98 protein-coding genes, 3 pseudogenes and 1 riboswitch (1 of these 102 only partly in view) are annotated in these 115,343 nt (G+C 71.5%); of the genes and pseudogenes, 29 read left to right on the top strand and 72 right to left on the bottom strand.

What is annotated here, in order from left to right:
• Positions 1-57: 57 nt before the first annotated feature.
• Positions 58-2,775: an aconitate hydratase AcnA gene (acnA, locus tag SRB17_RS32410; protein WP_323376555.1), complete on the bottom strand. Its 2,718-nt coding sequence runs from the start codon at positions 2,773-2,775 to the stop codon at positions 58-60.
• A gap of 380 nt (positions 2,776-3,155) precedes the next feature.
• Here acnA and SRB17_RS32405 point away from each other — a divergent pair, with 380 nt between their 5' ends.
• Positions 3,156-4,685, top strand: a complete 1,530-nt coding sequence (locus SRB17_RS32405; protein WP_153543731.1) for a helix-turn-helix domain-containing protein — start codon at positions 3,156-3,158, stop codon at positions 4,683-4,685.
• 90 nt (positions 4,686-4,775) lie between these two features.
• Here SRB17_RS32405 and SRB17_RS32400 read toward each other — a convergent pair whose 3' ends face one another.
• From SRB17_RS32400 to SRB17_RS32355, 10 genes are all read right to left on the bottom strand, one after another.
• Positions 4,776-5,507, bottom strand: a complete 732-nt coding sequence (locus tag SRB17_RS32400) for a DUF4097 family beta strand repeat-containing protein (RefSeq protein ID WP_153543730.1) — start codon at positions 5,505-5,507, stop codon at positions 4,776-4,778.
• Positions 5,508-5,727: 220 nt separating this feature from the next.
• The gene (locus SRB17_RS32395; RefSeq protein ID WP_267133466.1) at positions 5,728-6,912 is read right to left on the bottom strand and encodes an MFS transporter; all 1,185 of its coding nucleotides are present in this window, start codon (positions 6,910-6,912) and stop codon (positions 5,728-5,730) included.
• Entirely contained in the window at positions 6,912-7,415 is a 504-nt protein-coding gene (locus SRB17_RS32390; RefSeq protein ID WP_153543728.1) for a GNAT family N-acetyltransferase, read from the bottom strand. The genes SRB17_RS32395 and SRB17_RS32390 overlap by 1 nt, the downstream gene beginning before the upstream one ends.
• A 1-nt stretch (position 7,416) precedes the next feature.
• Positions 7,417-8,658, bottom strand: a complete 1,242-nt coding sequence (locus SRB17_RS32385) for a type III PLP-dependent enzyme (RefSeq protein ID WP_153543727.1) — start codon at positions 8,656-8,658, stop codon at positions 7,417-7,419.
• Positions 8,655-9,944, bottom strand: a complete 1,290-nt coding sequence (locus tag SRB17_RS32380; protein ID WP_323376554.1) for a DUF6271 family protein — start codon at positions 9,942-9,944, stop codon at positions 8,655-8,657. Before SRB17_RS32380 ends, SRB17_RS32385 begins: the two co-directional genes overlap by 4 nt.
• Positions 9,941-10,984, bottom strand: coding sequence for a phytanoyl-CoA dioxygenase family protein (locus tag SRB17_RS32375; protein ID WP_153543725.1), 1,044 nt, complete (start codon positions 10,982-10,984; stop codon positions 9,941-9,943). Before SRB17_RS32375 ends, SRB17_RS32380 begins: the two co-directional genes overlap by 4 nt.
• Positions 10,985-11,083: 99 nt before the next feature.
• Positions 11,084-12,571: a glycoside hydrolase family 3 protein gene (locus tag SRB17_RS32370; RefSeq protein WP_153543724.1), complete on the bottom strand. Its 1,488-nt coding sequence runs from the start codon at positions 12,569-12,571 to the stop codon at positions 11,084-11,086.
• 8 nt (positions 12,572-12,579) lie between these two features.
• Positions 12,580-13,410, bottom strand: coding sequence for a carbohydrate ABC transporter permease (locus SRB17_RS32365; protein ID WP_323376553.1), 831 nt, complete (start codon positions 13,408-13,410; stop codon positions 12,580-12,582).
• A complete protein-coding gene (locus tag SRB17_RS32360) occupies positions 13,407-14,405 on the bottom strand; it encodes a carbohydrate ABC transporter permease (protein ID WP_153543723.1) in 999 nt (332 codons plus the stop codon). The genes SRB17_RS32365 and SRB17_RS32360 overlap by 4 nt, the downstream gene beginning before the upstream one ends.
• Before the next feature lie 84 nt (positions 14,406-14,489).
• Complete coding sequence (locus SRB17_RS32355) at positions 14,490-15,770, bottom strand: extracellular solute-binding protein (RefSeq protein ID WP_323376552.1); 1,281 nt, start codon at positions 15,768-15,770, stop codon at positions 14,490-14,492.
• 324 nt (positions 15,771-16,094) lie between these two features.
• Between SRB17_RS32355 and SRB17_RS32350 the strand changes: the two genes are divergently transcribed.
• Positions 16,095-16,874 (top strand): GntR family transcriptional regulator, encoded by a 780-nt coding sequence (locus SRB17_RS32350; RefSeq protein WP_153543722.1) that lies wholly within the window; start codon positions 16,095-16,097, stop codon positions 16,872-16,874.
• 127 nt (positions 16,875-17,001) lie between these two features.
• Here SRB17_RS32350 and SRB17_RS32345 read toward each other — a convergent pair whose 3' ends face one another.
• Positions 17,002-17,442: a DUF6299 family protein gene (locus SRB17_RS32345; protein WP_323376632.1), complete on the bottom strand. Its 441-nt coding sequence runs from the start codon at positions 17,440-17,442 to the stop codon at positions 17,002-17,004.
• Between the two features lie 232 nt (positions 17,443-17,674).
• Here SRB17_RS32345 and SRB17_RS32340 point away from each other — a divergent pair, with 232 nt between their 5' ends.
• A complete protein-coding gene (locus SRB17_RS32340; RefSeq protein ID WP_153543721.1) occupies positions 17,675-17,869 on the top strand; it encodes a DUF5999 family protein in 195 nt (64 codons plus the stop codon).
• A gap of 9 nt (positions 17,870-17,878) precedes the next feature.
• Here the strand turns inward: SRB17_RS32340 and SRB17_RS32335 are convergent, their stop codons facing one another.
• Positions 17,879-18,277 carry a RidA family protein gene (locus SRB17_RS32335; RefSeq protein WP_153543720.1) on the bottom strand — a complete coding sequence of 133 codons (399 nt, stop codon included), beginning with the start codon at positions 18,275-18,277 and terminating at the stop codon, positions 17,879-17,881.
• Complete coding sequence (locus tag SRB17_RS32330) at positions 18,274-19,407, bottom strand: acyl-CoA dehydrogenase (RefSeq protein WP_323376551.1); 1,134 nt, start codon at positions 19,405-19,407, stop codon at positions 18,274-18,276. Before SRB17_RS32330 ends, SRB17_RS32335 begins: the two co-directional genes overlap by 4 nt.
• 627 nt (positions 19,408-20,034) lie before the next feature.
• On the opposite strand from SRB17_RS32330, the gene SRB17_RS32325 reads away from it, so the two are divergent.
• Both SRB17_RS32325 and SRB17_RS32320 read left to right on the top strand, forming a co-directional pair.
• On the top strand, positions 20,035-21,627 hold the full coding sequence (locus SRB17_RS32325) for an AMP-binding protein (protein ID WP_153543719.1): 1,593 nt from the start codon (positions 20,035-20,037) through the stop codon (positions 21,625-21,627).
• Between the two features lie 15 nt (positions 21,628-21,642).
• Complete coding sequence (locus SRB17_RS32320) at positions 21,643-22,455, top strand: PaaX family transcriptional regulator C-terminal domain-containing protein (protein WP_153543718.1); 813 nt, start codon at positions 21,643-21,645, stop codon at positions 22,453-22,455.
• Between the two features lie 79 nt (positions 22,456-22,534).
• Here the strand turns inward: SRB17_RS32320 and SRB17_RS32315 are convergent, their stop codons facing one another.
• Together SRB17_RS32315 and SRB17_RS32310 are read right to left on the bottom strand one after the other, a co-directional pair.
• A complete protein-coding gene (locus SRB17_RS32315; protein ID WP_153543717.1) occupies positions 22,535-24,802 on the bottom strand; it encodes a bifunctional salicylyl-CoA 5-hydroxylase/oxidoreductase in 2,268 nt (755 codons plus the stop codon).
• A 6-nt stretch (positions 24,803-24,808) separates the two neighbouring features.
• On the bottom strand, positions 24,809-25,636 hold the full coding sequence (locus tag SRB17_RS32310; protein WP_153543716.1) for an enoyl-CoA hydratase family protein: 828 nt from the start codon (positions 25,634-25,636) through the stop codon (positions 24,809-24,811).
• Between the two features lie 303 nt (positions 25,637-25,939).
• On the opposite strand from SRB17_RS32310, the gene SRB17_RS32305 reads away from it, so the two are divergent.
• Complete coding sequence (locus SRB17_RS32305; protein WP_153543715.1) at positions 25,940-26,395, top strand: ATP-binding protein; 456 nt, start codon at positions 25,940-25,942, stop codon at positions 26,393-26,395.
• Here SRB17_RS32305 and SRB17_RS32300 read toward each other — a convergent pair.
• From SRB17_RS32300 to SRB17_RS32245, 12 genes and pseudogenes are all read right to left on the bottom strand, one after another.
• On the bottom strand, positions 26,352-27,803 hold the full coding sequence (locus tag SRB17_RS32300; RefSeq protein ID WP_153543714.1) for an amino acid permease: 1,452 nt from the start codon (positions 27,801-27,803) through the stop codon (positions 26,352-26,354). The two genes, SRB17_RS32305 and SRB17_RS32300, sit on opposite strands and share 44 nt — an antisense overlap.
• Positions 27,804-27,919: 116 nt before the next feature.
• Positions 27,920-28,936: an ornithine carbamoyltransferase gene (gene argF, locus SRB17_RS32295; RefSeq protein WP_153543713.1), complete on the bottom strand. Its 1,017-nt coding sequence runs from the start codon at positions 28,934-28,936 to the stop codon at positions 27,920-27,922.
• Between the two features lie 62 nt (positions 28,937-28,998).
• Positions 28,999-30,222 carry an arginine deiminase gene (locus SRB17_RS32290; RefSeq protein WP_153543712.1) on the bottom strand — a complete coding sequence of 408 codons (1,224 nt, stop codon included), beginning with the start codon at positions 30,220-30,222 and terminating at the stop codon, positions 28,999-29,001.
• A gap of 121 nt (positions 30,223-30,343) precedes the next feature.
• Positions 30,344-30,835 (bottom strand): DUF5825 family protein, encoded by a 492-nt coding sequence (locus SRB17_RS32285; RefSeq protein ID WP_228396403.1) that lies wholly within the window; start codon positions 30,833-30,835, stop codon positions 30,344-30,346.
• Entirely contained in the window at positions 30,832-32,679 is a 1,848-nt protein-coding gene (locus SRB17_RS32280) for a RiPP maturation radical SAM C-methyltransferase (protein ID WP_153543711.1), read from the bottom strand. Before SRB17_RS32280 ends, SRB17_RS32285 begins: the two co-directional genes overlap by 4 nt.
• 206 nt (positions 32,680-32,885) lie before the next feature.
• Entirely contained in the window at positions 32,886-35,480 is a 2,595-nt protein-coding gene (locus SRB17_RS32275; protein ID WP_153543710.1) for a polynucleotide kinase-phosphatase, read from the bottom strand.
• Positions 35,477-36,940, bottom strand: a complete 1,464-nt coding sequence (locus tag SRB17_RS32270; RefSeq protein ID WP_323376550.1) for a 3' terminal RNA ribose 2'-O-methyltransferase Hen1 — start codon at positions 36,938-36,940, stop codon at positions 35,477-35,479. The genes SRB17_RS32275 and SRB17_RS32270 overlap by 4 nt, the downstream gene beginning before the upstream one ends.
• A gap of 208 nt (positions 36,941-37,148) precedes the next feature.
• Complete coding sequence (locus SRB17_RS32265; protein ID WP_153543709.1) at positions 37,149-38,072, bottom strand: LLM class F420-dependent oxidoreductase; 924 nt, start codon at positions 38,070-38,072, stop codon at positions 37,149-37,151.
• 231 nt (positions 38,073-38,303) lie between these two features.
• A pseudogene (locus SRB17_RS32260) lies at positions 38,304-38,768 on the bottom strand (DUF6099 family protein); the annotation flags it as partial.
• Positions 38,769-38,934: 166 nt separating this feature from the next.
• Positions 38,935-39,315, bottom strand: coding sequence for a nucleotide pyrophosphohydrolase (locus SRB17_RS32255; protein WP_323376549.1), 381 nt, complete (start codon positions 39,313-39,315; stop codon positions 38,935-38,937).
• Complete coding sequence (locus SRB17_RS32250) at positions 39,312-40,508, bottom strand: ATP-binding protein (RefSeq protein ID WP_153543708.1); 1,197 nt, start codon at positions 40,506-40,508, stop codon at positions 39,312-39,314. The genes SRB17_RS32255 and SRB17_RS32250 overlap by 4 nt, the downstream gene beginning before the upstream one ends.
• A 1,226-nt stretch (positions 40,509-41,734) precedes the next feature.
• Positions 41,735-42,154, bottom strand: a complete 420-nt coding sequence (locus SRB17_RS32245; protein WP_153543707.1) for a cell division protein SepF — start codon at positions 42,152-42,154, stop codon at positions 41,735-41,737.
• Between the two features lie 195 nt (positions 42,155-42,349).
• On the opposite strand from SRB17_RS32245, the gene SRB17_RS32240 reads away from it, so the two are divergent.
• The gene (locus tag SRB17_RS32240) at positions 42,350-44,143 is read left to right on the top strand and encodes a hypothetical protein (protein WP_416237107.1); all 1,794 of its coding nucleotides are present in this window, start codon (positions 42,350-42,352) and stop codon (positions 44,141-44,143) included.
• Between the two features lie 9 nt (positions 44,144-44,152).
• Here the strand turns inward: SRB17_RS32240 and SRB17_RS32235 are convergent, their stop codons facing one another.
• Complete coding sequence (locus SRB17_RS32235) at positions 44,153-44,668, bottom strand: YceI family protein (protein WP_153543706.1); 516 nt, start codon at positions 44,666-44,668, stop codon at positions 44,153-44,155.
• Between the two features lie 91 nt (positions 44,669-44,759).
• Here SRB17_RS32235 and SRB17_RS32230 point away from each other — a divergent pair, with 91 nt between their 5' ends.
• From SRB17_RS32230 to meaB, 4 genes are all read left to right on the top strand, one after another.
• Positions 44,760-45,269: a MarR family winged helix-turn-helix transcriptional regulator gene (locus SRB17_RS32230; protein WP_153543705.1), complete on the top strand. Its 510-nt coding sequence runs from the start codon at positions 44,760-44,762 to the stop codon at positions 45,267-45,269.
• Positions 45,270-45,354: 85 nt separating this feature from the next.
• Complete coding sequence (locus SRB17_RS32225; protein WP_153543704.1) at positions 45,355-47,154, top strand: methylmalonyl-CoA mutase subunit beta; 1,800 nt, start codon at positions 45,355-45,357, stop codon at positions 47,152-47,154.
• Complete coding sequence (scpA, locus tag SRB17_RS32220; RefSeq protein WP_153543703.1) at positions 47,154-49,328, top strand: methylmalonyl-CoA mutase; 2,175 nt, start codon at positions 47,154-47,156, stop codon at positions 49,326-49,328. Before SRB17_RS32225 ends, scpA begins: the two co-directional genes overlap by 1 nt.
• A 7-nt stretch (positions 49,329-49,335) precedes the next feature.
• A complete protein-coding gene (gene meaB, locus SRB17_RS32215) occupies positions 49,336-50,340 on the top strand; it encodes a methylmalonyl Co-A mutase-associated GTPase MeaB (RefSeq protein WP_153543702.1) in 1,005 nt (334 codons plus the stop codon).
• 43 nt (positions 50,341-50,383) lie between these two features.
• Here the strand turns inward: meaB and SRB17_RS32210 are convergent.
• The 5 genes and pseudogenes from SRB17_RS32210 to SRB17_RS32190 form a co-directional block, all read right to left on the bottom strand.
• Positions 50,384-50,593 (bottom strand): annotated as a pseudogene (locus SRB17_RS32210) (cation/H(+) antiporter); the annotation flags it as partial.
• Positions 50,594-50,933: 340 nt separating this feature from the next.
• Entirely contained in the window at positions 50,934-51,887 is a 954-nt protein-coding gene (locus SRB17_RS32205) for a kinase (protein ID WP_153543701.1), read from the bottom strand.
• 196 nt (positions 51,888-52,083) lie between these two features.
• Positions 52,084-52,335, bottom strand: a complete 252-nt coding sequence (locus SRB17_RS45590) for a hypothetical protein (RefSeq protein WP_194294212.1) — start codon at positions 52,333-52,335, stop codon at positions 52,084-52,086.
• Positions 52,336-52,669: 334 nt separating this feature from the next.
• Positions 52,670-53,998: a class I SAM-dependent RNA methyltransferase gene (locus SRB17_RS32195; RefSeq protein WP_153543700.1), complete on the bottom strand. Its 1,329-nt coding sequence runs from the start codon at positions 53,996-53,998 to the stop codon at positions 52,670-52,672.
• 121 nt (positions 53,999-54,119) lie between these two features.
• Complete coding sequence (locus SRB17_RS32190) at positions 54,120-56,171, bottom strand: APC family permease (RefSeq protein ID WP_323376548.1); 2,052 nt, start codon at positions 56,169-56,171, stop codon at positions 54,120-54,122.
• Between the two features lie 161 nt (positions 56,172-56,332).
• Here SRB17_RS32190 and SRB17_RS47700 point away from each other — a divergent pair, with 161 nt between their 5' ends.
• The 3 genes from SRB17_RS47700 (at position 56,333) to SRB17_RS32180 (ending at position 57,957) form a co-directional block, all read left to right on the top strand.
• Positions 56,333-56,461, top strand: coding sequence for a hypothetical protein (locus SRB17_RS47700; protein WP_267133471.1), 129 nt, complete (start codon positions 56,333-56,335; stop codon positions 56,459-56,461).
• Positions 56,462-56,608: 147 nt separating this feature from the next.
• Positions 56,609-57,280 carry a TrkA family potassium uptake protein gene (locus SRB17_RS32185; protein WP_323376547.1) on the top strand — a complete coding sequence of 224 codons (672 nt, stop codon included), beginning with the start codon at positions 56,609-56,611 and terminating at the stop codon, positions 57,278-57,280.
• On the top strand, positions 57,280-57,957 hold the full coding sequence (locus tag SRB17_RS32180) for a potassium channel family protein (RefSeq protein ID WP_153543699.1): 678 nt from the start codon (positions 57,280-57,282) through the stop codon (positions 57,955-57,957). Before SRB17_RS32185 ends, SRB17_RS32180 begins: the two co-directional genes overlap by 1 nt.
• A gap of 1,142 nt (positions 57,958-59,099) precedes the next feature.
• Here the strand turns inward: SRB17_RS32180 and SRB17_RS32175 are convergent.
• The 9 genes from SRB17_RS32175 to SRB17_RS32135 form a co-directional block, all read right to left on the bottom strand.
• Positions 59,100-59,336, bottom strand: a complete 237-nt coding sequence (locus tag SRB17_RS32175) for a hypothetical protein (protein WP_153543698.1) — start codon at positions 59,334-59,336, stop codon at positions 59,100-59,102.
• 214 nt (positions 59,337-59,550) lie between these two features.
• Positions 59,551-60,327, bottom strand: a complete 777-nt coding sequence (locus SRB17_RS32170; protein ID WP_323376546.1) for a DUF3159 domain-containing protein — start codon at positions 60,325-60,327, stop codon at positions 59,551-59,553.
• Between the two features lie 3 nt (positions 60,328-60,330).
• Complete coding sequence (locus SRB17_RS32165) at positions 60,331-60,729, bottom strand: OB-fold nucleic acid binding domain-containing protein (protein WP_076095565.1); 399 nt, start codon at positions 60,727-60,729, stop codon at positions 60,331-60,333.
• Between the two features lie 58 nt (positions 60,730-60,787).
• Entirely contained in the window at positions 60,788-61,477 is a 690-nt protein-coding gene (locus SRB17_RS32160; RefSeq protein WP_153543697.1) for a response regulator, read from the bottom strand.
• Positions 61,474-64,029, bottom strand: a complete 2,556-nt coding sequence (locus SRB17_RS32155) for a sensor histidine kinase (protein ID WP_153543696.1) — start codon at positions 64,027-64,029, stop codon at positions 61,474-61,476. Before SRB17_RS32155 ends, SRB17_RS32160 begins: the two co-directional genes overlap by 4 nt.
• A 136-nt stretch (positions 64,030-64,165) precedes the next feature.
• Positions 64,166-64,861, bottom strand: coding sequence for an ABC transporter ATP-binding protein (locus SRB17_RS32150; RefSeq protein ID WP_153543695.1), 696 nt, complete (start codon positions 64,859-64,861; stop codon positions 64,166-64,168).
• Between the two features lie 211 nt (positions 64,862-65,072).
• Positions 65,073-65,840, bottom strand: coding sequence for a DUF3710 domain-containing protein (locus SRB17_RS32145; protein ID WP_323376545.1), 768 nt, complete (start codon positions 65,838-65,840; stop codon positions 65,073-65,075).
• 1 nt (position 65,841) lies between these two features.
• The gene (dut, locus tag SRB17_RS32140; protein WP_323376544.1) at positions 65,842-66,393 is read right to left on the bottom strand and encodes a dUTP diphosphatase; all 552 of its coding nucleotides are present in this window, start codon (positions 66,391-66,393) and stop codon (positions 65,842-65,844) included.
• Complete coding sequence (locus SRB17_RS32135; protein ID WP_323376543.1) at positions 66,390-66,974, bottom strand: PaaI family thioesterase; 585 nt, start codon at positions 66,972-66,974, stop codon at positions 66,390-66,392. Before SRB17_RS32135 ends, dut begins: the two co-directional genes overlap by 4 nt.
• Positions 66,975-67,032: 58 nt before the next feature.
• Here SRB17_RS32135 and SRB17_RS32130 point away from each other — a divergent pair, with 58 nt between their 5' ends.
• Positions 67,033-67,497 (top strand): DUF3093 domain-containing protein, encoded by a 465-nt coding sequence (locus tag SRB17_RS32130; RefSeq protein ID WP_153543692.1) that lies wholly within the window; start codon positions 67,033-67,035, stop codon positions 67,495-67,497.
• Here SRB17_RS32130 and SRB17_RS32125 read toward each other — a convergent pair.
• The 4 genes from SRB17_RS32125 to SRB17_RS32110 all read right to left on the bottom strand — a co-directional run bounded on the left by SRB17_RS32125 (position 67,494) and on the right by SRB17_RS32110 (position 71,165).
• Complete coding sequence (locus SRB17_RS32125; RefSeq protein WP_153543691.1) at positions 67,494-68,447, bottom strand: hypothetical protein; 954 nt, start codon at positions 68,445-68,447, stop codon at positions 67,494-67,496. The two genes, SRB17_RS32130 and SRB17_RS32125, sit on opposite strands and share 4 nt — an antisense overlap.
• Before the next feature lie 13 nt (positions 68,448-68,460).
• Positions 68,461-68,757 carry a DUF4193 domain-containing protein gene (locus SRB17_RS32120; protein WP_005481602.1) on the bottom strand — a complete coding sequence of 99 codons (297 nt, stop codon included), beginning with the start codon at positions 68,755-68,757 and terminating at the stop codon, positions 68,461-68,463.
• A 437-nt stretch (positions 68,758-69,194) separates the two neighbouring features.
• On the bottom strand, positions 69,195-70,505 hold the full coding sequence (locus tag SRB17_RS32115; RefSeq protein WP_153543690.1) for a sensor histidine kinase: 1,311 nt from the start codon (positions 70,503-70,505) through the stop codon (positions 69,195-69,197).
• Between the two features lie 6 nt (positions 70,506-70,511).
• Positions 70,512-71,165 carry a response regulator transcription factor gene (locus SRB17_RS32110; protein ID WP_031165802.1) on the bottom strand — a complete coding sequence of 218 codons (654 nt, stop codon included), beginning with the start codon at positions 71,163-71,165 and terminating at the stop codon, positions 70,512-70,514.
• Between the two features lie 417 nt (positions 71,166-71,582).
• Here SRB17_RS32110 and SRB17_RS45585 point away from each other — a divergent pair, with 417 nt between their 5' ends.
• On the top strand, positions 71,583-71,756 hold the full coding sequence (locus SRB17_RS45585) for a hypothetical protein (protein ID WP_023546087.1): 174 nt from the start codon (positions 71,583-71,585) through the stop codon (positions 71,754-71,756).
• An 81-nt stretch (positions 71,757-71,837) separates the two neighbouring features.
• Here the strand turns inward: SRB17_RS45585 and SRB17_RS32105 are convergent, their stop codons facing one another.
• Both SRB17_RS32105 and SRB17_RS32100 read right to left on the bottom strand, forming a co-directional pair.
• Positions 71,838-72,653 carry an inositol monophosphatase family protein gene (locus SRB17_RS32105; RefSeq protein ID WP_323376542.1) on the bottom strand — a complete coding sequence of 272 codons (816 nt, stop codon included), beginning with the start codon at positions 72,651-72,653 and terminating at the stop codon, positions 71,838-71,840.
• Between the two features lie 8 nt (positions 72,654-72,661).
• On the bottom strand, positions 72,662-73,789 hold the full coding sequence (locus SRB17_RS32100) for a ferrochelatase (RefSeq protein WP_153543689.1): 1,128 nt from the start codon (positions 73,787-73,789) through the stop codon (positions 72,662-72,664).
• A gap of 173 nt (positions 73,790-73,962) precedes the next feature.
• Between SRB17_RS32100 and SRB17_RS32095 the strand changes: the two genes are divergently transcribed.
• From SRB17_RS32095 to sepH, 4 genes are all read left to right on the top strand, one after another.
• Complete coding sequence (locus SRB17_RS32095) at positions 73,963-75,201, top strand: MFS transporter (protein WP_323376541.1); 1,239 nt, start codon at positions 73,963-73,965, stop codon at positions 75,199-75,201.
• On the top strand, positions 75,161-76,480 hold the full coding sequence (locus SRB17_RS32090; RefSeq protein WP_153543687.1) for a D-arabinono-1,4-lactone oxidase: 1,320 nt from the start codon (positions 75,161-75,163) through the stop codon (positions 76,478-76,480). Before SRB17_RS32095 ends, SRB17_RS32090 begins: the two co-directional genes overlap by 41 nt.
• Before the next feature lie 176 nt (positions 76,481-76,656).
• Complete coding sequence (locus SRB17_RS48220; protein WP_153543686.1) at positions 76,657-76,854, top strand: hypothetical protein; 198 nt, start codon at positions 76,657-76,659, stop codon at positions 76,852-76,854.
• A 764-nt stretch (positions 76,855-77,618) separates the two neighbouring features.
• Positions 77,619-78,659 (top strand): septation protein SepH, encoded by a 1,041-nt coding sequence (gene sepH / locus SRB17_RS32080; protein ID WP_153543685.1) that lies wholly within the window; start codon positions 77,619-77,621, stop codon positions 78,657-78,659.
• A 141-nt stretch (positions 78,660-78,800) separates the two neighbouring features.
• Here sepH and SRB17_RS32075 read toward each other — a convergent pair whose 3' ends face one another.
• Entirely contained in the window at positions 78,801-79,652 is an 852-nt protein-coding gene (locus SRB17_RS32075) for a sulfurtransferase (RefSeq protein WP_153543684.1), read from the bottom strand.
• Between the two features lie 319 nt (positions 79,653-79,971).
• On the opposite strand from SRB17_RS32075, the gene SRB17_RS32070 reads away from it, so the two are divergent.
• Positions 79,972-80,763, top strand: a complete 792-nt coding sequence (locus tag SRB17_RS32070) for a VOC family protein (protein WP_153543683.1) — start codon at positions 79,972-79,974, stop codon at positions 80,761-80,763.
• Positions 80,764-81,478: 715 nt separating this feature from the next.
• On the opposite strand, the gene SRB17_RS32065 is transcribed toward SRB17_RS32070, so the two are convergent.
• From SRB17_RS32065 to SRB17_RS32045, 5 genes are read right to left on the bottom strand one after another with little or no spacing between them, the layout of a single operon-like run.
• Positions 81,479-82,129: a thymidine kinase gene (locus tag SRB17_RS32065; protein ID WP_153543682.1), complete on the bottom strand. Its 651-nt coding sequence runs from the start codon at positions 82,127-82,129 to the stop codon at positions 81,479-81,481.
• Positions 82,130-82,173: 44 nt separating this feature from the next.
• Positions 82,174-83,364 (bottom strand): alkaline phosphatase family protein, encoded by a 1,191-nt coding sequence (locus SRB17_RS32060; RefSeq protein WP_153543681.1) that lies wholly within the window; start codon positions 83,362-83,364, stop codon positions 82,174-82,176.
• Positions 83,364-83,951: a DUF5998 family protein gene (locus SRB17_RS32055; protein ID WP_194294211.1), complete on the bottom strand. Its 588-nt coding sequence runs from the start codon at positions 83,949-83,951 to the stop codon at positions 83,364-83,366. Before SRB17_RS32055 ends, SRB17_RS32060 begins: the two co-directional genes overlap by 1 nt.
• A gap of 10 nt (positions 83,952-83,961) precedes the next feature.
• On the bottom strand, positions 83,962-84,375 hold the full coding sequence (locus SRB17_RS32050) for a hypothetical protein (protein WP_153543679.1): 414 nt from the start codon (positions 84,373-84,375) through the stop codon (positions 83,962-83,964).
• Positions 84,376-84,393: 18 nt separating this feature from the next.
• Positions 84,394-87,231 carry a bifunctional GNAT family N-acetyltransferase/acetate--CoA ligase family protein gene (locus tag SRB17_RS32045; protein WP_153543678.1) on the bottom strand — a complete coding sequence of 946 codons (2,838 nt, stop codon included), beginning with the start codon at positions 87,229-87,231 and terminating at the stop codon, positions 84,394-84,396.
• Between the two features lie 179 nt (positions 87,232-87,410).
• Between SRB17_RS32045 and SRB17_RS32040 the strand changes: the two genes are divergently transcribed.
• Entirely contained in the window at positions 87,411-87,692 is a 282-nt protein-coding gene (locus SRB17_RS32040; RefSeq protein ID WP_153543677.1) for an HPr family phosphocarrier protein, read from the top strand.
• 146 nt (positions 87,693-87,838) lie between these two features.
• On the opposite strand, the gene SRB17_RS32035 is transcribed toward SRB17_RS32040, so the two are convergent.
• The 4 genes from SRB17_RS32035 to SRB17_RS32020 form a co-directional block, all read right to left on the bottom strand.
• Positions 87,839-88,525, bottom strand: coding sequence for a GntR family transcriptional regulator (locus tag SRB17_RS32035; protein ID WP_153543676.1), 687 nt, complete (start codon positions 88,523-88,525; stop codon positions 87,839-87,841).
• 198 nt (positions 88,526-88,723) lie between these two features.
• Positions 88,724-89,470 (bottom strand): M23 family metallopeptidase, encoded by a 747-nt coding sequence (locus SRB17_RS32030; RefSeq protein WP_153543675.1) that lies wholly within the window; start codon positions 89,468-89,470, stop codon positions 88,724-88,726.
• A gap of 12 nt (positions 89,471-89,482) precedes the next feature.
• Positions 89,483-89,646: riboswitch (cyclic di-AMP (ydaO/yuaA leader) on the bottom strand.
• A 211-nt stretch (positions 89,647-89,857) separates the two neighbouring features.
• The gene (locus SRB17_RS32025; protein ID WP_323376540.1) at positions 89,858-91,246 is read right to left on the bottom strand and encodes a pitrilysin family protein; all 1,389 of its coding nucleotides are present in this window, start codon (positions 91,244-91,246) and stop codon (positions 89,858-89,860) included.
• Complete coding sequence (locus SRB17_RS32020) at positions 91,243-92,637, bottom strand: M16 family metallopeptidase (protein WP_153543674.1); 1,395 nt, start codon at positions 92,635-92,637, stop codon at positions 91,243-91,245. Before SRB17_RS32020 ends, SRB17_RS32025 begins: the two co-directional genes overlap by 4 nt.
• Positions 92,638-92,943: 306 nt before the next feature.
• Here SRB17_RS32020 and SRB17_RS32015 point away from each other — a divergent pair, with 306 nt between their 5' ends.
• Positions 92,944-95,403 (top strand): DNA gyrase/topoisomerase IV subunit A, encoded by a 2,460-nt coding sequence (locus tag SRB17_RS32015; RefSeq protein ID WP_153543673.1) that lies wholly within the window; start codon positions 92,944-92,946, stop codon positions 95,401-95,403.
• Here SRB17_RS32015 and SRB17_RS32010 read toward each other — a convergent pair.
• Positions 95,400-96,461, bottom strand: coding sequence for a CobW family GTP-binding protein (locus SRB17_RS32010; protein ID WP_228396401.1), 1,062 nt, complete (start codon positions 96,459-96,461; stop codon positions 95,400-95,402). The genes SRB17_RS32015 and SRB17_RS32010 overlap by 4 nt on opposite strands.
• 70 nt (positions 96,462-96,531) lie before the next feature.
• Entirely contained in the window at positions 96,532-97,698 is a 1,167-nt protein-coding gene (locus SRB17_RS32005; protein ID WP_153543671.1) for a citrate synthase/methylcitrate synthase, read from the bottom strand.
• Positions 97,699-97,811: 113 nt separating this feature from the next.
• On the opposite strand from SRB17_RS32005, the gene SRB17_RS32000 reads away from it, so the two are divergent.
• The 4 genes from SRB17_RS32000 to SRB17_RS31985 all read left to right on the top strand — a co-directional run bounded on the left by SRB17_RS32000 (position 97,812) and on the right by SRB17_RS31985 (position 102,545).
• A complete protein-coding gene (locus SRB17_RS32000; protein ID WP_153543670.1) occupies positions 97,812-99,116 on the top strand; it encodes a citrate synthase in 1,305 nt (434 codons plus the stop codon).
• Between the two features lie 25 nt (positions 99,117-99,141).
• Positions 99,142-100,083 carry a sucrase ferredoxin gene (locus SRB17_RS31995; protein WP_323376539.1) on the top strand — a complete coding sequence of 314 codons (942 nt, stop codon included), beginning with the start codon at positions 99,142-99,144 and terminating at the stop codon, positions 100,081-100,083.
• Between the two features lie 105 nt (positions 100,084-100,188).
• Complete coding sequence (locus tag SRB17_RS31990; protein WP_153543669.1) at positions 100,189-101,868, top strand: sensor histidine kinase; 1,680 nt, start codon at positions 100,189-100,191, stop codon at positions 101,866-101,868.
• Positions 101,865-102,545, top strand: a complete 681-nt coding sequence (locus tag SRB17_RS31985; protein ID WP_153543668.1) for a response regulator — start codon at positions 101,865-101,867, stop codon at positions 102,543-102,545. Before SRB17_RS31990 ends, SRB17_RS31985 begins: the two co-directional genes overlap by 4 nt.
• 10 nt (positions 102,546-102,555) lie before the next feature.
• Here SRB17_RS31985 and SRB17_RS31980 read toward each other — a convergent pair whose 3' ends face one another.
• The 3 genes from SRB17_RS31980 to SRB17_RS31970 all read right to left on the bottom strand — a co-directional run bounded on the left by SRB17_RS31980 (position 102,556) and on the right by SRB17_RS31970 (position 105,359).
• Complete coding sequence (locus tag SRB17_RS31980) at positions 102,556-103,614, bottom strand: ABC transporter substrate-binding protein (RefSeq protein WP_153543667.1); 1,059 nt, start codon at positions 103,612-103,614, stop codon at positions 102,556-102,558.
• Positions 103,615-103,675: 61 nt separating this feature from the next.
• The gene (locus tag SRB17_RS31975; RefSeq protein WP_153543666.1) at positions 103,676-104,554 is read right to left on the bottom strand and encodes an ABC transporter permease; all 879 of its coding nucleotides are present in this window, start codon (positions 104,552-104,554) and stop codon (positions 103,676-103,678) included.
• Positions 104,544-105,359: an ABC transporter ATP-binding protein gene (locus tag SRB17_RS31970; RefSeq protein WP_153543665.1), complete on the bottom strand. Its 816-nt coding sequence runs from the start codon at positions 105,357-105,359 to the stop codon at positions 104,544-104,546. Before SRB17_RS31970 ends, SRB17_RS31975 begins: the two co-directional genes overlap by 11 nt.
• Before the next feature lie 158 nt (positions 105,360-105,517).
• Between SRB17_RS31970 and SRB17_RS31965 the strand changes: the two genes are divergently transcribed.
• Complete coding sequence (locus SRB17_RS31965; protein WP_153543664.1) at positions 105,518-106,210, top strand: response regulator; 693 nt, start codon at positions 105,518-105,520, stop codon at positions 106,208-106,210.
• Between the two features lie 25 nt (positions 106,211-106,235).
• Here SRB17_RS31965 and SRB17_RS31960 read toward each other — a convergent pair whose 3' ends face one another.
• The 6 genes and pseudogenes from SRB17_RS31960 to SRB17_RS31935 form a co-directional block, all read right to left on the bottom strand.
• Positions 106,236-107,828 carry a cation acetate symporter gene (locus tag SRB17_RS31960; RefSeq protein ID WP_323376538.1) on the bottom strand — a complete coding sequence of 531 codons (1,593 nt, stop codon included), beginning with the start codon at positions 107,826-107,828 and terminating at the stop codon, positions 106,236-106,238.
• Positions 107,825-108,370: a DUF485 domain-containing protein gene (locus SRB17_RS31955; RefSeq protein ID WP_153543663.1), complete on the bottom strand. Its 546-nt coding sequence runs from the start codon at positions 108,368-108,370 to the stop codon at positions 107,825-107,827. Before SRB17_RS31955 ends, SRB17_RS31960 begins: the two co-directional genes overlap by 4 nt.
• A gap of 69 nt (positions 108,371-108,439) precedes the next feature.
• A complete protein-coding gene (locus SRB17_RS31950) occupies positions 108,440-109,129 on the bottom strand; it encodes a response regulator transcription factor (RefSeq protein WP_153543662.1) in 690 nt (229 codons plus the stop codon).
• Positions 109,126-110,277, bottom strand: coding sequence for a sensor histidine kinase (locus SRB17_RS31945; protein WP_323376537.1), 1,152 nt, complete (start codon positions 110,275-110,277; stop codon positions 109,126-109,128). Before SRB17_RS31945 ends, SRB17_RS31950 begins: the two co-directional genes overlap by 4 nt.
• Positions 110,274-110,795: pseudogene (locus SRB17_RS31940) on the bottom strand (DUF1453 domain-containing protein). The gene SRB17_RS31945 and the pseudogene SRB17_RS31940 overlap by 4 nt, the downstream one beginning before the upstream one ends.
• Positions 110,796-111,409: 614 nt before the next feature.
• Positions 111,410-113,533 (bottom strand): DNA topoisomerase IV subunit B, encoded by a 2,124-nt coding sequence (locus SRB17_RS31935; RefSeq protein ID WP_323376536.1) that lies wholly within the window; start codon positions 113,531-113,533, stop codon positions 111,410-111,412.
• A gap of 439 nt (positions 113,534-113,972) precedes the next feature.
• Between SRB17_RS31935 and SRB17_RS31930 the strand changes: the two genes are divergently transcribed.
• Positions 113,973-114,203: a hypothetical protein gene (locus SRB17_RS31930; protein ID WP_323376535.1), complete on the top strand. Its 231-nt coding sequence runs from the start codon at positions 113,973-113,975 to the stop codon at positions 114,201-114,203.
• A 101-nt stretch (positions 114,204-114,304) separates the two neighbouring features.
• Here the strand turns inward: SRB17_RS31930 and SRB17_RS31925 are convergent, their stop codons facing one another.
• Positions 114,305-115,165 carry a serine protease gene (locus tag SRB17_RS31925; protein ID WP_153543661.1) on the bottom strand — a complete coding sequence of 287 codons (861 nt, stop codon included), beginning with the start codon at positions 115,163-115,165 and terminating at the stop codon, positions 114,305-114,307.
• A 122-nt stretch (positions 115,166-115,287) separates the two neighbouring features.
• On the bottom strand, positions 115,288-115,343 hold the final stretch of the coding sequence (locus tag SRB17_RS31920; RefSeq protein WP_323376534.1) for an RNA polymerase sigma factor. The gene runs 1,489 nt beyond the window's last position; only the last 56 of its 1,545 coding nucleotides appear in the window; the start codon falls outside the window, past its right edge — the gene reads right to left on this strand; its stop codon occupies positions 115,288-115,290.

Genomic DNA, 115,343 nt, shown 5'->3' with positions numbered 1-115,343 from the left:
CGAAGGGCCGCACCCCCGGTGCCGGGGATGCGGCCCTGAACCGCTGTGGCCTGCCGCTTACTTGCGGATCAGGTTGCGCAGCACGTACTGCATGATGCCGCCGTTGCGGTAGTAGTCGGCCTCACCGGGGGTGTCGATGCGGACGACCGCGTCGAACTCGACGCCCGTGTCGGTGGTGACCTTCACCGTGCGCGGGGTGCGGCCCTCGTTCAGCTCGGTGACGCCGGAGACGGAGAAGGTCTCCTCGCCGGTCAGGCCGAGGGACTCGGCGGTGGCGCCCTCCGGGAACTGCAGCGGCAGGACGCCCATGCCGATGAGGTTCGAGCGGTGGATGCGCTCGTACGACTCGGCGACGACGGCCTTGACGCCGAGCAGCGCGGTCCCCTTGGCGGCCCAGTCGCGGGACGAGCCGGAGCCGTACTCCTTGCCGGCCAGGACGACCAGCGGCACACCGGCCGCCTGGTAGTTCTGCGAGGCGTCGTAGATGAAGGAGACCGGGCCGCCCTCCTGCGTGAAGTCACGCGTGTAGCCGCCCTCGGTGCCCGGCGCGATCTGGTTGCGCAGGCGGATGTTGGCGAACGTACCGCGGATCATGACCTCGTGGTTGCCGCGGCGCGAGCCGTAGCTGTTGAAGTCGCGGCGCTCGACGCCGTGCTCCGTGAGGTACTGGCCGGCCGGGGTGTCGGCCTTGATGGCACCGGCCGGGGAGATGTGGTCGGTGGTGACCGAGTCGCCCAGCTTGGCGAGCACGCGGGCGCCGGCGATGTCCTCGACCGGGGCCGGCTCCATGCCCATGCCCTCGAAGTACGGGGGCTTGCGGACGTAGGTGGACTCGGCGTCCCACTCGAAGGTGTTGCCGGTCGGGACCGGGAGGGACTGCCACTGGGCGTCGCCGGCGAAGACGTCCGCGTAGGACTTCTCGAACATGTCCTCGCCGATGGCGTGGGCGACGACCTCGTTGACCTCGGCCTCGGTCGGCCAGATGTCCTTCAGGTGGACCGGGTTGCCGTCCTGGTCGGTGCCCAGGGCGTCACGGGTGATGTCCACCTTCATGGAGCCCGCGATGGCGTACGCGACGACCAGCGGCGGGGACGCCAGGTAGTTCATCTTGACGTCGGGGTTGATACGGCCCTCGAAGTTGCGGTTGCCGGAGAGGACCGAGGTGACGGCGAGGTCGTGGTCGTTGACGGCCTTGGAGACCTCCTCCGGCAGCGGGCCGGAGTTGCCGATGCAGGTGGTGCAGCCGTAGCCGACGAGGTTGAAGCCCAGCTTGTCCAGGTACGGGGTGAGGCCGGCCTTCTCGAAGTAGTCGGTGACGACCTTCGAGCCCGGGGCGAGGGTGGACTTGACCCACGGCTTGCGGGTGAGGCCCTTCTCGACCGCCTTCTTGGCGACCAGGGCGGCGCCGATCATGACGTACGGGTTGGAGGTGTTGGTGCAGGAGGTGATGGCCGCGACCGTCACCGCACCGTGGTCCAGCTCGTAGGTCGTGCCGTCGGGGGCGGTGACCGGAACCGGGTTGGTCGGGAAGCCGTTGGGGTGGACGGCCGGGGCGTCGGAGGCCGGGAAGGACTCCTTGCCCGCCTCGTCGGCCTCGTCCACGTAGTTGCGGACGTCCAGCTTGAACTGCTCGGCGGCGTTCGCGAGGACGATGCGGTCCTGCGGGCGCTTCGGGCCGGCGATGGACGGGACGACCGTGGACAGGTCCAGCTCGAGCTTCTCGGAGAAGTCCGGCTCGGCCTTCGGGTCCAGCCAGAGGCCCTGCTGCTTGGCGTAGGCCTCGACCAGCGCGACCTGCTGGTCCGAACGGCCGGTCAGGCGCAGGTAGTTCAGGGTCTCGTCGTCGATCGGGAAGATCGCGGCGGTGGAGCCGAACTCCGGGGACATGTTGCCGATGGTGGCGCGGTTGGCGAGGCTCGTCGCCGCCACGCCCTCGCCGTAGAACTCCACGAACTTGCCGACCACACCGTGCTTGCGCAGCATCTCGGTGATGGTGAGTACGAGGTCCGTGGCGGTGGTGCCCGGCTGCAGCTCACCGGTGAGCTTGAAGCCGACGACGCGCGGGATGAGCATGGAGACCGGCTGGCCGAGCATGGCGGCCTCGGCCTCGATGCCGCCGACGCCCCAGCCGAGGACGCCGAGGCCGTTGACCATGGTGGTGTGCGAGTCGGTGCCGACCAGGGTGTCCGGGTAGGCCTTGCCGTCGCGGACCATGACGACACGGGCCAGGTGCTCGATGTTCACCTGGTGGACGATGCCGGTGCCCGGGGGGACGACCTTGAACTCGTCGAAGGCGGTCTGGCCCCAGCGCAGGAACTGGTAGCGCTCCTTGTTGCGGCCGTACTCCAGCTCGACGTTCTGCTTGAAGGCGTCGTTGGTGCCGAACTTGTCGGCGATGACGGAGTGGTCGATGACCAGCTCGGCCGGCGCCAGCGGGTTGATCTTGGCGGGGTCGCCGCCGAGCTCCTTCACGGCCTCACGCATGGTGGCGAGGTCCACGACACAGGGCACGCCGGTGAAGTCCTGCATGATCACGCGGGCCGGCGTGAACTGGATCTCCTGGCTGGGCTGGGCCTGGGAGTCCCAGGTGCCGAGGGCGCGGATGTGGTCGGCGGTGATGTTCGCGCCGTCCTCCGTGCGGAGCAGGTTCTCCAGCAGGACCTTGAGGCTGTACGGCAGGCGGGCCGAGCCCTCCACCTTGTCCAGCCGGAAGATCTCGTACGACTCGTCGCCCACCTGCAGCGTGCTGCGGGCGTCGAAGCTGTTCGCCGACACGACAGTCTCCTTCATTGATGTGCGCGTACCACCGTCAATCCTGCCGCCACGCCGGTCTGACCGATCCGCTAAGGTAAGGCTAAGTTAGGCAACCCTTACTGGGTGGCGGCTGCGGTGCGCCTGGCAGATATCTCGATGTCGAGATAACTCTAGTACATGGGCGCGGGATGGTCATGCCCGGCCAGGCCGGGCCGTGTCGTTTTCCGTCGGCCGCACGGGAATGACGGACAGTGCGCACGGGAAGCCGAATAACAGGGCATTGATGGACTAATCGCCCACATGTGCGACATCCCCGGTATACCCGCAGGCCACTGACGTGTCGTCACCCGAATGGACCCCCCAGCGCGGTGCCATCTCATATCTGAGATAACCTCAACCCCATGGCAGACGACTACCTCGTACGCATCGGCAAGCTCATCCGTGACGCCCGCCAGCACCGGGGCTGGACACAGACACAGCTCGCGGAGGCGCTCGGCACCAGTCAGAGCGCGGTCAACCGCATCGAGCGCGGGAACCAGAACATCAGCCTTGAGATGATTGCCCGCATCGGTGAGGCCCTGGACAGCGAGATCGTGTCACTCGGGTACGCGGGCCCGATGCATCTGCGCGTGGTCGGCGGTCGCCGTCTGTCCGGCGCCATCGACGTCAAGACGAGCAAGAACGCCGGTGTGGCCCTGCTGTGCGCCTCGCTGCTCAACAAGGGGCGCACGGTGCTGCGCCGGGTGGCCCGTATCGAGGAGGTGTACCGCCTGCTGGAGGTCCTCAACTCCATCGGCGTGCGCACCCGCTGGATCAACGACGGCGTCGACCTGGAGCTGGTGCCGCCGGCCGAGCTGGAGATGGCGGCGATCGACGCGGAGGCCGCCGTGCGCACCCGCTCGATCATCATGTTCTTCGGCCCGCTGCTGCACCGCATGGACCACTTCAAGCTGCCGTACGCCGGCGGCTGCGACCTCGGCACCCGCACCATCGAACCGCACATGATCGCGCTGCGCCGGTTCGGCCTGGACATCGCGGCCACCGAGGGCCAGTACCACGCACAGGTCGACCGCACTGTCCGCCCCGACCGTCCGATCGTGCTGACCGAGCGCGGCGACACCGTGACCGAGAACGCGCTGCTGGCCGCCGCCCGGCACGACGGCGTGACGGTCATCCGCAACGCCTCCTCCAACTACATGGTCCAGGACCTGTGTTTCTTCCTGGAGGCCCTCGGCGTCAAGGTCGAGGGCGTCGGCACCACCACGCTGACCGTGCACGGCGTGCCGAACATCGACGTCGACGTGGACTACTCCCCCTCCGAGGACCCGGTCGAGGCGATGAGCCTGCTGGCCGCCGCGGTCGTCACGGAGTCGGAACTGACGGTCCGCCGCGTCCCCATCGAGTTCCTGGAGATCGAGCTGGCGGTCCTGGAGGAGATGGGCCTCGACCACGACCGGTCGCCCGAGTACTTCGCGGACAACGGCCGCACCCGGCTGGTCGACCTGACGGTCCGTCCCTCCAAGCTCGAAGCCCCCATCGACAAGATCCACCCCATGCCCTTCCCGGGCCTGAACATCGACAACGTCCCGTTCTTCGCGGCCATCGCGGCCGTCGCGCAGGGCAAGACCCTCATCCACGACTGGGTCTACGACAACCGCGCCATCTACCTCACCGACCTCAACCGCCTCGGCGGCCGCCTCCAGCTCCTCGACCCGCACCGGGTCCTGGTCGAGGGCCCCACCCGCTGGCGCGCCGCCGAGATGATGTGCCCGCCGGCCCTGCGCCCCGCCGTGGTCGTCCTGCTGGCGATGATGGCGGCCGAGGGCACGTCGGTGCTGCGCAACGTCTATGTCATCAACCGGGGTTACGAGGATCTGGCCGAGCGCCTGAACTCGATCGGGGCGCAGATCGAGATCTTCCGGGACATCTGACGAGCTCTTCCGCGGCCTCGGAGGGCGGGTGCCGCCCGCCGGCAGTCCTCGTAAGGGGGGTGCCGGCGGGCGATCGGCGGCGGGCCCGGTTCAGGAGGTCTTCGCGGTGATGTCGCCGTTGCTGGTCTTCAGACCCAGTTCGTACCTGCCGGACGGGTCGTCGGGCACGTCGATGTTCTTGTCGCCGTTGTGGGTGTCGGCGCTCACCCGGTAGCCGGCCCTCGGCATGGTCAGGGTGATGTCGCCGTTGGACGTCCGGGCGCGCACGTCGGCAGGGGCGTCCGGGGTCAGGCTGATCCCGCCGTTGGAGGTCTGGGCCTGGATCCGGGCGGCCTTGATGCCCTTGCCGGTGATGTCGCCGTTGCTGGTCCGCGCCTCGACCGTGCCGGTCACCCCGCTCATCTCGACGTCGCCGGAATGCGTCGTCACCTTGACCGAACCGACCTTGGCCAGATGGACGGATCCGCTGGAGGTCTCCCCGCTGACCGGGATTCCGGCGGGCACGTCGACGGTGTAGTCGACCGAGCAGCGGCTGCCGCAGCGGCCCAGGACCAGCACGCCGTTCTCGATGCGGTGGGTGGGTCCGGCGGGCTTGTCGCCCCGGTACTCGATCTTGCGGTGCAGGGACAGGGCGCGGCCGGCCGGGACGCCGTTGATCGTGGCGCCGCCGGACCCGATGTCCAGCCGGACGGCGGTGATCTTCCCGGAGAGGGTGGCGTCGTCCTCGTAGGTCTTCGCCTTCACCAGCGAGCAGGAGGAGAGTCCGCCGACGGCGATGCCGGACGCCGCAAGGATCGCGAGGCAGCGGAGTGACTGACGCATGGGTGTTCCCTCGGTTCTGGAAAGTCGCCTGAACAGGCAGCGAGAAAGCGCTGGTCCCGGGCCTTCGCGGCCCGACGCGCTGCGACGCTACCGCGCCAGCGACGAGGCGGCCATGGGGCCAGCCCCCGGTTCGGCCACCGGCTGTCCGTACCACCGTGCGCCCGACCAGGGGCCCGTGCGGAGCCGTCAGCCGGATGTCAGCGCGGTGTCGATGAACATCTCATGCAGGCACCTCTGCCGAGGGGTCGAGGGCCGCCGGGGCGCGGCCGGACCAGGGGATCCGGAACGCCGTCAGCGTGACGATCAGGGCCGACGCGGCGACCGTGGCCATGCCGAGGGTGAGGCTCGTGGTGCTCGCGACGAAGCCGATCAGGGCCGGGCCCGCCAGCAGGCCCGTGGTGCCCATCGCGGCGACCAGGGCCAGGGCGTCGGAGCCGTGGCCGGCGGCGGCGACGTAGACGCACGGGGTGACGGCGGCCGCGCCGAGGCCGACGCAGGCGAAGCCGAGGAGGGCCGGGACCAGCCCGCCGGTGAGCAGGGCGAGGGCCAGGCCGGCGGCGGCCAGCGCGCTGCCGGCCCGGACCACCCGGCCGTCGCCGAAGCGGGTGCGCCAGCGGTCGGCGCGCACCCGGGCCAGCAGCATCATCGCGGAGACGACCGCGATGCCCAGCGGCGCCACCGACGCCGAGGCCTTGACGACGTCCTTCAGGTAGAGCGTCGACCAGTCGTTCATCGCGCCCTCGGTGATCGTGCCGAAGGCCATGGCGCACCCCATCAGCAGGGTCGGCCAGGAGGGCAGGGCCGCCCGGTGGTTCCGCTTCGGCTCGCCCGGCGTCCCCGGTTCGGTGTGGGTGAGCAGCCCGGTACGGGCGCCGGTGAGCAGGAGCAGCAACAGGACTCCGGCCACGGCGAAGTGCGCCGGCACCGACGCGGTCAGTGTGGTCACACCCGAGGTCAGCAGGGCGGCGGCGAGCAGACCGGCGCTGAACGTGGCGTGCAGCTGGGACATGGCGGTGCGGCCGTACGCCTTCTCCAGCGCGGCGCCCTGGGCGTTCATGGCAACGTTGAGGCAGCCCACCGCGACTCCGTCGGTACAGACGGCCAGCAGGGCGAGCGGGTAGTTCGGTACGGCGGACAGGGCCGCGAGTACCGCGACGAGGCACCCCGCCGAGGCCAGGGACAGCCACCGGGAGCCGAGGCGGCGCATCAGGTGGGCGACGAGCGGGAAGGAGGCCGCCGCGCCGGCCCCGCAGGCCATCAGCAACAGGCCCACCTCCCCCGCGCCCAGGTCCAGCCGGGTCTTGAGCGCGGGAAGGCGGGAGACCCAGCTGCCGTACTGGAAGCCGAGGAAGCAGAACAGCGCCGCGATCGACCACTTGGCGCGCCGGAACGAGGGTGTGGGCATCAGCCGGCCTTTCGTACGGCGGTGACCTGCGCCGACATGTACACCGCGCCGCTGCCGTAGCCGGCCGGGACCCGTGCCTCGTGGTGGGCGCGGTAGCCGTTGACACGCCAGAAGGGTTCCTTGCCGGCGACCGCGATCAGGGACATGGTCCGGAATCCGCGGGTGCGGGCGACGTCCGTCAGGTGGCGGACCAGCCGGGTGCCGAGCCCTCTGCGCCGCAGGGGCGCGGTGACGACGAGGTCGTGCAGATGCAGGTTGGTGGAGCGGTGGCGGGCCGACTCGGGCCCGGTCAGCTCGGGGCAGCGGAATCTCGGGTAGGGCAGGGCCAGGACATAGCCGGCGATCCGGCCGTCGAGGTCCAGGACGAAGCTGGTGCCCGCCGCGGCCCGGGAGCGCAGCGCGCTCTCGCCCTCCGTGAGCGCGGTGTCCGCGTACGCCGCCGCCTCCAGGGCGGCGACCCGGGGCCAGTCGGCCTCGGTGATGCCCCGGACGAGGTCTCTCATGTCAGTGGTGTCCTTCCTGGCCGCGTACGCAGACGCAGGGCAGCGGGCGGATGCCGTTGAAGCCCTGCGTCATGTAGCTGGTGGCGTAGGCGCCGGCGGAGAGGATCCAGACCGGGTCGCCGGAGGTGACGGACGCCGGCACGCGCACCGGGTACCGGCCCGCGCCGTAGGCGTCGTCGCTGTCGCAGGTCGGACCGGCGACGATCGCGGAGACGTGTTCCTCGGTCTCGGGGTGGCCCGGGAAGACCATCCGGTGCGTCAACTGGTCCATCTCGTAGAGGCCGTTGAACTTGCCGCAGCTCAGGTAGAGCCAGTGCGCGTCGGTGCCGTCCGGCTGCCTGCGGCGGGTCAGCCGGGAGACATGGGCGCGCACGGCGCCGTGGTCGGCGACCAGGTGCCGGCCGGGCTCCATGACGAAGTCGAGCGGGGCGGAGGTCAGGTCGCGCAGCCGGTCCATGCCCTCGCGGAGCACGGTGAAGATCTTGTCCAGGGGCGGGTCGAGGGGGTTGCCGTGGCGGTCCCGGTAGCCGAGCGCGGGCAGGCCGCCGCCGAGGTTGACGTGGTCGGGTACGACCCCCCGCCCGGCCAGCGCGGTCAGGGTCCCGGCGAGCGTGTCGATGGCCTGCTGCCAGGCCTCGCCGGTCATCTGCTGGGAGCCGACGTGCACCGACAGGCCGGCCGGGGTGAGCCCGGCCTCGCGGGCCGTCACCAGCACGCGCACGGCGTCGTCCGGAGCGCAGCCGAACTTGCGGTTCAGGCCCCACAGGGCGCCGTCACCTCCGGTGGTCAGGCGGCAGAACACGCGGGCGCGGGGCGCGTGCGTGGCGACGGCGGTGACGTCCTCGACGCTGTCGGTTGCGAAGGTACGGACACCCAGGCGGTGGGCCTCGGCGATGTCGTGGTCGGACTTGATGGTGTTGCCGTAGTGGATTCGGTCGGCGGGGGCGCCGGCGTGGAGGGCTTGGGTGATCTCGGTGGGGCCGGCGGCGTCGAAGCCGGCGCCACGGGCAGCCAGGCAGCGGAGGACTTCGCCCACGGGGCAGGCCTTGAGGGCGAAGCGGATGCTGATTCCGGGCAACTCGTCGAGCAGTGCATCGAATTGGTGCTCTATGCCGGTGAGGTCGTAGATGATGCGGTCGGTTTCGGATGCGGCGAGTTGGGGGGCAAGGGGTTCGCTGAGTGGTCCGGTGCGGGTTCGTCGTGGTTGATCGCGCAGTTCCCCGCGCCCCTTTGGGGCGCTCATGTGCGGGCCGCTTCCATGAGTGCCGGCCACACCTCGGTCAGGTACGCGTAGTCCTCGACGTCCGACTTGGCCTTGTCCAATAACTGGCCGCGCTCTACGGCCAGTTGCTCGGCGAACGTCGCGTAACGACCGCCCAGCTTGCGGTACGCCGTGTCCACCCGGTCCAGGCGCCAGACGTTCTCCCCCCGGTCCAGGCCCGTGCTCCCCCGCAGGAACTCCACGATCCGGTCGGGCCGTACCCGATGGCGGTCGTCCAGCAGACCGGCACCCTCTGCCGCCATGCGGTCGTAGACGTCGTGGAAGTAGAGCATCGACAGCAGGAACTTCACGAACCGCCGCTGGTAGGCGGGGAAACCGGTGTCGGTGCGGCGTTCGGGGGTGTGGAAGTTCTCGATGTGGCGGTTGTGCAGGATGCCGGGCAGGCCGGCGTCATGGACCAGGTGGAGGAGGAAGTAGTCGCTGCCGATGGTGTCCGTGGCGGGTGGGAGCGGGATGCGTTCGTAGATCGCGCGGTCGAAGGCGATGTTGCACATGTCGACGCGCATGGGGTCGACCACGGTGAGGGTCGCCCGGTCGCCGGTGAAGGGGGCCGTGCCCGCGCCGGTGAAGGACTCCTCGACCAGCTGCCGTTTGCGTTCCTCGGGCCAGTCGCCGGGCGCCCAGAGGCTGACGACGTCGTGGTACACGCCCTCGTCCATTCGCCGTATCTCCCCGATGTCGACGGAGAGTTCGCCGATGAAGGAGGCTCCGGCGAGCGACACCGGACGGCCCAGCAACGCCGGATCGAGGTCGGTGCGCAGGCCGCCGGCCGTGGCCTCGGCGGCGGGACCGCCCAGCCAGGGCAGCTCGTGGTGGACGGGGAACACCGGGTTCCCGGCGTGGAGTTGGTAGGTACTGTCGGAGTCCCTGCGGTGCAGTGAACGGCAGCCGAGGGCGGCGGCCAGCAGGAAGGCGCGGTTGGTGCAGGCGCCGTAGGAGACGGTCGGCGGGAGCATGAGATCCAGCACGCGGTCGGGCTCGGGCAGGGCGGCCCGCTCGATGGTCCGGCGCAGGAAGGCCCGCTGCCCGGACTCGTCCACGTGGTGGACGGTGACGCCGGGTACCGGGTGGAGTCCGGCGACGATCCGGGCGTGCTCCGCGCGGGTGCGGTCGTCGGAGGAGTCGAGGATCAGCAACTGGACGTCGGCGCCGAAGCGCTGGGCGGCGTGGGCGGCCTCGTCGTTGATCGCGGTGAGGGTGGCGGAGCAGGCCCGGTTGGTGGGCAGGCAGAGGCAGATCCGGTTCACTGTGCCTCTTCCGCGGCGGTAGCGGCCCAGGAGTCCAGTCCGAGCAGTTTTCTGCCGAGCGGGTTGAGCGTGGCGGGCCCGTAGCGGTCGGCCTCCGGCATGCGGGCGTCGCCCAGGAGGGTGGCGTTCCAGTCGGGAGTCGCGAGGGTGCGCCAGGACTCCACGCGGGAGTCGCGCAGGGCGGTGTGTTCCTCCAGGGCGGGCATCATCGACAGGTACTGGACGGCTCGGACACCGTTGTCAGAGAGGTTCGGTGCGACACCGTGCGCCAATAACCCGTTGAAGACGAGCAGGTCGCCGGCCTGGAGGTCGGGGCGGATCACCGGGAACTCGGCGCGGTCGGTACCGGGCCGGACCGGGTCGCGGCCGGGCGGCTGGGCCACGCGCCACTCCTCGAAGCGGCGGAACAGCTCGGGGGCGCACTGGAAGCCGCCGAGTTCGGGCCGGGTGTCGCCGAGGGCGACGATGCCCTGGACGCGCTGCGGGAGGACGGCGAGGGTGGTGTCGACGTCCCAGTGCAGCTCGATGTCGAAGCCCTCGTCGGTGGGCTCGATGAGGGAGCGGGAACGGGTGCGCCTGTTGGGCGGGTTGAGGTTGAGCCGGTCCAGGGTGACCCACAGCTCTTCGCAGTCCCATACGTCCACGAAGGCGTCGTAGACCCTTTGAGTCTGGCGGCTGTCCCAGATCAGCTGATGGTGATACGCCTCGACGAAGCCGTAGATGAACAGGTGCTGGTCGAGTTCGGAGCGGAACTCCGGTTCCCTGTACCAGGTTTCGGGGTCGTCGGGGTCGAGCCCGGTGAACTCCCAGGCGAGGTCGACAAGTTGTTTGGCCTCGCCGGGGGTGATGGCCTCGCGGACGACGACGTAGCCGTAGGTCTGCCAGAAGGCGAAGTCCTCTTCGGAGAGCACCCTGAGGGGCTGGGACTTCTCGAGGTGACGCAGCGGGGTCGGGGCGAGGTAGGTCTCGCCGTCGGCGCTGAAGTAGGGGCGGGCGGAGGCGGCTCGATGGAGGTGGGGGTGGGGGTGGGGCGTTTGCATGCGATTCCTCTGGAACACAAGGTGCGGTTGGGATCCGGGAAAAGAGCAAGACCGAGTGGGCCGCCCGCACGAGGAGCGGGCGGCCGACAGGCCCGTGGGTCAGCCCGCGACGACCGCCTCGGCCGCCGCCACACCACAGACCCGGGCGGCGCCGTACGTGGCGATGTGCACGGCGCCGCGCGGGGCGGCCTGCGGCAGGCCCATCTCCACGACGACGGTGTCGGGGCGGGCGGCGAGCAGGGTGTCGAGGGCGGATGCCATCCAGTCGTGCCGGTGTTCGTCGCGGATCACGGCGATGATCCGGCGGCCGTCGGCCGCGGCGAGGGCGGCCTCTCCGGCGCGCGCACCGGTGAAGGAGCCGGAGGCGGTGCCGGGCAGCAGCCGCTGCAGCTCGGCGGCCACGCCCCACGGGGTCTGGTCGCCGACGGCGATGTTGCGGGCCGGCTCGAACTGGGCGACGTACGCCGGTGCGGTGACCGGTGCGGCGGCGCCGGCGCGGGTCACGGTCAGCGCGCGGCGGGCCGCGACCAGGCCGATCTGCGGGTTCGGCTCGGTGTTCGCCGCGCCGCTGCGGGACCGGGCCGTCCATCGGGCCAGGTCCCGCACCCGGGCGGCGGCGTCCGCGAGCCGTTCCTCGGGCAGTTCGCCGGAGCGTACGGCGGCCACGAGCGCGTCCCTGAGCCCCAGCACGGTGCCCTCGTCGCACAGTCCGCCGCCGACGCAGATGGCGTCGGCGCCGGCCGCGATCGCGAGCACCACGCCGTGCTCCAGGCCGTAGGTGCCGGAGATCGCGCGCATCTCCATGCCGTCGGTGACGATCAGGCCCTGGTAGCCGAGTTCGCCGCGCAGCAGCTCGGTGAGGATGCGACGGGAGAGGGTGCCGGGGCGGTCGGGGTCCAGGGCCGGTACGAGGATGTGGGCGCTCATGACGGCCCGGGTGCCGGCGGCGATGGCCGCGCGGAACGGCGGCAGTTCGCGCTCGTACAGGGTGTCGGCGTCGACGTCGATGCGGGGTACGGCGTGGTGGGAGTCGACGTTGGTGTCGCCGTGGCCCGGGAAGTGCTTGGTGCAGGCGGCGACGCCGGTGGACTGCAGGCCCTCGACCCAGGCAGCGGTGTGCCGGGCGACCAGGTCGGTGCTCGCGCCGAAGGAGCGCACCCCGATGACGGGGTTGTCGGGGTTGGCGTTGACGTCGGCCGAGGGCGCCCAGTCGAAGTTGACGCCGCAGGCGGCCAGGCGCCGGCCCAGCTCGCGGGAGACGGCCCGGGTGAGGGCGGGGTCGTCGACGGCGCCGAGGGCGTGGTTGCCGGGGAAGGAGGAGCCGGTGCGCACATCGAGGCGGGTGACGTCGCCGCTCTCCTCGTCGATGGCGACCAGCAGATCGTCCCGTTCGGCGCGCAACTCGGCGGTGAGCGCGGTGACCTGGTCCTCGGTGACGACGTTGCGGCCGAACAGGGCGACGGAGGCGAGGCCCTCACCGAGGCGGCGGCGCACCCAGTCGGGCGCGGTGGTGCCGTCGAAGCCCGGCTGCAGCACCGCGAGGGCGTCCCGGGTGAGGGTGTCGGTGCCGGTGGCGAGTGTGGTCATCGGCGGGGTCATCCCTTCACGGCGCCGTCGGTCAGGCCGCTGACAGCCTTGCGTTGCAGGAAGATGAAGAGGATCAGGATGGGCAGCGAGAACAGCGACGAGGCGGCCATGGTGGCGCCCCAGTCGTCGCCGAAGGCGGTCTGGAACTGCGACAGCCACAGCGGCAGCGTCTGCTTCTCGACGTCCTTGTTGAGGATCAGGACGAGCGGGAACTCGTTCCAGGCGCTGATGAACCCGAACAGTGAGGTCGCCATCAGGCCGGGCGCGAGCAGCGGGAAGATGACCCGGACGAAGGCCTGTGTGCGGGTGCAGCCGTCGACCATGGCCGCCTCCTCCAGGTCCTTCGGCACGGCGGCCACATAGCCGCGCAGCGTCAGGATCGTCAGCGGAAGCACCATCATCGTGTAGAAGACGGTGAGCGGCACCAGGCTGTCCAGCATGTCGTTGTCCCGGACGATCATGTAGATGGCGATGATCATGACCTCCCAGGGGGCCATCTGCGCCAGCATGAACGTCACGATGAGCCCGCGCCGGCCCTTGAACCGCATGCGGGCGAGCGCGAAGGCCGCGACCAGGGCGATGACGAGCGCGAAGACGACCGAAAGGACCGTGACGGTGATGGAGTTGGCGACCAGGGTCCAGAAGTGGTCGGCGTCGATCGCCTTCTTGAAGTGGCCGAGGGTGACGTTCGTCGGGAACCACACCGGGTTCTCGGAGATGATATCGCCGGTCGGCTTGAAGGCCGTCGCGAACATCCAGTAGACGGGGAACACGAAGCCGACGAAGAGGACGACGGCGGTCGCGTTGGGCCAGATACGGCCGAAGAGCGAGCGCTTCACAGCTCGTCCTCCTCTTGCTTGAGCACCATGCGCAGGTAGTACGAGGTCATGACGAGCAACGCCAGGATGGTCAGGAAGGAGATCGCCGCGCCGACTCCGAAGTGCTGGTTGCCGACACCCTCGACGAAGGCGTAGATCGGCAGGGTCTCGGTGAGGCGGTCGGGGCCGCCCTGGTTGAGCGCGAAGAGCTGGGTGAACGACTTGAAGACCCAGATGACCTCGAGGAAGGTCGTGGCGTACAGGAAGGGCCGCAGGAAGGGCAGGGTCACCGAGGTGAAGCTCTGCCAGGCGCCGGCGCCGTCCAGGGACGCCGCCTCGTACAACTCCTTGGGGATCGTGGTGGTGGCCGCGTACAGGTTGATCGCCACGAACGGGATCGACTGCCACACGATCAGCAGGATGACCACGGCGAACGTGGAGAACTGGCTGCCCAGCCAGTTGTGGTCGGCCATGGAGTGCCAGCCGAGCTTGTCCAGGGCCCAGTTGACGACGCCGAAGCGCTGGGCGAACAGCCACTGGTAGACGGTGGTGGCGGCGACGGGGGGCATCGCCCAGGCCAGGACGAGGCCCACCATGAGCAGCAGCCGCATCCGCTTGCCGAGCCGGACCAGCAGCAGGCCCATCAGGGTGCCGATCCCCATGATCAGGACGACGTTGGCGGCGGTGAAGAAGACGGAGCGCTCGACGACGTGCCAGAACTCCGACTCGGACAGCACCTGGCGGTAGTTGTCGACACCGTTCCACTCGGTGAGGTGCTGGATGAGCTGCCGCGGGTTGAGGTTCTGGAACGACAGCAGGCCGTTCTTGACCAGGGGCCAGCCGAGCAGGACCACTGTGGCCAGCAGTGCGGGCAGCAGCAGCAGGTAGGGGGCGGCGGCACCGCGGCGGGACGGGGACCCGGAGTCACGGTCCGCACCCCGCGGCGGCCCCGGTATCCGGGCCTTGCGGACAGCGGGCTCCCCGGCCGTGTCCGTGCCTTGGGTCTGCACTGACATGAGTTGCCATCTCTTCCGTGGCCGAACCGGCCGTACGAACGACTGAGCCGGGGGCGCCTGCCGCGGCGCCCCCGGCGCGGGTCATCAGTTCTGCTGGGCCAGGCGCTTGTTGATCTCGCCCTCGACCTGCTTGGCGGCGTCCGCCGGGGACTTACCGGTCAGCACCGCGGTCATGTAGGACTTGATCGGGTTGGGGGTGTTCTCCACCGCGGCCCACTCCGGGATCAGCGGGGTGGTGCCGCCGACCGCGGCGCCGGGGGCCGCGGCCTCGGCGGCACCGTTGCCCTGGAGGTTGCTCTGCAGGGACGTCTTGTTCGGGATGACGCCGTTGAGCTTGGCCAGTTCGCCCTCGTACTGGTCGGACAGGGCGATCTTCAGGAACTCCTTGGCCAGGGACTGCTTCTTGCTGTTCTGGGCGACGGCGAGGTTGGAACCGCCGAGGAAGACGCCCTCGGGCTTGTCGGCCGTCGCGCCCGGGATGGTGAAGTAGCCGAGGTCCTTCTCGATGGCCTTGTTGGCCTGGATGGCGGTGCCGGCCTCCCAGCCCATGCCGATGAACGCGCCGGTCTTGCCCTTGGCGAAGATCGTGGCCTGCTGCGGCGTGGCCTCGTCCTTGTCCTTGGGGGCCTTGGAGTAGGAGGCGTACTTCTTGTAGATCTCCATGGCCGCGGTGACCTTCGGGTCGGCCAGGTTGGAGACGTACGTGGTGCCCTGCTTCTTCACCAGGTCGGCGCCCTGGCCGATGGTCAGGCCGTCGAAGAAGTACCAGTTCTGGCCCGGCAGGTAGAGCGGCTCGGCGTCCGTCTTCTTGCCGATGGTGTCCAGGTCCTTGAAGAACTCGTCGCGGGTCTTCGGGGTGGACTTGATGCCGGCCTTCGCCCAGATCGCCTTGTTGTAGATGACGACGCGGTTGGCGAAGTACCAGGGGGCGGCGTACTGCTTGCCGTCGTACACGGAGGACTGGGAGACGGACGGCGTCCAGTCGGCGCCGATCCCCTTCTTGAGGTCGGCGAGGTCGGCGAGGCCGCCGGTGGCCGCGTAGGCCGGGGTCTGGGTGTTGCCGACCTCCAGGACGTCCGGCGGGTTGTCCTCGGAGAGGGCGGTGGTGATCTTCTGCTGGATCCCGTCCCACTTCTGGATCTCGAACTTCAGCTTCGCGCCGGTCTTCTTCTCGAACGCGGCCTGGACGTCCTTGCTCCACTGCGGCGGCGCGGAGCCGTCCATGGTCCAGACGGTCAGCGTCTGGCCCTTCCAGCTGCTCGGTCCCGCGTCCTTGGAGCTGTCCTTGCCGTCGTTTCCGCCACACGCCGCAACGGAGACCATCATGCCCGCGATCACGATCGCGGCAGCGAGCTTGCGCTTCACGCCACCCTCCTCAGGGATGCCACTAACCCCCCACGCCCTCGGCGGTGACCTGCGTACGACGCTGTTGCACGTAGGGCTCGGGACCTGGCCACTAATGGTGTAGACCAGTACGGTGGAGCTTGGCCTAGACCTTTCGGGGTGTCAAGGGTGGTCCGCGAAGCCGATTCCGGCCGTTACGAGAACGTCACCGGAGTGCGTCCGTCCGCATCCGCCCGTTTCGCCCGGCCATCCGGTTGGACCGGACCTGAGCACGCGAGTTGGACTAGACCATAGGGCAGTTGGTCGCTATAACGGGAGACCGTCGACACAGCCGGGAAGGCAGGCATGACCACCGACGTCAGCAGCGCCCAGCCGTACGGAGGGGCGTCCGGCCGCACCGCGCGCGTGCCGAAGTACTACCGGATCAAGCAGCGGTTGCTCGCCATGGCCGAGGAGTTGCAGCCCGGCTCGGCGATGCCGGCCGAGCGGCTGCTCGCCGTCCGGTTCGACACCTCCCGGACCACCATCCGGCAGGCGCTCACCGAACTCGTCGGCGAGGGCCGCCTGGACCGGATCCAGGGCAAGGGCACCTTCGTCTCCCAGCCCAAGCTGTACCGCACGCTGCAGCTGACCTCGCACACCGAGGACATGCGCGCCCAGGGCCTGACGCCCGCCTCGCAGGTGCTGGACATCGGCGAGGTCCCGGCCGACCAGCGGCTGTCGGAGCTGCTCGGCATCGGCATCGGCGAGCGCGTGCTGCGCATCGAGCGGCTGCGGCTGGCCAGCGGCGACCCGATGGCGATCGAGACGACCCATCTGTCCGCGCGGCGCTTCCCCGGCCTGCGCCGCTCGCTGACGACCTACCCCTCGCTGTACACGGCGCTCGCCGAGGTGTACGGCGTCCATCTCGCGGAGGCCGACGAGACCATCGAGACCTCGCTGTCCACCCCGCGCGAGGCGCAACTGCTCGCCACCGACGTGGGGCTGCCGATGCTGCTGCTGTCCCGGCACTCCCGCGACGCGGAGGGCACCCCGGTGGAGTGGGTGCGCTCGGTGTACCGGGGTTCGCGGTACAAGTTCGTGGCCGCGTTGCGCCGTCCGGTGCCGGGGCCGGCGCAGGGGTGACCACGGTTCGGCCCCGGCGGAGCCGGAGATGTCCGGGCGGGCGGGTCACTCCCGACGGGAGCCGCCGTACGCCGGGCGGCCCGGCACGGGAGGGGGTGCCGGGCCGCTCGGCGCGGCGGGACGTCCGTCACTTCTTGGTGAGCGTGACGTCCTGCTCCTGGACGGCGTGGAAGGCCGGCAGCAACAGCACCGGGCCGCCGTCGCGCAGTTCCGTGACCGTCGCCTGCACATGGGCCTTGCCGGCCTTCAGGGTCTTCGGCGAGATCTTGCCGGAGTTCTCCCAGTGGTGCTCGGCGCCGTCGCACCGGGCGGCGGTGCCGCCGATCCCGAACACGGTGGAGCGGTCACCCTGGCTGATCGAGGAGCTGACGAGGGCGAGGCCGGTGGCATCGGTGCAGCGGTAGGTGCCGGTGAGGGTGATGGTGCCGTCCTTGGCGATGTGGCCGTTCGGATCGACGGTCACGGTCTCGGTCCTGGTCTCGGACGAGTCGGCGGCGGCCGGGGTGACGGCGACGCACAGCAGGGCGGCTGCGCCGAGGGCGGCGGCGAGGGCGAGGCGTACGGGCACGGGGACCTCCGGATCCACGGAATGGGAGGTTCCACTCGTACCGGTCGGCCGGGCCGTCGGCCGTGACCGTCACTCCAACGGTGGCGCGTCATGGAACCGTCCGGGAGTTGTCCAGGTGTTGTCACGCTTCACGGCGCGCGGTTCCGGCGCGTTCACGGCGGGAGCATGGTCTAGGCATGACGGGCGGCGGCCGCACCCGCCGGCCCCTCACATCCCGATGTGGAGGTGCGCCATGTGCTCCGAACAATCCTCGTGCCCCGCGTCCGGCCCCGCCCTGCGACACCCGGTGGCCGCACACCCCGAGCAGGGCTGGACCTTGCTGTGCGACGGCTCGATCGTGTTCGACGACAGCGGCGAACTGCACCCGGACGGCAGTGTGGTCCCGCCGTGCCGGCTCCCGGCGGAACAGCTCGCCGCAGCGGCCTGACCCGGCTCCCTACGGCAGCACGGCGAACCCGTCCAGCTCCACCATCGCCTGCTCGTCCCACAGCCGTACGACCTGTACGACGGCCATCGCCGGGTAGTCCCGGCCCGCCAGGTCCCGCCAGATGCGGCCGAGTCGGCCGGCGTGGGCGCGGTACGCGGCGACGTCCGTCGCGTAGACGGTGACCCGGGCGAGGTCGGCGGGGGTCCCGCCGGCCGCGCGCAGGGCCGCGAGGAGGTTGCCGAGGGCACACTCGAACTGCTCGGGGAGCGTGTCGCCGGTGACCTTGCCGTCGGCGTCCAGGGCGGTCTGGCCCGCGAGGAACACCACGCGCGAGCCGGACGCGACGACGGCGTGCGAGAACCCCGTGGGTGGGGACAGCTCGGGCGGGTTGACACGCTCGGCCGTCATCGGGAGGCCTCCTCGGTCCTGGCGTACAACTCCTTGGCGATGATGCCCCGTTGGACCTCGCTCGCGCCCTCGTAGATGCGCGGGGCGCGCACCTCGCGGTAGAGGTGTTCGAGGAGGTGGCCGCGGCGCAGGGCGCGGGCGCCGTGCAGCTGGACGGCGGTGTCGACGACGTACTGCGCGGTCTCGGTGGCGAGCAGCTTGGCCATCGCGGCGCGCCCCGGCACGTCCGCGGCACCCTCGTCGTACGCCGCCGCCGCCGCGTACACCATCAGCCGGGCCGCCTCGGTGCGCAGGGCCATCTCGGCGACCTGGTCGGAGACGGTCTGCAGGTCCATCAGCCGGCCGCCGAAGGCCTCGCGGCGGCGGGTGTGGGCGAGGGTGGCGTCGAGCGCGGCCTGGGCCATGCCGACCGCGAAGGCGCCGACGCTGGGGCGGAAGAGGTTGAGGGTGCCCATGGCGACGGCGAAGCCGCGGTCCTCCTCGCCGAGGACGTCGTCGGCGGTGACCGGTACGGCGTCGAAGTCCAGGGCGCCGATGGCGTGCGGCGAGAGCATGTCCAGGGCGGTGCCGGTGAGCCCCGGCCGGTCGGCGGGAACGAGGAAGGCGGTCACGCCACGGGCTCCGGCGCCGGGAGTGGTGCGGGCGAAGACGGTGTAGAAGTCGGCCTCGGGGGCGTTGGAGATCCAGCACTTGGCGCCGGTGAGCCGCCAGCCGTCGGCGCCGTCGGGCTCGGCCGCGAGGGACAGCGCGGCAGCGTCCGAACCGGCCCCCGGCTCGCTCAGCGCGAAGGCGGCGACCGCGCCGCCGTCGGCGACCCGGGGCAGCCAGTGCTCGCGCTGGGCGGGGCTGCCGTGGGCGTGCACCGGGTGGGCGCCCAGGCCCTGCAGGGCGAGCGCGGTCTCGGCCTCGGTGCAGGCCTGGGCGAGGGACTCCCGCATCAGGCACAGGTCCAGCGCACCGGAGCTGAACAGCCGTGCCAGGAGGCCCAGTCGGCCGAGCTCGGCGAGGAGCGGCCGGTTGACGTGTCCCGGCTCGCCCTTGTCGGCGAGCGGGCGCAGCCGTTCGGTGGCCATGGTGCGCAGCTCGGCACACCAGGCGGTCGCTTGCGGTTCGAGCGAGAATGCGGGCACTGCGGGCCCTCCCTCCGGTCCGGGCCGCCGTGACCCTTCCCGTTCGCCGTCCAGGACGGGATCGCCGCGACCCCGCCCACTGCTTCCGGAACGGGACCACACAGCCCCGCCCCACTCCCATCCGGACCGAGACCACCACGGTCCGCCCCGCTCCCATCCGGGCGACCACCACGGCCGGCCCGGCTCCCGTCCGGGGCCCCACCACGGCCCGCCCCCGACGCCTTCCGGGGGCGGACCATCACAGCCCCGCCCCACTCCCATCCGGACCGAGACCACCACTGGCCCCGCCCCACTCCCATCCGGACCGAGACCACCCAGCCCCGCGCCGCTCCCATCCGGGCGACCACCACGGCCCGCCCTCCACGCCTGCCGGACGCGGGCCATCACAGCCCCGCCCCACCACCATCCGGACCGAGACCACCACGGCCCGCCCTCGACGCCTGACGGAGGCGGGCCACCACGGCTCTTCCCCGCCACCGCCGGGGCATACCCCGGCTCCCCCGACGTTATCGCGCAAGCTTGACTGCCGTCACCAAGGCGATACGCTCGATGCGCGAGCCATGAAGGACGCCGGTGCCCACCACGACGCCCGTCTCGACGTCTGTCACGGCAAGGGGGCGAACCGCCATGCATCGCTCGGCCCATGTCGACACCTTCGCGCGCGACCGTCTGCCGCCGCCCGACGAGTGGCCCGAGCTGCGGTTCGACCTGCCGGAGCTGCGCTACCCCGAGCGGCTGAACTGCGCCGCCGAACTCCTGGACCACGCCGAGGCGGACCGCCCGGTCTTCCACACCCCGGCCGGCCCCAGCTGGACGTACGGCGAACTGCGCGCGCACGTGGACCGGATCGCGCACGTGCTCACCGCCGACCTCGGCGTGGTGCCTGGCAACCGGGTGCTGCTGCGCGGCCCCACCACGCCCTGGCTCGCCGCCTGCTGGCTGGCCGCGCTCAAGGCCGGCGCGATAGCCGTCACCGTGCTGGACCGGCAACGCCCGCACGAGCTGGCCACGATGTGCGAGATCGCCCTGGTGCGGCACGCGCTGTGCGACATCCGGTCGGTGGAGGACCTGGCGAAGGCCGACATACCGGGGCTGCGCATCACGACGTACGGCGGTGACGGCCCCGACGACCTCCTCAACCGCCCGGCGCCCCGCGCGCCGTACCCGGCGGTCGACACCGCGGCCGACGACGTCGCCCTGATCGCGTTCACCTCGGGCACCACGGGTCGCCCGAAAGGGTGCATGCACTTCCACCGGGACGTGCTGGCGATCGCGGACACCTTCTCGCGGCATGTACTGCGCCCGCGCCCGGACGACGTCTTCACCGGCTCACCCCCGCTCGGCTTCACCTTCGGCCTGGGCGGCCTGGTGGTCTTCCCCATGCGGGCCGGCGCCAGCTCCCTGCTCCTGGAACAGGCCGGCCCCCGCCAACTGCTCCCCGCGATCGCCGAGCACCGCGTCTCAGTCCTGTTCACCGCCCCGACCGCCTACCGTGCCATGCTGGACCAGCTGGACGGGTACGACGTCTCCTCGCTGCGGCGCTGTGTGTCGGCCGGCGAGAACCTGCCCGCGGCCACCTGGCGGGCCTGGCACGAGCGCACCGGACTGCGCGTCATCAACGGCATCGGCGCCACCGAGCTGCTGCACATCTTCGTCTCCGCGGCCGACGAGCGGATCAGGCCGGGCACCACGGGGGTGCCGGTACCGGGCTGGCAGGCGCGGGTGCAGGACGCGCACGGCACGCCGGTGCCGGACGGTGAGCCCGGGCTGCTCGCCGTGCGCGGCCCCGTCGGCTGCCGCTACCTCGCCGACCCGCGCCAGCGCGCGTATGTGCGCGGCGGCTGGAACATCACCGGTGACACCTACGTCCGGGAGCCCGACGGCTACTTCCGCTATGTGGCCCGCGCCGACGACATGATCATCTCCGCCGGATACAACATCGCCGGCCCGGAGGTGGAGGACGCACTGCTGCGGCATCCGGACGTGGTGGAGACGGCGGTGGTCGGCCGCCCGGACGAGGCCCGCGGACAGGTCGCCGTGGCCTACACGGTGCTGTGCGAGGGCGCCCCGCGCGACCCGGAGGCCCTGCGCACCTTCCTCATGTCCGAACTGGCACCCTACAAATGCCCCCGCGAGTTCGTCTTCGTCGACGCGCTCCCGCGCACCGCCACCGGCAAGCTCCAGCGGTTCCGGCTGCGCAGCGGAGGTGACCGGCAGTGATGCCGACGGCCTAAAATGATCAACGTGTCCGAGCAGCACGCCCCCAGGTCCCTCATCGTCACGCTCTACGGCGCGTACGGCCGCTCCATGCCCGGCCCGGTGCCCGTCGCCGAGCTGATCCGGCTCCTGGCCGCGGTCGGCGTGGACGCGCCCTCCGTCCGCTCCTCGGTGTCCCGGCTCAAACGGCGCGGCCTGCTGCTGCCGGCCCGCACCGGGCAGGGCGCGGCCGGCTACGAACTCTCCCCGGAGGCACGGCAGTTGCTGGAGGACGGTGACCGGCGCATCTACGCCACCACGTCCGTGGAGGACACGGGCTGGGTGCTCGCGGTGTTCTCCGTGCCCGAGTCGGAGCGGCAGAAGCGGCACGTGCTGCGCTCCCGGCTGGCCGGCCTGGGCTTCGGCACGGCGGCCCCCGGGGTGTGGATCGCCCCGGCGAGGCTGTACGAGGAGACCCGGCACACCCTGCGCCGGCTGCACCTGGATCCGTACGTCGACTTCTTCCGCGGCGAGCACCTGGGCTTCGCGCCCACGGCCGATGCGGTCGCCCGCTGGTGGGACCTGGCCGCGCTCGCCAAGGAGCACGAGCGGTTCCTGGACGTGCACGCCCCGGTGCTGCGCGCCTGGCAGCGCCGTCCGTCCACGCCGCCCGAGGAGGCCTACCGCGACTACCTCCTCGCCCTCGACACCTGGCGCCACCTGCCCTACACCGACCCCGGCCTGCCCACCCCCCTGCTGCCCCCAGGCTGGCCGGGCGTGCGCTCGGCGGAGGTGTTCCGCGCCCTGCACGAGCGACTGCGGGACGCGGGGGCGGAGTTCGCGGGGGTGTGACGCAGGACGGTTTCACAGGGGGCCAGGCAGTACAGGCGTGCTCCCCCGTCCGGGCGCGGTGGGCCGGGGCACTGACGATTCAGTCGCCCAGTGACAGCCGTGGCTTCGGGGCGTCCGTGCGGCCGGTCTGCGGGCGCTGGCTGCCCGCCCGGTAGGGAGCGGGCCAGGCGACGCCCGGCCCCTCGTAGCCCTGCTCGGCCGCCGCGTGCAGGGTCCAGTGCGGGTCGTACAGGTGCGGACGGCCCAGCGCGCACAGGTCGGTACGCCCAGCGAGGATCAGGGAGTTGACGTCGTCCCAGGACGAGATCGCGCCGACGGCGATCACCGGGACACTCACCGAGTTCCGGATCCGGTCGGCGAACGGCGTCTGGTACGACCGCCCGAACTCCGGCCGCTCCCCGGCCACGACCTGCCCGGTGGAGACGTCGATCGCGTCGGCCCCGTGCGCGGCGAAGGCACGGGCGATCTCCACGGCGTCCTCGGCGGTGGTGCCGCCCTCGGCCCAGTCCGTGGCCGAGATGCGCACCGTCATGGGCCGCTCCGCCGGCCACACCGCGCGTACGGCGTCGAAGACCTCCAGCGGGAACCTCAGCCGTCCCTCCGGCGAGCCGCCGTAGGCGTCGGTGCGCCGGTTCGTGAGCGGGGACAGGAAGCCGGAGAGCAGATAACCGTGTGCGCAGTGCAGTTCGAGCAGATCGAAGCCGGCCCGCGCGGCCCGCCAGGCGGCCGCTGTGAACTGCTCGCGGATGTCGGTGAGTTGGGCACGGGAGAGCTGCCGAGGGGTCTGGCTGCCCGCCTTGTACGGCAGCGGGGAGGCGGCGACGAGGGGCCAGTTGCCGCGCGGCAGCGGCTCGTCCATGCCCTCCCACATCAGCTTCGTGGAGCCCTTGCGGCCGGAGTGGCCGAGCTGCACGCCGATCGCCGTGCCGGGTGCCTGGCCGTGCACGAAGTCGGTGATCCGCCGCCACGCCTCGGCCTGCCGGCCGGTGTAGAGACCGGCGCAGCCCGGCGTGATACGGCCCTCCTCGCTCACGCACACCATCTCGGTCATGACGAGACCGGCCCCGCCGAGCGCGCGGGCGCCGAGGTGGACGAGGTGGAAGTCGCCGGGGACGCCGTCGGTGGCGGAGTACATGTCCATCGGCGACACCACGACCCGGTTGCGCAGGGTCAGGCCGCGCAGCCGGAACGGGGTGAACATCGGGGGTGTCCCGGGCGGGCAGCCGAACTCGCGCTCGACCGCCTCGGTGAAGTGGGCGTCGCGCAGCCGCAGGTTGTCGTGGGTGACGCGGCGGCTGCGGGTGAGCAGGTTGAAGGCGAACTGCCGCGGCGGCTGGTCCAGGTGGAGGCGCAGGTTCTCGAACCATTCGAGGCTGGCCCGGGCGGCACGCTGGGTGGAGGCCACGACGGGTTTGCGCTCCTCCTCGTAGGCCGCCAGTGCCGTTTCGAGTGTGGGCTGTTCGCGCAGGCACGCCGCGAGGGCGAGGGCGTCCTCCACGGCGAGCTTGGTGCCGGAGCCGATGGAGAAGTGGGCGGTGTGCGCGGCGTCGCCGAGGAGGACGACGTTGCCGTTGGACCAGCGGCCGTTGACCACCGTACGGAAGGTGGTCCAGGCCGAGTTGTTGGAGCGCAGGGGGCGGCCGCGCAGCGCCTCCGCGAAGATCTTGGCGCAGCGGTCGATGGACTCCTGCGGGGTGACGTCGTCGAATCCCGCCGCCTTCCAGACCTCCTCGCGCATCTCGACGATCACGGTGGAGGCGTCGGCCGCGTACGGGTAGCCGTGCAGTTGCATCACGCCGTGTTCCGTCTCGGCGATCTCGAAACGGAAGGCGTCGAAGGGGAAGTCGGCGGCGAGCCAGATGTATCGGCAGCGGTGTGTCGTCACCTGCGGCTCGAACACATCGGCATGGGTGGCGCGGGTGGTGCTGTTGACTCCGTCGGCGGCGATGACGAGGTCGTACTCGGCGCAGAGCGTGTCCGGGTGGGGCGCCTCGGTGCGGAAGTCGAGCTCCACGCCCAGGGAGCGGCACCGGTCGTGCAGGATCTCCAGAAGGCGGCGACGACCGAGGGCGGCGAAACCGTGGCCTCCGGAGCGGTGTGTGACACCCCGGTGGACGATGTCGATGTCGTCCCAGCGAACGAAGTCGCGTTGCAGGGCCTCGTAGACGACGGGGTCGGCGTGCTCGATGCCGCCCAGCGTCTCGTCGGAGAGGACGACTCCGAAGCCGAAGGTCTCGTCGGGGGCGTTGCGTTCCCAGACCGTGATGTCACGGGCCGGGTCGAGCCGCTTCAGCAGCGCGGCCGCGTACAGGCCACCGGGGCCGCCACCGATGATCGCCACCCGCATGACAGCTCACCTCCCCCGCCACTTCGGCGGACGCTTCTCCGTGAAGGCCGCGTGGAACTCCGCGTAGTCCTCGCCGTTCATCAGCAGGGCCTGGGTCGAGGCGTCCAGCTCGATCGAGGCCGCCAGAGGCATGTCCAGCTCGGCCGTGAGCAGCGCCTTCGTCTGGGCGTGGGCCAGGGCCGGACCGTCGGCCAGGCGGCGGGCCAGCGCATGGGCCGCCTCGTCGGCCCGGCCCTCCTGCGTCAGCTCACTGATGAGGCCGATGCGCTCGGCCTCGGGGGCCCGGACCGGGTCGCCCAGCATGAGCAGGCGGGTGGCGTGGCCGAGGCCCACGACGCGGGGCAGCAGGTAGGCCGCGCCCATGTCGCCGCCGGACAGGCCGACGCGGGTGAAGAGGAAGGCGAAGCGTGCGGTGGGGTCCGCGACGCGGAAGTCGGCCGCCAGCGCCAGCACCGCTCCGGCCCCGGCCGCCACTCCGTGCACCGCGGCGATCACGGGGAACGGGCACTCCCTGATCGCCCGTACGACCTGGCCTGTCATCCGGTTGAAGTCGAGCAGCCGGCCGGTGTCCATGCCGAGCGTGGCGCCGATGATCTCGTCGACGTCGCCGCCGGAGCAGAAGCCGCGTCCCTCACCGGTCAGCACCAGGGCGCGTACGGCGCGCTCCCGGGACAGCTCGGCCAGCAGGTCGCGCAGGTCGGCGTAGGCGCCGAAGGTGAGCGCGTTGAGTTTCTCGGGACGGGCGAGGGTGACGGTGGCGACCCCGTCGGCGAGCTGGACCCGCAGATGCTCCCAGTCGGAGGTGCGGGCGGCGGAGCCGGTGAAGGGACTCATGACGTGCGGCCTCCTAGGGCGGCGGTGCCGTACGTTGCGCTGTCCCCTGAAGTTATCACTCATTTGTGACTGTCGTCACGAGTACGCGACAGACGGCGGCGGATCGGCCGGATCCGGTCGTCCGGTCACATGCGTCACCGGTCAGCGACAGCGCCGTAACAGTGGGCACGGGCGGGCGAGGCGGGCCGTTCGCCGGGGTAAGCCGCCCGGTACCGGGGCCGAAGGTCCTGGGCGAAGCCCGCCGACAGTCCCTGTGGCCGGGCCCGTACCATTCCTACAGTCGAAAGCAGGACAGCCTGCTCCATGAACGGACTCGCCTTGCACGAACCCTCCACCGAACCGGCCTCCTGGCGCATCGCGCTGCCGCACACCGCGGCGGCGGTGCCCGTGGCGCGTGCCCTGGTGCGCACGGCCCTCGCCGAGGTGGAGCATCCGGCCGACAGCGACACCGCGGAACTGCTCACGGCGGAGCTGGTGGCCAACGCGGTGGAGCACACCGCCGGGCGCGGCCCGATAGAGCTGGTGGTGGAGCTGCTGCCGAGCGGCTGCCAGGTCGAGGTGCACGACCCGGACCCGGCGCCGCCCGGCCGGCTGACCGCACCGTCGATCGAGGAGCCCGACGTCTGGCAGGAGGGCGGGCGCGGGCTGCTGCTGATCCGAGCCCTCAGCTCGTCCTGCGGGCACCGCCCCACCCCGTCGGGCAAGGCGGTGTGGTTCAGACTGCCTGCGGTTCCCGCTCAGCGGCGGCGCTCGGCGTGACCTCGGGCTCGGCCGTCCGCGCCAGCGTGGAGTGCCGGCGCCCGTAGAGGGCGTAGATCGCCAGGCCCACCACGAGGAACACGGCGAACTGGATCCAGGTCTGCCACCCGGTCTCGTACATCAGGTACAGGCAGAAGGCGACGCCGAGCAGCGGGCCCACGGGATACAGCGGCACCCGGAAGCTGCGGGTGAGGCCCGGTTCGCGGCGGCGCAGCGCGATCACCACGATGTTGACGACGGCCATGATCGCCAGGGTGCCGATGGTGCACAGGTTCATCACGGCGTCGAGGGAGGCGAAGGCCGCCGGGAGCGCGAAGACGACGGCGACGATCAGCGTGCCGGCGACCGGCGTGGACGTCTTCGGGTTGACCTTCTCGAAGACGCGCGGGATCAGGCCGTCGCGGGACATCGACATCAGGATGCGGGTCTGGCCGTACATCACCGCGAGGACGACCGAGGCGATGGCGACGACCGCGCCGAAGGCGATCACTCCGCCGCCGACGGCGGAGCCGGTGACCTCGTTGACGACGTAGGAGAGGGCGGCGGGCCGGCCGGCGACCTGCTTGCCGCCGATGGCGCCGATCGCGGCGACCGCGACCGCGCAGTACAGCAGCGTCACGATGCCCATGCAGACCATGATCGCGACCGGGATGTCCCGGCGCGGGTTCTTGGCCTCCTCGCCGGCCGTGGTGATCGCGTCGAAGCCGATGTAGGAGAAGAAGGCGGCCGTGGTGCCGGCACCGATGCCACCGAGGCCGGCCGGGGAGAACGGGGTGAGGTTGCCGTGCTTGAAGGCGCTGTAGCCGACGGCGCAGAAGGCCAGCAGGATGACGAGCTTGACCGCGGCCATGGCGGCCGTCGCCCGGGCGCTCTCGCGCACCCCGCGCACCAGCAGCACGGAGGCCATGGCGATGACGATCACGGCGGGGAGGTTGATGATCCCGCCGTCGCCGGGGCCCGCGGACAGCGCGGCCGGGAGCTGGACGCCGGTGAGGCTGTGCAACAGCTCGTTGACGTACTGGCTCCAGCCGACCGCGACGGCCGAGATGGAGATGCCGTACTCCAGCAGCAGGCACCAGCCGACGAGGAAGGCGGTGGACTCGCCGAGTCCGGCGTAGGCGAAGGAGTACGAGGAGCCGGAGACCGGGATCGCGCCGCCCAGCTCCGCGAAGGAGAAGGCGGTGAAGACGCAGGTGATCGCGGCGAGGACGAACGAGACGACGACGGCCGGGCCGGCCTGGGCGACGGAGTCGGAGAGGCCGACGAAGATGCCGGTGCCGACGATGGCGCCGACGCCGAAGCAGATGAGCTGGAAGAGGCCCATCGTGCGCTTGAGGCCGTGGCCCTCGCGGTCTGCGCCGGATTCGGCGACGAGCAGGTGCGGGGACTTGATGCGGGGAGCGGGCATTGCGGGTTGGTGCTCGTTTCTCGGTGGTGCGGGCGACCGGGTGAGGTCGCGGCGGCGGCCCGGGCTGGGGTGGTGCCGGGCCGCCGGTCAGGATAAGGCCTGGTCGGGAGGGTGGACTAGGATTGCCGGCCGAGTGTGGCGACCAGCACCGCCTTGATGGTGTGCAGGCGGTTCTCGGCCTCGTCGAAGACGGCCGAGTGGGTGGACTCGAAGACCTCGTCGGTGACCTCCAGCGAGGTCAGGCCATAGGTCTCGTGGATCTCGCGGCCGACCTCGGTGCCGAGGTCGTGGAAGGCCGGCAGGCAGTGCAGGAACTTCACGTCCGGGTTGCCGGTGGCGCGCAGGACGTCCATGGTCACGGCGTACGGCGACAGCGCGGCGATGCGCTCCTGCCACACCTCCTTCGGCTCGCCCATGGAGACCCACACGTCGGTGGCGACGAAGTCCGCCCCCGACACGCCCTCCGGGACGTCCTCGGTGAGGGTGATCCGGGCACCGCTCGCCGCGGCGAGCTTGCGGGCGTGGGTGACGACGTCCTCGGCGGGCCAGTAGGCCTTCGGGGCGACGATCCGCACGTCCATGCCGAGCAGGGCGCCGGTGACCAGGTAGGAGTTACCCATGTTGAAGCGGGCGTCGCCGAGGTAGGCGAAGGCGATCTGCCGGAGCGGCCTGGCACTGTGCTCGGTCATGGTGAGCACGTCGGCGAGCATCTGGGTGGGGTGCCAGTCGTCGGTGAGGCCGTTGTAGACGGGCACGCCCGCGTGCGCGGCCAGCTCCTCGACCTTGGCCTGGCTGTCCCCGCGGTACTCGATGCCGTCGTACATCCGGCCCAGCACCCGCGCGGTGTCCTTGACGGACTCCTTGTGACCGATCTGCGAGCCGGACGGGTCCAGGTAGGTCGTGCGGGCGCCCTGGTCGGCGGCGGCGACCTCGAACGCACAGCGGGTGCGCGTCGAGGTCTTCTCGAAGATCAGCGCGATGTTCCGGCCGCGCAGGTACTGCGTCTCGGTCCCCGCCTTCTTGGCCGCCTTCAGCTCGGCCGCCAGCTCGACCAGGCCGCGGAATTCCTCCCCCGTGAAGTCCAGCTCCTTGAGGAAGTGGCGGCCGGCGAGGGCGGTCGGGACTGTCGCCATGGGGAGCGCTCCAGAGGTATGACTACAGCGGACTCTGTAAGTCTATACGATCCTTCACATTTCTATACGGCGTCTCGTTCCACGGGACAGCTCATGCAGCGCGGCCCGCCCCGGCCCCGCCCCAGCTCGCTACCCGGGATCTCGATCACCTCGATGCCCTGTTTGCGCAGATGCGTGTTGGTGGTCGAGTTGCGCTCGTAGGCGACGACCACCCCGGGCTCGACGGCGAGCACGTTGCAGCCGTCGTCCCACTGCTCGCGCTCGGCGGCGTGCACGTCCTGGGTGGCGGTCAGCACCCGGATCTCGCCGAGCCCGAGGGCGGCGGCGATCGCGCGGTGCATGTGCTCCGGCGGATGGTCCGTGACCTTCAGCTCCTTCTCGGAGACCCCCGGCTCGATGGTGTACGAGCGCAGCATGCCGAGCCCCGCGTACTGGGTGAAGGTGTCACCGTCGACCATGGTCATCACGGTGTCGAGGTGCATGAAGGCGCGCCGCTTGGGCATGTCGAGCGCGACGATGGTGCGCGCCGAGCCGGCCGCGAACAGCTTGTACGCCAGCATCTCCACGGCCTGCGGGGTGGTGCGCTCGCTCATCCCGACCAGCACGGCGCCGTTGCCGATCACCAGCACGTCGCCGCCCTCGATGGTGGAGGGATGGTCGGCCTGCCCCTGGGACCAGACATGGAACGCCTCGTCGCGGAACAGCGGGTGGTGACGGTAGATCGCCTCGAAGTGGACGGTCTCCCGCTGTCGCGCGGGCAGCCGCATGGCGTTGATCGCGACCCCGTCGTAGATCCAGGCGGAGGTGTCGCGGGTGAAGAGGTGGTTGGGGAGGGGGCCGAGGAGGAAGTCGTCGAGGTCCATCACATGGAAGCGGACGGAGGTGGGCTCCGCGTGCGCCTGGAGGAACTCGCGCTTGGTCATGCCGCCCACGAGCGCCTCGGCCAGCTCGCGTGCGGGCAGGGCCTCGAAGGCGGCGCGCAGGTGGTCGGCGGCGAGGGGGCCGTACTCCTTCTCGTGGAAGACCCGGTCGAGGACGAGGGTGCGGGCCTCGGGGATCTCCAGGGTCTCGGTGAGCAGGTCGCCGAAGAGGTGGACGGCGACCCCGCGGTCACGCAGGACGTCGGCGAACCCGTCGTGCTCGGCGCGCGCCCGGCGCACCCACAGCACGTCGTCGAAGAGCAGGGCGTCCTTGTTGCTGGGGGTGAGCCTTTTGAGCTCAAGGTCGGGCCGGTGCAGGATCACGCGACGCAACCGCCCGGCCTCGGAGTCGACGTGGTATGCCATGCCTCCATCCTGGCCGCCCCCGCCCGTCTTCACGCCCTTGTTGACCGTTTCCGACCCTTGCTGTTTTCGTCTCCTTGACGAGAAGCGGTACCTCTTGGTCGGAGCGGCTGCGGCTGGCCGGTCAGATCGCGGTGCAGGGGACCGGCCAGCGGCGGATGCGCGGAGGCAGGGCCACCGCCCAGCCTCCGGCGGCCAGCACCAGCCGCTCGGCGACGAGGAGATCCAGGGCCTCCCGGTCGACCGCGTCCAGCGGTGCCGGCTCCTGGAGACGGAGGAAGGCGGCGAGGAGACCGGGGTGGTCGAGGGTGAGCCGTACGGCGGTGCCCTTCTCCCTGCGGTCCAGGACGGTCACGAACCCGGGACCGCGCCGGTGGTAGAGGGTGCCGTAGGCGTGTCCGGCCCGCCAGGCGGCCAACGTCGCCTCCTCGCCCGGCAGTTCGGCCGGCGGCGGCAGATGGCGCAGCAGTCCGATGTCGTACGACGGCCGGCCCACGCCCCGCCAGTCCACCCGCAGTCCGTCGCTCTGGCACTCACGCAGGAAGCGCACCGCCTCCGCCGTCTCCGGGCCCGCGCCGCTCAGGTCCAGCGGCACCACGGCCATCGGCGCGCTCATCCGGCGTCCTCGGACAGGCGGACCGGCTCGCCCCAGGTCGGCAGGGACACATAGGTGGCGCCGTCACGGAACAACAGTCCGAGGTCGAAGGCCTGCTGGACCCATGCGGTCAGGGCCTGCGTGGTCGGCCCGTGGCCGTCGGCGGTCAGCAGCCGGTGCAGTGCCGGGACGGTACGGCCGTCCTCCAGGCGGCGCAGGGCCTCGGCGCCCCAGCCGGTGAAGCGGTGGGTGGCCGGTGGCCGGCCGTGCCGCCGGTCGTGCACCAGCAGTTCCTCGCCGTCCTCCTCGAACAGCAGCCGGGAGTGCGCGTGCCCGGCCCGCCACGCGGCGACGGCGGCCTGCAGCCGCCGCTCGACCGGGCCCGCGATCCCGGCGTCCTCGGTGTCGAACAGATAGACAAGGTCGGCGAGTTCGCCCTCGGGCAGCTCGTAGACGTGCCGGTACATCCGGGCCGGGCGGCGCTTGCCGAAGCCGAGGTCCGGGTCGGTGAAGTGCGGGCTGAACCGCTCCAGCTGGACGCGGTGGGCGCCGCTGGGCGGCTGGAGGTGGACCAGCGCGGGGAACTGGTCGATCACCGGCGCGTAGTCGTCGGCCGTCTCGCCGGGGAAACCGTAGAGCAGGTTCCAGGAGCAGGTCAGCGCGTGGTTCTCGCACTCGCGCAGGGTGCGGACGTTACGGGCGCCGGTGACCCCCTTGTCCATCAGGTCCAGGACCCGGCTGCCCAGGCTCTCGATGCCGGGCTGGATGTGCACCGTGCCGGACTCGCCGAGGAGTCGCAGCTGCGCGGGGGTCAGGTTGGACTTGACCTCGTAGTGCAGCCGCAGGTCCCAGCCGCTCTCCGCCACTCGGGGCAGGAAGTCCCGGAAGTGGGCCATGTCGATGATGTTGTCGACGGTGACCACGTCGAGGACGCGGTGCCGGCGCACCAGCCGGTCGATCTCCGCCCACAGCCGCTCCCCGGGCTTGGCGCGGAAGGCCATGGCGGAGCCGTTGAGCCCGCAGAACGTGCAGTGGTGCTTCTCGCCCCACCAGCAGCCACGGGCGCCCTCCACCACGAGCTTCGGATGGACGTACTCCCGGACCGGGGAGGCGTCCAGCGCGGCCTGCCACTGGTCGTAGTCGGGCGAGGGTATGTCGGCGGGCGCCACGGTCCGCCGGGTCGCGGGGTTGGCACGCGACACCGGGCCGTCCCACCAGCACAGGCCCGGCACGTCGACGGGGTCGGTGCGCTCGGCAAGGTGCCGTAACAGGGCCGGGAAGGCGTACTCGGCCTCGCCGCGGACCACATGGTCGACGAAGGGGTGGTTGCGGTGCAGGGCGTGGCCCATCGGCCCGTCGCAGTTGCCGCCACCGAAGACGACCGTCGACTCGGGGCGTTCTCGCTTGAGTTCGCGGGCCAGCGCGAGGGAGGCGACGTTCTGCATGAAGGTGCTGGTGAACCCGACGACGTCCGGCTCGGCCGCCAGCACCTCCTCCGCGCAGGCGGCGACGTAGGCGGCGGCGTACGGCCGCATCGCGACGGCCGTGTCGACGAAGACGTCCCGGTCGGCGGCGTACTCCCGCAGCCGGGCCAGGCCCCAGTCCGGATCGTCGTACAGGACGCCGGAGAAGACCCAGTCGCCGAGGCCGTGGAAGATGGCGTCGCTGCCGACGGAGACGTAGTCGCCCGGCCGCAGCCGGCCCCCGGAGCGCTCCAGCAGGAACTCGGCCCAGCGCAGGGAGCCGTGGAACTCGGTCACCTCGGCGTCCGGACGCGCCTGCCGGACCAGCCGGTTCAGCAGGCCGAGCTGCAGGGACGGAAGGTCGAGCGGATGCCAGGGCATCGTGACCAGGTGAACGCGCATGCTCAGCGGGTCGGCCGCTTCTCCAGGATCGCCGGCCGACGGCCGGTGCCCCGCTCCTCCTCGCGGACCACGACCTTCTTGATCTCCATGTCCACCGCCCTCCCCTCCGACGCGCGAACACCCCTGTGCCGCACGGCTGTCCACCATATGGACAGATGTGTGTGCGACACAAGGGCGTTCTGTGACCGACACGTGCGCGGGGACGGCTACAGGCGCGGGTCCACCGGCTCCGACTCCAGCGCCAGCACCCCGAACACCGCCTCGTGCACCCGCCACAGCGGCTCCCCGTCCGCGAGCCGGTCCAGGGCCTCCAGACCGAGGGCGTACTCGCGCAGGGCCAGGGACCGCTTGTGGTTCAGGAAGCGCTGCCGGAGCCTGGCCAGGTTGTCCGGGCGGGTGTACTCGGGGCCGTAGATGATCCGCAGGTACTCCCGGCCCCGGCACTTGATGCCGGGCTGCACCAGCCGTCCGTCGTGGTTGCGGACCAGCGCGCCGAGCGGCTTGACGACCATGCCCTCGCCGCCTCGGCCGGTCATCTCCAGCCACCAGTCGACACCCGCGCGCACCGAATCCGCCTCGCCGGTGTCGACGTAGAGCCGCCGGGTGGTCTGCAGCAGTCCGGTGCCGTCGTGCTCCACCAGGCGGTCGATCAGGGCCAGTTGCTCGTCGTGCGGCAGCGCGGCGAGGCTGCGGCCCTGGACGGCCAGCAGCTGGAACGGGGCCAGGCGTACGCCGTCCAGGCCGTCCGTGGTCCAGCAGTAGCGGCGGTAGGCGGCGGTGAACGCGGCCGCGTCGGCGGCCCGGTCCCGCTGCCGGTCCCGCAGGCCGGTGAGGTCGACACCCCGGGCCGAGGCGGCCTCCAGCGCGGCCAGCGCGCCCGGGAACACCGCGCCGGACGCGGCACCGACGGCCGCGTACTGGCTGCGCAGCAGCCCCGAGGCCTTCAGCGACCACGGCATCAGCTCGGCGTCCAACAGCAGCCAGTCGGTGGCCAGTTCGTCCCAGAGGCCGGCGTCCGTGATCGCCGCGCGCAGTCGGCCGAGGATCTCCTCGGTCACCTGCTCGTCGTCGAAGAACGGCCGCCCGGTCCGGGTGTAGAGGGACCCGGTGGGGCCTCCCCCGCTCCCGGCTTCGCTCGAGCCGGAGGTACCCCCAACCCCGAACCGCTTGCGCGCCGCCTCCGCGTCCCGGCACACCAGGGCCACGGCCCGCGAGCCCATGTGCTTCTCCTCGCACACGACCCGCTCGACCCCGTCCGCCGCGTACTGCGCGAAGGCCTCCTGCGGGTGCTCCAAGTAGCCGTCGATCCGGGAGGTCGCCGTCGGTGCCATGGTCGGCGGCAGGTACGGCAGCAGGCGCGGGTCGGTCGCGAAGCGGCTCATGACCTCCAGGGCCGCCGCCGCGTTCTCCTCCCGGACCGCCACCCGGCCGGCCTGCCGGGTCTCCACGGCCCTGCGGCCGTACACGTCCGCCAGGTCCAGCGGGCGGCCGTCCTGTCCGCCGGGCGCCTCGGCGCGCAGCGGACGCGACGGCTCGTACCAGACCCGCTCGGCCGGTACGTCGACCAGCTCGCGCTCCGGCCAGCGCAGCGCGGTCAGCTTGCCGCCGAACACCGCGCCGGTGTCCAGGCAGATGGTGTTGTTGAGCCAGGTCGCCTCGGGGACCGGGGTGTGGCCGTAGACCACCGCCGCGCGGCCCCGGTAGTCCTCCGCCCAGGGGTAGCGCACCGGCAGCCCGAACTCGTCGGTCTCGCCCGTGGTGTCGCCGTACAGGGCGTGCGAGCGGACCCGGCCGGATGTGCGGCCGTGGTACTTCTCGGGCAGGCCGGCGTGGCAGACGACCAGCCTGCCGCCGTCGAGGACGTAGTGGCTGACCAGGCCCGCCAGGAACCGCCGTACCCGCTCCTTGAACTCCTCGCTCTCGCCCTCCATCTGCGCGATGGTCTCGGCGAGCCCATGGGTGTGCTGGACCTTGCGGCCCTTGAGATGGCGGCCGTACTTGTTCTCGTGGTTGCCGGGCACGCACAGCGCGTTGCCCGTCTCGGCCATCGACATCACCCGGCGCAGCACGCCCGGGGTGTCCGGGCCGCGGTCGACCAGGTCGCCGACGAAGACGGCGGTACGGCCGTCCGGGTGCACGCCGTCCGCGTACCCCAACTTGGTGAGCAGGGCCTCCAGTTCGGCGGAGCAGCCGTGGATGTCGCCGATGATGTCGAAGGGACCGGTGAGATGGGTCAGGTCGTTGAAGCGCTTCTCGGTGACGACGGTGGCGTGCTCGGCCTCCTCGGCCCCGCGCAGGACGTGCACCTTGCGGAAGCCCTCGCGCTCCAGGTGGCGCAGCGAGCGGCGCAGTTCGCGGATGTGCCGCTGGATGACCCGGCGCGGCATGTCGGCGCGGTCGGTGCGGGCCGCGTTGCGCTCGGCGCACACCTCCTCGGGCATGTCCAGCACGATGGCGATGGGCAGCACGTCGTACTGCTTGGCCAGGTCGATCAGCTGACGCCGGGCGTCCTGCTGCACGCTGGTGGCGTCCACGACGGTGCGGCGGCCGGCGGCCAGCCGCTTGCCGGCGATGTAGTGCAGGACGTCGAAGGCGTCCCGGGTCGCGCTCTGGTCGTTCTCGTCGTCGGAGACGAGACCGCGGCAGAAGTCCGAGGAGATCACCTCGGTCGGCTTGAAGTGCCGGCGGGCGAAGGTGGACTTGCCGGAGCCGGAGGCGCCGACGAGGACGACGAGGGAGAGGTCGGTGACGGGGAGGACCCGTCCCTTGTTCTGTGGTGCGTTCTCCGTTGCCTCGGTCATGCCGCCTTCGCCTCCTTCTCGGTCTTGATCACGAACAGTGCCATCTGGGTGGGCGGGCCCACCTCGGGGTCGTCGGGGCCGACGGGCCTGAACCCGACGTCGTAGCCGTGCCGTTCGGCCACCGTGTGCGCCCAGGTGCGGAACTCCTCCCGGGTCCACTCGAAGCGGTGGTCGCCGTGCCGCGTGTGTCCGGCGGGCAGGGTCTCCCAGCGGACGTTGTACTCGACGTTCGGGGTGGTCACGAGCACCGTGCGCGGGCGGGCGTGCCCGAACACGGCGTACTCCAGGGCGGGCAGCCGGGGCAGGTCGAGGTGCTCGATCACCTCGCTGAGCACGGCGGCGTCGTAGCCCTTGAGCCGGTTGTCGGTGTAGGCGAGCGAGCCCTGCACCAGCTTCACCCGGGACGCCTGCCGCTCCCCCATGCGGTCCAGCTTCAGCCGGCGGGAGGCGATGGTGAGCGCCCGCACGGACACGTCGAGGCCGACGATCTCGGTGAACCGCACGTCCTTCAGCAGCTCCCGCACCAGCTCGCCCTGTCCGCAGCCGAGGTCGAGGACGCGGGTGGCGTCGGACGCGCGCAGTGCCTCGATGATCGCGTCCCGGCGCTGCACCGCGAGCGGAGTCGGCTTCTCCTCTGTCTCCTTCTCCTCCTCGACCGCGTTGTCGATCTCCTCGACCTCGCTGTCGTCGGCCTCGGCGAGACGCACCAGTTCCAGCCGCTCCATCGCCTGCCGGGTCAGCGACCAGCGGCGGGAGAGGTACCGGCTGGTGATCAGCTTCTGCTCCGGGTGGGCGGGCAGCCAGCCCTCGCCGGCCCGCAGCAGCTTGTCGACCTCGTCGGAGGACACCCAGTAGTGCTTGGCGTCGTCGAGGACCGGCAGCAGGACGTACAGATGGCGCAGCGACTCCGCGAGGGTCAGCGTCTCCGACTCCAGGACCAGGCGGACGTACCGCGAGTCGCCCCACTCCGGGAACTCGGTGTCGAGCGGCACCGGCTCGGCCGTCACCGTCCAGCCGAGCGGCTCGAACAGCCGTCGTACGAGCTCCGGGCCGCCGCGGGCGGGCAGCGCCGGTACCTCGACGCGCAGGGGCAGCGGGGCGGCGGCCCGTTCGGGGCGGGCGGCGCACACTCCGCGCAGAGCGCTGGAGAACACGCCGCTCAGCGCGACCGCGAGCAGCGAGGAAGCCGCGTAGGGGCGGTCGTTGACGTACTGCGCGAGCGCCGCGTCGGGGGCGCCGCCGCGGCCCTTGCCCTTGCCCCGCCGGACCAGCGCGAGGGTGTCGATCTCCAGCAGCAGCGCGGCCGTGCAGCGCCGGTCGTCCGCCTCGGGGTAGAAGACGTGCGCCGTGCCGTAGGACGTGGAGAACCTCTGCGCCTTGTCGGGGTGCTTGTGCAGCAGGTATCCGAGGTCGGTGGCCGGGTGGGCGGCGTCGCCGCGCGTGGAGATCGTCAGGAACACATGACCGAGTCTTCCGGTAGCAGGGCCCGCTGACGACCGGTTTTCTCGGAGTGGCCGGTCGACGACGGCCCAGCGGACCACGTCACGTCGTTCATTGCGAGATCCACGACTATGACTACGACTCGACTACGACTACGACTTCGCGCAGTGCGACGGCCGAGCCGGCTCCCTCCGGCGGTGCGGGGCGGAGGGAGCCGCCCGGACGGCGTTACGACAGCTGCGACTGCACCTGGGCGGAGATCAGCTCCAGGTGGTCCAGGTCGTCGAGGTCCAGGATCTGCAGATAGATGCGCTGGGAGCCGATCGCGGCGTACCGGCCGATCTTGTCGACGACCTCGGCAGGCGAACCGGCCAGGCCGTTGGCCTTCAGCTCGTCGACCTCACGGCCGATCGCGGCGGCCCGGCGGGCCACCTCCCGGTCGTCCCGGCCGACGCAGACCACGAGCGCGTTGGAGTACGTCAGCGCGTCCGCGCCGCGGCCGGCCTCCTCGGCGGCGGCACGTACCCGGGCGAACTGCCGCTCGGTGTCCTCGATGCCGGCGAAGGGGATGTTGAACTCGTCGGCGAACTGGGCTGCCAACCGCGGCGTACGGCTCGCGCCGTGGCCGCCGACGAGCACCGGGACCTTCTTCTGGGCCGGCTTGGGCAGCGCGGGCGACTCGGTCAGGTCGTAGTACGTGCCGTGGAAGTCGAAGGTCTTGCCGACCTCGGTCGCCCACAGCCCGGTGACGATCGCCAGCTGCTCCTCCAGCCGCGCGAACTTCTCCTTCGGGAACGGGATGCCGTACGCCTTGTGCTCCTCCTCGAACCAGCCCGCGCCGAGGCCGAGCTCCACCCGGCCGCCGGACATCCGGTCGACCTGGGCGACCTGGATGGCGAGCACGCCGGGCAGCCGGAAGGTGCCGGCCGTCATCAGCGTGCCGAGGCGGATGCGCCGGGTCTCGCGGGCCAGTCCGGCGAGCGTGATCCAGGCGTCCGTGGGTCCGGGCAGGCCGTCGACGCTGCCCATCCGGAGGTAGTGATCGCTGCGGAAGAAGGCGTCGAAGCCCAGGTCCTCGGTGGCCTTCGCCACGGTGAGCAAGGTGTCGTAGGTGGCCCCCTGCTGGGGCTCGGTGAAGATTCGAAGGTCCATACACCTATCCTGCACGCCGCCCGCCACGTCAGGCTCGTGGGTACCGTCCGGCGCGGCGGTCCCCGGTCGGGTGAAAATCGCCCCGCCGGTCGGCTGGCCCCCGCTTCGGCCCGAACGGCCGCGTCCTCAAACGCCGGACGGGCTGCTGCGATTGCCGTTCAGGCTGCTCTGGTCGGCGTTCAGGCTGGTGTGGTCGGCGCTCAGGCCGGTGTGGCCGCTGGTCTCCGGTAAGGCCTCCTCCCGTTGTAAGGCCTCCTCCCGTGCCGCCAGCTTGCGCAGCATCTCCAGGACGCGGTCGCGGGACTCGTCGGCCGCGTCGATGGCCTCCATGCACTGCCAGTACGTCGTCTCGTCGTCGGCCCCGCTGGCCAGGCCGACCAGGGCCATGCCGACCTCGCCGAGCAGACCCCCGAGGCAGAGCAGGGTCTCGCGGGCGTCGGCCAGCTCGGTGAGCTGGGCGGCGCGCAGGTCGCCCAGGTCGAGCTCGGGCGGGTCCAGCACCCCGCAGCCGCGGCCCGCCAGTTCGGTCAGGCCCAGCGCCTCGCCGCGCAGCTCGGGCGGTCCGGAGACCGCGAGCCGGCTGCCGATCGCCTGGGCCAGGGCCTGTGCCTGCCACGCCTCCGCCATGATCTCGGCCGCGTCGGTGCCGCACGCCAGCGCACGCCTGCTCGTGAGAATGAGCCGTATGGCATCCATGCGTCGCCCCCGTCCTTCCGCGTGCTTCAGCGCACGCCCGCTGGAACTCCCTTGGTCACTACCCAGAGTGAAACCGCTCGGGGTGAAAAGCCAGAGGTAGACGGAAATCTGTGGACAACAATTCGGATTCGACAGGTGAATTGACTCCGCAGGGTGATAACGGAGGTCAATCTTCCGGGGGTTGACGGCGCTCGGACGCGTTCTCGGACACTTCGTGCGCCCCCGGCACCGGGAAGCGCCGTTCGTTGCGGTCGATCTTCGCGGACAGGGCGGCCAGCGGGTCGATGCCGAGCACATGGCAGAACTGCAGGAGATATGCGAGGACGTCGGCGACCTCGTCGGTGACCCGGTGCGCGGTGTCCGGGTCGTCCATCACGCGCGTGGACTCCTCCGGCGTCAGCCACTGGAAGATCTCGACCAGTTCGGAGGCCTCCACGCTGAGAGCGGCGACGAGGTTCTTGGGGGTGTGGTAGGGCTGCCAGTTCCGCGCGGCCGCGAACTCGGCGAGCCTGCGCTGGAGTCCTGCCAGGTCGAGAGGTTCCGTCACGCGTCCAGGTGTACCACTGCGACACCCTCGGTCCCGGCGGCCCACGAGGCGTCGCTCACCGCGCCCACGCACCGGATGTGGCCGCGCTCGCCCATCCGGGCGGCCGTCCGCAGCAGTTCCCGGCGCTGGACGGGGTCGAGGCCACGGTCGAAGCCGTCGGCGAGGACGGTGAGGGTGCGCAGGGCGTCGGGCACCTCGCCCGGGGAGTCCATGTCCAGGACGCCGGGCCCGGTCAGCAGCACCAGCGTCAGCGCGAGATGGCGCAGTTCGCCGTCGCCGAGCCGGGCGAGTTCGGTGCGCAGGCCGTCGCCGCGGTCGAGCACCGCCCGTACCGTGCCGTCCGGCAGCGGCTCCGCGACGAGATCGGTCACCGGCCCCGCACAGCCCGCGCGCAGCGCGTCGACCAGCAGGCCGTGCCGACGGCCGCATTCCGCGCGGGTGCGCCACAGCACGTCGGCGAGGTTGTCGCAGCCGGACAGCAGCCGGCCGGAGCCGGTGGGCACGGGCCTGCGCATGGACTCGGGGCGGGGGTCGCAGGGGAAGACGGAGCGCAAAGCGACCACCATCTGCTCGGCCGCGGCGAGCACCTGCCGCTGCCCGTCCGTCTTGCCGGCCACGCGCAGCGGCAGCAGGGCGGTGCCGAGCCGGTCGTCGGGGAGCGGGGCGCGGGTCACCGGGGCGGAGCCGGCGGTGTGCCAGGCGGCCTGGACGGTCCCGCGCCCGGGGTCGCGCAACGCGGTTTCCAGCAGGACGAGGCCGCCCGCGGTCAGCCGCTCCCCGACGATCCGGAGGTGCGGTTCGGCCTGTACGGCGACGTCGAGCCGGACCGGTCCCTCGGCGCCGTCGGCCGTACAGCCGATCCGGAAGCCGCGGCGCCCTCCGGCATCGGGGCGGGCCCGCTGCGGCACACAGGCGACCGGGTCCGGGAACACCTCGAGGAGCGAGGCTCCGCCACCGAGCCGGGCCAGCGCCTCGTACGCCGTGAGCGCGGTCGTCTTCCCCGCTCCGCTGCGCCCGGCGAACAGAGTGACGGACCCCAGCGGAAGCCCGGCCCGCCGATGCCCGGCGAAGGCCGACAGCCGCAACTCGGTGATCCGGGCACGCACATCGGGGGACCGCCTGGACTGCGCGGGTACGGTCCCGGCGGGCGCGTCGGCGGCGGGCGGATCGGCGGACACGGAAGGCACGGCCATGCCCGGACCGTAGAACCCGCCCCGCCTGCCGAACCGTTTCCTGCCGGCACCTTCCCACGAACGGGCGGTGCGGGCAGGCCCAAACGGGACTCGGGCCACTCGGTCGGGTGACACCGACCAAGCGAGCACCGCTCACGTCCCTCCACACACGACCGCTTTCCGAGCACCCGGACACGCCGCCTCCGCGCACGACCGGTTTCCGAGCACCCGGACACGCCGCCTCCGCGCACGCCACCGCACGACCGCCGCCGACGTCGTCCCGGCGCACGACCCCGGCCGACCTTCCACAGATCCCGCGCTCACCCGCCACCGGTCCCGCGCTCAGCCGCCAGAGGCACCGCGCACGACCGCCGAAGGCATCCGCCCAGCCACCCCGAGCACGCCGCCCGACCGCCGGAGACACCCAATCAGGCCCCCGACACCCCCAAGGCACTCACCCGCCGCAGCACCGCACGCCACCGCCAACGGCACCGGCCAGCCACCCCGAACACCCGCAAGGCGCTCACCCACACCGTGCGCCACCGCGTAAGACACCCGCTCAGCCACCCCGAGCACCGCGCGCCACCGACGAAGCCACCCGCCCAGCCACCCGACGCCCCCATGGCACCCGCCACAAGCACCGCACGCCACCACCGAAGCCATCCCCCCAGCCGCCCCAAGCACCCCGCCCGACCGCACGAGGCACCCGCTCACCCGCCACAAGCACCGCGCGCCACCGACGAAGGCACCCGCTCAGCCACCCCGAGCACCTCGCTCGCCCCCCGGAGACACCCGCTCAGCCGCCCCGAGCACTCCGGCCCAACCCCCGGAGACATCGCCCAGCCGCCCCGAGCACCCCGCCCGACCACCGAAGACACCCGCTCAGCCACCCGACGCCCCCATGGCACCCGCCGCAGCACCGCACGCCACCGCCGACGGCACCCGCCCAGCCACCCCGAACACCCGCAAGGCGCTCACCCACACCGTGCGCCACCGCGTAAGACACCCGCTCAGCCGCCCCGAGCACCGCGCGCCACCGACGAAGGCACCCGCCCAGCCACCCGACGCCCCCATGGCACCCGCCACAAGCACCGTGCGCCACCGACGAAGGCACCCGCTCAGCCACCCCGAGCACCCCGGCCCAACCCCCGGAGACATCGCCCAGCCGCCCCGAGCACCCCGCCCGACCACCGAAGACACCCGCTCAGCCGCCCCAAGCACCCCGCCCGACCGCCGGAGGCACTCGCTCAGTCCCGCGACGCGCCCGCCCCCTCCATCAGCCCGCTGACCTCGGTGCCGGGTGGGGTGAGGAGGAAGACGTTGCGGTCGACGCGGTGCATTCCGCTGCGCAGGCCGAAGACCACGCCCGTGCTGAAGTCGAGGACGCGCTTGGCGACCTCGCTCTCCGCGCCGGAGAGGTCGAGCAGGACCGGCGCACCGGCCATCAGGGTCTCGGCGACTTCCCGGGCGTCGGCGAAGACGTTGACGCGCAGGACGACGAAACGGCGCCGCGTCTCGGTCTCGGCGTCGGGCAGCGCGCGGTGGTTCACCGCGGACGGCCAGGCGTCCCGGCCCCGCAGCGGCACGACCTGGGCGAGCCCTTCCCACTGTTCATCGGTGACGTCGTAGCGGCTCACCGGCTCCCCCTGACCTGACTCGCACTCCATGCCTGCACCAGCCAATTCTTACGCCACGTCACCCGTTCGGCCCAACAGCGACACACTGCGCGACCGATCCGGTGCCGCATGGCCGGGTGCGACCTGCGTCACATGTACGATTAAGTCCGTTTCTTACCGCCCTCATACCCGACTCTTCACATGCCGCCATGCCTCGCTCACCGGCTGCCATTAGCGTCCGGTGCCGTGCACTTGGCAGAAACACAGCAGGTGACAGCCGGCCGGCGGACACAGTCGGCGGTGTCCGCCGTACCGGTCGCCCACGCGGAGCTCCACGAGCCACCCGCGCAGTGGCATCGTGTGCTGACGCTGCTCGCCGACGTCAGCCTGTTCATCGGCACGCGTGCGGTGTGGACACAGGCGGCCACGCACAAGCTGCTCCTCGCGGGGATCATCTCCGTCTGTTACGCCTCGATCCTGGTGACCGGCGTGCTCACGCTCACGGTCCGCCGGGCGCGTTCGCTGGCCCGCCTCGACGCCGTGGTGCTGGTGACCGCGATCGCGCTCACCCTGTGCACCTGGGCGCTGAACCACGCGGGCGGCGACGAGGCGGTGCTGACCACACAGGCCGCGAAACAGATCGTCGGCGGGCACCTGGTGTACGACCAGCCGTGGCCGTGGCTCTTCCACATCAAGGGCGTCGCCCTCACGGCGACAACGACCGGCGGTTACGACTTCACGTACGGCTATCCCCCGCTTGCGCCGCTGCTCACCGCGCCTTTCCTGTGGCTCGGCCATGCCGGGGCGCCGGCCACGCTCGCGGTGACGGTCGTACTGATCGTGGGCACCGTGGTGCTGTGGCGGCTGCTGCCGACACCGTGGCGCTCGGCGGCCACGATGGTCTGTCTGGGCTTCAGTTTCCTGCCGATGTACGCCCGTCAGGGCTACCCGGCGATCGTCGGCCTGGTCCTGCTGGTGCCGGTGGTGGTGCGCTGGCCGCGGTTCGGCGCCGGGGGGCGGCTGGGCGCCGCCGGGATCGCGCGGGCCGCGTGCATCGGGGCGGCGTGCGCGGCACAGCAACTCCCCTGGTTCGTCACGCCGTTCCTGCTGGCCGGGATCTACGCCGTGCGCCGCGGCGAGCTCGACGGGCGGGCGGCCGCGCGGGTGGTGCTGCGGATCGCCGGGATCGCGGTCCTCACCTGGCTGCTGATCAACGCGTATTTCATCGTGACCGAGCCGGGTCCGTGGTTCCGGGGCATCGCGCTGCCGCTGACCCAGGGCGCGGTGCTGCACGGCCAGGGTCTGGTCGACATCTCCCTGTACTTCACCCACGGCAGCGACCGGCTCGACTGGTACGGCCACGCGAGCATGCTGCTCGCCGCGGCCCTGCTGGCCCTGTTCGTGCTGTTCGTACGGCGGCTGGGCCCCGCCGCGACCGTGCTGCCCTGGTGCGCCTTCTACCTGGCGACCCGGTCCCAGGACGGCTACTACCTGATGTACACGCCGCTGTGGCTGGCGGCGGCCATCACCGTGCCCCTGTCGGAGTTCAGGAACGCGTGGCAGCCGCGCCCCGGGTGGCTGACGGGCCGTCGCCGTCGGCCCGCGCTGGCCGCCGCCGTGGTGCTGCTGGTGCTGCCCGCGCTGGTGAGCGCGACGCTGGCGGTGACGGGGAAGCCGCCGCTGCGGATGGACATCACGGCGGCCCGGCACGGCTCGGCGCGGAAGCTGTCGGCACTGACGGTGAAGGTCACCAACACCGGGAACACGGCGCTGACCCCGCACTACATGCTGACGACGGGCCAGGGCATGAACCGGTACTGGTCGCTCGCCCACGGCCCGGCCACGATCCCCGCGCACGGCACGGCGACCGTCCAGCTACGGGCGCCCAAGGGCGGCTTCCCGCTGCCCGGGAAGAAGTACACGCACATCCGGCTGCGCGCCTTCACGGCGACCCCGCAGACGCTCTCCACCAAGGACGTGAGCCGGGCCGAGCTGGGCATCAAGGGCGGCAGCGGCAAGGGCGGGGCGCCGAAGGGCTGAGCGGCCGGCTCACGCCTCCGCGCGCACGAAGCGCAGCTTCGCCGTCACCGTGGTGAGCCCGCGCAGCATGCCCAGCTGGTTCCAGCCCATGCCGAACTGCTCGCGGTCCACGGTGAACTCGGCGTCCAGGCCGAGCGCGTCGGCGCCCTCGCCGGTCAGGCGCGCGGTGAAGTCCAGGGGCCTGCTGACGCCCCGCACGGTCAGCTGACCGGTGACCCGTACCGCGTCGCCGTCGAGGCGGTCGGCGCCGCGCACCGCGAAGGTGATCTCGGGGTGCTGGTCGGCGTCGAAGAAGTCGGCCGAGCGCAGGTGGGTGTCCCGCTTGGTGTGCTTGGTGTCCAGGGAGGCCGCCTCCAGGGTCACGGTGCCGGTGGCCGAGCCGTCGGCGCGCACCTCGCCCCCGCCCGCGACAGCGGTGAACGTGCCCTTCACGGTGACCAGTCCCCATATGGTCCTGTGCCGCAGTCCCACGGTGGACGCGGCCGGGTCGAGCTGCCAGGTGCCTGTCTGCACGGCGACGGTCATGGTCGTACTCCGGAGTCGAGTGGTTCAAATTTGGATGACTGGCGCCACGTTAGCGCGTCATCCAAATTTGGACAACAGGTAGACTCGAGCCATGTACGACTCCGACGCGCACCCCTCCGACCAGCTCGAATGTCCCGCCTCGGCAGGCAGCCTGCTGCCCGCCGAACTGCGCGCCTGGATGATCCTGCTGGCCGCCACGGGCGCCGTGGAGCAGCGGCTGCGGTCGGTCGTGAAGGAGACCCTCGACGTCTCCCACGACGAGTTCCTGATCCTGTGCCTGCTGGCGGAACAGCCCCGCACCGGACTGCGCATGACCCAGGTCGCCGGCCTCCTCGGCCGCCCCAAGACCCGGCTCACCTACCAGGTCGCCTGCCTGCAGCGGGCCGGCCTGGTCGTCCGCACCTCCGTCTGCGGCGACAAGCGCGGCGTACAGGTCACCCTCACCGACAGGGCGCGCGACCTGCTGGCCGAGACCTCCGCCCTGCTCGTCGGCACCGTCCGCCAGGCCCTCGCCGACTCCATGGGCCCCGACCAGCGCGCGGCGATGTGCGCGCTGGTGCCCGATCTGCCGGACCCGGGCGAGCAGCCCTCCGACGGCTGAGCGGCGCAGGTCACAAGCGCAAGGAGGGAAACCTCACAGCCCCCGCGCTGCACTCACTTGAGCATGCTGCCCTAGCATCCGAGCCATGACGGTCCTGCCTGACGACGGGCTCTCACTGGCCGCCGAGTTCCCTGACGCGACGCACGAGCAGTGGCAAGCCCTGGTGGAGGGTGTGCTGCGCAAGTCCGGCAAGGAAGTCTCGGGCGCGGCAGCTGAGGACGCCCTGTCCACGACGCTGGAGGACGGGCTGCGCACCCGGCCCCTGTACACCGCGCGCGACGCCGCGCCCGACCCCGGCCTGCCGGGCTTCGCGCCCTTTGTGCGCGGCAGCCGGCCCGAGGGCAACACGGCGGGCGGCTGGGACGTACGGCAGCGGCACACCGCCCTCGCGGACAGCGCCGTCCTGGCCGACCTGGAGAACGGCGGCACCTCGCTGTGGCTCGTGCTGGGCGAGGGCGGCATCCCGGTCGACGGGCTGGGCCGGGCGCTGGAGGGCGTGTACCTGGACCTCGCGCCGGTCGTGCTGGAGGCGGGCCGGGACACCGAGCGGGCCGCCGAGGCACTGCTGCGGCTGTACGCGGACAAGGGCGTGGCCGCCGAGGCCGTACGCGGCAACCTGGGCGGCGACCCGCTCGGGTACGAGGCCCGTACCGGTACGGCCCTGGACTTCGCGCCGTACGCCGCCCTGGCCGCGCGCTGCGCCGAGCGGTACCCGGGGCTGCGCGCCCTCACCGTGGACGTGCTGCCGTACCACGAGGCGGGCGGCTCGGCCGCGCAGGAGCTGGGCGCCTCGCTCGCCACCGGTGTGGCGTATCTGCGGGAGCTCACCGAGGCCGGGCTGGGCGTCGAACGGGCCGCCGGGCAGCTGGAGTTCCGCTACGCGGCCACGGCCGACCAGTTCCTCACGATCGCCAAGCTGCGCGCCGCGCGCCGGCTGTGGGCCCGGGTCGCCGAGGTCTGCGGGGCGCCCGGTGCGCAGGTGCAGCACGTGGTGACCTCGTCGGTGATGACGACCCGCCGCGACCCGTGGGTGAACATGCTCCGCACGACGGTCGCGACGCTCGCCGCCGGGGTCGGCGGCGCCGACTCGGTGACCGTCCTGCCGTTCGACCACGCGCTCGGCCTGCCCGACGCGTTCGCGCGCCGGATCGCCCGCAACACCTCCACGATCCTCATCGAGGAGTCCCACCTGGCCCGGGTCGTCGACCCGGCGGGCGGCTCCTGGTACGTCGAGCGGCTGACCGACCAACTCGCCCAGGCCGCCTGGGAGTTCTTCCGGACCATCGAGCGCGACGGCGGCCAGGCCGCCGTGCTGCGCTCCGGCCGGCTGCGCACGGACCTCGCGACGACCTGGGCGGAGCGCTCCAAGAAGCTCGCCAAGCGGCGCGAACCCATCACCGGCGTCAGCGAGTTCCCGCTGCTGGCCGAGAAGCCGGTGGAGCGCGAGCCCGCGCCCGAGCCGCCGTCCGGCGGGCTGCCGCGGGTACGCCGCGACGAGGCGTACGAGCAGCTGCGCGCCCGCTCCGACGCCCACCTCGCGGCGACCGGTGCCCGTCCGCGCATCTTCCTCGCCACGCTCGGCCCGGCCGCCGCGTACACCGCGCGCGCCACGTTCGCCGCCAACCTCTTCCAGGCGGGCGGCATCGAGCCGGTCACCGAGGGCGCCTTCGAGGACAGCGGAGCCACCGAGGCCGTGCTGTGCTCAAGCGACGCCCTGTACGCCGAACAGGCCGAGCAGGCCGCCGAGTCGCTCAAGGCGTCCGGCGCCCGGCAGGTGTTCCTGGCGGGCCGGGGCGAGTACGCCGGCATCGACCGTTACGTCTTCGCGGGCTGCGACGCCATCGACGTGCTGTCCGCGACCCTCGACCGCATGGGAGTGTCCTGATGGGAATCCCCGACTTCTCCGGCATCGAGCTGGGGACACCGGTCGCCGACGGCAGTGCCGAGGACTGGCAGGCGGCCGTCGCGCGGGCGACCGGCAGCGAAGAGCAGCTGTGGGAGACCCCGGAGGGCATCGGGGTCAAGCCGCTGTACACCGGTCGTGATCTTGAGGGCCTGGATTTCCTGGGCACCTACCCGGGCATCGCGCCGTATCTGCGCGGCCCCTACCCGACGATGTACGTCAACCAGCCCTGGACGATCCGCCAGTACGCGGGCTTCTCCACCGCCGAGGAGTCCAACGCCTTCTACCGGCGCAACCTGGCGGCCGGCCAGAAGGGCCTGTCGGTCGCCTTCGACCTGCCCACGCACCGCGGCTACGACAGCGACCACCCGCGGGTGACCGGCGACGTCGGCATGGCGGGCGTGGCCATCGACTCGATCTACGACATGCGGCAGCTGTTCGACGGGATCCCGCTGGACAGGATGACGGTGTCGATGACGATGAACGGCGCCGTGCTGCCGGTGCTGGCGCTGTACATCGTGGCTGCGGAGGAACAGGGCGTACCGCCCGAGAAGCTGGCCGGGACCATCCAGAACGACATCCTCAAGGAGTTCATGGTCCGCAACACCTACATCTATCCGCCGAAGCCGTCGATGCGGATCATCTCCGACATCTTCGCGTACACCTCGCAGCGGATGCCCCGCTACAACTCCATCTCCATCTCCGGCTACCACATCCAGGAGGCGGGCGCGACGGCCGACCTGGAGCTGGCGTACACGCTCGCGGACGGCGTGGAGTACATCCGCGCGGGCCGCGAGGCGGGCCTGGACGTGGACGCGTTCGCGCCCCGGCTGTCCTTCTTCTGGGCGATCGGCATGAACTTCTTCATGGAGATCGCCAAGCTGCGCGCGGCCCGGCTGCTGTGGGCGAAGCTGGTGCGGCAGTTCGACCCGAAGAACACCAAGTCCCTCTCCCTGCGCACCCATTCGCAGACCTCGGGCTGGTCGCTGACCGCGCAGGACGTGTTCAACAACGTCACGCGTACGGCCGTGGAGGCGATGGCGGCGACCCAGGGCCACACCCAGTCGCTGCACACCAACGCCCTCGACGAGGCCCTTGCCCTGCCGACCGACTTCTCGGCGCGCATCGCCCGCAACACCCAGCTGCTCATCCAGCAGGAGTCGGGGACGACCAGGGTCATCGATCCCTGGGGCGGCAGCGCGTACGTGGAGAGGCTGACGTACGACCTCGCGCGCAAGGCCTGGGCGCACATCCAGGAGGTCGAGCAGGCCGGCGGCATGGCGCAGGCCATCGACGCCGGCATCCCGAAGCTGCGCGTGGAGGAGGCGGCGGCCCGCACGCAGGCGCGTATCGACTCCGGGCGGCAGCCGGTGATCGGCGTGAACAAGTACCGGGTGGAGAACGACGAGCAGATCGACGTCCTCAAGGTCGACAACTCCGCCGTACGCGCCCAGCAGATCGAGAAGCTGCGGCGACTGCGCGCGGAGCGCGACGAGCAGGCCTGCCAGGACGCCCTGGACGCGCTCACCCGGGCCGCCGACGGCAAGGAGAACCTGCTGGAGCTGGCGGTGCGCGCGGCCCGCGCCAAGGCGACGGTCGGCGAGATCTCCGACGCCCTGGAGAAGGTGTACGGCCGGCACGCGAGCCAGATCCGTACGATCTCCGGCGTGTACCGCAACGAAGCAGGCCAGTCCCCGAACGTGGACCGCACCCGTGCCCTGGTGGACGCCTTCGAGGAGGCCGAGGGGCGCCGCCCGCGCATCCTGGTCGCCAAGATGGGCCAGGACGGCCACGACCGCGGACAGAAGGTGATCGCCACGGCCTTCGCCGACCTCGGCTTCGACGTCGACGTCGGCCCGCTGTTCCAGACGCCGGAGGAGGTCGCCCGGCAGGCGGTCGAGGCGGACGTGCACGTGGTCGGCGTGTCCTCGCTGGCCGCGGGCCACCTGACGCTGGTCCCGGCGCTGCGCGAGAAGCTCGCCGAGGAGGGCCGCGAGGACATCATGATCGTGGTCGGCGGGGTGATCCCTCCGCAGGACGTGCCGACGCTGCGGGAGATGGGCGCGGCGGAGGTGTTCCTGCCCGGGACGGTGATCCCGGACGCGGCGTACGACCTGGTGCGGCGGCTGTCGGCCGACCTGGGCCACGAGCTGTAGACCTCGCATGGCAGCGATCGATCTCGACACGTATGTGAAGGGTGTGCTCGACGGCAGGCGGGCCCTGGTGGCCCGCGCCATCACGCTCGTCGAGTCCACCCGCCCCCAGCACCGGGCGCTGGCACAGGAGTTGCTGACCCAGCTGCTCCCGCACAGCGGCCGGGCGCGGCGGATCGGCATCAGCGGGGTGCCGGGGGTCGGCAAGTCGACGTTCATCGACGCGTTCGGCACGCTGCTGACCTCGCTGGGCCACCGGGTCGCGGTCCTCGCCGTGGACCCGTCCTCCACCCGCACCGGCGGCTCGATCCTCGGCGACAAGACGCGGATGGAGCGCCTGGCGGTCGACCCGAACGCCTTCGTCCGCCCCTCCCCCAGCGCGGGCACGCTGGGCGGGGTCGCGAAGGCCACCCGGGAGTCGATGGTGGTGATGGAGGCGGCGGGCTACGACGTGATCCTCGTGGAGACGGTCGGCGTGGGCCAGTCGGAGACGACGGTCGCGGAGATGGTCGACTCCTTCCTCCTTCTGACCCTGGCCCGCACCGGGGACCAGTTGCAGGGCATCAAGAAGGGCGTCCTGGAGCTGGCCGACGTGATCGCCGTCAACAAGGCGGACGGCCCGCACGAGCGCGACGCGAGGGCCGCCGCCCGCGAACTGGCGGGCGCGCTGCGCCTGATGCATGGCAGGGAGGCGTTCTGGACCCCGCCGGTGCTGAGTTGCAGCGCCCGGGACTCGACGGGCCTGGACACGGTCTGGGAGCGCCTGGAGCAGCACCGCACCCTGCTCGACTCCACCGGCCGGCTGACCGCCAAGCGGCGCGATCAGCAGGTCGGCTGGACCTGGGCGATGGTCCGCGACGAACTGCTGGGCCGCCTGTACGCCGACCCGGCGGTACGCGGCGCCGCCCCCGACCTCGAACGACAGGTCAGGGAGGGCCGCCTGACGGCGACCCTGGCGGCGGAACGCATTCTGGAGGCGTTCGGGGGCGGCACGACTCCCTCGGCGGCTGACTGAGCTTCCCCACCGGGTCCCGGTGGGGAGTCCTGTCGACCGTGTGTCAGGCGGCGCTGCCCACCGAGCCCGCGGTGTGCTCGGGCGCCTCCGTCGGATCCGGCAGGTCGTCGTCGGGGCGGCCGATGACCAGGGTCAGCAGGGGGCCCGCCATCGCGGTGGTGACCACGGCCATGACGACCATGAGCGAGTACAACCGCTGGCTCAGGAAACCGAGTTGGAGACCCACGCTCAGGACGATGAGCTCGGTCAGGCCGCCGGATGCCGGCCGGGAAGAGGGCGTCGGACAGCGCCCCGTGGAACAGGGTCGGGCCGAGCGCGAGGAACACGATGGCGGCGAGGCCGAGGAGGAGGGACGAGGTCTGATGGATGTTCATGACTCGGCGCCTCCCGGTGCGCAGCGGAGCGTGCGGGTTCGCCGGACCACGCGTGGAGCGTCGTCGGTGGTTGCGGCGGCGCCGGATTCGTCCAGGACCCGCCCGAGGGCCGCCACGGTCGGGTTCTGGAAGAAGGCCTGGACGGTGAGGGCAGTACCGCTCAGCCGGCGGTCCGGGAGACGACCTGGGTGACGAGCAACGACAGGGACGCGGACGGGATCATGTGGTCGTCGTGCCGGCCTCGGGGATCCAGTTCTCCGCGTCGCCCAGCGAGCGCAGGACCGTGGTGGCGCCGGGCAGCCGGCGGCAGGCGTCGAGGGCGGCGCGGACCTTGGTGTCGTGGTCCGGGTCGTCGGCGGCGACGAGGATGCCGAGCACGGTGCCGCTGTGCGCGCACACCACGCCGAGTCCCCCGGTCGCCTCGCAGATGTCCCGCAGCTCCCGCAGGGCCGGCCGCGGCCGGGCCAGCGCGTTCAGCTCGGCGCTTCGCGTGGCGACACGCCCCACCCCCGGCAGGTCGCGCGCCCGGACGGCGTCGCACAGCTCGGCCAGCAGCCGGCCGTACTCCACCTTGTCCTCGTCACCGACCGGCCGCGCCGAGCGGTTGTGCCGGATCGTGTCGATCTGGCCGCCCTCGTCGTGGGCGACGATGGTCATGGCCGGCAGGACACCGAGACCGCTGCGCAGCTCGGCCTCGCGGTGGTAGTAGGCGACCACCTCGTCGTACATGACGCCGTCGCTCGGCTCGATGTCCCGCAGTAGCCGCTCGATCACGGTGGGCGGGAACGTCGTGCCCAGGACGGCGCCCACCGCGCGTACGGTGGCGACCAGGTCCGCGGAGGAACTCGCCATGCCCTTGCCCTCGGGCAGGTCGCTGTGCAGCTCCAGAACGCCGCCTCCCGTGTGCCCGGCAGCCGCCAGAGCCGTCCGGGCGATCCGCTGCGCCTTCGCCTTGTGTGGCGGCCAGACCGTGATCCCGGTGGCCCGCGCGGAGTACCGCAGGGTCGCCGTGGACCATTTGGCGAGCGGGAAAGTGACCATGAAGTGCCGGTCGGTTCCCGGAAGGACCCCCTGCAGCAGTTCGCCGAAGGTCCCGTAGGCCCGGCCGGTGCCGGGCACGGCGTCCGCTGCGCCGGCCGCCCCGGGTACTGCCTCGGACCGAGCCGTTCCCATCGACGTCCTCCCCCGTTCCTCGGGCAACCGTTGCCCTCCTCGACCGCTCCTTCACCAGGCGCTCGTGCTCCACTGCCAGTCCCCGCAGCGCGCCCGCGACCGCCTGCGGGCCGGCCGAGCCCACGGAGGTCATCCGCCGCAGCGCCCCCCGGACGTCGAAGGTGCCGCCCAAGGTCCCGCCCGGGTCGCGCAGTTCCTACCCCTGCTCCCGCGCCACCCGGCGCAGCAACTCCGGGTCGCCGTCGGCGGGAGCGCGCCGCCAGGACACGTCCTCCGCCGTGGTCAGCGCGTTGGCCAGGGAGAAGCCGCCCAGGAACTCCCGCTCGCACGCCTCGGCCATCCGCTCCGCCCGGAAGTCCAGATGGCGCAGCACCTCGGTGAACAGGCGCAGCGTGCCGGCCGCTTCGGCAATGCAGCTCTGAAGGGGGCGCACTGGCCGCCGCAGCATTCGGCCGACCACAGGGGAAGAGAAGGCCCTCCGACGCCCGCCAAGCCGTGCCGCGGACCCATCGCAGCCCTCACAGGGATGGGGCAGCCGTCGACCGCGATCAGGTTCCTGACGCAACATCACAACGAGCGTCATACCAGTGTCAGACCACGCTGAGAGGCGTCCTGTCAGCGACGCGTCCCACCACTGTCGATCCTGCAAATCATCTGACGAAACGGCAGATCAGTCAGTCCCTGAGAGCGGGGACGGACGTTCTTGACCAATCCACGTGATGGTTGCGTGGAAACGGCTGGAAGCCACTCACGACGAGCCCCTTCACGGACAAATCCGCAGGTCAGTGACCTTTCGCAGCCATCTCAAGGATCGCCACGCACTCCACATGATGCGTCATCGGAAACAGATCGAACGCCCGAAGCGTCCGCACCCGGTACCCGCCCTCGCGGAAGTACTCCAGGTCGCGGGCCAGCGCGGCGGGATCGCAGGCGACGTACGCGATGCGGCGGGCGTCCAGGGAGGCGAGGTGGGCGACCGTCTGGCGGCCGGCGCCGGACCTCGGCGGGTCCAGGACGATCAGGTCGACCTCGGTGATGCCCGTGCGCGGCAGGACCGACTCGACCTTGCCCTGTTCGATGCGGACCCGCGGGAAGTCGGCGAGGTTGTGCCGCGCGTCCTCCACCGCACGCTTGCCGGACTCGATGCCGAGGACCGCGCCCTTCTCGCCGAGCCGGTCGGCCAGCGCCCCGGCGAACAACCCCACTCCGCAGTAGAGGTCCAGGGCCATCTCGCCCTTGCGCGGGAGGAGGCCCTGCATGACCGCCGTCACCAGGGTGTCCGCCGCCTTCGGGTGGACCTGCCAGAAACCGCCGTTGCCCACACGGTGCGTACGGCCGTCGGCGCGCTCGCGGACGAAGGGGCGGCCGTGCACGCGGTGCACCCCGCCGGACTTCTCGTCGACCCTGAGGACCGACACCGGCTTGTCCAGCTCCACCAGGGGGAGGCGCGCGCCCGGGCGCGGCGTCAGGATCACCTGGCGGTCCTGCGAGCCCGTCGCCGCGATGGCCTCGACCGACTCCATGCCGGTCCAGTCCCGCCGTTCGATGCCCAGCTCGCTGACGCCCTCCGCCGCGATCATGCAGTGGTCGATGCGCTCGACCTCGTGCGAGCGGTGGCGGCGCAGGCCCGCGTGGCCCTCGGCGTCGACGGCGTACTGGACGCGCGTGCGCCACTGCGGGACCTGGCCGGCCGGCAGCTTGTCGCCCTCGGCCGGGACCACCGTGCCGTCCCAGCCGGCCTCCTCCGGGGTCAGGCCCGCGAGCCGCTTCAGCTGCTCCGCGATCACCTCGGCCTTCAGCCTGCGCTGGGCGCCCGGCTTGGCGTGCTGCCAGTCGCAGCCGCCGCAGCGGCCCGGCCCGGCGAAGGGACAGGGGGCCTCGATGCGGTCCTTGGAGGGCTCCAGGATCCGTACGGCGTCCGCACGCAGGAAGCGGGCGCCCTCCTCGCCCTCGGTCACCTTCGCCACCACCCGCTCTCCCGGCAGCGCGTGCCGGACGAACAGCACCTGGCCCTCGGCCGTGCGGGCGATGCAGTGGCCGCCGTGGGCGACGGGGCCGATCTCGACCTCGTACTCCTCCCCGACCAGCGACTTCTTCTCTTCTGCCTGCATGGCGGGGTGACTCCAGATCGGGAACGGGAAACGGCCGGACAACAGCCCACCAGTCTACGTGGCTGTCGTCCGGCCGCTCACCACAGGCCGGGCACCCGGCTCCGTCCGGAATCGGGTCCGGCTAGTCCTTCGTCGCCGACGGCTCCTTCGGCCGCTCCGCCGCCGGACCGCGTCGCACCGCACCCGGCGCGCTCCACTCCTGCCGCCTGCGGGCGCGCAGCTTGGCCGCCTCGGAGGACGCCAGCTGGTAGGGCACGGAGGTGACCATCACGCCGGGCGTGAACAGCAGGCGGCCCTTCAGGCGCAGGGCGCTCTGGTTGTGCAGCAGGTGCTCGTACCAGTGGCCGACCACGTACTCGGGGATGATCACGGAGACGGCGTCGCGCGGCGACTCCTTGCGCAGGCTCTTGACGTACTCGATCACCGGGCGGGTCACCTCGCGGTACGGCGAGTCCAGGACCTTCAGCGGTACGTCGATGCCGCGCCGCTCCCACTCGTCGCGCAGTGCCTTGGTCTCGGCCGGGTCGACGTTGACCGTGAGCGCCTCCAGGGTGTCCGAGCGCATCAGCTTGGCGTAGGCCAGGGCGCGCAGGGTGGGGCGGTGGATCTTGGAGATCAGCACCACCGAGTGCACCCGCGACGGGCGGACCAGGTCGTCGGCCGGGTCGTCCGAAGCGGCGAGCTCCTCGGAGACACGGTCGTAGTGCTTCCGGATCCCGGTCATCGTCGCGTAGAAGATGCACATCCCGAGCACGGCCACCCAGGCGCCGTGCGTGAACTTCGTGACCAGCACCACGACCAGCACCAGACCGGTCAGGAAGGCGCCGAACGCGTTGATCGCGCGGGAGCGGATCATGTGGCGGCGCTTGCCGGGGTCCTGCTCGACCCGCAGGTGCCGGTTCCAGTGCCGGACCATGCCGGTCTGGCTGAGCGTGAAGGACACGAACACGCCGACGATGTACAGCTGGATCAGCCGCGTGGAGTCCGCGCCGTAGATGACGGTCAGCAGGGCCGCCGCGCCGGCGAGCAGCACGATGCCGTTGGAGAAGGCGAGACGGTCGCCGCGGGTGTGCAGCTGGCGCGGGAGGTAGCGGTCCTGGGCGAGGATCGAGCCGAGCAGCGGGAAGCCGTTGTACGCCGTGTTGGCCGCGAGGAAGAGGACCAGGGCCGTCGCGGCCGCGAGGACCACGAACATGAAGCTGCCCTTGCCGAAGACGGCCTCGGCGACCTGGGAGATCACCGGGTTCTGGACGTAACCGGAACCGAGCGGGTGGCCACCCCGGAGCAGGTCCGTGGCCGGGTTCTCGGCCATGCGGACCTTGGTCGTCATGGCGAGGGCGATGATGCCGCAGAACATGGTGACGGCGAGGATGCCCATCAGGGCGAGGGTGGTCGCCGCGTTCTTCGACTTGGGCTTGCGGAAGGCCGGGACACCGTTGGAGATGGCCTCCACACCGGTCAGCGCGGCACAGCCGGAGGAGAAGGCGCGCAGCAGCAGGAAGACGAGGGCGAAGCCCGCGAGACCCTGGTGCTCGGCCTTGATGTGGAAGTCCGCGGTCGGCGCCCGCATGGTGTCACCGAGGACCAGGCCGCGTAGGGCACCCCACGCGATCATGATGAAGACGCCGCCGACGAACACGTACGTCGGGATCGCGAAGAGCTTGCCGGACTCCTTCACGCCCCGCAGGTTCATCAGCGTCAGCAGCACGATCACGACGACCGCGCACAGCACCTTGTGCTCGACCACGAACGGGATCGCGGAGCCGAGGTTCTCGATGCCGGAGGCGATGGAGACGGCCACGGTCATGACGTAGTCCACGAGCAGGGCGCTGGCGACCGTGAGGCCCGCCTTCGCGCCCAGGTTCGTGGTGGCGACCTCGTAGTCGCCGCCGCCGCTCGGATACGCGCGGACGTTCTGCCGGTAGGAGGCGACCACGGTGAACATCAGCACCACGACCGCGACGGCGATCCACGGGCTGAAGTGGTACGCCGACACGCCCGCGATGGACAGGACCAGCAGGACCTCCCCCGGCGCGTAGGCGACGGAGGACAGCGGGTCGGAGGCGAAGACGGGGAGTGCGATGCGCTTCGGCAGGAGCGTCTCGCCCAGCCGGTCACTGCGCAGTGCGCGCCCGATCAGGATCCGTTTGGGCACGTCGGTCAGTTTGGACACGAGAGAGGATCGTAGGCCTTCGAACAGGCACCCGCCCACCCGGCATCCCGGATCTGCCTCACGAGTGAAATCAGAGGCGCATGAAACTGCGGATTCCGCGGTCCGCGCGCTCCCCGTGCCTAGATGGCAAACCCCGCATGTCGTCGCACCTCGGAGGACCCATGCCCGCCACCGCGGAGCTGATCGGGGCGACTCTCGCCCTCCTCGGCCTCGGAATCCTGACCCTGTGCAGCGTGCGCAGCATCACGCGCCGGCCGCCGCCTCCGGTTGCCGCCGACGCCGATCGCTGACGCTGCTCGCGCGCATGATCGCGGACCGTGATCACGGCAACCCCCGCAGGGGGGTGCCGACGCCCTGCCGCCCGTGTGTAGCTTTGGGCCTCGGTCTGAGAACCTGTTAAGGCCAAGTCAACGACTCTTGACATCGGAAGGACGGTCGTGCACATCGTCATCATGGGCTGCGGCAGAGTGGGTTCCGCTCTCGCCCAGACCCTGGAGCAACAGGGCCATACGGTCGCCGTGATCGACCAGGACCCGACCGCCTTCCGTCGGCTGGGCCCGGGCTTCGGGGGCCGCCGGGTCACCGGTGTCGGCTTCGACCAGGACACCCTGCGCGAAGCGGGCATCGAGGAGGCCGGCGCCTTCGCCGCCGTCTCCAGCGGTGACAACTCCAACATCATCTCCGCGCGCGTGGCCCGCGAGATGTTCGGCGTGGAGAACGTGGCCGCCCGTATCTACGACCCGCGTCGCGCCGAGGTCTACCAGCGCCTGGGCATCCCCACCGTGGCGACGGTCCGCTGGACCGCCGACCAGATGCTGCGCCGGCTGCTGCCCTCCGGTGCCGAGCCGCTGTGGCGCGACCCCACGGGCGGGGTGCAGCTCGCCGAGGTGCACGCCTCCCCGACATGGGTCGGACACAAGATCAGCAAGCTGCAGGAGGAGACGGGCGTCCGCGTGGCGTTCCTGACCCGCCTCGGCGAAGCGATCCTGCCGACCTCGCAGACGGTGCTGCAGGAGGGCGACCTCGTGCATGTGATGATGCGGTCGGACGACGTCGAGAAGGTCGAGGCGGCGTTCGCCCAGGGCCCGGAAGAGGAGAGCGGTCACTGATGAGGGTCGCCATTGCCGGAGCCGGCGCCGTCGGCCGCTCGATCGCGGGCGAGCTGCTGGAGAACGGCCACGAGGTCCTGCTGATCGACAAGGCCCCGACCGCCATCTCGGTGGAGCGGGTGCCCCAGGCGGAGTGGCTGCTGGCCGACGCCTGCGAGATCACGTCCCTGGACGAGGCGGCGCTGCAGCGCTGCAACGTCGTCATCGCCGCGACCGGCGACGACAAGGTCAACCTGGTCGTGTCGCTGCTCGCCAAGACGGAGTACGGCGTCCCGCGCGTCGTCGCCCGTGTCAACAACCCGAAGAACGAGTGGCTCTTCAACGAGGCCTGGGGCGTGGACGTGGCCGTCTCCACCCCGCGCCTGATGTCCGCCCTGGTCGAGGAGGCGGTGAGCGTCGGCGACCTGGTCCGCCTGCTCCGCTTCAGCCACGGCGACGCCAACCTGGTCGAACTGACCCTGCCCGAGGAGTCGGCCCTGGCCGGCACCCAGGTGGGCGACGTCCAGTGGCCCGAGGACACCTCCCTGGTCACGATCATCCGCGGCACCCGCGTGCTGACCCCGTCCAAGGAGGACTCCCTGGAGCCGGGCGACGAACTCCTCTTCGTGGCCGCCCAGGCCCGCGAGGAGCAACTGGAGGAACTGCTGTCGGTACGGCGCGAGGACACATCGAGCTGACCGGCACGCCACCACGCCTGAGGGCCCGGGAGTCCGCGCGCTGCCGCGCCGAGGGCCCGGCCAGTCCGCGGGGCGTTGTGCCGGGGCCCGACCGGCCCGTGCGCTGCCGCGCCGAGCACCCGGCCAGTCCGTGCGCTGCCGCGCCGAGCACCCGGGCAGTCCTCACGCTGCCGCGCCGGGGGCCCGGGCGGTCCGTACGCCGGCATGCCGAGCACCCGGCCAGTCCGGGCGTTGGCGTGCCGAGGGCCCGACGGTCCGAGCACTGCCGCGCCGGAGGCCCGGCCAGTCCGTGCATTGCCGTGCCGAGGGCCCGGCCGGTCCGTACGCTGCCGCGCCGGGACCCGGGCAGTCCGTACGCCGGCATGCCGAGCACCCGGCCAGTCCGCGCGGTGCCGTGCCGAGGGCCCGGCCAGTCCGTACGCTGCCGCGCCGAGCACCCGGGCAGTCCGCGCGCTGCCGCGCCGGAGGCCCGGCCAGTCCGTGCATTGCCGCGCCGGGACCCGGGCGGTCCGTACGCCGGCATGCCGAGCACCCGGCCAGTCCGCGCGTTGCCGTGCCGAGGGCCCGGCCAGTCCGTACGCCGCCGCGCCGAGCACCCGGGCAGTCCGCGCGGTGCCGCGCCGGAGGCCCGGCCAGTCCGTGCGCTGCCGCGCCGGGACCCGGGCGGTCCGTACGCCGGCACGCCGAGCACCCGGCCAGTCCGCGCGTTGCCGTGCCGAGGGCCCGACGGTCCGAGCACTGCCGCGCCGAGGGCCCGGCCAGTCCGTACGCTGCCGCGCCGGAGCTCGGCCGGTCCGTACGCTGCCGCGCCGGGACCCGGCCAGTCCGCGCGCCGTTGTGCCGGGGCCCAGCCGGCCCGTGCGCTGCCGCGCCGAGCACCCAGACGGTCCGTACGCTGGCATGCCGAGGGCCCGACGGTCCGCGCGCTGCCGCGCCGGAGGCCCGGCCGGTCCGTACGCTGCCGCGCCGAGGGCCCGACGGTCCGTGCGCTGCCGCGCCGAGCACCCGGGCAGTCCGTACGCTGCCGCGCCGGGGCCCGGGCGGTCCGTACGCCGGCATGCCGAGCACCCGGCCAGTCCGGGCGTTGGCGTGCCGAGGGCGCGGGGATCGTCGGATCCGCCGGGCCCTTGCCGTTCGGACGGTCAGGAACGCCGCTTCTGACCGCCGGCCGCGCACCGCGCGCGCCGGTGCCGCAGCAGGACACACCACCGGGCGAGCCGGTCCTCCGAGCCCCGCGTTGCCTCGGCCCAGCATTCCCTGAGCATCGGCGAGGCGCTGCCGTACGTCACCTCGAAGATGTACGGGTGCCGGTGCGGGGATGCCCCAGGGGTGCCCCCGCCCGGGTCGACCACCAGCGCGCACCGGTGAGCCCGTGCCACAGGTGGTCCACATCCCCTCCGTGCAGCGAGCACCCGCTCAGCCGGAGGCCGGCGTCGGCCACGTGCTCCGGAACCTTGACGATCACGACGTGTGCGCGCCCCCGACTGCGATCGGCCGCGACGTACGCCACCTGCCATCACCGGCAAGAGAGCTGAAGGCATGCGAACGGCCCGGGACCTCCGCAGGTCCCGGGCCGGTGCGAGGTGCCGTCGGCTAGGCGTCCCGGCGGTGCCGTCCCCCGGTCGCCTCGCCGCCCTCGGTGGCCAGCGCCGCCTTGCGCTCCTGCTCGGCCTTCTCCTCGGCCTCCATCTCGGCGAAGACGTCGATGGGCGCGGGGGCCTTGGCGAGGAAGACCCAGGTGAGCCAGACCGCCAGCAGGAACGGCGGGATCTTCAGGGCGACCAGGACCCAGCCGAGCTTGGTGGTGTCGGACCACCAGTAGAGCGGGAAGAGGATCGCGCACTTGGCGAGCAGGATCAGACCCCAGGCCCAACTGGCCTTCGCATAGGCCTTCTTGCGGCCGGGGTTGCGGGTGCGCCAGGAGAGGTTCTCCTTGAAGACCGGGCCGAGGATGAGACCGATCAGGGGCACACCGGCCAGGGTCGTGACGATGTACGCCAGCGCCAGGCCCAGCGTGTAGAGCATGCCGGGGAGGTAGAAGTCCTTGGCGTTCCCGGTGAACATGGCGAACACGACACCGAAGGCCACGCCGAAGACGCCGCTGAAGGCGTGCTTGACGGTGTCCTTCATGGCGAGCCGCACCACGACCAGGACCAGCGACACGATCAGCGCGGCGATCGCCGACACGTGCAGGTCCTTGTTCACCGTGAAGATCGCGACGAAGAGCAGGCCCGGCACGACCGTCTCGACCATGCCGCGGACACCGCCGAACGCCTCGAACAGCGCGGCCTCGGTCACCGCACGGGCATCGCCGGTCCCGTCGGGCGGACTCTGGTCGGTGCCTTCGGTCGGCTTGTCGAGGGACGTCACCGGCTACTCCCGTCCAAGGGGTCGCAGTTCGTATTTCGGGTTGAACAGCACGCGGCGGCCCCGGCTCATCGAGATCCGGCCCGATGCGATCAGCTTGCGCCCCGGTTCTATGCCCACGATGGAACGCCTGCCGAGCCACACCACGTCCAGCGCGGCGGAGCCGTCGAACAGCTCGGCCTCCAGGGCGGGGACCCCGGCGCGGGGACGCAGGGTGACCGTGCGCAAGGTACCAGTTACGGTGACGATCTGCCGGTCGTGACAGTCGCCGATCTTGGTACAGCCCGCGGTCTCGGCGTCCTCGCGCAGCTCCTCGGACTCCAGGTCCTCCTGCGACGAGGAGAGCCGGTCGAGCATGCGCCGGAACCGGCCGGCCGGCTTTTCGGAACGAGGAACAGCACTCATACCTGAAGCGTACCGGGGCACACCGACAGCGCCGTAGCCAAGCTCACGTCGACCCCGCTCACTTCTCGAAGCGATACCCCATCCCCGGCTCCGTGATGAAGTGCTGCGGGTGCGAGGGATCGGTCTCCAGTTTCCGCCGCAGCTGGGCCATGTACACGCGCAGGTAGTTGGTCTCGGTGCCGTACGACGGCCCCCACACCTCCTGCAGCAGCTGCTTCTGGCCGACCAGGCGGCCGGTGTTGCGGACCAGCACCTCCAGCAGGTGCCACTCGGTCGGGGTGAGACGGACGTCCCTGCCGGCGCGGTTGACCTTCTTGGCGGCCAGGTCGACGGTGAAGCCCTCGGTCTCGACGCTCGTGAGGTCGTCCTCGCCGGGCCCGACCGGCTCGGCCCGGCGTACGGCGGCCCGCAGCCGGGCCAGCAGCTCGTCCATACCGAAGGGCTTGGTGACGTAGTCGTCGGCGCCCGCGTCCAGCGCCTCGACCTTCTCGTCCGAGGAGTGCCGGGCGGACAGCACCAGGATGGGCACTCGGGTCCAGCCGCGCAGGCCCCTGATCACCTCGACGCCGTCCATGTCGGGCAGGCCCAGGTCGAGCACGACCACGTCAGGATGCCGGGAGGCGGCGAGTTCGAGGGCGGTACGGCCGTCGGGCGCCGCGTCGACCTCGTACTTGCGCGCCTTGAGGTTGATCACGAGGGCGCGCACGATCTGCGGCTCGTCCTCGACCACGAGCACCCGGGTCGTCATAGGGTCTGCCTTTCTGGTTCTGCGATGTCCGCGCCCACCTCCTGGGGCTCCGGACCGGATCCTGCCGCCCGCAGGCTCAGGACCATGGTGAGTCCGCCACCGGGTGTGTCCTCCGCGTCGAGGGTGCCGCCCATGGCCTCGGCGAAGCCGCGGGCGACCGCGAGGCCGAGCCCGACCCCGGCACCGCGCGGGGCGTCACCGTACCGCTGGAACGGCTCGAAGATCCGGTCCTTGGCCTCGTCCGGCACGCCCGGCCCGCGGTCCACCACGCGCACCTCGACCCGGTCGGCTATGGCGCTGGCGGAGACCAGCACGGGCCGGCCGTTCGGGCCGTACTTGACGGCGTTCTCCACCAGGTTCGCCACGGACCGCTCCAGCAGCCCGGGATCGACCTCGACCATCGGCAGGCTCTCGGGCACGTCCAGCTCGACGCTGCCCTCCGGGACGCCCCCGAGTGCCATCGGTACGACCTCGTCGACGTCGATCTCGCGGATCAGCGGGGTGACCGTACCGGTCTGCAGGCGGGACATGTCGAGAAGGTTGCCGACGAGGTGGTCCAGCCGGTCGGCGCCCTCCTCGATCGCGGCCAGCAGCTCCGCCCGGTCCTCGTCCGACCATTCGATGTCGTCGGAGCGCAGCGAGGACACCGACGCCTTGATGCCGGCCAGCGGGGTGCGCAGGTCGTGGCTGACGGCGGCGAGCAGGGCGGTGCGGATGCGGTTGCCCTCGGCGAGCGCGCGGGCCTGGTCGGCCTCCTCCTGCAGGCGCCGCCGGTCCAGGGCGACGGCGGCCTGCGCGGCGAACGCGGCGAGCACCCGGCGGTCCTCGGCGGGCAGCACCCGTCCGGTGAGCGCGAGCGCCATGTGGTCTCCGACCGGCATGTCGACGTCGGCGTCCTCGGGCCGCTGCAGCGGCCGCCCGAATCCGGCCCGCCCTGCGCAGGTCCACGGCTCGGTGTCGCCGGCCCGTTCCAGCAGCGCGGCCGACTCCATCGCGAAGGTCTCGCGGACCCGCTCCAGCAGTTCCTCCAGGCTGGTCTCGCCGCGCAGCACGTTCCCGGCGAGGAAGGAGAGTATCTCCGACTCGGCGCGCAGCCGGGCGGCCTGGTGGGTGCGCCGGGCTGCGAGGTCCACCACCGAGGCCACCGACATGCCGACGCCGAAGAAGATCGCGATGGCGACGATGTTCTTGGGGTCGGCGATGGTCAGCCGGTGCAGCGGCGGGGTGTAGAAGTAGTTCAGCAGCAGCGAGCCGAAGGCCGCCGAGGCCAGCGCGGGCAGCAGGCCGCCGAGCAGCGCCGCCGCGACGGTGACGGACAGGAACAGCAGCATGTCGTTGGCGAGGCCCAGGGCGACGGTGTTCAGCAGCACCGCGAGGATCGCCGGGCCCACCAGGCCCACCGCCCAGCCCCAGATGATCCGCGCCCGCCCGAGCCGCCCGCCCCGGGCCACGGGCAGTCCGCGGCCCTTGGCGACCTCCTCGTGGGTGACGATGTGGACGTCGAGGTCGGGCCCGGAGTCCCGGGCGACCGTGGCGCCGACGCCGGGCCCGAAGACGTACTGCCAGGCCTTGCGGCGCGAGGAGCCCAGCACGATCTGGGTGGCGTTCACGCCCCGCGCGAAGTCCAGCAGGGCGGCCGGTATGTCGTCGCCGACCACGTGGTGGAAGGTGCCGCCGAGATCCTCCACCAGGGTGCGCTGGACGGCCAGTTCCTTCGGGGAGGCCGAGGTCAGCCCGTCGCTGCGGGCTATGTACACGGCGAGCACCTCGCCGCCGGCGCCCTTCTCCGCGAGCCGTGCGGCACGCCGTATCAGGGTGCGCCCCTCGGGCCCGCCGGTCAGGCCGACCACGATCCGCTCCCGCGAGCCCCAGATCCTGGAGACCCCATGCTCGCTGCGGTAGGCGTTCAGGTACTCGTCGACCCGGTCCGCGACCCACAGCAGCGCCAGCTCCCGCAGCGCGGTGAGGTTTCCGGGGCGGAAGTAGTTGGACAGGGCCGCGTCGACCTTGTCCGGCTTGTAGATGTTGCCGTGCGCCATCCGGCGGCGCAGCGCCTCCGGGGACATGTCGACCAGCTCGATCTGGTCCGCCCGCCGTACCACCTCGTCCGGAACGGTCTCACGCTGCCGCACGCCCGTGATCGACTCCACCACATCACCGAGTGACTCCAGGTGCTGGATGTTGACGGTCGACACCACGTCGATCCCGGCCGCGAGCAGCTCCTCCACGTCCTGCCAGCGCTTGGCGTTGCGGGAGCCGGGAACGTTGGTGTGGGCGAGCTCGTCCACCAGGGCCACGGCCGGCGCCCGGCGCAGCACGGCGTCGACGTCCATCTCGCCGAAATGGGTGCCCCGGTACTCCAGCCGGCTGCGCGGCACCTGCTCCAGGCCGTGCAGCATCACCTCCGTACGCGGCCGTTCGTGGGGCTCGACGAAACCCACGACACAGTCGGTGCCCCGCTCCACACGGCGGTGCGCCTCGGAGAGCATGGCGTAGGTCTTGCCGACGCCCGGTGCCGCGCCGAGGTAGATCCGAAGCTTGCCGCGTGCCATGGTCCCATTGTCTTCCCGTGACTACTGCGTACGCAGCGTCGACCTTACGGCCCACAATCACGGCAAACGGGACAGGCGGGCGTCCGGCGGACAACTTTGACGCATCCCTGATGAGCGCCTCGACCGGCCGCCCTGCTCAGTGCTCGGTGATCTCGCCGTCACGCAGTTCCAGCACCCGGTCGGCCAGGTCGAGGAGGGTCGCGTCGTGCGTGGCGACCAGCGCGGTGGCCTGCTCGCTGCGTACGACGGCCCGGAGCAGCTCCATGACGGCGTGCCCGGTCTCGGCGTCGAGCTGGCCGGTCGGTTCGTCGGCGATCAGCAGGGCCGGCCGGTTGGCGAGCGCGCGGGCGATGGCGACCCGCTGCTGCTGCCCGCCGGACAGCTCACCGGGCCGCTGGGCGGCGTGCCCCGCCAGGCCGACGAGGGAGAGCAGCAGCTCGACCCGCTCCTCGCGCTCGCGCGGGTCGGCGCGGCGCAGCCTGAGCGGTACGCCGACGTTCTCGGCCGCGGTGAGGATCGGGATGAGCCCGAAGGACTGGAAGACGAACCCGACCCGGTCCCGGCGCAGCCGCAGCAGCTCGCTCTCGCCCAGCTCCCCCAGCTGCTTCCCGTCGACCTCGACCCGCCCCCGGTCGGGTGTGTCGAGCCCGCCGACGATGTTCAGCAGGGTCGTCTTCCCGGACCCGGAACGCCCCTTCAGCGCGACCAGTTCCCCACGCCGCACCTCGAGGGACACGCCGCGCAACGCATGCACGGCCGCGACCCCCCGCCCGTACGACTTGTGCACGTCCTCGACCCGCACCATGGTCTCGGTGGCCACCCGACCGCCCATACCGCCTCCCCCATCGATCGGGCGCCAGTATGGCGCCCCGTGAGGGGCGCGGGACAGTGTCTGATATCCGGCTACCGCCGCGTGGGCGCGAGGGACCACAACGACCCCGCACCCGGTCACTGCGCGAAACCCCCAACGGCGAGACCCCGAAAAACGGGCCGCACCCCTCAAAGGCACGGCCCGTACATCCCTGCTGAACCCAGCGGAGCGCCTAGCGGACCTCGGTGATCTCCGGGCCCCGCTGCAGTTGCCCCATGCCCCCGGAGAAGCGCGACCCCTCCTCCTGCTGGACCCCTTCGGGAACCATCTGCGCGTCGTTCGGCAGCTTGAGGACGATCGGGTCGCGCGGCGCCATCGGCCCTTCACCTCGGACCACGACCGTGTCACGGAAGATCTGCTCCAGCAGCCCGGCGGCCTGCGGCTGCACCGCGCCCTGCCCGGAGATCACACCGCGCAGGAACCAGCGCGGGCCGTCCACGCCCACGAACCGCACGACCTGGAAGCCACCCGTGCCGTCCGGAAGCTGCACCGGCACCTGCGCCCGCAGCTCCCACCCCAGGGGGCCCTCGACCTCGTCGACGATGCCACCCTGCTGGGTGATGCCGGACGCGATCTCGTCGCGGACCTCGCCCCAGATGCCCTCGCGCTTGGGCGCGGCGAAGGCCTGGAGCTGGACGGCGCTGTCGCGCAGCACGACGGTCGCGGCGACGATCGCGTCACCGGCGACCTCGACCCTGAGCTCCATGCCGTCCACGCCCGGGACGAACAGACCGCCGAGATCGACGCGGCCCTCGGCCGGATCGCGCACCTCGCTGCTGTCCCACGGCCCGTCGGGCCGGGGCCCGGGCTCCAGCCGGACGCGCTCGCGCTCGGCCTCTGCCTCTTCCTCGTCCGCCTCGGTGTCGACGCTGTCGACGACCTGCTCGGCCTCGCCGGCCGCGTCCTCGGCGGCACCCTTCTTCTTGCGACGTCCGAACACGTCACTGTCCTTCCCGGTCGGATACGACCGAAGCGTATCGATTCCCACCCGTCGGACCGCCATCGGCGGCCTGACCGCTTGTGCCGCTCTCGCCGCCCACCGCGGCATGGCCGCCGGTGGACCCGAAGCCCCCTTCGGCCCGCGTCGAATCGGGAAGCTCCGCGACCTGTCGGAAGCGGACCCTCTCGACCTGCTGGACGACCAGTTGGGCAATCCGGTCGAAGCGCTCGAACCGCACGCTCTCGCGCGGGTCGAGGTTCACCACGATCACCTTGATCTCCCCACGGTACCCGGCATCAACCGTCCCCGGGGCATTGACGAGGGCGACACCGCAGCGAGCGGCGAGACCGGAGCGCGGGTGCACGAAGGCCGCGTACCCCTCGGGCAGGGCGATCGACACCCCGGTGGGGAGCACGGCCCGCTCCCCGGGCGCCAGGTCGCACGGCTCGGTGGTGCGCAGATCGGCTCCGGCGTCCCCCGGATGCTCGTACGCCGGAAGCGGTACGTCCGGGTCGACACGCCGGATCAGCACGTCGAGGGGGCTACGGCTCACGGGTTCACCTCGAAGGCGCGGGCACGGCGGATCTGGTCCGGGTCGCTCATGGCGGCCTGGATCTCCTGCTTGCGGCCATGGTCGATGAAGTGGTCGACCTTGACCTCGATGAAGAGGGCGTCGGCACGGACCGCGAGGGGGCCGTCGGGGCCGCCGATGCGTCCCTTGGCGGTGGAGTAGATCTTCCGGCCGGCGACGGCGGTGACCTCGGCCTCCAGGTACAGCGTGGTGCCGACGGGCACGGGCCGCACGAAGTCGGTCTCCAGGCGTCCCGTCACGGCGATGGTCCGCAGCAGCCAGTTCAGCGAGCCCAGCGTCTCGTCGAGGGCCGTGGCCAGCACTCCGCCGTGCGCGAGGCCCGGGGCGCCCTGGTGGGCGGGCTGGACGGTGAACTCGGCGGTCAGCGAGACACCGTCGCCGGCCCGGGCCTCCAGGTGCAGTCCGTGGGACTGCCCGGGGCCACAGCCGAAACAGTGTTCGTAGTGGGCACCGAGAAGTTCCCCGGGCGCGGGCGCGTCGGGGTGCCGTACCGGTTTCACCGCGTCGACAGGAGGCTGAAGGCTTGCGGAACTACCACTCACAGGCGCAGACCTTACCCGCGCGTCGGCGGTGCGCGGATGCCGTGCCAAGCTTGGATTCATGCAGCTCTCCGCCACCCCGTACGAAGAACGCCTCACCGCCCCCCGCTCGTGGTGGCTGATCAGCTTCCTCGTGGGCGTCTCCTTCGCCCTCGTCCTGCTTCCCTTCGGCACCCTGCCGCTGCTCGGCGGCCTGGTCGGTGGTACGGCCGCGGCGGCGGTGGTGGCCAGCGCGTACGGCTCCCTGCGCATCCGGATCGTGGGCGACTCACTGATCGCGGGCGAGGCGAAGATCCCGGTGTCGGCGCTGGGCGAGGCGGAGGTGCTGGACGCGGAGGAGGCCCGCGCCTGGCGGACGTACAAGGCCGACACCCGCGCCTTCCTGCTGCTGCGCGCCTACATCCCCACGGCGCTCCGGGTGCAGGTCACGGACCCCGAGGACCCGACGCCGTACCTGTATCTGTCGACGCGCGAGCCGGAGCGGCTGGCGGCGGCGATCGAGGCGGCCCGGAAGGCCGACGCCTAGAGCTCTTCGGGGAGGTCGCGCAGCTGCAGGGGCTCCGCGGGTTCCTCCAGCGGCGGAAGCTCCGCCAGCTCCTCCCACGGAACCTGGATCTTGCGCAGGTCGGCCCGGATGCGGGCGGCGAGCCTCTTGGTGTCCCTGCGGTTCAGGACCGCCCCGACCGCGGCACCCACCATGAACGGCATGAGGTTGGGCAGGTCGCGGACCATCCGCTTCATGATCTGCTGGCGCAGTTCGCGCTTCATGCGGACGCTGAGGGCCGCGTCGTACGTCGACGGCTTCATCACGTCGATCCCGCGCTCCCCCGACCAGGAGGACAGATACGCGGCACTGCGGATCCTGAGGTTTCCGGGCGGTCGTACGCCGTAGACCTCGTGCAGCTCGGCGATGAGCTTCAGCTCGATCGCCGCGACCCCGGTGATCTCCGCGGCCAGTTCGGTCGGCATCGCGGGCGGCACCGGCAGCATCGCCGCCGCTCCGATCCCGGCTCCGACCGTCGAGGTGCCGGCCGCCGCGCCCGCCACCAGCTTGTCGGCGAGCTCTTCGGGCCCGAGGCCCGGGAACTGCCGGCGCAGGGTCGCGAGGTCGCGTACGGGGACACGCGGGGCGATCTCGATGATCCGGTCCGCGAGGTAGGCCAGGCCCGCGCGGGCGCGGCTGCCGCCCCTGCGGGCCCCTTCCCGGGCCATGTCACGGGCCTTTCCGCCCATCACCGTGGCCCTCCCCCAAGCTTTCAACTCCGTTCGGGTCGGGGGGATCCCCAGCCGGGCGGCGGGCGTGGGCTGCCGCACCGGCGCCGGGTGGTCTGCCCGGTCGTTCGCCGGTTCGAGCGGGGCCACCACTCCGGGTGCGCCCCGCTCGTCCTCACGCGCGCCGTACGAGCCGTCGGACGGCCCTTCGTCCGCTTTCCCCAAGGAGAAGCGGTGCTTCCGGGGAGGGGTCGAGCCAGTCATGGCCGACCCGACCTCAGTCGCAGTCGCGGCAGATCGGCTGACCGTTCTTCTCACGGGCCAGCTGGCTGCGGTGGTGCACCAGGAAGCAGCTCATGCAGGTGAACTCGTCCTGCTGCTTCGGCAGCACACGGACGGCCAACTCCTCGTTCGAGAGGTCGGCGCCGGGAAGTTCGAGGCCTTCGGCGGCCTCGAACTCGTCGACGTCCACCGCCGAGGTGGACTTGTCGTTCCTCCTGGCCTTCAGCTCTTCAAGGCTGTCCGAGTCGACGTCGTCGTCGGTCTTGCGTGGAGTGTCGTAATCGGTTGCCATATCGCTCTCCCCCTCTGGGTGTCTGCGGTGTCTCCAGCGCACGTAACGCGTGAGAGGCCGGACTTGTGCCCGACCTGAGGCGGAGATTTTGCCTCACATCAAGGTCTGTTACTCAATCGACACCCAATCCGATCTCTCAAGAGTGAGCGGCTTGGATGGCGGTGAGGACCGTACACGGTTGGAATGCCGCACCTCAAAGGCGCCTCACCGTGTACTTCCCGTGATCAAGTGCCCTGAAAACCAGGACTTTCCCGGCTTTCCGCCATGTTTCATGATCACAGAGAGTACATGGCTGAAAATCCGCGCATGTGATCGATCACACAAGGGGAAGCTCATTCGGCGGATGAAAAATTCCGCGTGAAGCGAACACCCCTCGCGTGTGTCGGCCCCCCGTCCGGAGGCGGCCCGGTCACGGAACACAACCGCTCGGTCACACATCACAGCGGCAGGGTGACCCGCATCACCAGACCGCCGCCCTCACGGGGCTGCGCCACGATGTGGCCGCCGTGCGCGCGGGCCACGGACCGGACGATGGACAGGCCGAGGCCCACACCCTTGTCGCTGCCCGTGCGCTCCGTACGGAGCCGTCTGAAGGGCTCGAAGAGGTTGTCGATCTCGTACGCCGGCACCACCGGCCCGGTGTTCGTGACGGTCAGCACCGCCTGTCCGTGCTGGATCTCGGTGGCCACCTCGACCCAGCCGCCCTCCCCTCGCCCGCCACCACCCTTCTGAGGAAGCGCTTCGCGCTGCACCTCCTCATTGGCCACGTTGTACCGCACGGCGTTCTGCAGCAGGTTCAGCGCGATCCGCTCCAGCAGCACGCCGTTGCCCTGCACCACCGCGGGCTTGCGCTCGCCGCGGATCTTCACGCCCTTGGCCTCGGCCTCGGCGTGCACCTGGTCGATGGCCTGGCCGGCCACCTCGGCCAGGTCGACGGGCCCCCGCTCGACGATCTGGTTGTCGCTGCGAGCGAGCAGCAGCAGGCCCTCGACCAGCTGCTCGCTGCGCTCGTTGGTGGCCAGCAGCGTCTTGCCCAGCTGCTGCAGCTCCACCGGCGCGTCCGGGTCCGACAGATGCACCTCGAGGAGCGTTCTGTTGATCGCGAGCGGGGTGCGCAGCTCGTGGGAGGCGTTGCCGACGAAGCGCTGCTGGGCGGTGAAGGCCCGCTGCAGCCGCTCCAGCATGTCGTCGAAGGTGTCCGCCAGCTCCTTCAGCTCGTCGTCCGGGCCGTCCAGCTCGATCCGGCGGGACAGGTCTGAACCGGCCACCTGGCGGGCGGTGCGGGTGATCCGGCCGAGCGGGGACAGCACGCGGCCGGCCATCGCGTAACCGAACGCGAACGCGATCACGGCGAGGCCCAGCAGGGCCAGCAGCGAGCGGCTGAGCAGGTCGTCCAGGGCCGCCTGGCGCTGCTGGTCGACGCAATGGGCGATCGCGTCGTTGAAGTCCGACAGCGGCAGGCTGGTGCTGTTGATCGCGGTGATCGCGGGGCAGTTGTCGCTGGAGACCCGGATCGACGTACCGCTGACGATCTTGAACAGCGGCTGGTTGCCGGTGCTGATCGCCTGCGCGGCCAGCAGGTAGATGATCGACAGCAGCAGGATGCCGGCGATCAGGAACATGCCGCCGTACAGCAGCGTGAGCCGTATGCGGATGGTCGGGCGCAGCCACGGGAAGGGGGGCTGCGGCCTTCTGGGGTCCCAGGTGGGCTTCGGTGGCGCCTGGGGCGGCGCGGGTGTGGCGGCCATGGCCGATCAGATCCGGTAGCCGGAGCCGGGGACGGTGACGATCACCGGCGGCTCGCCCAGCTTGCGCCGCAGGGTCATCACGGTCACCCGCACGACGTTGGTGAACGGGTCGGTGTTCTCGTCCCAGGCCTTCTCCAGCAGCTGCTCGGCCGAGACCACGGCGCCCTCGCTGCGCATGAGCACCTCCAGCACCGCGAACTCCTTGGGCGCGAGCTGGATCTCCTTGCCGTCGCGGAAGACCTCGCGGCGGTTCGGGTCGAGCTTGATGCCGGCGCGCTCCAGGACCGGGGGCAGGGGAACGCTCGTACGACGGCCGAGGGCACGCACGCGTGCGATCAGCTCGCTGAACGCGAAGGGCTTGGGCAGATAGTCGTCGGCGCCGATCTCCAGGCCCTCGACACGGTCGCTGACGTCGCCGGACGCCGTGAGCATGAGCACGCGCGTGGGCATGCCCAGTTCGACGATCTTGCGGCAGACGTCGTCGCCGTGCACCAGCGGGAGGTCGCGGTCGAGGACGACCACGTCGTAGTCGTTGACGCCGATGCGCTCCAGGGCGGCCGCACCGTCGTACACGACGTCGACGGCCATGGCCTCCCGGCGCAGTCCGGTGGCCACCGCATCGGCGAGCAGTTGCTCGTCCTCGACGACGAGTACGCGCACGTCGCTTGTCCTTCCTCATGTCCACTCGCGTAGCGCACCGTGGGCGCGTGCGGGCAGGGGTGTTCGTGGGGTGTGACCTCCATCCTGCCCTTTTCGGCCGTAAGTCGGCTGTAAGGCGGGTTGTGGACCGCACGGATCCGCGCTCCGGGGCAGGAATACGAGACTTTCTCCTCCGGTTGAGGTTTCCGGATGAGGGAGCGGGGGGAGGACGGCTTTACACCCCGCGATCACGCTCTGCATGTGCCGCAGCACCATGCGGTACTCCGCGATCCGCTTCCGCAGAGTGGGCGCGGGTGTCCGGCACCGTCGCCGCCCGGCAGGGCAGCGCTGGGCACCCGCGAGAGACGTGATCGCCCCTTTCCCAAACAGGCACACCCCCGTGCCACCGACCCACGACCCAGGACGAGGGGGCGCAGCATGGACGCTTTCACCGCAGGACTTCTGCAGCGCATAAGGGCGACCGAGTCCGACCTGTCGCGGGCTCGTGACGAGGGTGACGACTTCCTCGTCGAAGTGGAGCAGGCAGAGCTCGACGACCTGCGACGCCTCGCCGCCGAACACGGTGTGGAGGTCGGCGCGTCACGCGTCTGATCGGCCCGAAAGCGCAAGAGGGGACCCCGGCGAATCCAGCGCCGGGGTCCCTTTGCGTTCAGCTGCCGGGGACGGTCACGCTCAGTCGTGCCACGCCCCGAAGTCCTCCAGCAACCGCTGCAGCGGCTCGAACACCCCCGGTGCGCCGGCGACGGTCAGCTCCGGCGACGGGCGCTCCCCGGGCCGCCCACCGACCAGCGCGCCCGCCTCCCGGGCGATCAGGTCGCCCGCCGCGAAGTCCCACGCGTTGAGCCCCCGCTCGAAGTACCCGTCGAGCCGGCCGCAGGCCACGTCGCACAGGTCGACCGCCGCCGAGCCGCCGCGCCGGATGTCCCGCAGCAGCGGGATCAGCCGGCCGGCCACCTCGGCCTGGTGGGCGCGGACCTCGGTGACGTAGTTGAAGCCGGTGGAGACCAGCGCCTGGTCCAGCGGGGGCGCGGGGCGACAGGCGAGCGCCCGCTCGCCCTCCCATGCGCCGGTGGCCCACGCGCCGCCCCCGCGCACGGCGTGGTACATCTCGCCGCGCATCGGAGCCGCGACGACACCCGCGACGGTCTCGCCGTCGTGCTCGGCGGCGATGGACACCGCCCAGGTCGGCAGCCCGTACAGATAGTTCACCGTGCCGTCGAGCGGGTCGATCACCCAGCGGACGCCGCTCGTGCCCGCCACGGAGGCGCCCTCCTCGCCGAGGAAGCCGTCGTCGGGACGGTGGCCGGAGATCAGGTCGGTGATCAGCTTCTCCGCCGCGATGTCCATCTCGGTGACGACGTCGATCGGGCTGGACTTGGTCCTCGCCACGGCCAGATCGGCCGGCCGGCCGTCCCGCAGCAGCTCACCGGCGCGGCGGGCGGCCTCCTGGGCCAGTTCCAGCAGTTCCCGGTGCAGGGGGTCGGTCACGGGTCTCCTCACGCGTAGGGGCTGTCGGCACCGGCGGCGGCCGGGTGCGGCGCCCGGGCGGGGCAGCAGCCGACCGGGCAGAGGTTGTGGCTCGCGCCCAGCGCGCCCAGGGCGCACGGGGTGACCTCCTGGCCGCGCTCCACGGCGGCGCGCTCCGTGATCAGGTCGCGGACGGCGGCGGCGAACCGGGGGTCGGCGCCAACGGTGGCCGAGCGGCGCACCGGCAGGCCCAGCTCCTCGGCCTTGGCCGTGGCCTCGGTGTCGAGGTCGTACAGGACCTCCATGTGGTCCGAGACGAACCCGATGGGCGCCATGACCACGGCCGGGACGCCCGCCGCGTGCTGCGCCTGGAGGTGGTCGCAGATGTCCGGCTCCAGCCACGGGATGTGCGGGGCGCCGGAACGCGACTGGTAGACCAGCCGCCAGGGGTGATCGACGCCGGTGCGCTCGCGGACCGCGTCGGCGATCAGCTGGGCCACGTCCAGATGCTGCTCGACGTAGGCGCCGCCCTCGCCGTGGGTCTCGACGGGGCCGGAGGTGTCGGCCGCGGAGGTCGGGATGGAGTGCGTGGTGAAGGCGATGTGGGCGCCCGCGCGAACGTCCTCGGGGAGGTCTTCGAGGGAGCGCAGCACGCCGTCGATCATGGGCTCGACGAAGCCGGGGTGGTTGAAGTAGTGCCGCAGCTTGTCGATCTTCGGCAGCGGCAGGCCCTCGGCCTCCAGGGTGGCCAGCGCGTCGGCGAGGTTCTCGCGGTACTGGCGGCAGCCCGAGTAGGAGGCGTAGGCGCTGGTGGCGAGCACGAGGACGCGGCGGCGGCCGTCGGCGACCATCTCGCGCAGGGTGTCCGTCAGATACGGCGCCCAGTTGCGGTTGCCCCAGTAGACCGGCAGGTCCAGGCCGTGCTCGGCGAAGTCCTTGCGCAGGGCGTCCAGCAGGGCGCGGTTCTGGCCGTTGATGGGGCTGACCCCGCCGAACAGGAAGTAGTGCTGCCCGACTTCCTTCAGGCGTTCCTTCGGGATGCCGCGCCCGCGCGTGACGTTCTCGAGGAACGGGACCACGTCGTCCGGGCCTTCGGGGCCGCCGAAGGAGAGCAGGAGGAGGGCGTCGTACGGGGTGGCATCGAGCGCGTCTGGCATGTCTCGATCCTGCCACCCGCTGCTGACGGCCGGGAAACAGTGGGGTGACGAGTCGGGTTCCAGTCGGTTTATGCCGGTATTTCCCGAGGTCATAAACCAGGTGCCATTAGGGTCACCTAACTCGTAAGCTGTATCAGCCGCATTGGCGCCTTACGAGCCGCTCCGGAGACCACGTGCCCAGCCCCTACAGAGCCCTGTTCGCCGAACCCGGCACCAAGGCGTTCTCCACCGCGGGATTCCTCGGCCGGATGCCGCTGTCGATGATGGGCATCGGCGTGGTCACGATGGTCTCGCAGCTGACCGGGCGCTACGGCCTCGCAGGGGCGCTGTCGGCCACCATCGCGCTGTCCGCCGCGGTCATCGGACCGCAGATCTCCCGGCTGGTCGACCGGCACGGGCAGCGCCGGGTGCTGCGTCCCGCGACCCTGGTGGCCCTCACGGCGGCGGCCGGGCTGCTGCTCACCGCGCATCTGAAGTGGCCGGACTGGCTGCTGTTCGGGTGCGCCGCCGGGATCGGCTCGGTGCCCAGCCTGGGCGCGATGATCCGGGCCCGCTGGGCGGCGCTGTACCGGGGCACCGACCGGCTGCACACCGCGTACTCGTTCGAGTCGGTCGTCGACGAGATCTGCTTCATCTTCGGCCCGATCATCTCCATCGGCCTGTCCACGGCCTGGTTCCCGGAGGCCGGGCCGCTGCTCGCCGCCTGCTTCCTGGCCGCGGGCGTCTTCTGGCTCACCGCCCAGCGCGCCACCGAGCCGGAGCCGCACCCGCGCGAGAAGCACGGCGGCGGTACGGCGCTGCGCTCGGCCGGGCTGCAGGTGCTCGTGGCGACCTTCGCGGCGACCGGCGCGATCTTCGGGTCCGTGGACGTGGTCACCGTGGCCTTCGCCGACGAGCGCGGCCACAAGAGCGCCGCGAGCGTGGTCCTGGCGCTGTACGCGGCGGGATCCTGTGTGGCCGGGGCGGTCTTCGGGCTGCTGCGGCTCGCCGGGGCTCCGGAACGCCGCTGGCTGCTGGGCGTGGCGGCGATGGCCGTGAGTATGATCCCCCTCCTACTGGTCGGAAACCTGCCGCTTCTGGCCGTGGCGCTGTTCGTTTCGGGGCTGTCCATCGCACCGACGATGATCACGACGATGTCCCTCATCGAAGAGCACGTACCTCGCGCACAGCTCACCGAGGGCATGACCTGGGTGAGCACCGGCCTCGCGGTCGGGGTCGCGCTCGGCTCGTCCGTGGCCGGCTCGGTGATCGACGCAGCCGGGGCGCGGGCCGGGTACGGGGTTCCGGCCGTGTCCGGGGCCGTCGCGGTCGCGGTCGGTTTCCTCGGGTACCGCCGGCTGCGCAGGCCGGCCGCGGGTCGGGGAGGCACCGTTGAGCAGCACAGCGAGCGGGAAGAACGGCACCTGGCGTAACTGGGGCGGGAACGTCTCGGCCCGGCCCGCGCGGCAGGTCGCGCCGGCCTCGGTTCAGGAGCTGGCGGCGGTGGTGCGCCGGGCCGCCGAGGACGGCCTGAAGGTGAAGGCCGTCGGCACCGGGCACTCCTTCACATCGATCGCGGCCACCGATGGTGTGTTGATCCGCCCTCAACTGTTGACGGGCATCCGCAGGATCGACCGCGAGTCCATGACGGTCACGGTCGAGGCCGGCACCCCGCTCAAGCGGCTCAATGCGGCTCTGGCACGCGAGGGTCTGTCGCTCACCAATATGGGCGACATCATGGAGCAGACCGTCTCCGGGGCCACCAGCACGGGGACGCACGGCACGGGCCGCGAGTCGGCCTCGATCGCCGCCCAGATCACCGGGCTCGAACTCGTCACGGCGGACGGCTCGGTGCTCACCTGCTCCGAGAAGGAGAATCCGGAGATCTTCGCGGCCGCCCGAATAGGCCTCGGCGCCCTCGGCGTCGTCACCGCGATCACCTTCGCCGTGGAGCCCGTCTTCCTGCTCACCGCGCGCGAGGAGCCGATGCCCCTCGACCGGGTCCTCGCCGAGTTCGATCAACTCTGGGCGGAGAACGAGCACTTCGAGTTCTACTGGTTCCCGCACACCGGCAACACCAACACCAAGCGGAACAACCGCAGCGCCGGCCCCGAGCAGCCCGTGGGGCAGCTGGCGGGCTGGTTCGAGGACGAGTTCCTCTCCAACGGAGTCTTCCGGGTGGCCCAGTGGGTCGGCCGCGCCGCCCCCGCCACCGTCCCGGCCATCGCGCAGATCTCCAGCAAGGCTCTGTCCGGGCGGACGTACACGGACATCCCGTACAAGGTCTTCACCTCGCCGCGCCGGGTGCGTTTCGTGGAGATGGAGTACGCCGTCCCGCGCGCGGCCCTGGTGGACACGCTGCGCGAGCTGAAGTCCATGGTCGACCGCTCGGGGCTGCGGGTCAGCTTCCCGGTCGAGGTGCGCACCGCCCCGGCCGACGACATCACCCTGTCCACCGCCTCGGGCCGGGACAGCGCCTATGTCGCCGTCCACATGTTCCGGGGCACGCCGTACCAGGCCTACTTCACCGCCGCCGAGCGGATCTTCACCGGGCACGAGGGCCGGCCGCACTGGGGCAAGGTGCACACCCGGGACGCCGAGTACTTCGCGCGCGTCTACCCGCGCTTCGGCGAGTTCACTGCCCTGAGGGACCGTCTTGACCCGGAACGCCTGTTCCAGAACGACTACTTGCGGAGGGTTCTGGGGTCGTAGGCGCAACGGCGGACCCGCTGGGCGTGGGGGCCGGAGAGGACGGGCTCGGGCCGTCGCCGGTCTCCCCGCCCGGGGGGTCGCCGGGCGACGGTGTCGCGCCGTGGGCCGTACCGGCACCGGCGTCGGGCGGCTGCGCGCGGGACGGGGTGTCCGAAGGGGCCGGTGTCTCAGGGGCGTTGACGGGGACCTCGGTCGTCGAGGAGGACGAACCCGACACCCGTCCGGTGACCACGTCACTGACCGTCGTGCCCGAACCGCCGCTGAAGCTGTTGCCGGACACGAGTTCATACGCCGTGATGCCGCCCATGGCCACCCCGAACACGACGGCGGCCGCGACCACCAGCCGGCGCCGGCTCCTCACCCGCGCGCGGTAGACAGTGGCCTCGGTGAACTCGCCCACAGCCGGTGGCACTTGCCCCCTCGGACGGGGCGCGACCGTCGCCTCCCTCAGCTGTTCCCCGGTCCGCTTGAAGAAGTGCTGGAACACCGTGCCTCCGCAGGTGGCGACGACGCTGACGACTCCCGCGCCGAGGATCGTGCCGTACACCCCGACGTACGAGGCCAGTTTGGCCGCCACGACGGCCGCGACAGCACTGCCCGCGACCTGGGGGACGCTCAGGTCGATCCGTTTGCGACCCGCTTCGGGCGTTTCACGCATACCCGGAACTTGCCTACCTTTCCCGTACTTGATCGACATTGACCGACCGACTGCACGAGATAGGGACGTACACCGGAAACCATTAGTTCCGTTTCTGGGGATTGCGTGAAGTTCGCCACGTTCGTGATCGGCAAAACCGGTTACCGACGGCCAAGTCGCACGCCTTGCCAGAAGTTGGGCGGCGCGCCCATCCACGCACATGGTCCAAATGGAGTACTGTTGCGAGCCCTGGGTCCGGTCTCCCACCAGGGTGTCCGCGGCCTTGAAGGACCGCCGGGAGGGGGCCAGTTGCACAGGGTGACGAATTCGGTCACTTAGCGTTGCGAATAGGTAACCGTGCCATAACGGCGGCCCAGGGCCCGTGCCCGACACGCCGGGCAACTCGGCAAGGTTGTGGCAGGCTGCACCCGGGCAGGCCACACTCGACTAGCGGAAGCAGCGACGCACGTGACGTCGGCAGGCACCACCCGGGAGGTCCCCATGCCCGAACTGCGTGTCGTGGCCGTCTCGAATGACGGCACACGGCTGGTGCTCAAGGCTGCCGACGCAACGGAGTACACCCTTCCGATCGACGAACGGCTGCGCGCCGCCGTGCGCGGCGACCGGCCCCGCCTCGGCCAGATCGAGATCGAGGTCGAGAGCCATCTGCGCCCGCGTGACATCCAGGCGCGTATACGTGCCGGTGCCACGGCGGAAGAGGTCGCGCAGCTCGCCGGCATCCCCGTCGACCGGGTACGGCGCTTCGAGGGCCCCGTGCTCGCCGAGCGCGCCTTCATGGCCGAGCGCGCCCGCAAGACCCCGGTCCGCCGCCCCGGCGAGAACTCCGGGCCGCTGCTCGGCGAGGCCGTGCAGGAGCGGCTGCTGCTGCGCGGCGCGGAGAAGGACACCGTGCAGTGGGACTCCTGGCGCCGCGACGACGGCACCTGGGAGGTGCTCCTCGTCTACCGGGTCGCGGGCGAACCGCACTCGGCGAGCTGGACGTACGACCCGCCCCGGCGGCTCGTCCAGGCCGTGGACGACGAGGCTCGCTCGCTGATCGGCGAGTCCGACGACCTCGCCGTGGCCGAGCCGAGCTTCCCGTTCGTCCCGCGCATCGCCCGGCTGCCGCGCGAGCGTTCGATGGACCGCGCGCTGGACCGGGGCGAGCGGGAACGGCCGAGCCTGCCCGCGCAGCCGTCCGAGCCCGCCGAGGAGAACACGGGCGAACGCGACTCGCTGACCAGCCTGCTCGAGGCGGTGCCGAGCTTCCGGGGTGACCTGGTGGTTCCGGAGCGCCCGGCGGAGACGCCCGAGGAGCCCGCCGACGAACCGGCCACCGAGGAACCGCCGGCCCCTGCCGCCTCGGCCGGTTCGGCCTACGCGGACGTCCTCATGCCCCGCTCCGTCGGCAGCCACCGCGACCGGCTCATCGGCGCCACCGACCGCCAGGCCGAGGCCGACGGCGTCCGCCCCGGCCGCCGCGCCGCCGTACCGAGCTGGGACGAGATCGTGTTCGGCACGCGCCGCAAGAAGCAGGAGTAACCGGCGTACGGAAACGGAGAAGGGGGGCACGCGTGCGTGCCCCCCTTCCTGCTGCACGCGTGCGTGCCCGACTTTTTTGGGCTGCACGCGTCCGTGCCCAGCTTTTGGGCTGCACGCGTGCGTGCCCTCTGTCGGATGCGGCTACTGCGGGTCGGCGCCCACGGCCACCGGCCGGGACGGATCCGAGGACCACTCGGACCAGGAACCGACGTACAGCGCCGCCGGAATGCCGGCCACCGCGAGCGCGAGGACCTCGTGGGCGGCGGAGACGCCCGAGCCGCAGTACACCCCCACCTCGGTGTCCGTGGAGACGCCCAGGGCCTTGAAGCGGTCCCGCAGCTCCGCCGCCGGCAGGAGGCGGCCGTCGGGGCCCACGTTCTCCGTCGTCGGCGCCGACACCGCGCCCGGGATGTGCCCGCCGACCCGGTCGACCGGCTCCACCTCACCGCGGTACCGCTCCCCCGCCCGCGCGTCCAGCAGCACGCCGGCGCGGGCGAGGGCCGCGGCCCCGTCGGCGTCCAGCAGGCCGGCAGCGGCCGGTTCCGGCCGGAAATCCCCTTCGGCCGGTTCCGGCACCTCCGTGGACAGTTCGCCCCGCCAGGACGGCAGTCCGCCGTCGAGGACCCGCACGTCCGGATGACCCGTCGAACGCAGGAGCCACCAGGCGCGTGCGGCCGCCCAGCCCTGGCCGCCGTCGTACACGACGACCGGCCGGCCGCCCGACACGCCCGCGCGGCGCATGGCGGCACCGAACTCCGCCAGGTCCGGGAGCGGATGCCGGCCGTTCGCGCCGGGCTCTCCGGCCAGTTCCCGGTCCAGGTCGACGAAGACGGCGCCGGGGATGTGACCGGCCGCGTACTCGGTCCGCCCGTCGAAGGCCGGCGCGCCCGCCGCCTTCGCCAGGCTCAGCTGCCAGCGCACGTCCAGCAGGACCGGAGGGCTGTCCCCGGTGAGCTCGTGTGCGAGATCGGATGCGGTGATGATGGCTGTCATGCCGCCATGCATACGCCAGGGGTGGCCGCGGCGTCCAGGTCCGGCTACTCTGCTCGGCCGGACAGGCTCGATCACGAGGCGTATGGGATCGAGCACGTGCTGTACAGCCGGCCGACACCCGCCGGCCATCGTCAGGAAGCGGCGAAAGGCGGCAGACCGGGCATCCTCCGGGAGGTGTCGCCGAGCGTCGGCGCGGTAAGTCCCGTCGCGGCGGGGAGGATGCGGGCACCGGCACGTACGTACCCGCCGCCGGCGGGTAATCCCTTCCGGGGAGCGGAAGCGACACGGCCACCACGAGAGGCCGGGGAGAGAGTGATCGATGACCGAGGCACGGGAGCCGGCCGGCCCGCACGCGCGGCGTGCGCCCGGCACGCCCTGCTGGGTGAGCCTGATGGCGCACGGGCTGGCCGCCACCGAGGAGTTCTACGGTGAGCTGTTCGGCTGGGAGTTCCGGCCGGGCCCACAGCAGCTCGGCCCGTATGTGCGGGCGCTGCTCGACGGGCGCGAGGTGGCGGGCATGGGCCAGCTGCCGCCGGACCGTCGGCTGCCGATCGCCTGGACGCCGTACCTCGCCTCGGACGACGTGGACCAGACGGCCGACACGGTACGGGAGTGCGGCGGCACCGTGGCGGTCGGACCGCTGGACGCCGCCGAGGCCGGACGGATGGCCATCGCCTCGGACCCCTCCGGGGCGGTGTTCGGCATCTGGCAGGGGGCCGCGCACCTCGGCACCGTGATCACGGGGGTGCCCGGCACGCCCGCGTGGAACGAGCTGGTGACCTTCGAGACCGAGAGCGTCTCCAAGTTCTACGCGACCGTGTTCGGTTACGAGCGGGAGCCGGTGGTGTCCGCCGACTTCGACTATGTGACCCTCCATCTCGCCGGCCGCCCGGTGGCCGGACTGCACGGCGTGGGCCATGGCCTGCCCCGCGACCGCGGACCGCACTGGCAGACGTACTTCGAGGTCTCCGACGCCGACACGACGGTGCGGCAGGTGGCGGACCTCGGAGGCCGCGTCATCCGACAGCCGCACGACAGCCCGCACGGCCGGGTGGCGACGGTGGCGGACCCCGAGGGCGCGGAGTTCTCGGTGATCCAGAACCCGCACTGAGCGCTGGGGGTGGATTGGGCCGACCCGTCGGGGGTTCAGCGGACCTGCTCGGAGTTTCAGCCGATCCCGCTGGGGGTTCAGCCGATCCCGCTGGGGGTTCCATCGGCCCGTAAGGGCATTCAGCCGATCCCGTCGGGGTTCCGTCGACCCACCCGGGGGTTCAGTCGATCCTGTCGGGGCTCCGTCGACCCACCCGGGGGTTCAGCCGATCCTGTCGGGCTCCGTCGACCACCATGGGTTCAGCCGATCCTGTCGGGGCTCAGCTGATCCCCTCGGAGGGGTTCAGCCGATCCCGTCGGGGTTCCGTCGACCCACCCGGGGGTTCAGCCGATCCTGTCGGGCTCCGTCGACCGTCGGGGATTCTGGTGACCGTCGGGGGTTCCGGTGACCGTCGGGGGTTCAGCCGATCCCGTCGAGGGAGGGCAGCCGATCCCCCCGGGGGTCAGCCGATCCCCTCGGAGGTCAGCCGATCCCGTCGGGGGTCCGTCGGCCCGTCAGGACGGAGTCGCCCGACCCCTCGGGGAGAGATCAGCCGGCTCTGGGCGCCGGATCGGGCCGATCCTCGGAGCAGCGTCGGTCGGATGGTTCCCGGGCCGGGCTCGGCCGAACCCTCGGAGCGGCCTCGGCCAACCCCTCGGACCAGCCTCGGCGGATCCCTCGGACCAGCCTCGGCCGAACCCCCGTGCAGGCCCAGCCGCCCCGCTTCGGTCCCGGATCAGCCGGGCGAGACCGGCAGGACGTCCGGGGACAGGGCCGCCGCGCGGGCCGTCGCGGCGGTCATGCGGCGGCGGTGGTGGCGCCGGCACAGGACCTCGTAGCCGACCTCGCCGGCCGCCTGGTTGACGTCACCGACGACGACCTGGGCGCCCTCGACCACCATCTCGCCGCCTATCGTGCGGGCGTTGTGCGTGGCTCGGGCGCCGCACCAGCACAGCGCCTCCACCTGGAGCACCTCGATGCGGTCGGCCAGCTCCACCAGCCGCTGCGAGCCGGGGAAGAGCTTGGAGCGGAAGTCGGTGGTGATCCCGAAGGCGTACACGTCCAGGCCGAGATCGTCGACCACGCGCGCGAGCTGGTCGATCTGCTCGGGCGCGAGGAACTGCGCCTCGTCCGCGATCACATAGTCGGCCCGGCGGCCCTGCGAGAGGTGTTCCACGAGAGTGGCGTACAGGTCCTGGCCGGCGGCGACCTCCACCGCGTCGGTGACCAGGCCGAGCCGGGAGGACAGCTTGCCCTCGCCCGCACGGTCGTTCCGGGTGAAGATCATGCCGACGAGGCCCCGGGCCGATCGGTTGTGCTCTATCTGCAGAGCCAGCGTGGACTTCCCGCAGTCCATCGTTCCGGAGAAGAACACCAGCTCGGGCATGAGGGGTTGAGCACCTTTCGGCAAGGAGGGGAGAGGCAGGAGCTTCAGGAGCGTACTTCGAGCAGCGGGACCAGCTGCTCCGCGGGAGTCATCGAACCGTGGTTGCCGACCAGCGCCGACTCCTTCGGCTCCCGCTCGGACGCGATGATCAGGACGTCGTCGTGCGCGGCCGCGACCACGTCCCCGAGCCGTGGGTGGACCCGCTCGTCGATGTGCGGCCCGAACCAGCCTGCCGCGATCGCCTCGTCCCGCGAGGCCACCCAGAACTGCTCGCCGAGCACCTCGCGCCAGACCGTCAGTACGTCGTTCTCGGCGCCCGGCACCGCGTACACGTGCCGCGCCCGGCCCTCGCCGCCCAGCAGAGCCACCCCGGCGCGCAGCTCCCAGTCGGTGTCGAAGTCGATGCGGTGCTCGTCGTCGAACGGGATGTCGACCATGCCGTGGTCGGCGGTGACGTAGAGCGCGCTGCGCGGCGGCAGTTGCTCCGCGAGGCGCTGGGCGAGCCGGTCGACGTACATCAGCTGGCCGCGCCAGGTGTCGGAGGCGACGCCGTAGCGGTGTCCGGCGCCGTCCAGCTCGGAGTAGTACGTGTAGACCAGCGAGCGGTCCCCGGCGGCCAGTTGCTCGGCCGCGAGGTCCATGCGCTCCTCGCCGCTCAGCCGTCCGTGGAAACTGCCGCCGCTGAGCGCGATCTTGGTGAGCGGGGTGTGCTCGAAGATGGGCGAGGTCACCTGCGCGGCGTGCACTCCGGCCGCCTGGGCCAGCTGGAACACGGTGGGGTACGGCTGCCAGGCCTGCGGATCGGTGTACGGCTGCCAGCGCAGCTGGTTCATCAGCCCGCCGGTGTCCGGGTTGCGCACGGTGTAGCCGGGCAGGCCGTGGACGCCGGGCGGCAGGCCGGTGCCGACCGAGGCGAGTGAGACCGCGGTGGTCGCCGGGTACCCGGCAGTGAGCGGGCGGCCGGTGCCGCCGCGCGAGGTGTCGAGCAGCGAGGTCAGGAAGGGAGCCTCGTCGGCGTGCGCCTTCAGCTGCTCCCAGCCGAGCCCGTCTATCAGGAGGACGCAGACCCGGTCGGCCGCGGTCAGCTCCTCGATCGTGGCGGTCAGGCCGGGGACGCCCAGGCCGGCGGCCAGGGTGGGCAGCAGATCGGCGAGAGAGCCGGTGCCGTACTCGGGCAGCGGCGCGGTGTCCAGGGCGAGCGGTTCCGGGTGGTCCCAGGCGGAGAGCTGGGACATCAGTGCGCGAGGTCCGCGGTCGCCTCCGAGATGGACTGTGCGAAGGCGAGCGCCTGGCGCACCGTCTCCGGACCGTCCCCGGCCTCGCTGACCCGCAGGCTGAGGTCGTCCGCCGTGGAGTTGCCCGTGTAGCCGTGGTCGGCGTCGCAGTTGGGGTCGCCGCAGGCGGCGGGCTCCAGGTCGATGCGGTTGACCGCGCCCCAGCCGATGGTCAGCACGACCTCGCGGGGCAGGGTGCCCGGGGCGTACTGCTCGGGATTCGCGACCACCCGGCTGACCACGACCGACGAGATCCGGCCGAGCTTCACGGACTCGGTGGAGGTGGTGGCGTACGGCGTCGGGGAGGTGCTGTCGGCGGCCTGCTCATCGGTGTGGCTGACGATGAAGCGGTTGCCGGTGAGAACGAGCACGGTCACATGCCGCCGCACCTCGTTCTGATCGAAGGTGGTCTCCTGGTGGACCAGGTACGACCGGATGGGCTCGCCGCCCACAGCGGCCTCCACCGCCTCGGCCACGAGGGCCGGGTAGTAGCCGCTGCGCTCGATCGCCGCGCGCAGCCCCTGGGTCGTCGTACTGGTCTTGGCCATGGCGTCCATCCTAATCCGTGGGCAAGGGGGGTCCGGGCCAGTCGCGGAGACCGGGGCCGGCCTGCGCACACGCGCGTGGGCGCCGCTGGACGACCCCCTGCCGGACCTCCAGCCGCTCGGCGGCGATCAGACAGGAGAGGGGCTCCGGGCCGCCGGCGTCCGCTTCGAACGCGACCACGAGGGCCGGTGTCTCCCCGAGGGTGCGCACGAGCCGTGCCGTCTCCTCCGCCGTGGGCGCCCGGAAGACGGGGTCCTGGAAGGCGAAGGGGCAGGACGCGAAGAGCGGAGCGACGAAGACGACCTCCAGGCCGTGGTGGTACGCGAGGTCGTGTCCGGCGGCGAGCCGCAGTTCCCCGGCGTCCCAGCCGATGACGTCCCAGTCCCACCAACTGCCGTCGGGCAGCGCACGGCCGGCGATCTCCATGCTCTCCCCCTCCCCCGGTCAGTAGGCCGGCATCGTGCGCGGGCCGAGGTCGTCGCGGGCCGGTGGCGGCGCGAGCCGTACCGTGGCGCTCAGGACGCTCACTCCGTGCGGGGCGACGACGACCGGTTCCAGGGTGACGGCGACCACCTCCGGGTGATCGTCGACCAGCCGGGACACCCGCAGCAGCAGCTCCTCCAGCGCCGGTGTGTCGACGGGCGTGGAGCCGCGCCAGCCGAACAGCAGCGGTGCCGTACGGATCGATCGCAGCAGCGAGGTCGCCTCCCGGTCGGTGACCGGGACGAGCCGGTGCGCCATGTCCCCGAGCAACTGGGAGGCGGCCCCGGCGAGCCCGAAGGACAGCACGGCCCCGGCCGCCGGGTCGATCACGGCCCGTACGACGGTGTCGACGCCGCGCGGTGCCATGCCCTGCACCACCGGCCGCAGCTCCTCCGGCTTGCCGAACAGCTCGGTCAACTCGGCGTACGCCCGGCGCAGTTGCTCCTCGTCCGCGAGGTCGAGGCGTACGCCGCCCAGGTCGGCGCGGTGCCTGAGATGCGGGGCGGTGGCCTTGAGGGCGACCGGGTAGCCGAGGGAGCGGGCGGCGTCGGCGGCGGCGTCGGAGGTGGGCGCGGGCAGCGCGCGCCGGACGGGGATGCCGTACTTGCCGAGCAGCTCGCAGGTCTCCGCGTCGGAGATCGTGAGTCCTTCGCCACGCGCGAGCAGCTCACCGATCAGCCGCGCGGCCCCCTTCTCGTCGATGTCGTCGTACTCGGGCACCTTCCCGGGATCAGCCGCCTCCCGCCGCCACTGCCCGTATCTGACGGCTTCGGCCAACGCCCGCACGGCGCGTTCGGCGGCGGGGTAGGCCGGGATGAGGTGCATGCCCTCCGGAGGGCTGGCCGCCACCGCGGTGGGCAGCCGTTCCGCAGGGCGGAACAGGGGGGCACCGCCCTCACTACCGGGTGCCTTGTCAACGGCCTGAGGTGCGGTGCTCGCCGCAGCCGACAACGCCTCAGCAAGCCCACCGAGCTCCACATGCACCACCAGCACCGGCTTCCCCGGAACCGCCGCCGCAGCCGACCGCAACGCCTCCGCCAGCTCCGCGTCCCGCGGCGACGCTTCTCCGATGGCAGGGATCGCCGTGACCACCACGGCGTCATTCGTAGCGTCGGCCAAGGCCCGCGCCAGCGCCCCGTGAAAGTCCTGCGCCGTCGCCCCGGTCGTCAGGTCCAGCGGGCGCGAAGGCCGCAGGCCCTCCGCCAGACACCGGTCGTACGTCAGCACCCCCAGCGATTCGGAGTTGCCCAGGATCGCCACCCTCGGCCCCGTGGGCAACGGCTGCCGGGCGAGCAGCAGCCCCGCGTCGACGAGCTCGGTGATGGTGTCGACGCGGATCACCCCGGCCTGCCGCAGCAGCGCGGAGACGGTGGCGTGCGGCAGCCGGGTGGCCCGTACCGCGTGTCCCTGCGGCACGGAACCGACCCCCTGCACCACGACCAGCGGCTTGGCCGCCGCCGTCCGGCGCGCGAGGCGCGTGAACTTGCGCGGGTTGCCGATGGACTCCAGGTACATGAGGGCGACGTCGGTCTCGGGGTCGTCGTACCAGTACTGGAGGACGTCGTTGCCGGAGACGTCCGCGCGGTTGCCGGCGGACACGAAGGTGGACACGCCGGTGACCCCGGTGACCCCGCCCCCGCGCCGGTGCAGCCGGGACAGCAGGGCGATGCCGATGGCGCCGGACTGGGCGAACATGCCGATGCGGCCGGGGCGGGGCATCTCCGGGGCGAGGGAGGCGTTCAGCCGGACGCCGGGCGCGGTGTTGATGATCCCGAAGGCGTTCGGGCCGATGATCCGCATGCCGTACGCGCGCGCCTGCTGCACGAGCGCCCGCTGCCGCTCGCGCCCCTCGGGGCCGCTCTCGGCGTACCCGGCGGAGAGCACGACGAGCCCCTGCACTCCGTGCTCTCCGCACTCGGCGACCACGGCGGGCACGTGCTCGGCGGGTACGGCGACCACGGCGAGGTCCACCGGAGCGCCGATGTCGCGCACGCACCGGTACGCCGGCACCCCGTCGACCTCGCGGAGGTCCTCCGGGAAGGCCTTGTTCACGGCGTGCAGCCGGCCGCCGTAGCCGGCGTCCCTGATGTTGCCGAGGACGCTGCGGCCGACGCCGCCGGGGGTGCGGCCGACGCCGACGACCGCGACCGAGCCGGGCATGAGCAGCCGCCGTACGGAGCGGGCCTCGGCGCGCTGCTCCCGCGCGCGCTGCACGGCGAGGGAGCGGTCGGTGGGTTCGAGATCGAACTCCAGGCGGACGACGCCGTCCTCGAAGCTGCGCTTCTGGGTGTAGCCGGCGTCCGTGAACACCTTGATCATCTTGCTGTTGGCGGGCAGCACCTCGGCGGCGAAGCGCCGGATGCCGCGCTCGCGGGCGACCGCCGCGATGTGCTCCAGCAGGGCGGAGGCGACCCCGCGGCCCTGGTGGGCGTCCTGGACGAGGAACGCGACCTCGGCCTCGTCGGCGGGTGCGGAGGCGGGCATGCCGTCGGCGCCGATGCGGTCATAGCGTACGGTGGCGATGAACTCGCCGCCGATGGTGGCCGCGAGTCCCACCCGGTCCACAAAGTCGTGGTGTGTGAAGCGGTGGACGTCCTTGGCGGAGAGCCTGGGGTACGGCGCGAAGAAGCGGTAGTACTTCGACTCGTCCGAGACCTGCTCGTAGAAGCTGACCAGGCGGTCGGCGTCATCAACGGTGATGGGCCTGATGCGCGCGGTACCCCCGTCGCGCAGCACCACGTCCGCCTCCCAGTGGGCGGGGTAGTGATGCCGGTCCTTCCGGTCCGCCGAGGTCTGCATGGGCCCCAGAGTACGGCTCGCGTCCGACAACGGCGCGGGGCAGTCTGTGGAGGACGACAAGCCGGAACCGAGGCCGCGGTTCCGGCACCACACCGGCGCGGACGAAGGTCCGCTCCGGGCACGCTTCGCGATATGGGAAACTGGTCTAGACAACCCTGAAGACTGAAGGGCAGCAACACATGGCTGAGCGCCGCGTCAACGTCGGCTGGGCCGAGGGTCTCCACGCCCGCCCCGCCTCCATCTTCGTCCGAGCCGCCACGGCCACAGGCGTCCCGGTGACGATCGCCAAGGCTGACGGCAACCCCGTCAACGCGGCCTCCATGCTGGCTGTCCTGGGGCTTGGCGCCCAGGGCGGCGAGGAGATCGTCCTGGCCTCCGACGCCGAGAGTGCGGACGCCGCCCTCGACCGTCTGGCCAAGCTGGTCTCCGAGGGCCTCGAGGAACTGCCCGAGACGGTCTGAGCAGCAGCACACCGATACGCCGGAGCCGCGTCGCCCTTTTCGGGCGGCGCGGCTCTGCGTTTCCGGGCTCATTGCGCGCACACCGGAATTGGGGTAGCGGAAATGCACCGCGGCCGAATACCTCTTCTTTGTATACGGCGTCCGTGTTAATGCCGGAGGCCCGACATGTTTACGGCGTGTTGCGAAGTCCTCACACGCTCGCCGGCCCCGGAAAAACGCAGCCGGTGCACGGCCGTCGCGCGCTCGGTGTGCAGCGCCGTGAGCGCCCGCGCGCGCTCCCCGTCGCCGCGCGCCACCGCGTCCACGATGGCGCCGTGCTCCGTCCAGTACTCCACCGGGCTCGGCGGCACCTCCACCGCGTACATCCAGGCGATCTTGTGCCGCAGCTGAGTGAGCATCGCGGTCAGCGAGGGGCTGCCGGAGGCCTGGGCGAGCGTCTCGTGGAACCAGCCGCCCAGCGAGCGCAGATCCTCGCTGTTCCCCCTCCTGGCCCGCTCCTGGCCCAGCCTGACCAGGCCGCGCAGCACCTTCAGATGGGCCTCGGTGCGCCGCTGGGCGGCCCGCGCGGCCCCGAGCGGCTCCAGCAGCAGGCGCATGTCCAGCAGGTCGGCGGCCTCCTGCTCGGTCGGCTCGGCCACGCACGCGCCCGCGTGCCGGCGGGTCACCACGAAGCCCTCGGCCTCCAGGGTGCGCAACGCCTCGCGGACGGGGACGCGCGAGACGCCGTAGCGGCGGGCCAGGACGTCCTCGGTCAGCCGGCCGCCGCGCTCGTAGACACCCGCGACGATGTCATCCCGGATGGCCGTGCACACCGAGTGCGCCGGAATACGCATGACCGACCTCCGCCTTAATCCCCGTGAAACGTCGACGATGGACGCGTGTTCCGTGACTCTATTCCAATGAGCCGGAATTTCCGACGGCGAGCCGGAATCCATGGATATTTTTTGGTCAGTGGATCGGGTGGCGCTCATGAAAAACGACGAAAGCCCCGGCTCGGTGAGCCGGGGCATCGCATGTCGCGTGCTGCGGCGTCAGACGTTCACGCCGTGCTTGCGGAGGTAGGCGACGGGGTCGACGTCCGAGCCGTAGTCGGGGGTCGTACGGGCCTCGAAGTGCAGGTGCGGGCCGGTGGTGTTGCCGGTCGCGCCGGACAGGCCGATCTGCAGGCCCGGAGTGACCTGCTGGCCCACCGAGACGCCGATGGACGACAGGTGGCCGTACTGGGTGTACATGCCGTCGGCCATCCTGATCACGATCTGGTTGCCGTACGCGCCGCCCCAGCCGGTGGAGACGACGGTGCCGGAGCCCACCGCGTGGACGGACGTGCCGCTCGCCGCGTGGAAGTCGATGCCGGTGTGCGAGCCTGAGGACCACAGGGAGCTGCTCGCCCTGTAGCCGGTGGAGACGTAGGAGTGCGCGATCGGGGCGACGAAGGTGTTCAGCAGGCGCTTGCGCTCGGCCTCACGAGCGGCGCGGACCCTTGCCTCGCGCTCCTTATCGGCCTTCTTGGCCGCGGCCTCCTCGGCCGCCTTCTGCTCGGCGGCCCGCTGCTGCGCGGCGGCCTGCGCGTCGATGTGCTCGGCCACGTCGTCGCTGAGGGTGAGGACCGGTGTGAGGCCGGTCTGCTCCACGGTGTTCTCGGCGGCGAGCGCCGGGGAGGCGGCGAGGGTGCCGATGGCACCGGTGGTGGTGAGGGCCGCGATGCCCGCCGCCTGAGCGGTGGTGCGCTTGACCCGGCCGGGCTTGCGGTGCTTCCCGGTGGCGCACATGAACGCCATGGAGTGGCTGGTCCTTTCCTTCCCTCTCGCCTACCGGGTTAGCTGACGGGTTCGGAGCAGGAAGGTCTCCTACGGGCCCCCTCGCGGCAAGCGCGGGCGCCCGATTCACCCCAGGGACTGCGTGGGTCCCCGGCTCCCCTGGCTCGCGCCGTACGGGGACTCGGCGATGGCTGTCCGGTGCCGCGGGCGCGGCGCACTGCCTGACGAACAGCCCGGACGACGCTACGGAAGCCTGCTTTCGAATCCCAAACGGATCCGGGCGTTTGTAGCGCATCCCACAGGTCAGACAGGCAACCTCCGCCTCAAATCGGGCATCTGAGGAAGGAAGTGGAACCGCGTGGGGCCCTGACGGTCCGTAGCCGTCAGGGCCCCACGCGCGCGTAGCCGTTACTCGGCCGCCACGACGGTCACTTGACCGATGCCGAGCGCCTCCACCGGCGCCTTGATCTGGGAGGCGTCACCGACGAGGACGGTCACCAGGCGGTCCACCGGGAAGGCGTTCACCACGGCCGCCGTGGCCTCCACCGTGCCCGTCGCCGCGAGCTGCTGATACAGCGTCGCCTGGAAGTCGTCGGGCAGGTGCTGCTCGACCTGGTCGGCCAGCGTGCTCGCGACGGCCGCCGCGGTCTCGTACTTCAGCGGCGCCACCCCGACGAGGTTCTGCACGGCCACGTCCCGCTCGGCGTCGGTCAGGCCGTCCGCCGCGAGGGTGCGCAGCACCTTCCACAGGTCCTCCAGCGCGGGGCCGGTGTTGGGGGTGTCCACGGAGCCGCTGATGGCGAGCATGGAGGCACCCGTGCCGTCCGGCGCCGACCTGAGGACCTGGCCGAACGCACGCACACCGTAGGTGTAGCCCTTCTCCTCGCGCAGGACGCGGTCCAGGCGGGAGGTGAGGGTGCCGCCGAGGCAGTAGGTGCCGAGCACCTGGGCGGGCCACACGCGGTCGTGCCGGTCGGGGCCGACGCGGCCGATGAGCAGCTGCGTCTGCACCGCGCCGGGCCGGTCCACGATGACCACGCGGCCGGTGTCGTCGGCCGCCACCGGCGGCACCGGCCGCGGCTCGCCCGGGGTGCCGGTCCAGGCGCCCAGCGTGTCGCCGAGCAGCGCGTCCAGGTCGACGCCGGTGAGGTCGCCGACGACGACCGCGGTGGCCGTGGCGGGGCGTACGTGCCGGCCGTAGAAGGCCCGTACGGCGGCGGCATCGATCTTCTCGACCGTCTCCTCGGTGCCCTGGCGCGGCCGCGACATGCGCGAGACCAGCGGGAACAGCTCCTTGGAGAGCTCCTTCGCGGCCCGCCGGGAGGGGTTGGCCAGCTCGTGCGGGATCTCGTCCAGGCGGTTGCGGACCAGCCGCTCCACCTCGCTGTCGGCGAAGGCGGGCGCGCGCAGGGCGTCGGCGAGCAGGCCGAGGCCCTTGGCCAGGCGGGAGGCCGGGACCTCCAGGCTGAGCCGGACGCCGGGGTGGTCGGCGTGCGCGTCCAGGGTGGCGCCCGCGCGCTCCAGCTCGGCGGCGAACTCCTCGGCGGAGTGCTTGTCGGTGCCCTCGGAGAAGGCCCGCGCCATGATCGTGGCGACGCCGTCGAGACCGGCGGGCTCGGCGTCCAGGGGCGCGTCCAGCAGCACCTCGACGGCGACGACCTGCTGGCCGGGGCGGTGGCAGCGCAGCACGGTGAGCCCGTTGTCGAGGGCGGTCCGCTCGGGGGCCGGGAACGCCCAGGGCCTGGCCTCACCGGGGTGCGGCTGGGGGTGGAACTCCATGGTGGCGAGCTCGGTCACTTGGCCGTCTCCTCGTTCTCGTTACCGGCCTCTACGGTGGCTTCCTGCTCCGGGTCCTCGGGGACGTCGGCGTCCGGGGCCTGCTCCGGGGCCTTGGGTTCGTAGACCAGGACGGCGCGGTTGTCGGGGCGCAGGCGGGCCTTGGCGACCTCCTGGACCTCCTCCGCGGTCACCGCCAGGACGCGCTTGACGGCGGTGAGGGCGAGCTGCGGGTCGCCGAACAGGACGGCGTACCGGCACAGTTCGTCGGCGCGGCCGGCGACCGTGCCCAGCCGGTCCAGCCACTCGCGCTCCAACTGGGCCTGGGCTCGCTCCATCTCCTCGGGCGTGGGGCCCTCCTCGGCGAACCGGGCGAGCTCCTCGTCGATGGCGGTCTCGATGACCGGCACCTCCACGTCACCGGAGGTCTTCACGTCCAGCCAGCCCATGGAGGGCGCACCGGCCAGGCGCAGCAGTCCGAAGCCGGCCGCGACTGCCGTACGGTCGCGGCGCACCAGCCGGTTGTACAGGCGGGAGGACTCGCCGCCGCCGAGGACGGTCAGGGCGAGGTCGGCGGCGTCGCACGCGCGCGTGCCGTCGTGCGGCAGCCGGTAGGCGGCCATCAGGGCGCGCGCCGGGACCTCCTCGACGACGACCTCGCGCTTCTGCTCGCCGATGACGTCCGGCAGGGTTCCCTCGCGGGGGGCGGGCTTGCCGTCGTGGGACGAGATCGACCCGAAGTACTTCTCGATCCAGGCAAGGGTCTGCTTGGGGTCGATGTCGCCGACCACGGAGAGCACGGCGTTGTTCGGCGCGTAGTAGGTGCGGAAGAACCGGCGGGCGTCCTCCAGGGTGGCCGCGTCCAGGTCCGCCATCGAGCCGATCGGCGTGTGGTGGTAGGGGTGGCCCTCCGGGTACGACAGGGCCGTCAGCTTCTCGAAGGCGGTGCCGTAGGGCACGTTGTCGTAGCGCTGGCGGCGCTCGTTCTTGACGACGTCCCGCTGGTTCTCCATGGACTCGTCGTCCAGGGCGGCCAGCAGGGAGCCCATGCGGTCGGCCTCCAGCCAGAGGGCGAGCTCCAGCTGGTGGGCGGGCATGGTCTCGAAGTAGTTGGTGCGCTCGAAGCTGGTGGTGCCGTTGAGCGAGCCGCCGGCGCCCTGCACGAGCTCGAAGTGACCGTTGCCCTTGACCTGCCCCGAGCCCTGGAACATCAGGTGCTCGAAAAGGTGAGCCAGGCCGGTACGCCCCTTGACTTCGTGGCGGGAGCCGACGTCGTACCAGAGGCAGACCGCCGCCACCGGGGTCAGGTGGTCCTCGGAGAGCACCACGCGCAGACCGTTGGCCAAGCGGTGCTCGGTCGCTGTCAGGCCCCCGGAGCCTGCCTCGGCTGTGGTCGTGTGACCCATGGGCATGTACATCCCTTCGCGAGCGGAGGCGGTTGTGAAAACCGCGGTTTTCCTGCCGTTCCTGCCACTGTATGCAAACCGTGCGGGGCCCCGGAGAAGTTCCGGCGCGACGTACGCCGAGAGCGGATCCCGTAGCCTGCGACTCGCGTGCCCGCGGGACGCGTGCGGGCGCTGTGCGGTGCCGGTCCGGTGTGCCTTGCGGTGCCGGGCGGACCGTGGAAGACCGGGCCGTGGCCCGGGTTGTCAGTGCCGCGGTCCACAATGGTCCGCGTCAGATCCATCAAACGCTTCAGTAGCAAGGAGCCGGCAGCGATGGCCCGCCGCAGCACGAAGACCCCGCCGCCCGACGATTCGTTCGAGGAGAGGATCCTCGACATCGACGTCGTGGACGAGATGCGTGGCTCCTATCTCGAGTACGCGTACTCGGTCATCTACTCGCGCGCCCTGCCGGACGCCCGTGACGGCCTCAAGCCGGTGCACCGCCGGATCGTGTACCAGATGAACGAGATGGGCCTGCGCCCCGACCGCGGCTATGTGAAGTGCGCGCGTGTCGTCGGCGAGGTCATGGGCAAGCTGCACCCGCACGGCGACGCGTCGATCTACGACGCCCTGGTGCGCATGGCCCAGCCGTTCTCCATGCGCGTGCCGCTGGTCGACGGCCACGGCAACTTCGGCTCGCTGGGCAACGACGACCCGCCGGCCGCCATGCGGTACACCGAGTGCCGGCAGGCCGAGGCGACGAGCCTGATGACCGAGTCGATCGACGAGGACACGGTCGACTTCGCGCCGAACTACGACGGCCAGGAGCGCGAGCCGGTGGCGCTGCCCGCCGCCTTCCCGAACCTGCTGGTCAACGGCTCCTCGGGCATCGCGGTCGGCATGGCGACCAACATGCCGCCGCACAACCTGCGCGAGGTCATCACGGCCGCCCGCCACCTGATCAGGCACCCGAACGCGGACCTGGACGCGCTGATGAAGCACGTCCCGGGCCCGGACCTGCCCACCGGCGGCCGGATCGTCGGCCTGGACGGCATCCGGGACGCGTACGCGACGGGCCGCGGCACCTTCAAGATGCGCGCGACGGTCACGATCGAGACGGTGACCGCCCGCCGCATGGGCCTGGTCATCACGGAACTGCCGTTCGCGGTCGGCCCGGAGAAGGTCATCGCGAAGATCAAGGACCTCGTCAACAGCAAGAAGGTCCAGGGCATCGCCGACGTCAAGGACCTCACGGACCGCGAGCACGGCCTGCGCCTGGTCGTCGAGATCAAGAACGGCTTCGTGCCGGAGGCGATCCTGGAGCAGCTGTACAAGCTGACCCCGATGGAGGAGTCCTTCGGCATCAACAACGTCGCGCTGGTGGACGGCCAGCCGCTCACGCTGGGCCTGAAGGAGCTGCTGGAGGTCTACCTCGACCACCGCTTCGACGTGGTCCGGCGCCGCAGCGAGTTCCGCCGCGGCAAGCGGCGCGACCGGCTGCACCTGGTCGAGGGCCTGCTGACCGCGCTGGTCGACATCGACGAGGTCATCCGGCTGATCCGGTCCAGCGAGAACTCCGCGCAGGCCAAGGAGCGCCTGATGCGGCGCTTCTCGCTGAGCGAGGTGCAGACGCAGTACATCCTCGACACGCCGCTGCGCCGGCTCACCAAGTACGACCGCATCGAGCTGGAGGCGGAGAAGGACAGGCTCACCGCGGAGATCGCGGAGCTGACCCGGATCCTGGACTCCGACGCGGAGCTGCGCAAGCTGGTCTCGGCCGAACTGGCAGACGTGGCGAAGAAGTTCGGCACCGACCGGCGTACGGTCCTGCTGGAGTCCGCGGGCGCCCCGGTCGCCGCCGTGCCGCTGCAGGTCGCCGACGACCCGTGCCGGGTGCTGCTGTCCTCGACGGGTCTGCTGGCCCGTACGGCGACCGCCGAGCCGTTCCCGGAGCAGACGGGCGCCAAGCGTGTCAAGCACGACGTGATCGTCTCGGCGGTCCCGGCCACCGCGCGCGGCGAGATCGGCGCGGTGACCTCGGCGGGCCGGCTGCTGCGGATCAACGTGGTCGACCTGCCCCAGCTGCCGGAGACGGCGAGCGCGCCGAACCTTTCCGGAGGCGCGCCGCTGGCGGAGTTCGTCTCCCTGGAGGACGACGAGACGGTGGTCTGTCTGGCCACGCTGGACGAGTCGTCCCCGGGCCTGGCGCTCGGTACCGAGCAGGGTGTCGTCAAGCGCGTGGTGCCCGACTACCCGTCCAGCAAGGACGAGTTGGAGGTCATCACGCTGAAGGAGGGCGACCGGATCGTGGGCGCGGTGGAGCTGCGCACCGGCGAGGAGGACCTGGTCTTCATCACGGACGACGCCCAGCTGCTGCGCTTCCAGGCGTCCATCGTGCGCCCGCAGGGCCGTCCGGCGGGTGGTATGGCGGGCATCAAGCTCACGGAGGGCGCGAAGGTCATCTCCTTCACGGCGGTCGACCCCGCGGCCGACGCGGTGGTGTTCACGGTCGCGGGCTCGCGCGGCACGCTGGACGACTCGGTGCAGACGACCGCCAAGCTGACCCCCTTCGACCAGTACCCGCGCAAGGGCCGGGCCACGGGCGGTGTGCGCTGCCAGCGGTTCCTGAAGGGCGAGGACTGCCTGTCGCTGGCCTGGGCGGGCGTGGCTCCCGCGCTCGCGGCGCAGAAGAACGGCACCCCGGCGGAGCTTCCGGAGCTGGACCCGCGCCGGGACGGTTCGGGCACGTCGCTGCCGAAGACGGTGGCGGTGGTCGCCGGACCGGTGTCCTAGGCGGGCGGATCCTCCAGGTCCGCCTCGTCCGGGCCCGGTACATAGCGCAGGACGCCCCACATGCCGTGCTCGTCGGCGTGTGGGGCGTCGTTCTCGCACCCCTTGAGCTCCTGGCCGAGGGCCTCGGTGTCGATGCCGGAACCGATCAGCACGAGCTGGGTGAGGCGCTCGCCGGCAGCGTCCCAGGGCTGCGGGTAGAAGCGCAGGAACCGGCCGACGGCGTGCACGGCGTACCGGTTGCGGGTGTCGTACGGCCCGAAGTCGACGTACCCCTTGATCCGGTACAGCCCCTCGGGCCTGCTGTCCAGGAACCGCATGAGCCGGCGGGGTTCCAGGGGGACCTCGGAGGTGAAGGACAGGCTGTCGTAACCCGTGTGCAGATGACCGTCGTGTTCCGCGACCCCCGTGTGCTCGTGGAGGTCCTCGAAGGACAGCTGCCCGATCCGCTCCTCGCTCGGCTTGCAGTCGAAGAGGAACTCGGGGTCGATCCGGCCGTAGGTGGCGGGGACGACGGCGGCCCGGCCGGTGAGCGAGCGGACGAGCCCCAGAACCCGCTCGGCGTCGTCCGCTCGGTCGAGCTTGTTGACGACGACGAGCTCGGCGAGGGCCAGATGCCGGTCGATCTCGGGGTGCTTCGCGCGCGTGTCGTCGAACTCGGCGGCGTCCACGACCTCGACCAGGCCGCCGTAGACGACCCTCGGGTGCTCGCCGGCCAGCACCATCCGCACGAGCTCCTGCGGTTCGGCGAGCCCGCTGGCCTCGATGACGATCACGTCGACGCCGGTGCGGGGGTCGGCGAGCCGGTCCAGGTAGAGGTCGAGTTCGCTCGCGTCGACGGCACAGCACAGGCAGCCGTTGCCGAGCGAGACGGTCGAGTCGCCGAGGGCGCCCGCGACGGCCATCGCGTCGATCTCGATGGCCCCGAAGTCGTTGACGATCACCCCGATCCGGCTGCCTCCGCTGCGGTGCAGGAGGTGGTTGAGGAGCGTGGTCTTGCCGGAGCCGAGGAAACCGGCGAGCACGACGACCGGGATCTGCGGACCGCTGCTGTTCCCCAACGGGTGACCTCTCTCCTGTGGACCGGCTGCCGGACCAGGATAAGAGGGCATCGGTGTCGGCCGGCCCGGGTCAGAGCGCGGCCGGCACCGCGACCGGCGGCGTCGGCCCCACATACCGCGCCACCGGACGGATGATCTTCGAGTCGGCCGCCTGTTCCAGGATGTTGGCGCTCCAGCCCACCACCCGTGCCGCGGCGAAGGTGGGGGTGAACATCTCGCGAGGCAGGCCGCACAGTTCCATGACCACGCCGGCGTGGAACTCGACGTTGGTGTGGAGTTCGCGGCCGGGCTTCAGCTCGGCGAGGATCGCCTCGACCCGGCGCTCGACCTCCACCGCGAAGTCCACGCGCGGACCGCCGAAGCTCTGGGCGATCTCCCGCAGCATCCGGGAACGGGGGTCCTCCGTGCGGTAGACGGCGTGCCCGAACCCCATGATCCGGTCACCGGCGAGCACCCGCTCGCGGATCCAGGGGTCGATCCGGTCCGGCGTGCCGATGGCGTCCAGGGTGTCCAGGGCCCGGCTGGGCGCGCCTCCGTGCAGCGGTCCGGACAGGGCGCCGACGGCCCCGACCAGACAGGCGGCCACGTCGGCTCCGGTGGAGGCGATGACGCGGGCGGTGAAGGTTGATGCATTGAATCCATGATCAATGGTTGAGATCAGGTATTGCTCGACCGCACGAGCCCGCCGCGGCTCGGGCTCCTCGCCCGTGAGCATGTACAGGTAGTTGGCCGCGTACGGGAGGTCGTCGCGCGGCTCGACCGGGTGGAGACCCTGCCCGAGCCGGTACAGCGCGGTGAGCAGCGTGGGTACGGCCGCACAGACGGCCAGGGTGTCGGCGCGGCGCCGGTCGGCGTCGATGTCGTACACCGGTCGCAGTCCCCGCGCCGAGCCCAGCAGGGACAGGGCCGTGCGCAGGCCGGACAGCGGGCCGGGGACGCGGCTCGCCGCGGCGATCGCCGGCAGTGCCGAGCGGACCTCCTCGGGCAGCCGCCGCAGCGCCGCGGTCTCGGCGTTGAAGGCGGCGCGGCGCTCGGCGTCCGGGAGCGTGCCGTGCACCAGAAGATGCCAGACGTCCTCGAAGCCACGGGTCCGCGCCAGTTCGACGGCCGAGTACTGGCGGTAGTGGTAGAAGCCCTCCCGCCCCCGGACGTCACCGATCTCGGTCTCGGTGACGACGACGCCGGCGAGTCCGCGCGGTGCGTCGATGAGCGGGGTCGCGGTCGTGTTGATGGCCATGATTCTCCTCCCTGGACTTGATCCGACTGTCCATGCTTGACTATTTAATTGTCAATATTGATTGAATCAATGCAAACTGATCAACATGTGCAGAGGCGGCTACGGTGACCCCCATGCGCGATCACGAACCCGCTCCCGGCCGTCCCGAGCGCAGGCTGACCACTCAGGAGACCGCCGAACTGCTCGGCGTGAAACCGGAGACGGTGTACGCGTACGTGAGCCGCGGCCTGCTCAGCAGCAGGCGCGAGCCCGGCGGCCGTGCCAGCACCTTCGAGGCGAAGGAGGTCGAGGCCCTCGCCCGGCGCCATCGCCGGGAGGCGGCCGGAACCCCGGGCTCCGGCGGGGACCTGTCCGTGCGGACCCGCATCACGCTGATCGAGCAGGACCGGTACTACTTCCGGGGCGTGGACGCCGTCGAGCTGGCGCTCCGGCACTCCTACGAGGAGGTCGCGGAGTGGCTGTGGACGGGCCGGCTCACCCCGGGCGTCGCCTTCTCCGCGCCCCGCCCCACCGTCGAGGTCGCCCGCCGCGCGGTGAACGCCCTGTCCGAGCACGCCTCCCCCACCGACCGGCTGCGCGTGGCCGCCGTCGCCGCGGCGGCCGAGGACCCCCTGCGCTTCGACCTGTCCGAGGACGCCGTGCTGAACACGGCGCGGATCCTGATCCCCACGCTGGTCGACGCGCTGCCACCGGCCCGGCGCGACCACAGGGACGACGGCCCGCTCGCCCACCGGCTGTGGGGCCGCCTGACCGGCCGTCCCGCCGACGAGGCGTCCCTGCGCGTCCTGGACACCGCGCTCGCCCTGCTCGCCGACCACGACCTGGCCGCCTCCACGCTCGCGGTCCGGGTCGCCGCCTCGGCCCGCGCGCACGCGTACGCGGCCGTCTCGGCCGGGCTCGGCGTCCTGGAGGGCCCGCTGCACGGAGCCGCGAGCGGCAGCGCCCACCGCATGCTGCTCGACGTGCTGGACCAGGGCACGGCGGTCCCGGTCATCGCCGATGAACTGCGCGCCGGCCGCCGGGTCCCGGGGCTCGGCCACCGGCTGTACACCGGTGAGGATCCACGCGCGCGTGTGCTGTTCGACCTGCTGGAGCAGGTCCCGCGCGCGGAGTCCGCCCTGCTCGCCGCCCGGGACATCGTCGCCACGACCGCCCGCCACACCCCGCTGCACGCCAACGTCGACCTGGCCCTGGCGGTGTTCACCGCGTCCAGCGGCATGTCCGCCACGGCCGGCGAGACGATCTTCGCCGTCGCGCGGACGGCGGGCTGGATCGCGCACGCCCTGGAGGAGTACGGCGAGCGCCCGCTGCGCATGCGGCCGGTGGGCCAGTACGTCGGTCCCCGGCCGCCGCAGCCGCTCCCGGAGCAGGCCCAGCCCGAAGGAATAGGACACAGCCGCGGCCGGAAGTCGCCCTAGGGGGAGTCAGGTTAGGCTCACCTCTGTGAGTAGGTGCGCGACCGTCTCCCGAAGCCTCGACGAGCCCGTTTCCGGCACGGCGGCCACGGCGACGACCTGGCTGCTGCTGGAACAGCCCGGCCCGTGGGGTGCCAAGGCGCTCACTTCGAGCCACCTGGACCCCGCGGTGGGGCGAGCACTGGAGGCGGCCGCCGAGGGAACCGGCGTACGCGTCGCGCTCATCCGGCGCCCCGGGCGCCACGCCGACCCCGGCGGGCCCGCCGTCCGGCAGGTGTACGCCGCCCACACCCTGCCCGGTCACGTATGGCTGCACAGCGCCACGACCCGCGATCCGGGCCGGCTGCTGGGCCTCGACTTCGCCGCGCTCGGAGCGGGTGACCACGCTTCCTTCGGTACCGCGCTCGGCGGGCGGCCGTACCGCGGCGACCCGCTCGCGCTCGTGTGCACCAACGGAAAGCGCGACCGCTGCTGCGCCCTCCTGGGCCGTCCGCTGGCCGCCGAGCTGTGCGCCTCGGGCGTGCGCGGCGTCTGGGAGGTCACCCATCTGGGTGGACATCGTTTCTCGCCGACCGTGCTCGTCCTGCCGTACGGCTACGCATACGGCCGCGCCGAGGCGCACACCATCAAGGAAGCGCTGCACGGCGCGCAGGAGGGGCGCGTGGTGGTCGAGGGGTGCCGCGGCTGCTCCGCCTGGGAGCGGCCCGGCCAGGCGGCCGAGCTGGCCGTCCGGTCGGTGGCGGGCGAGTACCGTGCGGGAGTGCTGTGCGTCGTACGGACCGACGGCGCGGCCCCACGCTGGGAGGTCACCGTCGGGCACGCCGACGGCCGCCGCTGGCGGGTGAGCGTGGCGCAGGGGGCGTCGCTGCCGCCCCGCCCGGAGAGCTGCGGCGCGGCAGTGTTCGGTACGCCGGCCCGGATGGACGTCGTGGCCGTGCGCGAGCTGAGGCCGACGGCGCCGGCGAACTGAGCGACCGCTCCCCGCCGGAGCGAAACGCCTCTTTCAAGGATCGGTCAAGAGATCCCCACCACACCCCCTGGGGCGCGTCGGGTCCCCCCACGTAACGTCGTGCGCATGAGCCCCACTCCCCCCGCACGCCGTCTGCGCCTCGGTATGCCACGGCGGGTGTTCTCGCAGGTGCTGATGATGCAGCTGACGATCGCCGCGGGGGTCGCGGTGCTCGCGACCGGGCTGTTCCTGGCGCCGTTGAGCAAGCAGCTGGACCAGGAGGCGGAGCGCCGCGCGCTGGCCATCGCGCAGACGACCGCCCAGGACCCGCAGATCGCCGAGGGTGTCCTGACCACCCCGCCGACCGCGGACGGCCCGGTGCAGCGGGAGGCCGAACGGATCCGCAGGGCCACGCACGCCGAGTACATCGTGGTGCTGGACACCCATTGGGTGCGCTGGTCGCATCCCACCGTCTCGAACATCGGCCAGAAGGTCTCCACCAGCCCGAAAGACGCCCTGAAGGGCAACGAGGTCATGGAGATCGACAATGGCACCCTGGGCCGCTCGGCCCGCGGCAAGGTGCCGTTGTACGACGCCCACCACCGGATCATCGGGGCGGTCTCGGTCGGTATCGCCTACGACAGCGTGCGGGCGCGGCTGATCAGCGCGATCCCGGGGCTGTTCGCGTACGCCGGAGGCGCTCTCGCGGTGGGCGCGCTGGCCGCCTGGCTGATCTCCCGGCGGGTCCAGCGGCAGACCCGGGACCTGGCCTTCTCCGACATCTCGGCGCTGCTCGCGGAGCGCGAGGCGATGCTGCACGGCATCCGTGAGGGCGTGGTCGCCCTCGACCGCGGCGGCCGTGTCCGCCTGCTCAACGACGAGGCGCGGCGGCTGCTCGGCATCGGCGACGAGGCCGTCGGACAGACCCCGGACGAGGCCCTCGGCGCGGGCCGTACGACGGACGTCCTGGCCGGCCGGGTGACCGGCACCGATCTGCTCACCGTGCGCGGTCAGCGGGTGCTGGTCGCCAACCGTATGCCCACCGGTGACGGCGGCGCCGTGGCCACCCTGCGCGACCGCACCGAACTGGAGCAGCTGGGGCGCGAACTCGACTCCACGCGCGGCCTGATCGACGCCCTGCGCGCCCAGGACCACGAGCACGCCAACCGCATGCACACCCTGCTCGGACTGCTGGAGCTGGAGATGTACGACGACGCGGTGGAGTTCGTCGGCGAGGTGGTCGGCGACCACCGGGCCACCGCCGAGCAGGTCACCGAGAAGATCCAGGATCCCCTGCTGGCCGCGCTGCTGGTCGGCAAGGCGACCGTCGCGGCCGAGCGCGGAGTCGCCCTGTGGGTGTCGGAGCGCACGCGGCTGCCGGACCGGCTGATCGATCCGCGGGGTCTGGTCACCGTCGTGGGCAACCTGGTGGACAACGCCCTCGACGCGGTCGCCGGCACGCTGCACGCGCGCGTGGAGGTCGAGCTGCGCACCGAGGGCCGTACGGTCGTCCTCAGGGTGCACGACACGGGCCCCGGTGTCCCGGCCGACCAGCGGGAGCTGATCTTCAGAGACGGCTGGTCCACCAAGAAGCCGCCCGCGCACGGCAAACGGGGCCTCGGGCTCTCGCTGGTGCACCGGCTCGCCGAACGGCAGGGCGGGAGCGCGACGGTGGACGAGGCGGCCGGCGGCGGCGCGGAGTTCACCGTGGTCCTTCCGGAGGCACTGACCGAGCCGGAGCTGGCACCCGCGGTGCTCGACAAGTCCCCCGAGCCCGCTGCCGTCACCGAGGAGGACACCCGATGATCGAGGTCCTGGTCGTCGACGACGACACCCGCGTCGCCCGGGTCAACGCCGCGTACGTGGAGAAGGTGCCGGGCTTCCATGTGGCCGGAGAGGCGCACAGCGCGGCCGAGGCGCTGCGGCAGGTGGAGACACTGCCGCGGCTCGACCTGGTCCTCATGGACCACTATCTGCCCGACGACACCGGTCTCGCGGTCGTCCGGGAGATGCGCAGGCGCGGCCACCAGGCCGACGTGATCATGGTGACGGCGGCGCGGGACGTGTCGACCGTCCAGGCCGCGATGCGGCAGGGGGCGCTGCAGTACCTGGTGAAGCCGTTCGCCTTCGCCGGTCTGCGCGCCAAGCTGGAGGCGTACGCGCGGCTGCGGCGCACCCTGGACGGCGGCGGCGAGGCCGAACAGGCGGAGGTGGACCGCATCTTCGGCGCCCTGTCCGCGCCGTCGGAGCCCGGGCTGCCCAAGGGGCACTCCCCGACGACGGCCGAGCTGGTGCGCCAGGCGCTGCTGAACGCCGAAGGGCCGCTGTCCGCCCAGGAGATCGGCGATCGGACGGGAGTGAGCCGGCAGACGGCCCAGCGGTATCTCAAGCTCCTGGAGCGCACCGGACGGGCGCGGCTGACCCTCAAGTACGGCGACGCGGGCCGCCCGGAACACCGTTACGTGTGGGCGACCCGCGGCTGAGCGGACTCGGCTACTCGACCGCGTCGACGAACTCGGTGGTGTACGTCTTGCTCAAGTCGACCTTGGCGTTCTTGATGTTGGGGTTGAACGACTTGAGCACCTTCTCGACGGTCTCGGGGCCGCCCTGGGGCATCACACCGTCGTCGGTGAACATCGGCAGTGTGCTCTTGATGGCCTGGGCGTACAGCGCCTTGTTGCCCTGGGAGTAGTCGGCCGGCATCTGGGCGGCGATCTCGTCGGCGCTGTGGGTGGACATCCACTTGAGCGTCTTGACGAACGCGTTGACCAACTTCTGGACGGTGTCCTTGTGTCCGTTCACCCAGTCCGTCTGCATGTACAGACTTGACGACGGGTACGGCCCGCCCAGCGCCTTCTGCGAGCCCTCGGGGGTGCGCATGTCGATGAGGACCTTGCCCGCCTTCTTGTCCAGGATCGTGGCGACGGTCGGGTCGGTGGTCATACCGCCGTCGATGGCCCCCTTCTGGAGGGCCGCGATGAACGTCGGTCCGGCCCCTACGGCGACCGGAGTGAACTCGTTGACCTGCACGCCGTTCTTGACCGCGAGGTACTTGGTGAGGAAGTCGGTGGAGGACCCGAGCCCGGTCACACCCAGCTTGCGGCCCTTGAAGTCCTTGGGCGACGTCAGGTCGCCGGCTGCCTTGTCGGAGACCACCTCGACCTCGCCGGGCGCGTGCGAGAACTGGACGACCGACTCCACCGACTTGCCCTTGGTCTGCAGGTCGAGGGTGTGGTCGTAGAAGCCGACGGCTCCCTGCACCTGGCCGGAGACCAGCGCGGTCTCGGCCTGGACACCTGCGGGTTCGCTGAGGAGCTGGACGTTCAAGCCCTCCGCCTTGAAGTAGCCGAGGCGCTGGGTGAGCATCGCGGGCAGGTAGATGACCTTGTCCAGGCCGCCCACCATGATCTTGACACTCTCCCCCTTGCCGCCGCCCCCGCCGCTGCCGGTGTCGGCCGTGGAGCTGGCCGCGTCATTGGCACAGGCGGTGAGGGAGGACAGCGCGAGCAGGCCGGCGGCGGCCAGGGAGGCGTATCTGGCGGTGTTGCGCATGCGGTTCACGTCCTTGTGAGAGGGCGGTACGGGGAAGGCGTGGGGGCCTGATGAGGGCCGGTCAGCTGTCGGAACCGGCGGGCTTCCAGCGGAAGATGCGGCGCTCAGCGAAGGTCAGCAGCCCCTCGGCGGCGAGGGCGACGACCGCGAGGATGACCATCGCGGCGTAGACGCCGGCCGAGTTGAACGTGTTCTGCGACTGAGAGACGAGCAGGCCGATGCCCTTGGTGGCACCGATGTACTCGCCGACGATGGCGCCGATGAGGGCGAAACCGAAGCTGACGTGGAGGCTGGTGAAGATCCAGGAGGTGGCCGACGGGATGACCACCTGCAGGGTCACCTGGCGGTCGCCGGCGCCCAGGATGCGGGCGTTGGCCACCAGGTTGCGGTCCACCTCGCGGGCGCCCTGGAAGGCGTTGAAGAACACCGGGAAGAAGACCAGCACGACCGCGGAGGCGACCTTGGAGGACGGGCCCAGCCCGAACCAGATCAGGAAGATGGGTGCAAGAACGATCCTTGGGATCGAGTTGAGCACCTTGATGTATGGACCAAGGACCTCGGCGAGCAACCTGATCCGCCCGAGGGCGATACCGAGGAGCACGCCGGCGACCACGCCGATCACCCAGCCGAGCAGGGCCTCGTAGAGCGTGTACCAGATCTGTTCGCCCAGCGAGCCGAGCGCGGTGCCGTGCATGACCCAGGTCCAGATCTGGTCCCAGATCTTCGACGGCATCGAGAAGTTGAACGGATCGATGATCTTCGCCCGGGACAGCCCCTCCCACAGCCCGAGGACGGCCACGAGGAGCAGCACGCGCACGGCGTTGACGAGCAGCTTGCGGCGGCGGGCGGCCTGCGCGCGGGTCTGCGCACGGCTCGTCTTGTCGGCGGGCTCGGTCGTGGCCAGTACGGCCTGGGCCTCGGGCATGACGTCAGGCGACATGGGCGGCACCTCTTTCCCGGGTGATGCGGACCTCTTCGCCGAGGGACTCCCAGATCTCGCGGTAGATTTCGATGAACCGCGGCTCCAGGCGCACCGACTCGACCTTGCGCGGCCGGGGCAGATCGATGTCGAAGACCTGCTTCACGGTCGCGGGTCCCGCGGTCATCACGACGACCTTGTCGGCGAGCGCGATGGACTCCTCCAGGTCGTGGGTGACGAAGACGACGGAGGCGCCCGTGCCCTCCCACAGCTCCAGCAGTTCGTCCGACATCAGGGCCCGGGTCTGCACGTCCAGCGCCGAGAACGGCTCGTCCATCAGCAGGATCTCGGGGTCGTTGACGAACGTGGCGGCGAGGGCGACACGCTTTCGCTGACCCCCGGAGAGCTGGTGCGGGTAACGGTCCTCGAAGGCGGCGAGGCCGACGCGGGCCAGCCACTCCCGGGCCTTCTCCTTGGCCTCCGCCTTCGGCACGCCCCGGAAGCGGGGGCCGGCCATGACGTTGGACAGGACCGTGCGCCAGGGGAAGGTGGCGTCCTGCTGGAAGACGAAGCCGACCTTGTCGCCGACGCCACAGGCCGGCTCGCCGGACACCAGCACCTCGCCCTCGGTGGGCTCCTCCAGGCCGCTGACCAGCGTCAGCGTGGTGGACTTGCCGCAGCCGGTCGGGCCGACGACGGCCACGAACTCGCCCCGGCCGACGGTGAGGTCCAGACCGCGCACGGCTGTGTGCCGTCCCCCTGACGGGGTTCTGAAGGTCTTGCTCGCGCCCCGCAGCTCGATGGCGGGGCTGGTGTGTGCGCTCATGGCCCGGGACGGTAGGTGTGGCCCCGGCCACAGCAGGAGTCTTGTGAGCGCAAGCCGTTCTTCTGCTTGCAAGAGTCTGTTGTGCTCTTTTTGCTCGCGCTACAACTGCGGAGCCGAAACACGGGCTTAACGCCCGGCGGCCTTGAAGGAGAGGCCTGATGATTGACGTCCTGGTCGTGGACGACGACTTCCGCGTCGCCGAGATAAACGCCAAGTACGTGGGAAAGGTTCCCGGCTTCCGGGTGACCGCCCGCGCGCACAGCGCCGCCCAGGCACTGGCCGCCGTCGAACGCGGCACCGTCGACCTGGTCCTGCTCGACCACTATCTGCCGGACCAGACGGGTCTCGATCTCGTGCACCGCATGCGGGAGCAGGGCCACGGCACGGACGTGATCATGATCACCGCGGCCAGCGATGTGACGACCGTCCAGCGGGCGATGCGCCTGGGCGCCCTGCACTACCTGGTCAAACCCTTCACGTTCGCCGCCCTGCGCGCCCGCCTCGACTCCTATGCCGCGCTGCGCCGCACGGTGGACCGGGTCGGCGGCCGCGGCCTGACCGGGCAGGAGCAGGTCGACCGGATCTTCGGGGCGCTGCGGACGTCTCCCGCGCCGTCCGCGCCCGGTCTGCCGAGCGGCCACTCGGAGCCCACGACCGATCTGATCTGCGGCGTCCTGCACCGCGCCGACCAGCCGCTGTCCGCCCACGAGGTGGCCGCCAGGACCGGTCTGAGCCGCTCCACGGCCCAGCGCTACCTCCGCCACCTGGAACAGGCCGGCCGGCTCCGGCTCTCCCTGAAGTACGGCGACACCGGCCGGCCAGAGCACCGCTACGCCTGGGTGGCGCCGTAGCGATCCGTGCCCGGCGGGTGACCGGCTACACGGCCCCGGCTCCGGTCAGCGACCGGACCTCCGTCTCGGCGTATTTGGCCTCGTCCGCAGCCTCGTCCGAGGTGATCGTGCCGAGCCAGCCGGCGAGGAAGCCGAGCGGGACGGAGACGATGCCCGGGTTCTGCAGCGGGAAGTACTGGAAGTCGACGTCCGGGAACAGCGAGGTGGGGCTGCCCGACACCACGGGGGAGAGCAGCACCAGTCCGAGCGCCGGGATCAGTCCGCCGTACACGGCCCACACCGCGCCGCGGGTGGTGAAGCCGCGCCAGAACAGCGAGTACAGCAGCACCGGGAGGTTCGCCGACGCGGCGACGGCGAAGGCGAGGCCGACGAGGAAGGCGACGTTGAGGTCACGGGCCAGCAGACCGAGCGCGATCGCCACGACACCGATGCCGACCGCCGCCCAGCGCGCCACCGCCACCTCGCTGCGCGCCGTACCTCGCGAGCGCCGCAGCGACGCGTACAGGTCGTGCGCCACCGACGCCGACGAGGCGAGGGTGATGCCGGCGACCACCGCGAGGATCGTGGCGAAGGCGACGGCGGCGACGACCGCGAACAGGACCGTGCCCCCGGTGGAGCCCGCGCCACCGCCCAGGTCGAGGGCGAGCAGCGGCACCGCGGTGTTCCCGGCCGCGTTCGAACCGCGCAGCGTGTCCGTCCCCACCACCGCGGCCGCCCCGAAGCCGAGGACGATCGTCATCAGGTAGAAGCCGCCGATCAGCCCGATGGACCACACCGCGGAACGGCGTGCGGCCCGCGCGGTGGGCACGGTGTAGAAGCGGGACAGGATGTGCGGCAGTCCCCCTGTGCCCAGCACGAGGGCGAGTCCCAGGCTGATGAAGTCGAGGCGGGCGGTCCAGGTCCCGCCGTACTTCAGGCCCGGGGCCAGGAATGCCCTTCCGTGACCGCTGCGGTCCGCGGCGGTGAGCAGCAGGCGGTCGACGTCGCCGTGGAAGCGGAGCAGGACGAGGACGGTCAGCGCGATGGTGCCGCTCAGCAGCAGCACCGCCTTCACGATCTGGATCCAGGTGGTGGCCCGCATCCCTCCCAACGACACATAGATCACCATGAGCGCGCCGACCCCGATGACCGCCCAGGCCTGCGCGGCCCCGCTCGTCCGCCCCAGCAGCAGCGCCACCAGACTGCCCGCGCCGACCATTTGCGCCACCAGATACAGAACGGACACCGTGACCGAGGAAGTTCCCGCGGCGATCCGCACCGGCCGCTCGCTCATCCGCGCGGCCACCACGTCGGCCAGGGTGAACCGCCCGCAGTTGCGCACCAGTTCGGCCACCAGGAACAGCACGACCAGCCAGGCCACCAGGAAGCCCACGACGTACAGCATCCCGTCGTACCCGTACAGCGCGATGAGCCCGGTGACCCCGAGGAAGGAGGCCGCCGACATGTAGTCACCGGCGATGGCAAAACCATTCTCCATGGGAGAGAACAGCCGCCCTCCGGCGTAGAACTCCTCCGCCGAACCACGTCGGCGACGGCTCACCCACGTCGTGATCCCGAGGGTGACGGCCACGAATCCGCTGAACAACAGCAGCGCCAGCGTCTGGTGTTCACCGGTCACGAGGCGTCTCCCCGCACTTCGCGGGCCAGTTCCTGGGTGTCCCAGCGCAGCTCCAGCGCCGCCCGGTCCCGGCGCAGCCGTGCGTGCCGGGCGTAGGCCCAGGTGAGCAGGAACGTGGTGAGGAACTGTCCGAGCCCGGCCAGCATGGCCACGTTCACCGCTCCCGCCACGGAACGGGCCATGAGTCCCGGCGCCGTCGTGGCGGCGACCACATAGCCCAGGTACCAGGCGAGGAAGGCGGCGACTCCCGGCACGACGAACCGCCGGTACCTGGTGCGCACCTCCTGAAAGGCCGCGCTGCGCTGCACCTCGACGTACACATCGCGTGCCCGAACCGCCCTCCCGCTCCCCTCCCCGCGAGCGGATGGCATCGCCTGCGCGGGCACACCGGTGGCGTCCAACTCGCCCCAGCCGGAGGCCAGTGCGTCGTACCAAGGGTCTTCGTACGTCCCACGGGAGGGCGCGCCGTGGTCCTGACGGTTCTCGGCCGAACTCTCGGGACCGTCTCCGGCTCCACGGGCACGACCATTGCTTGACTGCATGCCCAAGGATGGACAGATCGGGAAGTTCCGTGACTCTTCTTCCTCCGGCTCTTCACCCCATCAGGTGATTCACTCTGTGGGCGGCCGCACCAGCCCCTTGCTGTAGGCGTAACGCACCGCCTGCGCCCGGTCCTTGAGGCCCGTTTTCGAGAAGAGATTGTTGATGTGTGTCTTCACGGTCGCGGTCGACACATGCAGCTTGCGGGCGATCTCCTGATTGCTGAACCCTTCGGCGATCAGCAGCAGCACCTCGGTCTCCCGCGCGGTCAGTCCGTCGGGCGGCGCCTGGACGGTCGCGGGCGGGCCGGGCTCCGGCTGTGACAGCCGCTCCAGCAACCGGCGCTGGACACTCGGCGACAGACCCGCGTCCCCCGACAGCACGCTCTCCACGGCACGCACGATCTCGTCACCGCCCGCGTCCTTGGTCAGATAGCCCCGGGCGCCTGCGCGCAGTGCGGGGAACAGCGATTCGTCGTCCGCATACGTGGTGAGCACCACGACCTGGGTCCCTGGGTACTCCGCCCGGATCCGCCGGGTGGCCTCCACGCCGTCGCAGCGGGGCATCCTGAGATCCATCAGGACGACGTCCGGGGCCAGTTCCGCGACCAGCCGCACCGCCTCCTCGCCGTCTCCCGCGGCCCCCACGACCTCCACCCCGGGCAGCAGCCCGAGCAGCATCACGATGCCCTCCCGGACCACGGTCTGGTCGTCGGCGACCACCACCCGTGCGGGCTTCCTCTCCCCCTCCGTCTCCGTCATACAGGCACCTTCAGCGTCACCACGAACCCCTCCTCCTCCGGCCGCGCGTCCAGTGAACCGCCCAGCAGCTCGGCCCGCTCGCGCATGCCCAGCAGACCGTACCCGGCTCCGGATCCCGTGAGTTCGCCCGGCCGCCCTCCCGTGTCCCGCACGTCGAGCGTCACTTCGTGCTCGCTGTAGTCGAGTCTCAGGCGCACCTTGGCACCCTGTGCGTGCTTACGGACGTTCGTCAGCGCTTCCTGGGCGACCCTGCGCACGGCCTGGGAGGCCTCGGCCGGCAGGGCTCTGCGCTCACCCGTCACAGTGACCTCGGCGCCGTCGGCCCCGCTGACGAGCTCGCTCAGGAAATCCTCCAGCGGAGTCAGCTCGCCGCGCAGCGCGGACAGGGCCTGCCGGGTCTCGGCGAGCCCGTCGCGGGCCATGCCCCGGGCGGCCACCACTCGCTCCAGGATGCGGTCACGGTCCGCGCCGTTCTCGATCAGCAGCCGGGCCGCCTCCAGGTGCACCAGCTGCGCCGAAAGGCTGTGGGCCAGCACGTCATGGATCTCCCGTGCGATCCGGGCTCGCTCGGCCAGCGCCGCGGACTCGGCCTCGGCTGCCCGGGCGGCGCGCTCCTGGGCAAGCAGTTGCTGCGCGTGGCCGCGGGCCTCGGCGTCCAGCCGCAGGACGTATCCGGCGAGGGCCATGCCCGCGACCGAGGCGGCCGTGGTCAGCCAGACGTCGTTGTTGAAAGCGGAGTATGCGGCCAGGCCCACCGTGGTCACCGGAGCTGCGGCCGCGAGTGGCAGCCGCTCCAGGGCGCCGATCCCACAGCCGCACCAGATCACCAGGGCCGGTCCCCTGAACCCCGTGGCCTCACCGGCGACCGCCATGCCCATGAGTGCGCCCATCAGCACCAGAGAGGGCACCAGCCGGTGCTGGTACGTGGTCCGGAAGAAGGCCCAGGCGAGGAGAGCAGTCACGAGGACCCCGCCCATCGCGGCGAGTCCGCCCCAGAGGCCGACGTGGCTCTGGTTGTACGCGCCCCACAGAAGCATGGCGATCACCAGGCACCTGACGGACCAGGCGATCAGGCGCCGGGGCCCCGAGGTTCCCTCGCGGCCGAGCGCCTCCCGCGACGGCCAGCGTGTCCAGGCGTTCTCCTTCACGCGCGCTCCCTCCTGACCGGCCGCATGCCGTCACCGTACGCCGGAGCGGGGCGGTTCACGCCGCCGAGAGACTGCGCCCGCCAGACCAGGATTCCGCCACGGACCAGCAGAGTGGCGGCGAGAGCGCACATCAGGGCGGAGCTGTCCTGGTGCAGGCCGAGTACGGCGCCGATGGCGTAGATACCGATGCGCAGGGCTATGCCCACGATCCATACCGCGACGCTCGCCCTGGTGCTCTTGGTCCACACGACACCGTCCGGTTCCGTCCAGATGCGGGTCGTCCAGGCCCAGCCGGCGCCGGTGGCCACACCGATGATCAGTTCCACCGCAAGCAGCACGGCGGATTCCGCACGGTGGTGGGCGTCGAGGATGCCGGGCTCGCGCAGCGCCAGGACGGCGAGGACCACGGGGATCAGCCACCAGCGCCGGTCGGTGTTGATGGCGCGGGCGCGGAACTACCGCACGATCACTATGGCGGCGACGGCCACGATCACCAGCGCGTTGACGAGCCCGGACATCAAAGCCTCCGTGAGCGAGAAGGTGGTGTCGGGAGCGGGTGCTGCCGACACCTACGAAGCTACGGAAAAGCGCAGGTCGGGAGATCGGAGCCGGGGTGGATCACGGGTGGAAACCTGCAGCGGCTCGTCTCCACCCACGGGTGTAGACCCCGCGGGTGCGCATACCGCGCCGGGAGGGGAGGCGGAGGTCGGTCGCGGCCGGGGTCCGGCCACCGCAGAGAATCGTGGCGGTCGGCGGCCGCCCGGCCGGACCCGAAGAACCACCCAGCCACCGCACGGACTACGCAGCCACCGCACGGACTACCCGGCCGCCTCACGGACCACGCGTCCACCGCACGGACCACGCGTCCACCGCACAGACGACTCAGCCACCGCACGAGCCACCCGACCGAAACCGAAGGACGGCCCCAACCACCGCAGAAAACCAACCCGCCGACCTCAGAGGCCCACCCAGCCCACCCAGCCCACGGAGCCCACGGAGCCCACGGAGCCCACGGAGCCCACGGAGACAGAACACCATCCCCCTCCGCCGGCCAGCGGCCCCCTCGCCCGCCCCGGCCGACCAGGTCAGCCCACCTCGGGCATGCTGAGTCGGCCGAGGCCCAGCGCAGCGGCTACGCGTCGATGCGCGAGCGGTCCAGCGTCGCCGCCGAGCTGGAGATGAACTCCTTGCGCGGCGCCACCTCATTGCCCATCAGCAGGTCGAAGACCTGTTCGGCGGCCTCCAGGTCGGACAGGTTGATCCTGCGCAGCGTGCGGTGACGGGGGTCCATCGTGGTCTCGGCCAGCTGGTCGGCGTCCATCTCGCCCAGACCCTTGTAGCGCTGGATGGAGTCCTTGTACCGGATGCCCTTGCTCTGGAACTCCATGAGCTTGTCCCGCAGCTCGCGGTCGGAGTACGTGTAGACGTACTTGTCCTGGCCCTTCTTCGGCTGGACGATCTCGATGCGGTGCAGCGGCGGCACCGCCGCGAAGACCCGGCCGGCCTCGACCATCGGTCGCATGTAGCGCTGGAACAGCGTGAGCAGCAGGCAGCGGATGTGGGAGCCGTCCACATCGGCGTCGGTCATCATGATGATCTTGCCGTAGCGCGCCTGGTCGATGTCGAAGGTACGGCCCGAGCCCGCTCCTATGACCTGGATGATCGCGCCGCACTCGGCGTTCTTGAGCATGTCGGTCACCGACGACCGCTGCACGTTGAGGATCTTGCCGCGGATCGGCAGCAGGGCCTGGAACTCGGAGTTCCGCGCCAGCTTGGCCGTACCGAGCGCGGAGTCGCCCTCGACGATGAACAGCTCGCTGCGGTCGACGTCGTCGCTGCGGCAGTCGGCGAGCTTCGCCGGCAGGGACGAGGACTCCAGCGCGGTCTTCCGGCGCTGGGCGTCCTTGTGCTGGCGGGCCGCGACGCGGGTGCGGGCGGCGGCCACCACCTTTTCCATGACGACCCGGGCCTGCGCGGCGGCGTCCCGCTTCGTGCTGGTCAGGAACGCCTTCAGCTCCTTGGTGACCACGTTGTTCACGATGCGGCGGGCCGCCGAGGTGCCGAGGACCTCCTTGGTCTGGCCCTCGAACTGCGGCTCGGCCAGGCGCACGGTCACGACGGCCGTGAGGCCCTCGAGGGCGTCGTCCTTGACGATGTTGTCCTCGGCCACCCGCAGCAGCTTCTTGGTGCGCAGCACGTCGTTGAACACGCCCGTCAGAGACTGTTCGAAGCCCGAGACGTGGGTGCCGCCCTTCGGGGTGGCGATGATGTTGACGAAGGACCGGATCGTGGTGTCGTAGCCGGTACCCCAGCGCATCGCGATGTCCACGCCCAGCTCACGGGTGACCTCGGTGGGGGTCATCTGGCCGTGCTCGTCGAGGACGGGGACGGTCTCCTTGAAGGTGCCCTTGCCCGAGAAGCGGACGACGTCGCAGACCGGCTTGTCACCCGCCAGGTACTCGCAGAACTCGCTGATACCGCCATCGAAGCGGAAGGACTCCTCGCCCTTGCTGCCGCCCTCGCCCAGGCCGAACTCGTCGCGCACGATGATCGTCAGACCCGGCACCAGGAAGGCGGTCTGCCGGGCGCGCTGGTGGAGGTTGTCCAGGGAGAGCTTGGCGTCCCTGAGGAAGATCTGGCGGTCGGCCCAGTACCGCACCCGCGTGCCGGTACGGGTCTTGGGGATCTTCTTGGTCCTGCGCAGTCCGCTCTTGGCCTCGAACTTCGCGTCGGCACCGTCGGCCGCGAAGGCACCCGGCGCACCGCGCCGGAAGCTGATGGCGTGCGTGTGGCCGCCGCGGTCCACCTCGACGTCGAGACGGGCGGACAGGGCGTTGACCACGGAGGCGCCGACGCCGTGCAGACCGCCGGAGGCGGCGTACGAGCCGCCGCCGAACTTGCCGCCCGCGTGCAGCTTGGTCATGACGACCTCGACGCCGGACAGGCCGGTCCTGGGCTCGACGTCCACGGGGATGCCACGGCCGTTGTCGCGCACCTCCACGGAACCGTCGTCGTGGAGGATCACTTCGATGCGGTCGCAGACGCCCGCGAGAGCCTCGTCCACGGAGTTGTCGATGATCTCCCACAGACAGTGCATCAGACCGCGACTGTCGGTCGAGCCGATGTACATGCCCGGGCGCTTGCGCACGGCCTCGAGGCCCTCGAGGACGAGCAGGTGCCGCGCGGTGTAGTTGGAACCGTCCCGGTCTGCTCCTGCCAGCAGCGCTGTGGACGGCACGGACGTATCGGCGGTCACGCGGTTCGCTCCTCGCTGAATTTCAGTTGGCCCCCTACTGGGTAAGGGGACGGCTTCGGTCGCCGCTCAGAGGGTACCGAGGCCTGGTAGAGCCGATGTAACGCCACCCTCGTCAAGAACTCAGACTAGTCCAGGCTCGCATACCTGTTCGATCCCTCGATGGAGTGAAGTACATATCACGTTCCATTGGAGGCATGAACCATTTAGGCTCCGGGCACGTCCTCCTGAACAACAGGCAACCCCGCCTGGAGGACCGAAACACAACACTGCGCGAAACCGTAAGCACCACGAGAGACGCACTACGGCACATTCGCCGCCAACCGGCAGCAGACAGCCGCCCGGAAGATTTTTTCCAGGAAAAGCCACGAGCGGGAACGTTTTCGGGCTGGTTGGATGTTGACCCTGGTACGACAGCTCGTCGAGCTAGAGAAGAGGCGACGTGACTACTGTTCTGACCCCCGCGAGCCACCTGACGGCCGCCGATCGCTGCGACCGCTGTGGCGCCCAGGCATACCTGCGCGTCGTCCTGCTCAGCGGCGGAGAGCTGCTCTTCTGCGGCCACCACGGTCGCAAGTTCGAGCCGGAACTCAAGAAGATCGCCGCTGAGATACAGGACGAGACGGAGCGGCTGACGTCGGTTCCGAACACCGCTTCCGACGAAGAGCGCTGAATCTCGCACATACGACGAGCCAGCTCCGGCACAGGCCGGCGAACGGGCGGCCGCTCCTGTCCAGGAGCGGCCGCCCGTGCTCATGTTCCCGTGTGGACGCTTCACGAGCCTCCGTGAGGCCGCGTCCGGCCCCCTGAGGCCGTCTCCACGGCTCTCACGGCGTCGGAGACGCGTGTGTACACACCGGGGCTGCCCCGCCTGCCGCAGCCGCTCCCCCAGGACACGAGCCCGATCAGCCGCCCTCCCGCCACCAGCGGGCCGCCGCTGTCCCCCTGGCAGGCATCCGGGCCCCCGGCGGCCTCTCCGGCGCAGAGCATGCTGCCGGCCCGGTAGGTGCCGTCGAGGCCGCCCTGATAGGCGCGGACGCAGCGGTCGTCGGGCAGTACGTGCACGTGTGCGGCGTACAGCCTGTGCGCATAGGCACCCCCGCCGGTCGTGTCACCCCACCCGGAGACCGTGGCCTGCGTGCCCGCCCTGTAGGCCGGATCCGCCGCGCCCGCCATGCCGATGACCGCGCTCTGCGGCAACGGCTTGGCCAGGGTGAGCACGGCGAAGTCGCCGGCGTTGGTCCCGGTGTCGTACGCCGGATTGATCCAGGCGTCGCGTACGGCGACCTCCTGCCCCTCACTCGACAGCAGATCGGTGCGGCCCGCGATGACCCGGAGGTCGCGCACACGGTTCGGGGGCGCCCCGAGGACGTCCTCGGCCAGACAGTGGGCCGCGGTCAGCACCGCCGTCCGTGCGACCGCGACGCCGCCGCAGAACTGGCCCGCCCGCGTACCCCCGAACCGGTCACGGCTGGACAGCGCGACGGTCCACGGAGCCTGGGAGACGTCTATCGGAAAGCCCCCGACCACCACGCTGTCGGCGGCCGCGGGAGCTGCGTTCTCCAGGGGTATGGCGGTCACGGCGGCCGCCAGGGCCAGCGGCCGGATCAGTGCCCGCGCAACGGAACGGCGCATACAGGCTCCTCACTCTCGGGTGGTACCGGAACACCCAGAGTGATCCACTACGCCGTCGCGCGCAGCACGAAAGCCCGGCTCCCGCGTGGGGAACCGGGCCTTCGCCGTCGTACGACCGCGACCTAGTCGAGGTAGTCGCGCAGCACCTGGGAACGCGAGGGGTGGCGCAGCTTCGACA

The organism is Streptomyces sp. RB17, assembly GCF_009604455.1.
GTDB lineage: Bacteria > Actinomycetota > Actinomycetes > Streptomycetales > Streptomycetaceae > Streptomyces.
Note: the sequence above shows the minus strand (reverse complement) of the source record. Positions and strands in the feature narration are given on the sequence as shown.

Coding starts and splice junctions, on each gene's coding strand:
- SRB17_RS32360 (WP_153543723.1), bottom strand. CDS start 14,405: ATGTCAGTGCAGACCCAAGGCACGGACACGGCCGGGGAGCCCGCTGTC.
- SRB17_RS32030 (WP_153543675.1), bottom strand. CDS start 89,470: ATGGCGTTCATGTGCGCCACCGGGAAGCACCGCAAGCCCGGCCGGGTC.
- SRB17_RS32405 (WP_153543731.1), top strand. CDS start 3,156: ATGGCAGACGACTACCTCGTACGCATCGGCAAGCTCATCCGTGACGCC.
- SRB17_RS32250 (WP_153543708.1), bottom strand. CDS start 40,508: ATGGCCGTGCCTTCCGTGTCCGCCGATCCGCCCGCCGCCGACGCGCCC.
- SRB17_RS32130 (WP_153543692.1), top strand. CDS start 67,033: ATGCAGCTCTCCGCCACCCCGTACGAAGAACGCCTCACCGCCCCCCGC.
- SRB17_RS32370 (WP_153543724.1), bottom strand. CDS start 12,571: ATGACCACACTCGCCACCGGCACCGACACCCTCACCCGGGACGCCCTC.
- SRB17_RS32075 (WP_153543684.1), bottom strand. CDS start 79,652: ATGACAGCCATCATCACCGCATCCGATCTCGCACACGAGCTCACCGGG.
- SRB17_RS31975 (WP_153543666.1), bottom strand. CDS start 104,554: ATGTCGCCTGACGTCATGCCCGAGGCCCAGGCCGTACTGGCCACGACC.
- SRB17_RS32320 (WP_153543718.1), top strand. CDS start 21,643: ATGATCAACGTGTCCGAGCAGCACGCCCCCAGGTCCCTCATCGTCACG.
- SRB17_RS32395 (WP_267133466.1), bottom strand. CDS start 6,912: ATGCCCACACCCTCGTTCCGGCGCGCCAAGTGGTCGATCGCGGCGCTG.
- SRB17_RS32120 (WP_005481602.1), bottom strand. CDS start 68,757: ATGGCAACCGATTACGACACTCCACGCAAGACCGACGACGACGTCGAC.
- SRB17_RS32055 (WP_194294211.1), bottom strand. CDS start 83,951: ATGGCCAAGACCAGTACGACGACCCAGGGGCTGCGCGCGGCGATCGAG.
- SRB17_RS32225 (WP_153543704.1), top strand. CDS start 45,355: ATGACGGTCCTGCCTGACGACGGGCTCTCACTGGCCGCCGAGTTCCCT.
- SRB17_RS32315 (WP_153543717.1), bottom strand. CDS start 24,802: ATGCGGGTGGCGATCATCGGTGGCGGCCCCGGTGGCCTGTACGCGGCC.
- SRB17_RS32285 (WP_228396403.1), bottom strand. CDS start 30,835: ATGAGCGCGCCGATGGCCGTGGTGCCGCTGGACCTGAGCGGCGCGGGC.
- SRB17_RS32310 (WP_153543716.1), bottom strand. CDS start 25,636: ATGAGTCCCTTCACCGGCTCCGCCGCCCGCACCTCCGACTGGGAGCAT.
- SRB17_RS32015 (WP_153543673.1), top strand. CDS start 92,944: ATGGCCCGCCGCAGCACGAAGACCCCGCCGCCCGACGATTCGTTCGAG.
- meaB (WP_153543702.1), top strand. CDS start 49,336: ATGGCAGCGATCGATCTCGACACGTATGTGAAGGGTGTGCTCGACGGC.
- SRB17_RS32155 (WP_153543696.1), bottom strand. CDS start 64,029: ATGGCACGCGGCAAGCTTCGGATCTACCTCGGCGCGGCACCGGGCGTC.
- SRB17_RS32275 (WP_153543710.1), bottom strand. CDS start 35,480: ATGACCGAGGCAACGGAGAACGCACCACAGAACAAGGGACGGGTCCTC.
- SRB17_RS32050 (WP_153543679.1), bottom strand. CDS start 84,375: ATGGAGATCGCCGGCCGTGCGCTGCCCGACGGCAGTTGGTGGGACTGG.
- SRB17_RS47700 (WP_267133471.1), top strand. CDS start 56,333: ATGCCCGCCACCGCGGAGCTGATCGGGGCGACTCTCGCCCTCCTCGGC.
- SRB17_RS32390 (WP_153543728.1), bottom strand. CDS start 7,415: ATGAGAGACCTCGTCCGGGGCATCACCGAGGCCGACTGGCCCCGGGTC.
- SRB17_RS45590 (WP_194294212.1), bottom strand. CDS start 52,335: ATGCTGCGGCGGCCAGTGCGCCCCCTTCAGAGCTGCATTGCCGAAGCG.
- SRB17_RS32035 (WP_153543676.1), bottom strand. CDS start 88,525: ATGCGTATTCCGGCGCACTCGGTGTGCACGGCCATCCGGGATGACATC.
- SRB17_RS32235 (WP_153543706.1), bottom strand. CDS start 44,668: ATGACCGTCGCCGTGCAGACAGGCACCTGGCAGCTCGACCCGGCCGCG.
- SRB17_RS32100 (WP_153543689.1), bottom strand. CDS start 73,789: ATGCCAGACGCGCTCGATGCCACCCCGTACGACGCCCTCCTCCTGCTC.
- SRB17_RS31965 (WP_153543664.1), top strand. CDS start 105,518: ATGATTGACGTCCTGGTCGTGGACGACGACTTCCGCGTCGCCGAGATA.
- sepH (WP_153543685.1), top strand. CDS start 77,619: ATGCCCGAACTGCGTGTCGTGGCCGTCTCGAATGACGGCACACGGCTG.
- SRB17_RS32070 (WP_153543683.1), top strand. CDS start 79,972: ATGACCGAGGCACGGGAGCCGGCCGGCCCGCACGCGCGGCGTGCGCCC.
- SRB17_RS32305 (WP_153543715.1), top strand. CDS start 25,940: ATGAACGGACTCGCCTTGCACGAACCCTCCACCGAACCGGCCTCCTGG.
- SRB17_RS32040 (WP_153543677.1), top strand. CDS start 87,411: ATGGCTGAGCGCCGCGTCAACGTCGGCTGGGCCGAGGGTCTCCACGCC.
- SRB17_RS32160 (WP_153543697.1), bottom strand. CDS start 61,477: ATGACGACCCGGGTGCTCGTGGTCGAGGACGAGCCGCAGATCGTGCGC.
- SRB17_RS32150 (WP_153543695.1), bottom strand. CDS start 64,861: ATGGGCGGTCGGGTGGCCACCGAGACCATGGTGCGGGTCGAGGACGTG.
- SRB17_RS32245 (WP_153543707.1), bottom strand. CDS start 42,154: ATGGAGTGCGAGTCAGGTCAGGGGGAGCCGGTGAGCCGCTACGACGTC.
- SRB17_RS32350 (WP_153543722.1), top strand. CDS start 16,095: ATGACCACCGACGTCAGCAGCGCCCAGCCGTACGGAGGGGCGTCCGGC.
- SRB17_RS32205 (WP_153543701.1), bottom strand. CDS start 51,887: ATGGGAACGGCTCGGTCCGAGGCAGTACCCGGGGCGGCCGGCGCAGCG.
- SRB17_RS32290 (WP_153543712.1), bottom strand. CDS start 30,222: ATGGCATACCACGTCGACTCCGAGGCCGGGCGGTTGCGTCGCGTGATC.
- SRB17_RS32375 (WP_153543725.1), bottom strand. CDS start 10,984: ATGCAAACGCCCCACCCCCACCCCCACCTCCATCGAGCCGCCTCCGCC.
- SRB17_RS32020 (WP_153543674.1), bottom strand. CDS start 92,637: ATGCCCATGGGTCACACGACCACAGCCGAGGCAGGCTCCGGGGGCCTG.
- SRB17_RS32335 (WP_153543720.1), bottom strand. CDS start 18,277: ATGACGGCCGAGCGTGTCAACCCGCCCGAGCTGTCCCCACCCACGGGG.
- SRB17_RS31980 (WP_153543667.1), bottom strand. CDS start 103,614: ATGCGCAACACCGCCAGATACGCCTCCCTGGCCGCCGCCGGCCTGCTC.
- SRB17_RS31970 (WP_153543665.1), bottom strand. CDS start 105,359: ATGAGCGCACACACCAGCCCCGCCATCGAGCTGCGGGGCGCGAGCAAG.
- SRB17_RS32115 (WP_153543690.1), bottom strand. CDS start 70,505: ATGGCCGCCACACCCGCGCCGCCCCAGGCGCCACCGAAGCCCACCTGG.
- SRB17_RS32400 (WP_153543730.1), bottom strand. CDS start 5,507: ATGCGTCAGTCACTCCGCTGCCTCGCGATCCTTGCGGCGTCCGGCATC.
- SRB17_RS32165 (WP_076095565.1), bottom strand. CDS start 60,729: ATGAGTGCTGTTCCTCGTTCCGAAAAGCCGGCCGGCCGGTTCCGGCGC.
- SRB17_RS32265 (WP_153543709.1), bottom strand. CDS start 38,072: ATGGACCTTCGAATCTTCACCGAGCCCCAGCAGGGGGCCACCTACGAC.
- SRB17_RS32065 (WP_153543682.1), bottom strand. CDS start 82,129: ATGCCCGAGCTGGTGTTCTTCTCCGGAACGATGGACTGCGGGAAGTCC.
- SRB17_RS32280 (WP_153543711.1), bottom strand. CDS start 32,679: ATGCGCGTTCACCTGGTCACGATGCCCTGGCATCCGCTCGACCTTCCG.
- SRB17_RS32060 (WP_153543681.1), bottom strand. CDS start 83,364: ATGTCCCAGCTCTCCGCCTGGGACCACCCGGAACCGCTCGCCCTGGAC.
- SRB17_RS31925 (WP_153543661.1), bottom strand. CDS start 115,165: ATGCGCCGTTCCGTTGCGCGGGCACTGATCCGGCCGCTGGCCCTGGCG.
- SRB17_RS31955 (WP_153543663.1), bottom strand. CDS start 108,370: ATGCAGTCAAGCAATGGTCGTGCCCGTGGAGCCGGAGACGGTCCCGAG.
- SRB17_RS45585 (WP_023546087.1), top strand. CDS start 71,583: ATGGACGCTTTCACCGCAGGACTTCTGCAGCGCATAAGGGCGACCGAG.
- SRB17_RS31990 (WP_153543669.1), top strand. CDS start 100,189: ATGAGCCCCACTCCCCCCGCACGCCGTCTGCGCCTCGGTATGCCACGG.
- scpA (WP_153543703.1), top strand. CDS start 47,154: ATGGGAATCCCCGACTTCTCCGGCATCGAGCTGGGGACACCGGTCGCC.
- SRB17_RS32230 (WP_153543705.1), top strand. CDS start 44,760: ATGTACGACTCCGACGCGCACCCCTCCGACCAGCTCGAATGTCCCGCC.
- SRB17_RS32300 (WP_153543714.1), bottom strand. CDS start 27,803: ATGCCCGCTCCCCGCATCAAGTCCCCGCACCTGCTCGTCGCCGAATCC.
- SRB17_RS32125 (WP_153543691.1), bottom strand. CDS start 68,447: ATGACTGGCTCGACCCCTCCCCGGAAGCACCGCTTCTCCTTGGGGAAA.
- SRB17_RS31985 (WP_153543668.1), top strand. CDS start 101,865: ATGATCGAGGTCCTGGTCGTCGACGACGACACCCGCGTCGCCCGGGTC.
- argF (WP_153543713.1), bottom strand. CDS start 28,936: ATGGCGACAGTCCCGACCGCCCTCGCCGGCCGCCACTTCCTCAAGGAG.
- SRB17_RS32180 (WP_153543699.1), top strand. CDS start 57,280: ATGAGGGTCGCCATTGCCGGAGCCGGCGCCGTCGGCCGCTCGATCGCG.
- SRB17_RS32340 (WP_153543721.1), top strand. CDS start 17,675: ATGTGCTCCGAACAATCCTCGTGCCCCGCGTCCGGCCCCGCCCTGCGA.
- SRB17_RS32195 (WP_153543700.1), bottom strand. CDS start 53,998: ATGCAGGCAGAAGAGAAGAAGTCGCTGGTCGGGGAGGAGTACGAGGTC.
- SRB17_RS32045 (WP_153543678.1), bottom strand. CDS start 87,231: ATGCAGACCTCGGCGGACCGGAAGGACCGGCATCACTACCCCGCCCAC.
- SRB17_RS32385 (WP_153543727.1), bottom strand. CDS start 8,658: ATGAGCGCCCCAAAGGGGCGCGGGGAACTGCGCGATCAACCACGACGA.
- SRB17_RS32005 (WP_153543671.1), bottom strand. CDS start 97,698: ATGGCCATCAACACGACCGCGACCCCGCTCATCGACGCACCGCGCGGA.
- SRB17_RS31950 (WP_153543662.1), bottom strand. CDS start 109,129: ATGACGGAGACGGAGGGGGAGAGGAAGCCCGCACGGGTGGTGGTCGCC.
- SRB17_RS32325 (WP_153543719.1), top strand. CDS start 20,035: ATGCATCGCTCGGCCCATGTCGACACCTTCGCGCGCGACCGTCTGCCG.
- SRB17_RS32000 (WP_153543670.1), top strand. CDS start 97,812: ATGCGCGATCACGAACCCGCTCCCGGCCGTCCCGAGCGCAGGCTGACC.